This is a genomic window from Aliiroseovarius sp. D2-2 (assembly GCF_055809455.1).
The window spans coordinates 115343-227955 of the sequence record NZ_CM147913.1 but is presented as its reverse complement, the minus strand read 5'-3'; the positions used below and the strand labels follow the sequence as shown (position 1 = coordinate 227955).

The following is a 112613-nucleotide window of genomic DNA, read 5'->3' as shown; positions in this document are numbered from 1 at the left end:
ACGCCAGTGGCCGAAAGTTGTCGCGGACGCGTAGACAATGGCGGCGCTGGCGAAGGGCGAGTTTCTGGTGAAATAGTCTCTGATGGTTGGTCGATCTGTTGTGCGTATTCCAGCCACTGACTGCCCCGTTGGCGCATGTGTTGCAGGGCCTGTTCGCCTTCATTCGATATACCCGCCATCAGATTGCAGATGCGGTTCAACCAGCGCGACGGGATCGTTTCGCTGTCTGCGTCGCGAGTGGATCGGGTCAGGATGACCTCTTTTGTGGCAATGGCTTGTTGAAAGTCATGCGCGGAAAGGCCCACGCGACGTTCTGGCAGAGACAGGCCAACCTGCAGCCGCATCTGACGGTTTAGCCATGGATCAGGGCCGGGCAGCTCGGGCCAGATACCATCGTTTAGACCCGCAAGGATAACGCGATCCGCACCCTGAACACGTGCTTCGAGTGTACCCCAGAACATCACACCGGGATGGGGTGTGTTCGGGTCGCGTACCTCGCCTTTTGACAGGATTGAACGGAAAAGATCCCGATATGCCAATGGGGATAGGTTGCCGCCGTGTATCGCATTATCAGCAAGATTAGAGACTATTTCTTGGCACATCTGCCCCGCTGCGCGGTTCCAAAGTTCCCCTGTCCCGTCGCCTGACGGCCCTTTTGCGATCGCAGTGGCCAGCTCAAGGTGATGCGATAGCAGATCGACTAGGGCTAGCTCGTTCGCGATGGGATCACAAAGGCAAGTGGTCGCAACCCAATCCGCCCAAGCTGCGCGTTCAGGGTCTTCTTCGAAGGACTTTGCCCATTCCATCAGCGCATCACGATCCGGAACGGCAGGAGATCCCCTCAACACCTGAAGCTCCAGATCGCGGGTCCAGCGCAAGTGGTCGCCGCGCGCTTCACTGCCAGTGTTTGTAAGCGGATGCTTCAGTAAAGCTAGTAACCGGTCCGCAGCCGGAGCCTCGCACATCATGAGCGAGACCTGACGCAGAAAACGTCCAGGAGCGGAAAGCGCCAATGGGCGCCCAGCGCTGTCATCGGGTTCGATATTCCAACGATCTAACGCGGCTGAAACCTGCCGGGCCAGGTTTCGATCTGGCGTAATCAAGGCAACTGAAACGCCGTCGTCAATTGAACGGCGCAGGATCGCTGCGATGGCCAAAGCTTCATCACGCGGCTTCGCAGCTTCAACAAGCGTCAATTCTTCTGTGGCTTTATTGATGTTTTGAAGGCGGCGCCCCTCGACCTGCCACTGATCCGTTACGGGCGCAGGTCGAAGCGCAAGTGAGATCAGCTTGTTTCGTTCTGGGGCAACTGGTGCAAGGTCTGTCCAATATTGAACATCGTTCTGGGTCAGGCCCAACCGTTTTAGTAGTGCGGCGAAGCGGTATTGTGGGTGATCTTCCGCAGAATGTGCGTCAACCAGATTGGTCCAAGTAGATTCAGGCAGATCAGTGTCGAAACCGGGCAGAACCAACGCCCCATTGGGTAGCTTCGCAACGGCCTCCATCAACATTGATGTGGTGCCGCGAGATCCCGTTGAACCAGCGATGGTAACAGGATGATCAGGCGGAGAGGTTTCCCAACCCTCGATGATGCTTTTAACCACCAATCGCTGCCGTGTTTCCGCGTCTGGGGCATGTCCGGCCTGTGGGTCAAAGAACGGATTGATAAGCGAAAGAAACTGTAGGCTTCGCGCCCAGTGTTCGGACATGTCCTGTACATCAAGTGTCTCTAATGCAGCCGGATTCACACCTTCACCGTGCATTTCATCCATTAGCTTTGCAACGCTATCTGCCAGATCAAACGCAGCGCTTTTCGGGGCGAGATCGGGTTCTTTGTCCAGCAATGCAAGGATTAGCTGATGCAGCTCTAGCTGACGGCGTAAGGGCGCTACGGCTGTGGGGATCGAGCTGTCCAACGGCAATTGCGCCAGATCCGTAATCAAGCGTAGACGGGGTACAAATCCGGGTTGATCATCAAACAAGCTGCGCACGCGATTTAGCATTCTACGCGAGTTCAGATAGAGTTCGATCTTGGCCATATCCTCGGGCGGACGATCCGCCATTCGCTGGCGCACGCCAAGGACCAAAGCTTTTGGGAAATCGACCCCCAGTGGCACATGGAAGGCGCGGGATTTGGCGGTAGGCTTAAACATCTTGGGTTTCTAACATTCTTTCTGCCAATGCGATCCCGTCTGGATGTCCAACGTCGCACCATGAACCAGAATAGGTGAGTCCATACAGGCGGTCTGCTTTATCGATAGCGTTCCAAACAGTGTTCAGCGAAAATACATCCTCGTGGATTGCCGTAACTGGGGCGGCTTTGATGATCTGACAGCCAGTGTATACCAAACCTGGGCCGCGGATCAGTCGGCCTTCCGGTGTTTGGTGAAAGTCTCCTGCACCTAAATGGCCAATCGCGCTTTCAAGGGGCACAAGCAGCATCAGCGCGTCCATCCTGTCAGGATCCCAAGCGTCCAAAAGGGCTTGTATAGGGTTCGGGCCGGACCACACGGCATCCGCATTCAATGTATAGATTGAGTTAGTTTTGTGCAGGGTTAGAGCCCTTTTAAGGCCGCCTCCAGTTTCCAGAAGTTCTTCTTCTTGTGAAAATAAAACTCGTCTATCGGAAAGGTGATCTTCGATCTGGTTGGCCAGATAGTGGGTGTTCACAATGATCTGAGAGACCCCGTTGGCGTCGTCAACAATTTCCAATGCGTGATCCAAAAGCGGTTTACCGGCGACTGGAACCAACGGTTTTGGCTGCGCTTCGGTCAAAGCCCCCATGCGTGTTCCACGTCCGGCGGCGAAAATCATTACGGTGTCGGGCATGGTTGTCTCAGCTTGTTAAGGAAGTCGGTGTCGGGTTCGGGCAGGACTGTGTTTAACTGCTTTCGCAATTCGGCCAGCGGCGGGTGGCTTAGGTCATCTTGAAGCAGCCCCCAGACGCGGGGGATCAGATCGACATAGTGTGGCTTTCCAAATTCGTGGGAAAGGCGTGCGAAAATGCCCAGAATGCGAAGGTTTCGTTGCACGGCAACCATGTGAAATTCATTCTGAAAGGCGTTCTGATCCAGACCACGCCGATCGGCGAAGGCGACGCGTGCCGAATGTGCCATATCTGGCGACACGTTCCGGCGGACATCGCGCAGAAGGGACACAAGATCATAGCTGGGCAGCGTATTTACAGCGTCCTGAAAATCTAAAAGCCCAACGCGCGCGGCACCTCTGCGGTCGGGCAGCCAGTGCAGGTTCTGGGCGTGGTAATCACGTAGAGAGGTATGCAGGCTCGACCGAAAGGGTGAGAGGGCGGTTCGGATCGCCTCTATCATCTCATCGACGGTTTTTGGTGACTGGGGCGCATAGTGCAGGAACGCCAGGTCGCAAGCGCGGGCCATTTCAGGAATTCCATAATCCGCGACGCTTGCTGGCTTTGCATCCAGAACGGTATGTATGACCTCTGTCGCGGTGGAATAGAGACTGTTTTCTAGCGAAGGATCGTTATCAATCAGCGTCGCGAAATCGTCGTCTTGGAAGTCTTCCAAAAGAAGGAAGCCCGTCTGAAGGTCAACCTCGTAAATCGTTGGGGCCGAAAGGCCGAGCGCAGAGAGATGGTACGCCATATCGACGAAGGACTGCATCGAGCCGCAGGTTTGCGGGGGTGCGTCCATCAGGATCGCTGGCCGCGGTGCCGTTGCACGGAAGTACCGACGAGACGAGGCATCACCAGACAGCGGTACAAAGGCCGAACCTGCCCAATCGGTTCCCTGCAAGAAAGCAAGCCTATCGTTCTGGCGAGCATCGCTCATGGAATAGCCTTTCGAAGTCGGCTTTCCCATTTTTCAGCAGGCCCAGAAAAGTGAAGTTCCCTGAGATCGGGATCGGCCGAAGGGCCGCCAGTTGAAAACTCGATCACCAAGGCATTGTCGGGGGTCAGATCGCCCAGCCTGTCGGGCCATTCAACAAGGCAGATTGCGGTTTCAAAGGCGTCGATCAAACCAAGCTCTTCGATCTCATCCGGGTGGGTCAGCCGATAGAGGTCAGAATGCCAGATTTCACATACGGAATCATCGTAGGTCTGGACCAATGTGAAAGTGGGCGAAGGCACGTCTTCGACGATACCGTTTCGCGCCAAGCGCGCTTGGATCAGTGCCCGCGCAAAATGGGTTTTGCCTGCACCGATACCACCAGACAGCAAGATCACATCGCCGGGCGCTAGCTGTTCTGCCAGCGCGGCCGCGAATGCAGTTGTTTGGTCAGGGCTGGGAAATACAAGATCAAGGTGAAAGGCGTGCGTCATGGCACGAGTTTTAGACGCCCAGCGCGTCGGCGCAAGACTGGATCAGGTTTAAAGCCTTATGGGGTCAGTGACAGCGCAGTTTTCTGCATGGGCTGCAGACCATGCTGGGCCGTTTCCACCCGGAACCGTGCCATCGTCGCCCCGCGCACCATCGGAACAAATTCGCAATCCACCTGCCGCCCATCCAACAATGCGATGCGGTCATTCCAGGCCTGACGTTCGCCATGTGCGGCGACGAATTCTTTCAGCATGCGCCAAACAGGCGTTTCACCCGCGGTTGTCCGCCATGTGCGGATTGCGTCACCCAGATTGATATCTTCCAACGTGGTTGAAGGGTCGTTGCCCCAAAGCTTGATGTAAGCGGCATTCGACATGGAAAGTACTCCGCCGGGTGAAAAGATAGCGATGGCATCTTCGATACAGTCCAAAGCGGACTGACCCATCTCTAATTCACGGCGAAACCGGCGTGTCAGCGAGATTTCTGAGGTAATGTCTTCAAACAGAAACGCCACCGCGCCGTCAGGATGTGGACGACCTGTCACTCGGTAAGTTTGGCCGGTGGGAAGCGACCAAGTTTCCTCATAAGTGCCGTTTACGGCGGCGGTTTCTAAGTCTGCCATTTGTTGGCGCCACGAGACATAGTCCTTCGGCTCTGGCATCAGGCGTTTTTCACGCAAGCGATCAAGGAACGTAAACAGCGTTGGTTGGCCAACAAGGAAAGAGGCACTCATCGCCAGAATGTCGGTCAAAGCCGGGTTGAACAGGCTGAGCTGGCGTTTGCGATCAAATATCGCCAAGCCGATTGGAAGATGGGCAAACGTCTTGGTTAGCGTTGTCACGAATTCTGCCCGAGATTTCTCGGCGTGAACAACACGATCCACAGGAATGGCTGTCAAAAGCGTTTCGTCACCTAATGGGGCGTCGTGAAGTTCGAACCAATGGCGTTTACCATCTGCCGGCAGTTGGATCGCAACGCGGCGTGGCGTTTCAAGCACCTTTGCATCTTCCAGCTTGGGACGCTCGAACAGCTTCTGCGGGGGCCAGCTGGCAACTGAATCAGGGGCGTTGGGGTCAGTTGCCTGATCCAGATACGTTCTGTTTGCCCAAGTGACTTTGCCGTTGACGTCTTCACGCCACATCATGATTGGGACGTGCTGTGCGGTGGCGCGCAAACCTTCCAGTTCATGGCGCATGGCATCAAAGCTCATCCGGTCAACCAAGGGGTTTTCCTGCCCCGATTCCGCGCTGATCAGTTGAAGGCGTGCCAACCCATCGCGCCATTCGGCTTTCACTTCATTCGCACCATCCGAGGAGGGGATTGTGAGTTTCCCCAAATCAGCAAGATCACCCATTTGATCCGACAGGTTGGGAAAACGGCTTCCTAAAGTGTGGGACAAGTGGTCCCAGTCGGACCAAGAGGCGTTTCGGGGAAGTGCGTCCAGTATCTGCTGAGCAGCAGGCGAGGCATCGATCAAGGTCTGATCGTCGAACAAAAACACAACGCTGTCCTTTTCACGCGTCGATTGCTTGCGCAACTTCCGATCCCGAGTCGGATCCAGCAAAGACAGGACATATAGCGCCGCAATGGCGATCAAAAGGGCTGTTAGTACCAGCGCAACTGCATAAATAGAATTGACCATATCCACACCTGCCGTTCGGCGGGGTATCCCCGCGCATTTCACAGGTAGAGGTTAGGCCAGTGTGGTTAATGAAGCTTTAATCGCTCATGAACCATTATTATCAAAGGGTTTAAGGTCGGCATCATGAGTGAAATGGATGTTCTCACCCAAAGCCCCACTTATGTTTGTCGCCTCAAGCCCTTGCGTGCCACGAGGCCATTCAACTTGTGCAATTGCGCCCGATTTCGCGCGTGGATGCGGACGCCCGGTATAGGGTGACGACGCATTGGCAAAGGTTAACGTGGCCCCTGTCCGTTCCAGCAGAGTCTTTGCAATGAACAGCCCCAGACCCATCCCTTTGTAAGCCTGACGCTGACCGCGCTCGGCGGATGTCTTACGGCGGCGGATGAATGGATCGCCGATCCAGCCCAGCACCTGGGGTGAATAACCTTTGCCGTCATCCAGAATGCGGATCGAAATACGTTCGTCGTTCCAGCAAATTTCGATCCAGACTTTGGTTGATGCGAAATCAACTGCATTCTGGATCAGGTTGCGCAGGCCGTGGATTATTTCTGGGCGACGCATGAGGATTGGCTGATCCTGCGGGTCGGCCTCGATGCAGGCGATTTCAATCTCAAGGGCTTTACCGCGTTCACGATGCGGCTCTGCTGCTTCCTCGATCAATGCAATTAACGGTGCATGTTTGACCAACATGTCGTCTTTGCCGGCACGGCCCATTGATTGCAGGATATCCCGGCATCTATCAGCCTGTTCACCGATTAGGCGCGCGTCGTCACGCAGCTCCTCGGTGCCCTCTAGTTCTTCCACCAGTTCTGTCGAGACGAGCTTGATGGTTGCAAGTGGGGTGCCAAGTTCATGCGCTGCGGCGGCCACCACACCCCCCAAATCCGTCAGGCTTTGCTCGCGCGAGAGCGCCATTTGTGTGGCCAAAAGTGCTTCGGACATTGATCGCATCTCGGACGAAATCCGGCGCGTATACAGACCGATAAACCCGACCGAGATTGTGACGGCGACCCACATCCCGAATACAAACATATCCGGCATACGCAGCGGACCAGTGGGTATTTGCAGCGGGATGTTGAACCATGTAACAAGGCTGGTTGCTGCAATGGCGACCGCGCCAACGATGATTGTTGATCGCGTCGAAAGGGCGGTTGCGGCGACAGTGACAGGGGCAAGGATCAGCACCATGAATGGGTTGTGAATGCCCCCGGTCAAGAACACCATCGCGCCAAGCTGAAGCGTATCGAAGACCAGAATGCCGGTGGCCTGAACCTCGTTTAGACGGGTATTGCGCGGGAATAGAGCCGTTGAAACAAGGTTGGCAATCACAGCAGCGCCAATTGCAGCAGCAACAAATCCGAACTGAATTTGAACCGAAAAGACCTGAACCGCGACGGCGATTGCAGCGATTTGACCCGCAATTGCAGCCCAGCGCAGCAGGATCAAAGTCCGAAGGCGCACCCAGCTGCGTTGAGAGCTGCTGAGCGCAGCATCCGTTGCAGGATCTTTGTGTATCTCGACCATTTGTGATCAACCAGAACCGATTAAGGGTTGCGTCAATGTGTTCTCTTGCTAGTCCTGAGCAAAGGCGGGATCAATGCCTGCGCGAATAAACCGGAGAGTTTCTATGCAACGCATCTATGCCATAACGGCCGCCACGGCAATTGCAGCCCTTGTCGGGGCGACTTGGTTTGTCACCAGCGGTGACGGTGAAAACGATGCTTTTGCTGATTGCCGGGCGAGCGCAGTTGGAACTGGTGTAGCCTCTATCGGCGGTCCGTTTGAGCTTGTGGATGAAACCGGCAAGACGGTGACCGAAAAGGATGTGATTACCAAACCGACATTGGTTTATTTTGGGTATACGTTCTGCCCCGATGTTTGCCCGTTGGATAATGCACGCAACGCTGCGGCGATGCGTATTCTGGATGAAAAAGGGTATGACGTGCAGGCGGCCTTCGTCTCGGTCGATCCAGAGCGTGATACGCCGGAACATCTGGCAGATTTCACCAGCTATATGCATGAGGACATGATTGGCCTGACTGGAACACCTGAACAGGTGAAAGCAGCGAGCCAAGCGTACAAAACATACTTCCGCAAACAAGAACCCGAAGAAGGTCAGGAGGAATACTATCTGATCGACCATTCGACCTTCACGTATCTGATGTTTCCAGAAAGCGGATTTGCGGATTTCTTCAAGCGTGATGAGACACCGGAATCGATGGCACAGCGTGTCGGATGCTTTATTGATGCTGGCGCATAGAAAACATCGCTGCGTCAAAATTGACCTCGTGGTCTAAAATACCTAGGTATCTAACAGCAAAAGCAAACCGGAGGTTGCTGCGATGACCGCTGAGGAACTCAAGCCGATAGGTGAAGACGCATCCCTTCTTTTGGTAGATGATGATGAACCGTTTCTGCGCCGTCTTGCACGGGCGATGGAGAAACGGGGATTTGAACCCGAAACGGCTGGATCAGTTGCTGCGGGTAAAGCGATTGCGACCGCACGACCCCCTGCATATGCGGTGGTAGATCTGCGGCTTGACGATGGGAACGGGTTGGACGTCGTCGAAACCATTCGCGACAAACGCCCAGATGCTCGGATTGTTGTTCTTACCGGATACGGTGCGATTGCCACTGCTGTTGCGGCGGTCAAGCTTGGGGCGGCGGATTACCTATCGAAGCCTGCGGATGCCAATGACATCACGGCTGCACTGTTGGCGCAGCCCGACGAATTGCCTCCGCCTCCAGAAAACCCGATGTCCGCAGATCGTGTCCGATGGGAGCATATTCAGCGTGTCTACGAGCTGTGTGATCGCAACGTTTCGGAAACTGCCCGCCGCTTGAACATGCACCGCCGTACGCTTCAGCGCATTCTTGCAAAACGCAGCCCGAAATGAGGGCTGCGGCTGTAGCATGCATCGCTTTGATGCTGACTGCTTGTGTGCAGCCCGATCAGACGACCCGACAAAGTCGTAAAGGTGTGAATTTCACACCAGATGCGCAAGGTCTTGCGGTCATACCGGGCAATCAACGCATTGATTTTGGACGCTCGCCCAAAGGCATGGTACCCGCCATGACGCGTGAACTTGGAAAGCCCAATGTTCTAAGCTTGGCCGGATGTCCCGCCGAGATCTCGCAACGTCTGCAATGGGGTGAGCTAGAGGTAACCTTTACGCGCGAGCGGTTTGTGGGTTGGCGCAATGGAGAAGCCCAACAGGGACGCGTCTGCGTTTAGGCGATATCAAACCGTTTTCGAGCTTTGTCGACATGGGACCCATCCGACAAAATCATGTCTTTTATGGTGGAATAGTCTCTAAATCCGAGCCCAGAATAATAGGCCAACCCAGAAATATTGTCTGTGCGTATACTCGCGTCAATTGCTGTGACGCTGGCTTTCTTTGCGGCCAGAAGAGTGTCACGCCAAAGAATTTTTCCAATTCCCAAACCCTGCGATCCCGCTTGCACAAACGACGCGATAACGGCCCAATCATCGGGAAGGGCTTCGGGACCGTCATAGGTGGGGTCAGCCCATTCCAACAACTGAAACCCCATCAGATTCTCGCCGTTAAAGGCAAGTGTTGTGCGGATAAGGCGGGGCGCGGTGATATGCGTTTCGCACATCCTATCCGCGTCGAACAGGTTTCGATGCGCGGTTGTGCTGCCTTCTTCAATAATTGGGTTCAGCAGCGCGCACATGGCGCTGGCATCCGTTGGTGTCGCGGCGCGTGTATGAAGTTTCATGTTGTCTATTTCACCTCAAACCGCTTTCGAACCAATCCCGGCTCTTCCGCATAGGTCTCAAAGCCCATAGCACTATAGTAACCTAAGCCTTTGTCGTTCTCCGCCCCAATAGAAGCTTCAATCGTGCTGATGCCAGCTTCGCGGGCCGCCTGTACGGAACCGGCAAACATTGCGCGCCCAATCCCTCCGCGACCAGCGTCTAAGGCGACATATGTCCCAATCTCTCCCCAACCTTCGGGTGTGTTGTAGGGATTGCACGCTTTCGGCAAGATTAGAGACTGAAATCCCATCAATCTTCCCGTTTCATCCATGGCAACAGTGCAGCGAATATTGTCTGGATGCTGAACATAGTTTTCCAACATATGCTCAGGATCGCCCCGCCGTTTGCTTTGCCACCCATTTAGAATTGGCGTGATCAGATTGCTCATCGCGGGGGCGTCGGCATGGGTTGCTGCGCGGGTGGTGATCATCCCATCTTCTCCAAAAGCGCATTGTGATGGGCGGTAAAGCTTTCGCGAACTTCGGCAGGCGGGCGCAGAGTGATGTTTAGCCCTTTGGTCATCGTTGGATCCGGCACACCGAAGATCTTCCCAGCTTCTTCAACGCTGAACCCAGCAATCTGCGTGGCCTCTAAAAAGGCCGAGATCTTGTCTGCTCGCTTGATCGCCTTCTTCACGGGTGCGGGAATTTTTGCAGGAAGGCCAAATCGGATATGGATTGCTGCGGTCAAACGGTCGTCCAGCTCTCCGTACCCCGGTCCAACAGCTGCTTTGACGGGCGATATCATGTCACCAATCACATATTCCGGCGCGTCATGTAAAAGCGCGGCCAGCTGCCATTTCACAGGGGTTTTGGGGTTCATGCGCGTGTACAGCGCCTCGACCAGTAGCGAATGTTCAGCCACAGAATACGGGAAGTCCCCGAAGGTCTGCCCATTCCAGCGCGCGACAAAGGCAAGGCCATGCGCGATGTCCTCGATCTCGATATCTACGGGGGTGGGATCAAGTAGATCCAAACGCCGACCCGAGAGCATTCGTTGCCAAGCACGTGGTTGAGCGGGCATTCACAGTCCTTTCTTTGGCCTTTTTGTGGGTTCCTGTCCGCAATGTCGCCTTTTTCAGGCGCAAGTCAATTGGGCTTCATTGCGTGTTGACCCATAGAATGATACGGCACGCGCAACACTATCGGGCTCAGGTATCGGAGAAACACCGTGACACAAGATTATATCGTAAAAGACATCGCTCTGGCCGAGTTTGGCCGCAAAGAGCTGGACATTGCAGAAACTGAAATGCCGGGCCTGATGGCGCTGCGCGCGGAATATGGTGAAACCAAGCCGCTGGCTGGTTCGCGGATCGTTGGATCGCTGCACATGACCATTCAAACAGCCGTGCTGATCGAGACACTGGTTGCGCTGGGCGCGGATGTGCGCTGGGCATCGTGCAACATCTTCTCGACCCAAGATCACGCGGCGGCAGCGATCGCACAGGCTGGTGTTCCGGTCTTCGCGATCAAAGGCCAGTCGCTGGAAGAGCATTGGGACTACCTTGACCGCTCGTTCATGTTCCCGGAAGGCCCGAACTTGATCTTGGATGATGGTGGCGATGCCACACTTTACATCCTGTTGGGCGCACGCGTCGAAAACGGCGAGACCGGCCTGATCGAAACACCGACCTCGGAAGAGGAAGTCGCGGTATTTGCGCAGATCAAAAAACGTATGGCAGCCAGCCCCGGTTGGTTCACCAAGATGCGCGAACAGATCAAAGGTGTTTCGGAAGAAACCACAACCGGTGTGCATCGTCTGTATGATCTGGTGAAGAACGGCCAACTGCCCTTCCCTGCGATCAACGTGAACGACTCGGTGACCAAATCGAAGTTCGACAACAAATACGGCTGTAAAGAATCTCTGGTTGATGGCATCCGCCGTGCCACCGACACGATGATGGCCGGTAAGGTTGCTGTTGTTTGTGGCTACGGCGATGTTGGTAAAGGCTCGGCCGCGTCGCTTAGCGGTGCTGGCGCCCGTGTGAAAGTGACCGAGGTTGATCCGATCTGCGCGCTGCAAGCTGCAATGGACGGGTTCGAGGTTGTGACGTTGGAAGACGCTGTCGCAGATGCTGACATCTTCATCACCACCACTGGCAACAAAGACGTGATCCGCATCGAGCATATGCGCGCGATGAAGGACATGGCGATTGTTGGCAACATTGGCCACTTCGACAATGAAATTCAGGTGGCAAGCCTGAAGAACCATAAGTGGACGAACATTAAAGAACAGGTGGACATGATCGAAATGCCTTCGGGCAATCGTCTGATCCTGCTGTCTGAAGGTCGCTTGCTGAACCTTGGCAACGCGACGGGTCACCCGTCGTTCGTTATGTCTGCATCCTTCACCAACCAGGTTCTGGCTCAGATCGAGCTGTGGACCAAAGGTGATGAATACAACAACGACGTCTACATCCTGCCCAAACACCTGGACGAAAAAGTCGCCCGTCTGCATCTGGAACGTATCGGCGTAAAGCTGTCGTCGCTGGATAAAGAGCAAGCGGACTATATCGGTGTGTCTGTTGATGGTCCGTTCAAACCGGAACACTATCGTTACTGATCGCCGGGATATGGAAGAAGAACAAAAGCGCCGCCCTTTGCTGCAACGGGCGGCGCTTTTCCTTTTGTCATCTGCTCTGTCCATCGCGATCGTTGCATTGTTCGCGATGTGGTTGATTGTCAGACCGGACAGCGTACTGCCTGATCATTGGAACCCGACGCGTCCCTTGGACATCAAAGCACCAGTGACGCCCGTTACGCGCTGGCAGCTGTTCGCGGCGTCTCGTGATGGGGCGATATGTCGGGATGTGCTGTCGAATGCTGGTGTGCAGTTCACCAAGATGGAAGATCTGGTTTCCGGCGCACATTGCGGAATCGCCCATCGCGGTAGCCTTTCGTCTGTTGTGACTGCCAAGGTGTCCGCGGTGGAAACCCGCTGCGCGACCGCGTTGCGTCTTGCGATGTGGGAACATCACGATGTTCAACCAGCTGCCCGTCAGCATTTGGGGACGGATGTGTCGCAGCTTTTGCATGTAGGAAGTTACAATTGCCGCAAGATGCGTACATCGCGCGGGACTGAAAGCGCGTGGAGCAGCCATGCAACGGCATCGGCCTTCGACATTACCGGAGTGCGATTGTCGGACGGGCGAAAGCTGACATTGTTGAAGGATTGGAAGGGCACCGGAAACGAAGCCGCATTCCTTCACCAAGTGTGGCGTGGGTCGTGTATGTGGTTCCGTCTTGTACTTGGGCCAGACTACAACCGATTGCATGCTGATCATTTCCATCTGCAAAGCAATGGATGGGGATTCTGCCGATAGGCTGTCTTTGGGGTGAACTGATCGGCCTTCAAGGCCCCGTCCAAACAACTTTCTGAAATATTTCTTACATCGGCTCACACCCGCAAACGCGGTGGCGGCTTTGTGCCAATTTGGCCCTCATCGGCGGATTTCCGACAATTGTTGCGCCTTTGACCAAGGGCTAGGCTATGGCTGCGTCGTGTTGGCGCAAAGGCTATTCAGGCAGGAATAGTCTCGCTTTTTGGCGTTTGAGGAGAGAACAATGATAAGAAAAACAGTCGCAGCATTGGCTGTAGTTAGCTGTCTTCCCATTGCCGCTTCGGCACAGGATTGGACGGGCTTTTATGGCGGTCTGGAAGCAGGAATCTCGAAACCGTCTTCCGGCTTTTCAGAAGACAATGAAACCGTCTATGGCGGGTTTGCTGGTTACATTTTTGATCTTGGCGGTTCGGTTGCCGGTGTCGAACTTGGGTATTCAAACCCCGAGATCGGTCTGAGCTCTGGTGGCCAGCTGGAGAACCAACTGAAGGTAAAAGCCCGCTACGGGTTTGCGCTTGGTGAACAGGGGCTTCTTTACGGGACCGCCGGTTACCTGCGCAGCAAAGTGTCATCAGGTGGCGACGCTGAAGGGTATCTGGTTGGTATCGGGTATGATCACAAACTGTCCGACCACATGTTTGTTGGTGGTGAGCTGACCCATAATCGATATGAGACGATCCCCGGTGGGGGTGAAGCGATCGCAAACCAAGCGTCGCTGCGCGTTGGTTTCCAATTCTGAAGGCGTCAAGAAATTGGCAAAAGAAAGGGGGCCAGTGGCCCCCTTTTTCGTGTGATGGTCTGCGGCGATCAGGCGTCGTCGCCGAAGCCGAAGGTTTCCGTCACATAGTCGATATCCTTGTCGCCACGTCCTGACATGTTGATCAGGATCGACCTACCCGGATGCTTAGGCGCTTCGCGCATTGCAAAGGCAACGGCGTGAGCACTTTCAAGCGCGGGAATGATGCCTTCGTGACGGCTGACCGAGAAGAACGCATTCAACGCTTCTTTGTCATCACAAGCCGTATAGTTGGCTTTCCCGGTGCGATAGAGATGCGCATGTTCCGGACCGACGCCCGGATAATCCAGACCCGAGGCCACGGTGTGCACCGGTGCGGGTTCACCGTTTTCGTCTTTCAGAACCATGGTGCGGAAGCCGTGAATGTCGCCGTCTTCGCCAAAGGAAATGGTGGCCGCATGTTCACCCAGTTTGGATGAGGTACCCATCGGCTCGACGCCAAAAAGCTCGACGCCGTCATCGTCGATGAAGCCTGAAAACAGACCCATCGCGTTCGACCCACCGCCAACACATGCAGCAACCATATCAGGCAGTTCACCTGTCATTTCCATGAATTGTTCGCGCGCCTCAAGGCCTACGATATGCTGGAAATTGCGTACCATCATCGGGAAAGGGTGTGGACCAACGACTGATCCGATGGCGAACAGCGCTCTGTCGGCTTGTTCCATATAGCTTCCAAAGCAGCTGTCGACGGCTTCTTTCAGCGACCGACCGCCAAAGCCCACGGGAACAACCTCGGCCCCCAGAAGTTTCATGCGGGTGACGTTTGGGGCCTCTTTGGCAATGTCGATTTCACCCATGTGAATTTCGCATTCCAGACCGAAATAGGCCGCGGCAGTGGCAAGAGCCACACCATGCTGGCCGGCACCGGTTTCTGCCATCAGCTTTTTCTTGCCCATGAATTTGGCAAGAAGACCTTCGCCCATGCAATGGTTCAGTTTGTGCGCACCCGTGTGGTTCAAATCTTCACGTTTGGCATAAATCTGCGCACCGCCGCAGAGCTCGGACAGATTTTTCAAATAGGAAATGGGGGTCGGGCGCCCTTGGAAATGTTTACGGATATGGCGCAGCTCTGCGATGAAATCTGCCGACTTCGAGATCCGGTCATAGGCTTCGCGAATTTCTTTGAAATGCGGCTCTAGCGGGGGTGGCAGCATTGCACCGCCATATTCGCCGAAATAGCCGTCACGCGTCGGTGTGGATTTAAGATATGAAGCCATGTCCTGTGTTCCCTCGTGTCAATTGGTCGGAAGGATGAGACAGGGAATTCGGCGGCGGCTCAAGCCGAAAGTTGCGAACGGCAACGATTTTCCAAAATAAAATTGCGGCCTCGCGCAAGCAAGGCCGCAATCAAAGTAGTTAATCGAACTGATTAGCTAGGGATGCGCAGGTTCTGACCGGGGTAGATCAGATCAGGATCCTTCAGCATTGGCTTGTTGGCTTCAAAGATCTCTTTGTAGCGCGCGCCATTGCCCAGCGTTTTTTCAGCGATCGCCCACAGGGTGTCGCCTTTTTCAACTGTGTGGAAAGTCGGATCATTGTCCAATTCGGCTTCAACTTCGGCCACGCCTTCAACGTTGCCGACCGCAAGAATGACCTTTTCACGCTCTTCCGCGCTCAGGTTCTCGCCGCCTTTTACGACGACTTTTTCGCCGTCTACTTGGATGTCCAAACCGGAGGTGTCGATGCCAAGATCGGCAACCTCTTTGTTCAGTGTGTCTGCCGAAGCAGTTTCATCACCGCCACCGAAAATCGACTTACCGGCGCCTTTTACGAAACTCCAAAGACCCATTGTTTTCTCCTTAAGCTATGTGTGTCGCGGACATCCTGCGCCAAATAGGCGGAAAAACCTAGGGGGAATGCTGAGGCAAACTTTTCCTTTGAGGATGACAGTTTTGAGCCTAATGTTTTGATGGATTTAATTAGACAACCAGCAAATTGGGAGACGAAAATGGGAAAGCGTGACGATCTGATCGCAAAATACGCAGATGATCTGAAGAACAAGTGCGGCATGTCGCCGGATATGGGCCTTCTGACGAAGGTGACTATCGGGTGTGGACCGGCGATTTACAATGCCGATGCATCGACCGTGGCCGGGAGTCAGGAAAGTGAACTTGAAACCGTTAAAGACAACTTCCTGATCAAGAAGCTTGGCCTTGCAGATGGTCCGCAATTGATGGACGCGATCAATGCCGTCCTCGAAACCTACGGCCGCAGTGAGCGTAACAAATATCGCGCTGTGGTTTACTACATGCTGGTGAAGCACTTCGGGAAAGAGTCCGTCTACGGCTAAATTTGCCTGACAGATTTCCAAAACAAAGCGCGGCCTAATCGGTCGCGCTTTTTGTATTTGTTAAAGATCTACTACTGTAACGCGTTGCAATTGAAAGGTATTTTACGTGCTAAATGGTTGAGCTCGCGGCGGCTATCAAGTAGCTTCAAATACGAAGACCAGGACGGTCGGACCTTTTATCAGAGACACGTGTGGTGCTGAGGGAGCACGTGGGGTGAAGAAGGGGTTCGAGACGTCGGACCCCTTCTTGTTATCTACATCACACCAAGTACAAGCCCGATTACGGTGCAGCCACCGACGGCATACCCGCCGTCCAGCCAGATCAGAGATTTAGAGCGGTCGCTGAACATGATGTTGTTGATCATCCACGGCAGGACAACGAACAGCCCCAGCCCTAGGCCGGTGACCAACGCCTTTCCGACACTATCAATGCCTGCCATCGCAAAGATGTGGCGCATCATTCCTGCAACGACAAGCGCCCCTAAGAACGCAACGATATAGGGCTTCGGGTCTGACGAATTGTTCGGTTTCCCATTCTCATCAATCTGAATGCCCGAAGCTTCGACCCACGGTTTTGAAAGTGTCATGTACCAAACAGCACCGAATGCGTAACCAGCTATGGCTGCGACTATGACTTCCAACATGAAATTATCCTCCTGTTCGCATGGTTCTATGCGATCAGAGTGGCGGGCCCTTTGTCAACTGTCTCCGGCAAGCTCAAGGACAATGTCCCATTCTACCTTGGTGACGGGCTGAACTGACAAACGGGTGTTGTTCACCAAAACCATATCCGCAAGCCGCGGGTCTTCTTTGCACATCGCCAAAGTCACCGGGTTGGACAAGCCGCGAACGGCTTTGATATCAACGCAATCCCAACGCTCATCGTCTGTTGTGCTGTCTTGTTGGCTTTCCGCGACGACCTCGACGATGCCTACGATCTCTTTCTCTTTCTGAGAGTGATAGAAGAAGCCAAGATCTCCGACTTTCATCGTGCGCATATGGTTGCGTGCCTGATAGTTGCGTACGCCATCCCATTCCTCGCCCGCGTCACCTTTGGCGACTTGCTGGTCCCAACTCCAGGTCGAGACCTCGGATTTGAACAACCAGTACGCCATCAGCCTACAACCCTGTTCCACTGCTCGATGCGCACATCGGAAAACAGCCCGGCCTTGGCATAGGGATCACCATCGGCCCAGGCCTTTGCGGCGGCCATATCGGCGACATCCAGAACCAAAAGCGATCCACACATCATGCCGTCAGCATCCAAAAACGGACCGGCCTGTGCAACAACGCCGGAGGCTTTGATATAGGCCAGATGCGCATCGCGGTTGGCTTTTCGGGTTTCAAGAGCACCGGGTTTATCAGTGCATATCACAGCTACGAGCATCTATTCCTCCTTGAGCGGCCGGGCCAAAAGCATGTCCACAGCCTCATTGATGGTAAGGTGATTGTCCAGTACGGCGACAACCATTTGGGCGATCGGCATCTCAATACCTGCTTGTTGCGCAAGGTTAGAGACTGCTTTGGCTGTCGCGCGCCCTTCAACAGTGGTGCCTTCTGGCAATGGGTCGCCACGCCCTAAGGTCAATCCGAAACAGTAGTTTCGCGATTTCTCGGATGAACAGGTTAGCGTCAGATCGCCGAACCCTGATAGTCCTGCCAAGGTTTCGGGGTGCGCGCCTTTCAGGGCCGCATAGCGCTGCATTTCAGCATATCCGCGTGTCATCAGCGCGGCCCGAGCGCTTTCACCTAAACCCGCCCCAATAGCGATGCCGCAAGCAATGGCGACAACATTCTTTAACGCGCCCCCAATTTCGACCCCAACAAGGTCGGTGCTGCGGTACAGGCGTAGATTGCTTGTGGACAAGGCCGCTTGCAGCGCTTCGCCGTCTTCACAAGCCAAGGTCAGCGCGGTGGGTAATCCGGCAGCAATGTCGACGGCAAAACTGGGACCTGACAAGATTGCGGGGGTCGCGGTTTGGCAGGTTTTTCGGATGATTTCAGCAGGACCAAGCCCGGTTTTCAGATCGATCCCCTTGCAGCACGCAACAAGCGTTTTGTGCCGCAATAGGGTCACATTATCTGCCAGAAAATCAGCCAGCTTTTGCATAGGAACCGCAAGAAGAATGATCTGGGATTCCTGAGCGTCCTCGACATTTCTGAGGACTGTCAAGCTGTCGGGGAAACCAAACCCCGGAAGACGCCGAGTATTCTCGCGCGTTGTGGCCATGTCGCCCGGTTCACGCGCCCAAAGCCCAACGGACCGGCCATCCTGCGCCAGTGAAATTGCCAAAGCGGTGCCGAATGCGCCTGCGCCCAGAACTGAAATGCTCATGCCTTTGCCCCCTTCTTGCCCGAACCCAACATTGCCGGCGCACTTTGGTCAAGTGGCCATCTGGGGCGTGCTTGCAAAGTCATGTCGTCTTGCTGGCCGTTTCGGAACCGTTCGATTCCCGCCCAAGCAATCATGGCGGCGTTGTCCGTACACAAGGACAATGGTGGTGCAAGAAATGTGGTGTTGTGATCTGCACAAACAGTCTCTAATCCACCACGAATTTCCATATTTGCAGCAACACCGCCTGCTACAGCAAGGGCAGGTGCCGTTGGGTTCAAATGAAGGTATTCTTTCAAGGCACGGCGGGATTTCTCGGCCAACACATCGCGTACAGCTGCTTGGAAGCCCGCGCACAGATCCGAGCGGTCTTGCACCCTTAATCCGCCATGTTCCGCGACCAAACGATCACGTTCACGCAGTAGGGCTGTTTTCAGGCCAGAGAAGCTCATGTCGCACCCCGGCCGGTCCAATAGCGGGCGTGGAAATTTGAAACGGGTTGGATCGCCTTTTTTTGCCTCCGCTTCGACCGAGGGGCCGCCGGGTTGAGGCAATCCAAGAAGCTTGGCCGTTTTGTCGAATGCTTCGCCCGGCGCATCGTCAATGGTGCCTCCAAGACGGGTGAAGTCTTCAGGCCCTTTGGCGATCAGAAACTGGCAATGCCCGCCTGAGACCAGAAGCATGAGATAGGGAAACGCGGCCTGATCGGTCAGGCGTGGCGTCAACGCGTGACCTGCAAGATGGTTGACCCCAATAAGCGGTTTACCTGATCCAATCGACAAACCTTTGGCGCACATAACCCCCGCCAGAACACCTCCGATCAAGCCGGGACCGGCGGTTACGGCAATGGCATCCATGTCAGAAAGTGTCATTTTGGCCTGTGTTAGAGCCTGTTCTACACAGCTATCCAGCTTTTCGGTATGGGCACGGGCTGCGATCTCGGGCACGACACCGCCGAAATCCGCGTGCAGATCGGTCTGACCCGCTACCACCGAAGACAGAACCACGGGTGCCTGTCCTGGCGTGTGATGCACCACCGCAGCCGCGGTATCATCGCACGAGCTTTCCAGCCCGAGAACGGTAAGTGGTCGATCTGAATTGGTCATTTCTCAAGCGATCTGTTGCGGCGGTGGGTCGGGTCGGGGTAACACCAAGACAGTTTACAGACAATCCCGGCCGCTATTATGTCCAATGCTCCAATCCTTGTACTGACGCGCCCCAAGGTGGTGGCACTGCGTTTTTTGGAACAGGTGGAAAACCAGGTCGGTCATGCGGTTCTGCATGTGATGTCACCAGTCATTCATATCCGAAGTGTTGGAACATGGCCCGAATTGCCAACCGGGTCAGAGGTTATCCTGACTTCGGAACAGGCCGTGCGCGGAGAGTTAATGGATGTTGTGGCCCATTGTGTCGGGGAGCGTACCGCACGCGCCGCGCAAGAAAACGGTGCGATTGTCAAAACCGTGGCTTTAGATGCTGAAAACTTGCTTCAATCGATGCAAGCTCTTCCGGATGATCATGAGCTTTTGCATCTTTGCGGATCCCATAAGGCCGTGGATATCGCGGGTAGATTGGCCGTGTTGGGACGGTCTTGTCGGGACATTCAAGTCTATGAACAAGCAGCGCAGCCGCTTTCGGACCAGGCGCGGATAGTTCTGGAAGGGGAAGACGCAGCCTTGCTTCCCCTTTTCTCACCGCGTTCAGCTCGATTGGTTGGGGAAAGCATTGCGAAACCGGGGCCGCATCTCCACGTAATTGGAATGAGCGCGGCGATTGCTTCTGCATGGCAAAGGGCGACGGGCACCACCTGTCATGTCGTTCAGGAGCCAACCGGAGACGCCATGGTGAGAGGGATTGTCGCAGCCATTTGCGACTAGTCTGCTTGAGCGACGTGAAGGCAAGCGGTAGGCTGCAATACGCAGTTGCAGCATTTTAGGTGAGATTCGAAAGGTTCGTTACATTGGCCAAATCCCCGAAAACAGCCAAGGCAAAGACGAAAGCGGTAGAAGATGCCGTTGTCGTCGAAGAAACCAAGCTGGACGAGGATCAGGGATCTACACCTGAAAATCCCGCAGAAGGCGATGACGCGACCGCATCAGATCAAGATGGCGTTCTGACCTTGGAAGACGCTGTGATCCCTGATGGCGAAGAAACGCCTATGGAAGACGTTGCAGACCGACCTGAAACACCTGCTGAAACCATTCAAGAACCTGTCGCGGCGCAAAAACGCGGTGGGGCAGGCTTTATGCCGATGCTTCTGGGCGGGGCGGTTGCCGCCGCACTTGGCTTTGGCGCTGCACGATACCCGGACCAATGGCCGTTTGCTCAGGGCGTTGAAGATCCGATGGTTGCTGAATTGGCGGCATTAAAGGATCGCTTGGCTGGATTGGAAAGCAACAGCTCTGCGCAAGCAGATAGCCTTAAGGTTTTAGAAGCCGATGATGCGGTGGATACGCTACGGGGCGAGACCTCTGGTGCGATGGATCAGTTGAGAACGCAGTTTGACAGCATGACAGAAAAGCTGTCCGAGCTTGAGAACCGCGTGCATACCGTTGAAAAGCTTCCCCAAGGTTCGGGTATGGAAGCTGCAGCCGCCGCAGCCACTGCGTATGAACGCGAGTTGCAGCAGATGCGCCAAATGCTGGATACCGAACTTGCGCGCATCACGTCCCAAAAAGAAGATGCTAAAACGCTTGAGGTTTCGGCCGCCGAAACTGCAAAAGCTGCTGCAGCACGGGCTGCTATGTCGCGCGTTCATGCGGCCATTGAAACCGGTCAGCCATTTGGCGATGCGTTGTTTGATCTGACAGAAAATGCTGGCCTGACTGCGCCTACGTCCCTTGCGTCGGTCGCCGCGGATGGTCTGGCAACCCAGCAGGCGCTTCAAGCAAGTTTCCCTGAAGCCGCGCGGACATCACTGGATGCTGCCATTCGGGCCGCAGTTGACGAAGGCTCGATGGATCGGGTTGCCGCATTTTTCCGTACTCAGTTGGGTACACGGTCCCTTGAACCGAAAGAGGGTGATGACCCGGACGCAATCCTGTCACGCGCCGAGGCTGCGTTGAAGACGGGCCAACTGGATACAGTATTGTCTGAACTTGCTGCCATGCCTGATGCGGGCAAACCAGCGCTTGAACCATGGATCGCCAGCGCCACTGCGCGCCGTGACGCCTTGGCTGACGCGCTGACCCTGTCCCAGCAATTGAACACGAATTGAGGATACGCCGATGCTTTGGTCTTTGATTAAGATTGTCTTTTTCATCGCAGCGATTGCGCTTTTGACGCTGGGTGCTGGTTTCCTCATGGAAACTGACGGGGGCGTTCGCGTCGCGGTTGGCGGAACCGAGTTTAACATGGAGCCTCTTCAAGCCGTAATTGCTGGGGTGCTTTTGGTTGCAGCGATTTGGCTGGCCATCATTGTAATTGGTCTGATCATTGCGTTCATTCGTTTCGTGAATGGCGATGAAACAGCGATTTCGCGTTACTTCGATCGTTCGCGCGAACGTAAAGGATACGAGGCGTTGGCAGAGGGTTTGATGGCGATTGCATCGGGCGAAAGTTCGACCGCGATGTCGAAAGCCGCCCGGGCAGAAAAGTATCTGCGCCGCCCCGAATTGACCAACCTTCTGACCGCACAGGCGGCCGAAATGTCGGGCGACAAGCGTAAGGCGGCTCAGGTTTATAAACGTCTATTGAAAGACGACCGTACCCAGTTTGTCGGTGTGCGTGGGATCATGAAGCAGAAGCTGGAAGAGGGTGACACCGAAACGGCGATGAAGCTGGCGGAAAAGGCGTTCGCACTGAAGCCGCGTCATACCGAAACTCAAGATGTTCTTCTGGGTCTTCAGGCACAGAACAATGATTGGGCTGGTGCGCGCAAGACCCTCAGCGCCAAATTGAAATACGGCGCTTTGCCCCGCGATGTTCACAAACGTCGCGATGCTGTTTTGGCTTTGTCCGAGGCGAAAGGCGTGATGAAAGACGGCAATCCCGTCGAGGCACGTGAAGCAGCCATTGAAGCCAATCGTTTGTCCCCAGATCTTGTTCCAGCCGCGGTGATGGCTGCACGCGGATATATTGCAGATGGGAAGCCGAAATATGCTGCGCGCGTTCTGGTCAAGGCATGGTCCGCGCAGCCTCACCCAGATCTGGCGGCGACATTTGCTGAGATTGCACCGGACGAAAGCCCGGCAGAACGGATCAAGCGATTCCGGGCTCTTACGAAGCATCAGGATGGAAACCCTGAGACAAGAATGTTGGTGACTGAACTTAATATCGCGGCTGAAGATTATCCGGCTGCGCGCAAAGCGCTGGGCGATTTGCCTGACACATTGCCATCGCAACGCGCCCTGACACTGTTGGCTGCGATTGAACGTGGTGAAGGTGCATCCGATCACGATGTACGCGCAGTTCTTGTGCGAGCTGTGTCTGCACCACGCGGCCCTCAGTGGGTATGCGAAAGCTGTAACCACGTACACGCGGCATGGCTTCCGGTGTGTAACAACTGCGATGGGTTTGACACTCTGGCTTGGAAACAAGCACCCGAGGCCGAAGGCGCTGTGCCCGCAGGGGCTGAAATGTTGCCCTTGGTGGTCGGTGATGCACCTGAGGAAGAACCGGACCAGAACGACGATGCTGACGACGCAGAGCCGATGGTTCTGGAAGGTGAAGTTGTTAAAGAAGCCGACGAAAAGCCCGTCGTACACTGATCTGATCAGGCGGCGTCAGTTCGTTGCCGCTTGATACCATGCGACGATGGCTTGACGCTCTTCTGGTTCCATATAGCTGACATTAGCTGGCGGCATGGCCGTCGTGCGGCCCGAATGCAGATAGATCGACTTGGCCCATTTCGCGACTTCTGGCGCTGTTTCAAGAAGCACGTTTTTGGGTGCGCGATGGATGCCTTCATATCCAGGTTCGCGTGCATGGCACATGGAGCAACGGCCCAGAACGATGTCCGTCACATCCTCAAACCCTTGTGCATCGGCAAAGACCTGTTCAGTTGGTGTTAAGGCGCGCGCATCTTCGTCATCCCAGCTGCTTTGTTCCAGCGGAGCGGTGGACAACCACATGATCACGATGAACAGAATTGCCGTCACGGCCCATGTCCATGTGGGTTTACCAATCCGGGCATGCATCGAGTTGAAATAGTGCCGGATCGTAACCCCCATCAGGAACACAAGTGCGGCGATGATCCAGTTGTATTGTGATGCAAAAGCCAGCGGATAGTGGTTCGACAGCATCAGGAACACGACCGGAAGCGTCAGGTAATTGTTGTGGGTCGACCGCAGCTTGGCGATCTTGCCGTATTTGGCATCCGGGGCGCGGCCCTCTTGCAGATCCTTCACGACAATTCGCTGGTTCGGCATGATGATCAGAAAGACGTTTGCGGTCATGATCGTCGCGGTAAACGCACCAAGATGCAGCATCATCGCGCGGCCGGTGAAGAATCTGGTTATATCCCCAACCCATCACCACCAAGAGCACGAACAACAGGACCATCAGCGCCGTCGGACGTGCCGCTAGGCCGGATTTACACAGCGCGTCATAGGCCAGCCAACCAATCGTCAGTGAAGCGGCTGAAATCAGGATCCCCTGCCACAGCACCAGATCAGACTTGGCGGCATCGATCAGGTACAATTCACCCCCGACCCAATAGACGATCATCAAAAGCGCAGCACCAGAAAGCCACGTGGCGTAGCTTTCCCATTTGAACCATGTCAGATGCTCGGGCATGTTTTCAGGGGCCACAAGGAACTTGCGGATGTGGTAGAACCCGCCGCCGTGTACTTGCCATTCTTCCCCATGCGCACCTTTGGGAAGATCGGGTGCTTTGCGTAGGCCCAAGTCCAGTGCGATGAAATAGAATGATGAACCGATCCAGGCGATGGCTGTAATGACGTGCAGCCAACGCACGGCAAATCCCACCCACTCCCAGATAATCGCAGCTTCGGTCATAATGTTGTCCCCTGATGTCTTGGGCGCAAAGCGCCAACACCGAGACTAACCTGAAAACCGGGGGGATCGTCCATCTTTTTATGCGCCCAGAACGAGGGCATTTTTGCTTGCGTAAAGCAAACGGCAGGTCTAAAACCCCCAACGCTGCCGGGCGATATGTCGTTGTGCAGCAAGTGGGCCGCTGTAGCTCATCAGGTAGAGCACATCATTCGTAATGATGGGGTAGTAGGTTCGAGTCCTATCAGCGGCACCACAATTAATCTTCACAACGCGATCTTGATTGTTTGCTGATGATTGAATTGGTGCGGCAAACTTATTAGTTCACCATGATCACATCACCTGCACGCAGGCTTTTTTCTGAATTACCGGTTCGGATCCAGATCTTGTCTCCGCGAATGCGTGATACACGTAGATCGCTCAGCTGTGTGCCTTTGGTAACTTTCACAATCTGACCGTTCTCAAGCGCCAGCAAAGCCCAGACAGCAGTTCGGGTTTGAAAGACTCCAACAACAGAAACACGTTTGCTTCCTGCGACTGAAACGTTGCTGATTTTCAGCGGTTTTGGGGCTACGGCTTCCGGTTTTGGTGCCTCTGGCTTCTCTGCCACGACGGGCTGTTCAACCACGACAGGACGAGCTGGTCGAGGTTGTGGTCTCAGGGTGTATGTCGCCAACTTAGGCGCGGCTAGCTCCGGCTGAATGGCTTCGTCCGATTGCACAGCTTCTTCAGGTTTTGCTGTAACCACTTCTTCCGTGATTGCGGTTTCGGGTTCGGACAAAGCAGCTTCTTTTTGAGCTGGCAGAAGATCTAGAAATACATCAGGAAACAGTGTTTCAGAGCTTGTAGGGCCTAATGATGCAAGTTTCGGCCCAGCAAGTGGATAATCAACCACATGTTCTTTTGTTCCCAGAAGTCCAAGAAGGTCTGCTCGGTCTGCTGTGTCTATGAACAGAAGCTCAGACAAAAGCACATCGGCTGCCGCCGACCGTTTGTCAGACAGGCGGGATTCGATTTCGCGCACGACAGGTGGAGCGATCTGAAGGCCACCCAATGACGCGAGAATTTCGGGTGCGTCTACAGGGCGGGTGTTCTTCCAACCCGTACTACGGGCGATTGGATTGAAATCAGGTGTCAGGTTTGGTGCGGTGGTCGAAATCAAAGGTGCAGATAGCCCGTTCGACACATCAACCAAAGTTGCAGGCTCGACCAAGTTTACATACTCGACTTCGACTTTAATTGGCTGTTCGGGCACCGTAGGTTCAGGCTGAACGTCGGCAACAACCGGTAGGCTCTCAGTCTCTTCTGTTGGTGTAAATGCCGTGTAGTTGTGTGTTGTTGACAGATCGGCATTGGGCAAGATCATGTTAGACGCAGCGATAGCCACGGTCAGGAACAGACAACCTGCACCAGCAAATACAGAAAAAACCGAGATCGGAACGTATCTCGTATCAGAAATTTCCATCAGCAATACCCACAAACCGGCAACAACATACTCAACTCCAATTCGCACTAGAATGTACGAAAAGGCATACTGGCAGCAATTCCACTACAGTTCGTTACTACAGCGCAATTACGTCAGAATTTGACATAGAATGAGGCGAAACTGGGTGGAATTCAACGATATAGCCCTGTTTTCAAGCAAGATTTATGTCATGTGTGACATTCAAATGTGTCTGCTGGGGAACAGAATGCTTGTGTTTTTCCACTGATTCCGTATGTCAGTGTGAAGGCATTTTGCTGGACGTAATAAATATTAGATAGGGTATCTTGGGGATGAACTACCTGCCAACTTTAAGTCTTGCGGGAGCTGCGGTGACATTGATGCTGAGCGGCTGCGTAAGCAATGAAAGCGCGAACAGCCAAACGGACGTGGTCGCCGAAGCCGTGCCAGAGGCAAGCGCAAACACAAGCCCGGTGCAATATCATGCGGTGGAAGATGCACAGGAACTGATTAGCGCACGCGCTGGTGATTACGAAAAGCTGACACGCGATGCCCGCCAAAAAGGGGCAATTGGTGGGGCTTTGCGCGGCGCACTTCTTGGTTTGATTATTGATTCTGACCCGGCGTTGATCGTAGGTGGCGCTGTAGTCGGCGGCATGATCGGAGCTGAAAGCGGTAACAAAGTCGCTTCGAACCTGATTTTGGAACATAAGAACTATCTGATCCGCCGTTGGTCGCTGGAACAGGTTCTGGATTCGGTGCGGACTGACAGCAAGAACACACGCTTTGATCTGATCTTGTCGAACAAGATGATCGATGCGTCCAAGAATGCTCCGGCCCAATCGGTCGATGCTAAGGCCGTGGCGCAGCTTGATGAGTTCAAGAACCATGCCGTTTCGCGTGCACTGGCGCTGAAAGAGATCCTGCCGATCTACGACGAACAGCCGACAGCACAGAAACAGTTGGAGCAAGAGCTGCAGACCCAGCTTGCAATGATTTCCGAGTTTAACAAGAACCTGCTTCTGCTGGAGGCGCACACATGACCACGCCACGTCTTATGAATGCAGTTATGGCTGGGGCCGTTTTGATAACAGCCGCTGCTTGCACACCGACCCAAACGCTGGAAGACCCCTGTGCCGCAGCGGATCGCCCGGTAACGTTGGCAAACCTTCTTGAGAACAGTTTTGCCAGCGCCTACGAGGCCTGCTTGGCCGAAGTTCGCGATGAAGCTGTTAAGGAATTGGAGAACTAAGGTGCGCAACAAGATCATCATGATCGGGTTTTGCGCTGCCCTTTCTGCCTGCAGCGCAAAAAACATGCCCCACAACACCAATGGTGATTGTGCTGAGGGGACATGTGAGGTGACCCGCGCAGATGTTTCGGATCGTCACTGGTTGTACCAATGGTACTACTTCCTGGCTTTCCCGTTCATCGGCAGCGCTTCCTGATCCCAAACCAAACTGGCGAATAGTTTGTACAGGCAGAGCGAAGGCTCTGCCTGTTCCTTTTTGGCGGATTGATCTGGTGTTTTGATAAACCTGTACTTTCGCAAGCGATACATCTGTCGCCAATACGAGATGCTTGGCTTCTATCCATTCGGGGAAGGAAGCCAAAGTTGCCGCGAAACAACATTCGAATCTCAGTCCCGCTGCTTGCATATAGCTTCCTGCAAATGGACAAACGAAAGCCGCGCACAATGGCGCGGCTCGTAACATCTTGATATTTAAGATGAAAGTGGTGAGCCGTGATGGGTTCGAACCATCGACCTACTGATTAAAAGTCAGTTGCTCTACCAACTGAGCTAACGGCCCACACTGTGTGCGCGGTGACTAAAGCGAGGTGCGGGCGGGGTCAACCCCATTTTCGAATGAATCTGCACGATCTCTGGCAAAAGTTTTCCCAAGGGCTTATATCGCGGCACATGGCTGATGCTGACACAGATATGAATGCCCTCGACTTCATGAAATGGCATGGGGCGGGCAATGACTTCGTGATGATCGATTCACGAGGGCGGGATGCTGTTGTGACTCGTGAACTGGCTGCTGGGCTGGGGGATCGCAATCGCGGCGTTGGCTTTGATCAACTGGCCGAGATTCGAAGCTCGGATGTGGCAGATGTCGATCTGGATTTTTGGAACAGCGATGGCAGTCGGGCTGGGGCCTGTGGAAACGCAACGCGCTGTGTTGCGCGGTACATCATGGATCAGACGGGCAAGGATGCATTGACGATCCGCACCGCGCGCGGCGTTTTGGAGGCACGCGCAGACGGCAATCTGGTGGCCGTGAATATGGGGCAACCTCAGCTTACGTGGGACGAGGTGCCTCTGTCGCAGGATGTGGACCTGCAGCACCTGCCGCTGGACGGGGATCCTGTCGCTGTTGGCATGGGCAACCCGCATTGTGTGTTCTTCGTGAATGACGCCGAAGCGGTGGATGTGGCCGGCATTGGTCCGCGGTTCGAAACTGATCCTTTGTTCCCCAAAGCCGCTAATGTTGAATTTGCCGAGATTCGTGGACGAGATGAGATTCGCATGCGTGTTTGGGAACGTGGCACCGGAATCACTCTGGCCTGTGGGTCGGGCGCTTGTGCGACCGCTGTGGCGGCCTTTCAGCGTGGCCTCACCGACAAGCGTGTTCGGATGGAGCTGGATGGCGGGTGGCTGACGCTGGATTGGCGCGAGGATGGCGTCTGGATGACCGGCCCCACCGCATTTGTTTATAGTGGCCAGCTGACGCAAGCCTTCCTGAAGGGGCTGTAAGATGTCTGCGAAAACTCCTGTCTTTGCGACGCTTGGCTGTCGCCTAAACGCCTATGAAACTGAGGCAATGAAACGTTTGGCTGAAGAAGCCGGCGTTGAGGGCGCTGTGGTGGTGAACACCTGCGCCGTGACGGCCGAAGCCGTGCGCAAAGCGCGTCAGGAAATCCGTAAGCTGCGTCGCGAAAACCCTGACGCCAAAGTGATTGTCACTGGCTGCGCAGCTCAAACCGAGCCCGAGACCTTCACCGCGATGGACGAAGTTGATGCGGTCATCGGTAATCACGAGAAGATGTCGCCCGAAACATGGGCGGGGCTTGCCCCCGACCTGATCGGCGAGACCGAGCGCGTCCAGGTCAATGACATCATGTCGGTGACTGAAACGGCCAGCCATCTGATCGATGGGTTCGGTACGCGGTCCCGCGCTTATGTGCAGGTTCAAAACGGCTGCGACCACCGCTGCACGTTCTGCATTATTCCTTACGGCCGTGGAAACTCGCGGTCCGTTCCTGCGGGCGTCGTGGTCGATCAAATCAAGCGCCTTGTGGATCGCGGCTTCAACGAGGTCGTGCTGACCGGCGTTGACCTGACCAGTTGGGGGGCTGACCTTCCGGGCGAACCGCGTCTGGGCGATTTGGTCATGCGCATTCTGCGTCTGGTGCCGGACCTACCGCGCCTTCGGATCAGCTCGATCGATTCGATCGAGGCGGATGAGAACCTGATGCTGGCGATTGCGTCGGAGCCACGCCTGATGCCTCATCTTCACCTCAGCCTCCAGCATGGGGATGATCTGATCCTAAAGCGTATGGCGCGCCGCCATCTGCGTGATGATGCAATCGCGTTTTGTGAAGAGGCGCGCAAATTGCGCCCCGGTATCACCTTTGGCGCAGACATTATTGCGGGCTTCCCGACCGAAACCGATGCGCATTTTGAAAATAGCCTAAAGCTGGTCGAAGACTGCGATCTGACATGGCTGCACGTCTTCCCCTATTCCAAACGGGAAGGTACTCCCGCTGCGAAGATCCCCAACAAAGTAAATGGCAACGTGATCAAAGAACGTGCGGCGCGGCTTCGCGCGGCTGGTGACGCCCAGGTCTCGCGCCATTTGTCGGAGCATGTGGGGCGTGAACATCGGGTTCTCATGGAAAACCCAACAATGGGCCGTACCGAATTCTTTGCGGAAGTCGTTTTTGATGAGCCGCAGGATGAGGGCGCGCTGATCACGGCCACTCCAAACCGCATCGTAGACAAGCAGCTGATTGTCTGATCATCTCCGAGGCAGAATTGCCCGAGGATGAGACATGCACCCCAACAAAGCCTTTCGCGGCGCGGAGCAGGCAGCGAATATCAGTTTCGCGCAGGCGCGTGCATTCGGCACGCTTTGCGTGACAACGGATGAGGCTTTGCTGTCTCACATCCCGTTTCTTTTGTCAGATGATGGCAAGTTGGCTGAGTTCCACCTGGTCCGCTCCAACCCCATCGCGCGACTGAAACAGGTGACACAGGCTGTTATCGCCGTGACCGGCCCGGATGGTTATGTCTCGCCCGACTGGTATGGTGCTGACGATCAGGTGCCCACTTGGAACTATGTCGCTGTGCACCTGCGCGGGCGTTTGGTTCCACTTGAACAATCTGCGCTTCACGACATTTTGGTGCGTCAGGCTGCGGTTTACGAGGCGCGGATCAAAGGCAAAGCCCCGTGGACGTTCGACAAGATGTCATCTGAGGCAATAACCAAAATGGAGCGCATGATTGTTCCAATGCGTCTTGAGATCGAAAGAATTGACGGAACTTGGAAACTGGGTCAGAACAAAGCGGATGCGGTGCGGAATGCTGCTGCTGAACAGATGCATGCTGGCATTGGGCAAGAGCTTGCCGAAATAGCAAAACTGATGAATGAACCGCCCGCCTAGGTTGAAAGACTCACGTTACACCCTATCTAGCTATAGGAATGGGTGGAGGTATTCTTGAATCACAACAGAATCAAAAGCGACGCATATCTTGCACGCCATGCGCGGCGGAGTGCTTCCAATGAGGCTTTTCTGTTTTGGATGCTTTCTTGGGGTATTTTCACTGCGGTCAGTTTTCCAATCCGTTGGGAGCTTGGGTTGACGGTAATCTCGATACCCATGGCTGTTGTGAACAGCTTTGCTCTCAGCAGTCTGGTCGGCATATTTTGGTATGCTCGAGCGAAACGAGATATTGACGGCGCACGCGCCCTGCAAAATGAGCGCCGGATCGAGATGACGGCGAAGATGCGTCAGGAGCATCTTGAGAAGCTTAAGTCTGACTCTGGCGACAAATAGCTTCAATCAATGCGGATCCCCCTGCATAAGTGGACATAGCGCCCCTGCATCCCTACATTTCTATGTAAGGAGGATTTTATGGCTTTACCGCTTGCCCCAATCGCCGTTGTTGCGCTGCGCTATGGCGCTGTTGCTTTAACCACCTATGCCATCGCGCGTTCAGTTGAACGTGGTCGGCGTGATCAGCGTGTTGAAGATGCGTTGGATGAGGCCCCAGAAGGGCTGACCGCGCGGCGTGAGAAAGCCGCTGACAGCGAGCAAGTCAATGCGACTGCCCGGATGCGCAGGGTGATCCGTCTTGGGGAAAACGGACCTGGGATCGAAGTTGACGCCGTGGGCCTGACCCGCATCCGCTTTCGGAGGGTTTAACCCATGCAGTTGATATCGGCCAACCCGTCGCCATTTGCCCGCAAGGTGCGGGTCTTGATCCATGAAACAGATCAACAGGACGATATCGAACGCATTGACGTTATGTCTTCGCCGACTGCTCCGCACCCAACGGTGACGGCCGCCAACCCGCTTTCCAAGATCCCGGCGCTGATCCGCCCGGATGGCCCGACGCTTTACGATAGCAGGGTGGTTACGCGTTATCTGGATGATCGTGCCGGAGGGAAGCTTTATCCCGAGGCACGCATTTGGGAGGTTCTGACGCTTGAGGCGACAGCAGACGCGATCATGGATGCCGGTGTGCTGATGGTCTACGAAAACCGCTGCCGCCCTGAAGATATGCAGTTTGGCGGTTGGATGGATGCTCAATGGGGCAAGATCGAAGGGGCGCTGGACGCGCTGAACACCCGTTGGATGAGCCACCTCTCCGGACCGCTCGATATGGGTCAAATCGCTGTCGGCTGCGCGCTGGGCTATTTGGACTTCCGCCACGACGACCGAAACTGGCGCACAGGGCGTGATGCTCTGGACGACTGGTTTGCCGTGTTTTGTGAGCGCGAAAGCATGAAAGCGACGAAGCCAGCGTGAGTCGCCCATTTCGTTAAAACCAGTTGCGATTACCGGGCAAAATATGCTGCGGGCGCTAACAACCGTGATCAAACCCTTGAAAACCACCCCCTGCGCTCTAATGACTTCTGGACTGAGGGCGTTTCGTTAGATAAACAGCCGCGAAACGGACCGCTTTCGCCAGCGGTCCTCAGTCGTGTCGGTTGCCATATTGCAACCTAGCTAGGGAGATGCGCTCGTGTCACACGCCGACGACCACGAAGGAACCCGCCGGGATTTCCTTTATTATGCGACCGGTGGCGCCGCAGCCGTAACGGCTGGTGCTGCTGTATGGCCGCTCGTCAATCAAATGAACCCCTCTGCCGATGTTCGGGCGCTTAGCTCGATCCGCGTTGATATTGCTGACGTTGCCGTCGGCAGCCAGATCACCGTGAAATGGCTGGGTAAGCCGGTGTTCATTCGCCGCCGTACCGCAGAAGAAATCGAACTGGCCCGTGCGGACAACACCGCCGACAACCTGATCGACGCTTTTGCGCGCAACGACAACCGTTCGGCGGATCTGTCGGCTGACGATGAAAATCGTGCCATGGACGAAACTGGCGAATGGCTGGTGATGATGGGTGTGTGTACACACCTTGGCTGTGTGCCCTTGGGCGACGGCGCTGGCGAGTTTGGCGGCTGGTATTGCCCCTGCCACGGTTCGCACTACGACACCTCGGGCCGTATCCGCAAAGGTCCGGCACCTGAAAACCTGCCCGTTCCCGTCGCCGAGTTTGTCGACGAAACAACGATCAAACTGGGCTAAGGGAGGCTTACATGTCTGGAATTCCTCACGACCATTACGAGCCCAAGTCGGGCTTTGAAAAGTGGCTGGACGAACGTCTGCCCATCGTTGGCCTTGCTTATGGCACGCTGATGATCCCCACACCGAAGAACCTGAACTGGTGGTGGATCTGGGGCATCGTTCTTGCCTTCTGCCTGGTCATGCAAATTGTAACCGGCATTATCCTGGTGATGCATTACACCCCGCATGTTGATCTGGCCTTCGCGTCGATCGAACACATCATGCGCGATGTAAACGGCGGTCATATGATCCGCTACATCCACATGAACGGCGCGTCGCTGTTCTTCCTGGCTGTGTACATCCACATCTTCCGTGGCCTGTTCTACGGGTCGTATAAGGCGCCCCGCGAAATCACGTGGATCGTCGGCATGATCATCTATCTTCTGATGATGGCCACGGGCTTCATGGGCTACGTTCTGCCTTGGGGTCAAATGTCCTTCTGGGGTGCTACGGTTATCACCGGCCTGTTCGGTGCGATCCCGTTCATTGGCGAGCCGCTGCAGACCTTCCTTCTGGGCGGACCTGCTGTGGACAACGCCACGCTGAACCGCTTCTTCTCGCTGCACTATCTGCTGCCCTTCGTGATCGCCGCGCTTGTCGCCGTTCACATCTGGGCTTTCCACACCACGGGCAACAACAACCCGACTGGTGTTGAAGTGCGCCGTGGTTCGAAAGAAGAAGTCAAGAAAGACACCCTGCCGTTCTGGCCCTACTTCGTGATCAAAGACTTGTTCGCGCTGGGCCTGATCCTGATCGGTTTCTTCGCAATTGTCGGCTTCATGCCCAACTATCTGGGTCACCCTGACAACTACATCGAGGCAAACGCTCTGGCGACGCCCGCACACATCGTTCCGGAATGGTACTTCCTGCCGTTCTACGCGATCTTGCGTGCGTTCACTGCTGATGTTTGGGCCGTTCAAGCGGTCAGCTTCATCACCGGTGGTATCATCGACGCGAAGTTCTTCGGCGTGCTGGCCATGTTCGGCGCCATCATCGTGATGGCTCTGGCACCGTGGCTGGACACATCGTCGGTTCGCTCGGGTCAGTATCGTCCGGCCTTCAAATGGTGGTATCGCCTGCTTCTGATCGACTTCGTCGTTCTGATGTGGGTGGGTGCACGTGACACGAACTTCCCGCATGACTGGATTTCGCTGATCGGTGCCACTTATTGGTTCGCATACTTCCTTGTTATCCTGCCGCTTCTGGGTCTGTTCGAGAAACCGACCACACCCCCGGCAACGATCGAGGAAGACTTCAACGCCCACTATCCCGGCGCAGCCGAGTGAGAGGATCGAGAACAATGATCAAACAACTCACAGCATCCGCAGTAATCGCGCTTGGTCTTATCACCGGAACAGCTCAGGCTGCCGGTGACGGGGGTCACGTCCATGACGTCGACTTCTCGTTCGAAGGACCGTTTGGCAAATACGACAAGGAACAGCTGCGTCGCGGCCTGAAAGTGTACACCGAGGTCTGTTCGGCCTGTCACGGTCTGCGCTACGTCCCGCTGCGTACCCTGTCAGACAAAGGTGGTCCCGAGTACACTCAGGACGAAGTGCGCGCTTATGCAGCCGAAAACTTCACCATCTTCGATCCGGAACTGGATGACGACCGCGCTCGCGTGCCGGCTGACTTCTTCCCGACCGTATCGGGTGAAGGCATGGGTCCTGACCTGTCGCTGATGGCCAAAGCCCGCGCTGGCTTTCACGGTCCTGCAGGCACCGGTCTGAACCAGCTTGTCAAAGGCATGGGTGGCGCTGAATACATCGCGGCATTCCTGACCAGCTTTAACGGTGAAGAACAGGAAGTTGCAGGCCAGTACCTGAACGGAAACGACGTTTTCCCGGGCGGCTGGACATCAATGCCTCCGCAGCTGGAAGATGGTTCCGTCGACTATGACGACGGTCACAACAATTCGGCCCACCACTTGGCCGAAGACGTTGCAGCCTTCCTGATGTGGACTGCCGAGCCCAACATGATGGCCCGCAAACAGACCGGCTTTGTTGCCGTGCTGATGCTGGTCCTCCTGACCTCGCTTCTGTATCTGACCAACAAGAAGCTTTGGGCCCCGCACAAAGGCAAAAAATTTGACGCGTAAGTGTTGGGTTTGATGGAATAGAAAAGGGCGCCTTAGGGCGCCCTTTTTTGATGAAGGTTCGTAGTCGGCGGTTCCCATCTAGTTGATGAGAAGCTGGATTATTCAGCCCGCTCAACGCGCATGGCAGATCGCAGCTTTGCAAGGTGTTTTTCTGACAAAGCAGGCCACTCATCTACATGATCACCCCCTGATCTAAGATCACGGCTGGAAAATCCCGTCGGTGAAAGGTCATCTAAGAAAACGATCAACATCTCGCTCCTGCGATCTTCTGTCGGCAAGTGCACAAGCCGCGCATAAGCAGAGTTCTTTGGCGCGGGAAAACCCTTTTTTGCCAAAAACTTGCGGGACATATAACCATCGGATCCTGGGCGACCATATTTGAATATTGGATGTTGAAGTCTTGCTGATGTATCTGTGAAGAAATCATATGGCCCAAACTGTTCCCGTAAAGGAGAGCCTGAATAATCATACTGCCAATCGATGTCTGCACGAACGCTTTCGAACTGCACGAAGATCGCACTTTCTGTGCCGCCGTCTGCGTTCGGTTTGGCAAACATATGTTGCTCAACATCCATGTTGCCGTAGAGGACAAATTTTTGCCCACCAAGATATTGGAACTCTGGGGTAAAGCTGATTTTTACATCTGGGTTAAGCGGATAATGTAATGCGCCATCTACAAACGACCCAGCTAGGTTCTCAAACACTGGATCAGTGGTTTTTCGACCGTGATCGTTTGCGTAAACGTATGCGCCATATCCCAAGACCCCTAGAAGCAAAGCGACAATAGGGGTCAGAATTTTCCGTTTCATAGCATTTCCTTCTTAAAGTGATGAGTAATTAAAAATTTAATGTCACACGAGGTTGCTAAGGAGAGATATGAATGGCTCCAAACGAGTTCAAGGAAGGACGCGTTGGGTATAATGGAACAGAAAAGGGCGCTTTGGGGCGCTCTTTTCTGTTCAGTTGATAGTAGGGAAGTGTCAGCACTGCGGGACCATGCGGGCCTCTAAGTGGTACGTCTTTAGACCGATTTGGATGCTAGTTCACCGATATCTTCACCAGCCTGAAATGAAGAACCTGCGCTTCAAGCTGACTGACGCGCAAACGCTTGTCGTACAATCGGGACGATGAGCGCGATGATCGCGATCTGGGCGGTTATGACTGCAGGCCAGACGAGGTTGATTGCAGGATCAAAGTACTTCTGAGGGCCGTAGGATATCGCCGCCAATAAGCACGCGAAAATTATGAAAGCATTGCCACTGCGCCCTTCCCCCCGAAAAACAAGCGCTGCGAAAGCGGCACATAGTGATGCACCGATCACTGGCGCCATTCCCCCGAATGGAATGACTTCCGGTGGGTGGGGCGGGATTTTGAACAACAACGCCATCAGCATCGTAAGTTGCAAAATGATCAATGCACCAAGTGCTGCGGTATGGGTTTCGGTATGCATAGTGTCCTCGATTCTATGCGTACACTAATGTACGCTTGCAACTGACGTAAACTTTTGTACGGTGTTCGTCAAGCCATCAGAGGAGTTCGACTTTGGAACAAAGTGAACGTGCGGAAAGAATTGAGGCCGCTGCGTATAAGATACTGGATGAAAAAGGGTTCAAGGGTGCGTCTATGCTGGCCATTGCGAAAGCGGCCAAGGCGTCGAACGAAACCCTTTATAAGTGGTATGGCGACAAGACGGGTCTTTTCGCAGCCATGATTAGGAACAATGCATTTGTCATCGTCGACGAGCTTGAGAAAGCGCAAGCGACAGGTCACACAGGAAAAACTGCATTGCGCGCGGTTGGTCGGGCGCTTTTGACTATGGTGACCTCGGACAAGGCGGTAGCACTTAACAGAGCAGCTGCTGGCGACATCTCTGGCAAGCTCGGCAAGATCTTGGCGGAAGAAGGCCGTGACCGCGTGGTTCCGATAGTCGCGAAGTTGCTAAGGGAAGCGTTAGGCACCGAAACTTACATAAACGAACTTACAAATTGCTATCTTTCTCTTCTGATCGGGGACCTGCAGATCAGACGCGCGACAGGTGCAATGGGACCGTTGGATAAGGCTGAGATCGAGGACCGTGCCGACAGGGCGCTTCAACTAACCGAACTGATTTATCCCGCGTCGTGACCCCCTTCATGATTGCATTGGAGGCCGGCAAATCATTCACCCGCCCAAATACTCCCGCATCACTTCCGGCGGGTTCGCGAACATTTCATCCGTCACGACGGGAGCATGCGCGACACCTTCCGCCACCAGGACCACCTGATCGCATAATACACGAGCGTCTTTGGGGTCGTGGCTGACCATCAGAAGGGTTGCGCCGGTCTCATCCAGCAGCTCGCGGACCAAATCCAGCATCTCAGCTTTCAATGCGGGGCCAAGGGCTCCGAAGGGTTCATCCAGCAACAGCACTGGGCGATCGCGTAGCAACACGCGGGCCAGCGCCACACGGGCGATCTGACCTCCGGACAGCTGCGCGGGTTTGCGGTCTTCCATGCTCTCCAACCCAACGCGGGTCAGGGCTTGGGTGACGCGGGCGTGATCCTCGGTGGTCAAACGAAGGTTGGGGCGCAGACCAAGGCCTACGTTTTGCGCGACGGTCAGATGCGGGAACAGGTTGTTGTCCTGAAACACCATGCTGATCGGGCGCGCGGCGGGGTCGTTCGGCATTGCGTCACCATTCCAGCGGACCGTACCTGCGGTCAGCGGTTGGAACCCTGCAATGGCTGCCAGAAGCGTCGACTTTCCAGCGCCGGAGGGACCAAGAACCGCGACACGCGTGCCTTCGGCAATTGTCAGGTCGCCAGCGAGGTGAAACTCCCCAAGCTCGATACGCATGTTTTCAACGGTCAGCATTTACGCGACCTCCTTTATCGAAGACCCAGAACAGCGCCAAGGAAATGGCCAGAAGCAGCAGCGCGGCAGCGGCGGCATCCTCCATCCTATAGGCGGTCATCAGGCGGTAGAGCTGTAAGGGCAAAGTAGCATTTGATCCGTCTGCAAACATGGCGATGACACCAAGGTCGCCCATCGACAAAGCTGCCGCCAGCCCCAGCGCAAAGCCCATCGGGCGGCGTAAGCGCGGTAGCCAAAGGTGGCGCAAGCGCGCCATGCCGGTCATTCCAAGCCCATCCGCCAGCTTACCATAATCCCGCTCGATCGCGGTCAGGGCAGGCACGAGCGCGCGTAGTGTGAACGGCAGGCTCATGGCCGCGTTCACCAAAGCGGTGATGGGTAGCGCGAGGTCTGATGGCTTCACAAAGGGAAACACAATGATGAACAGCCCGGTGCCAATCACCAAAGGTGACGCAGCGATGGTCAGGTACCCGATGCTTTCGACCAGTCGCGATGAGCTACGTACCGCGAAGGCCGCGATGGGCAAGGACAGCGCAAGCGTCGCTGCGGCTGAAATAAGTGCGACCATGACGGAACGGGCGGCGGCCGAGAATACCTCGGCCGGTAGGGTCAGAAGGCGTGGTAACCCGTCCAGCACAACCATGGTTAAGGGCAGAATCAGGAATAGGCTTGCCAGCAGGATCGCTGTGACGTCCTGCACGCGCAACAGGCGGGTGTCGTCCCATCGGGTGATGGCGCGGTCCAACCCTGTGCCCATATCGCCGGGGATCGCCACACGAAGGGCCAGAAGGGCTGCGGTTGCGCCAAGGGTGAACTGCAAAAGCGCCAGAAGGGCGGCGCGGCCAAGATCGAAATCAAAGCGGAAAGCCTCGTAGATCGCCAACTCCACGGTGGTGGCTTTAGGGCCGCCGCCAAGGGCAAGAGCCACCGCAAAGGAGGTTAGGCAGATCAGGAAGATCACAAGGAAGGCGCCGGGCAAGACCTCGCGCAGCATCGGGCGTTCTAGCGTGCGGGAGATGTCGGATGGTCCCATGCCAAGCGATGCAGCAAGGCGGAAGCGTTCGGATGGGATCGCAAGCCAGCCTTGCAGGATCAGACGCGTTGCCAGTGGAAGGTTAAAGAATACATGGGCAAGGATCACGCCGTGATATCCGTAGACCGAGATCGGCTCGAGCCCGAAAATGCCAAGCAACTGGCTGATCAATCCAGTGCGGCCAAAGACAGCGATAAGACCAAGGATTGCAACGATCACTGGCAGGATGAAGGGCGCACCTAGAAGGGTGATCAGGAAAGATCGGCCCGGAAAACTGCGACGCGCCAATGCGCGGGCGACGGGGATTGCAAGGATGACGCTGAGGGCAGCGGACAGAAGCGCCTGCCAAAGTGTGAAGCGCAGCGCGGCCCAATCAGCCGGGCCAAGGCCCGCGCCGCCCTCGGCCCGCATCGCCACAGCGATGAGCGTGCCAAGGGTCAGGCAGACCACCACCCCAAGCGCCAAAGCGCCAAGGATGGTGGTGCGGTTTATTTGGTGGACGCGGCGAGCCATTCGTCCAAAGCCGGTTTGCGGATCGCTTCGGCCTCTTCTTCGCTAAAGACCAGTGCTTTTGCAGGCACGGGCAGGTTCGCAAACCCTTCATGCAGCTTGTCGGCGGCCAATTTTGACGGGAAGGACCAGTTCGAGGTCGCGATGCCCGACTGGAACTCTTCGCTCAGCACGTAGGCCATGAAGGCATCAGCCAGCTCGGGCTTGTCGGTGTTTGCGATTTTGCCAACCAAGTCCACATACAGATAGTGGCCTTCGTCAAAGATTGCCGCCGATTTGGTCAGATCCTCTTCTGCGATGATGTGATATGCGGGCGAGGTGACGTAGGACAGAACCATGTCGGCTTCGCCATCGGTGAACATGCCGTAGGCTTCCGACCAGCCTTTGGTGACGGTCAGGATTTTCGGGGTCAGCTTGGCCCAAGCCTCACCCGCCTTGTCGCCGTAGATCGATTTGATCCAAAGCAGCAGTGCTAAGCCCGAGATCGAGCTGCGCGGGTCCTGAATGACGATCTTGGTGTCGTCTGGCATCGCCAGCAGCGCGTCAAAGCTGGTCGGCGCGTCCGTGATCTTGGAGTTGTCATAGATGAAGGCGGTGTAGCTGTAGTCGAACGGCACGAAAGTGTCGTCGGTCCAGTCCACAGGCAGGGTCAAACCACTGACGTCCAACCCATGCGGGGCGAACAGGCCGGACGCACGGGCGCGGGCGGTGACGTCGGTGTTCAGGCCGATGACGACGTCTGCTTCGGTGCGCTCGCCTTCTAGCATCAGGCGCGGCATCACATCGCCGGTCACGAATTCCAGATCGCAATTGCACTGGGCTTCAAAGCCCGCCTCAATCGAGGGGCCGGGGCCCCACTCGGATGCGAAATAGTCAGGAGCATAAACTTGCAGCACGGGTTTATCCGCTGCGGTGGCCGCGGTTGCGGTCAGTGCAAGTCCTGCGACAAATGAAAGGGCTGTCTTCATTGGGTCCTCCATATGCGCCGAACGGATGGGGGCATTTGGGACATCCAAATTACCTTCCCTCCGCCGGTGTTAGCCGGTTCAGGTTCTACGGGTCCGCGCGCGAGCGCATCTCAGCTGTGTTGCCACAGCACCCCGAGGTGCCCCGTTCGTGCACAATGCGCGAAGGATTGGCAAGCAGATTTGAACGGCTGGCTTACACGGGTGGGGTCAGGTCAGCGCAAGTATATGAAAAGTTTATCAATTTACCCTAAGACCTGTTTCCCGAATTCGTAGGGCCAAAAAGCATAGCGGCCATGCTCTTGACCAAAAGGTAACAATCGGCAATGTGAACGCTAACACCCATAGTATCGGAGCCGGCCATGTCGGACACATCACAAACACCCCTTCGCGGGCTTGGTTTTGCCTTTGCAGCCTTTGGACTTTTCGCCACGCATGACGCCGTGATTAAGGTGCTGGGCGCAAACTTTGCTGTCTTCCAGATCATCTTTTTTGCGATGCTGTTTGCCTTTGTGCCAATGGCCGTGATGATGCTGGCAGATCGACAGGTCGACAATTTCCGACCACATCACCCGTGGCTGATCCTGATCCGGGCCACCACTTCGGTCATCGCGATGTCATCCGCCTTTTATGCCTTCACCGTTCTGACATTGGCCGAGGTTTATGCGCTTTTGTTTGCGACCCCTCTGTTGATCACAGCGATGGCTGCATGGCTTTTGGGGGAACCTGTGCGTGCGCAACGCTGGGCAGCAGTGGTTGTCGGACTTGTCGGAGTTCTGATTGTTCTAAGGCCGGGGGTGACAGTTATTACTTTCGGCCATGTCTGTGCGTTGATCGCCGCGTTCTGTTCCGCCCTTGGGTCGGTCATTATGCGGAAAATTGGCGGGGAAGAACGGACTGCCGTGATGATCCTTTACCCTATGCTGTCTTCCATTGTGGTCATGGGTTTGATCTTGCCCTTCGTCTATGTCCCCATGCAGATTACGGATCTGGGGCTGGTCGCCAGTGTTGGTGTTATGTCGGTCTTCGCTCAGATGATGATCATCGCCGCCTATCGCGCTGCCCCTGCGGCTGTAGTTGCACCAACGCAATACAGTCAGATCCTTTGGGCGACGGCTTTTGGTGCCCTGTTTTTCGACGAGCTTCCAGACATGTGGGTTGGCGTTGGCGCATCCGTAATCATCGCTTCGGGTGTGTTCATCGTTTGGCGTGAAAGCCGTCCGTCGGTCTCTGTCCGCAGCCCGATCTTGCGCAACCCGAACCCGCGTTATGATGCTGGTCCGTCACCGAAGCCGAAACATCGCAGGCGTGAACAAAGCCAATCGTCATGAACTGGGGCGCTTTCCTTTCGCATTAGCCTTCGCTATCACGCTTTGGAATGAAGGAGCGCCCTTATGTCTATGAACAGCTTTGGTCATATCTTCCGCGTCACCACTTGGGGTGAAAGCCACGGGCCTGCCTTGGGCGCGACGGTTGATGGGTGCCCTCCGGGTGTGCCGCTGGAAGCAGAGATGATTCAAGTGTGGTTGGACAAGCGCCGCCCCGGTCAGAACAAGAACACCACCCAACGCAATGAGCTTGATCAGGTGCGTATTCTGTCGGGCGTATACGATGGTCAGACCACAGGCACGCCGATCCAGCTGATGATCGAAAACACCGATCAGCGATCCAAAGATTATGGCGAGATCGAAAAGACATTCCGTCCGGGTCACGCCGACATCACCTATTGGCAGAAATACGGCATCCGCGATCCGCGCGGTGGCGGCCGGTCTTCGGCCCGTGAAACTGCGGCACGTGTTGCTGCGGGTGGGGTTGCTCGCGAAGCGCTAAAGGCGCTGGTTCCGGGGCTTGAGATCAAGGGCTACATGACCCAGATGGGCGAGAAGCATCTGGATCGCGAAAAGTTCGATTGGGATGCGATTGATGGCAATGCCTTTTGGCTGCCCGATGCCAGCGCGGTGCAGGAATGGGAAGACTATCTGCAACGTTTGCGCACCAAGGAAAGCGATTCGGTTGGTGCCGCGGTCGAGGTTGTCGTGCGTGGCGCGCCTGCAGGTCTGGGTGCACCGATTTATGCCAAGTTAGACACTGATTTGGCTGCTGCGATGATGTCGATCAACGCCGTAAAAGGCGTTGAGATCGGCGAGGGCATGGCCGCCGCCGGTCTGCGTGGAACCCAGAATGCGGATGAGATTTTTCTTGGAAATGACGGCGAGCCTGTTTTCTCGTCCAACCATGCGGGCGGCATTCTTGGCGGCATTTCATCCGGTCAGGATATCGTGGTTCGATTTGCAGTGAAGCCGACAAGCTCGATCCTGACACCGCGCCAGTCTATCACCAAAACCGGTGAGGCGATCGAGGTTGTTACCAAAGGTCGTCACGACCCCTGTGTCGGTATTCGCGCCGTGCCTGTGGGCGAGGCGATGGCAGCCTGCGTTATGCTTGACCACTTGATGCTGCATCGCGCCCAAATTGGCGAAGGTCCACGTGGTGAAATCGGCTAAGGCGTAACCTCAGCCGATTTCGCGTGTTCGACCTTAAGCCGAAGCAGCGTTAAGTGCTGTGTCCATCAGGGCTTTGATATCCGCCTTGGATGTGCCGGCGACAATGCGACCAAGCTCTTCCTCACCCTTTAGGACAACCAACGTTGATCGGCGTGGGATGCGCAGGGACTTGGTGAGCTCTGACTTGCCGTGTTTGTCCCAATCAACATCAATGAACGTGATCGCATCGTCGTAAGCTGGGTTCTCGGCCTTCAGGGCGTTGATCACACGCTCTTGTGCGGCGCATGTTGAACACCAGCTGGCTTTGAAATCCAGAAACACTATTTCACCGTTTTCCAGTGCTTTAGAGACTAATCCAGGTGCGTAATCCATCGCGCCAGCGCGGGCTAAGGCTGGGGCAAGGGACACTGCGGCGGTTAAGGAAAGAAAGTCGCGTCTGTTCATGTTGGTCTCCGTTCAAAGGGATACTGAGAAGTCATTGAGCCATGCAGGCAGGATCTGAACAGCCCAGGCTTCAAGTGTGTGATGAAAACGGAACAGAATCATGATCCCGACCGTCAGGAATATTGCGCCCATGATAGGGCGAGATTTCTGCGCAATCTGCCGCATTAGAGCCTGTCTGCGCATGATTGCAGCCCGTGCGCCATAGCCAAGCGCGATGATGATTGTGGACACACCAAGTGCGAAAGCGATCATGATGGCCGCAGCCCAAGGGATCGACTTGCCTTGCGATGCCAACGAGATTGCACCGCCAAGGGTTGGGCCGATGCAGGGGCTCCAGACCGCGCCCAAAAGGATGCCGCCAAGGAACTGACCAGACAGGCCATTTCGGTTCACGTCATCCAGCGTCGTGTCCGCCTGTGCAGAAACACCTGCAGTCGCAGTGGCAAAGCGTTCTGACAGGACCGGGGTCATCAGAATTAGGCCAAATCCGATCATCAGGATTGCACCAGCGCGGGCGACCATGTCTTCGGTCAGACCAATTGTATAACCCAGCACGGTGACAAGCAGACCCAGCGTTACAAAGGATACGCTCATCCCAGCGGCTACGGCCAACGGTCCAAACCGGCTGGCCTGCAAAGCGGTCGCCAATACAATGGGCAGCACCGGCAAAACGCAGGGGTTGATCAGAGTCAGAAGCCCCGCAAGGTATCCAAAGACAAGTTCCATGTTGGGAATGTCCGGGAAATTGCCGCGAAAGTCATCTCACGAAGCAGGCGCGCTGCTTCACGTCTCTGTGGGGTTTTGTTTCGATAGTTGCACCGCCAAAATGCCGACGGCGATGATTGCGACGCCGATGAAGTCCATCAGGCTCAGGGCCTCTCCCAACAAAAGCCAGGCTATTGCGACGCCGAAAAACGGGTTCAGGAAGTGAAACGTTGCGGCTTTAATCGCACCGATCCGGCCGACCAACGCGAACCAAATCCACGTGGCAATCAATCCGGGGACAAGCACTGTGTATGTGAAGGCCAATCCGAGCTTCAGGCTTGGAGTAAATGACGGGCTTTCCAAGAAAAGCGCTGCGATGAACAAAGCGCCCGCACCGACAAACATCTGCAAGCCGACGATCATCATAAGGTTTCCGCCGGAAGATGCTGTGCGCACCGAAAGGGTTGCTGCGGTCAGAGCGCCTGCTGCGATGAAACACAACAACATTCCTGTCAGATCAACCCCACCGGACAGGCGTGATCCCATGATCAGGGTCACCCCGACAACACCTGCCAACAGGCCAGCAACTGCCAAAGGGCGCAGCCGATCACCAAGCAGCGTCCAACCTGCGAACGCGACCATCAACGGCATTGTGGACGCGATGATTGATGCAAGCCCGGCCTCGACCCACTGCATGGCGACGAAGTTCAGCCCAAGGTAAAGCGCGTTTTGGCAGATTCCCGAAGATGATCACCGCGCGCCATTGATTTCGGGTAAGTGACCAGCTTTGCCCAAGGGCGCGTGCGATGATCACACCCAACAGGCCCGAGATCAGGAACCGCAGAGACAGTGAATACAAAGGGGGCGCATCGGACACGATAATGCGGGCCGATGTGAAGGCAGAGCTCCACATCAAAGCAAAACCCAATCCCATGAAAATCGCGCGCAGGTCCATGTGGTCTCCAAATGAAAAGGGCCGCCAATCTGGCGACCCTTTCCGAATTCTGGCAGCGGGGCAAGGCCCCTTGTGACCAGATCAGCCGTTCACGCTGTCTTTCAGCGCTTTGGCGATGGTCATTTTCACGACCTTGTCGGCTTCTTTCTGGATCTGCTCGCCGGTGGCGGGGTTGCGCACCATGCGTGCCGGACGCTCGCGGCAGTAGATTTTACCAACGCCAGGCAGGGTCACAGCACCACCGCCCGAAACTTCTTTGGTGATGATGTTGATGATACCTTCCAGGGCACCAGTTGCGGACTTCTTGTCCGAACCCATTTCTTCTGCCAGAGCGGCAACCAGTTGGGTCTTAGTCATCGGTTTCGACATGTATAACACTCCTCACAATTGCCCATTTGTTGGGCTTCATTGCGGGCATTTAACTGTATGTAGCGGTACGACACAATCGTTTGTTGGCCCGTTTTCCCTAGGAAATAGCGCTTTTTCGCCAAAAAATAGCGTGGTTGACCCTGCGTCAGGTCGGAAATTACCGCCAAAGGGCTATTCTGCCCCTGTTTAGAGGAAGGCAGTTTCCTCGAAACTTCTAAGTTTACGACTGTGAATCCGCTCGATTGGCATGTCTCGTAAGGACTCCATTGCGTGAATTCCGATCTGCAAATGACGTGCCACCTGCGTCTTGTAGAAATCTGACGCCATGCCGGGCAGCTTAAGCTCGCCGTGCAGTGGTTTGTCCGAGACACAAAGCAATGTGCCATAGGGCACGCGGAACCGAAAACCATTGGCGGCGATCGTCGCGCTTTCCATATCCAATGCAATGGCGCGGGATTGGCTTAGGCGTTGAACCGGCCCGCGCTGATCGCGCAGTTCCCAGTTCCGGTTGTCCAAAGTCGCAACGGTGCCCGTCCGCATAATGCGCTTCAATTCGAACCCTTCGTATTCGGTGACTTTTGCCACGGCTTGTTCAAGCGCAATCTGGATTTCGGCAAGTGGAGGGATTGGCACCCAGATCGGAAGATCGTCATCCAGAACCCCGTCTTCGCGAAGATAGGCATGGGCCAGAACGAAGTCGCCCAATCGCTGGCTGTTGCGAAGCCCGGCACAATGCCCAACCATCAGCCATGCATGGGGGCGCAAGACCGCAATATGGTCGGTCGCTGTTTTCGCGTTGGACGGACCAACACCAATGTTCACCAAAGTGATCCCCGATCCGTCTGGTCTGGTCAGGTGATAACTGGGCATCTGTGGAAGCTTCGGCGGAACTGGTAAATCTTCGTCCGCGTTGGTGATCCGATGATAGCCGGGCCCCACAAAAGAGTCGTACCCACTGTTCGGATCGGCCAACATCTTGCGGGCGTATGCCTCAAACTCTTCTACGTAGAACTGATAGTTCGTGAACAGCACGTGGTTCTGAAAATCCTCAGGCATCGTCGCCGTATAATGTGACAGACGGGCCAGTGAATAATCCACGCGTTGAGCAGTGAACGGCGCCAGAGAGTTCGCGCCGCTTTCATCGGGTTTGGCCACACCATTTACAATGTCGTCATTGGTGGTCGACAAATCGGGCACATCGAAGACATCACGCAGCGGATAGGTCATCGCCCCTTCTTGTGGCACCGAAATATCAGGATTGCGCGAAACGGCGAAATGCACCGGAATGGGTGTGGTTGAGTAACCCACCTGAACGGGTACGCTGTGGTTATCCATCAACAGGCCAATTTGCTGGATCAAATAACCCTCGAAAAGATCCGGGCGGGTGATTGTGCTGGCATAATTGCCGGGCGCTGAGACATGGCCGAAGCTTAAACGGCTATCGGTTTGTGCATGGCTGGTCGTGGTCAGGCGAATTTCTGGATAGAACGCGCGAAACCGCGTCGGCGGTTGTTCACCGGTCGCATTCTGCTCAAACGCGTCGCACAAAAAGGCACATGCATCATCATAGAGCGTTTTAAGACGCTCAACGGCCGATTCAGGATCGGTGAAAACTTCGTAAGAGCCGTTTCCGGGGCTTACGACAGGGATCGAGGGTGCACTTGGGGTCATCAATTATCCTTCAACAAATCGGTCAGTTCGAATTTCGTCACATCCACCAACCCCAGATCAGAGATGCGTAACTCTGGGATGACGACCAGCGCTAAAAAGCTGTGCTGGATTGATGCATTGTTCAGTGTGCAGCCGCAGGCCTCCATTGCATCAATGATGCCTTTGGCTTTCTCGGCCACCTCGGTGGCGGGTTCGTCAGACATCAGGCCCGCGACGGGCAGTTTAACCAAGGCAAGTTCTTTTCCGTCTTGATAGACACACATACCGCCGCCGACTTCAGCCAGCCGGTTGGCCGCCAGCGCCATGTCATCGTGCGATGTACCGACCACAATCATGTGGTGGCTGTCATGCGCTACGGTCGAGGCCATGGCCATCTGGCCTTTATATCCAAACCCATTTACGAACCCGTTCACCACGCCGCCCGTGCCTTTGTGTCGTTCGACAAGAGCAACCTGTGCGACGTCCTGCGCTTCATCCGTCTGCACGACGCCGTCAGAGACGCCGAGGTCTCGGATCAGCGCTTTTGTGGGGGCTTGGTTTTCAACGATGCCAATCACTTTGGCGGTCACCGAATTTGCGCCTTCCGGGGCTTTTACGATGAAGTTATCAGGCACAATGGTTTTGCCCAGATGCATGGTTGCCTTTGCGTGGTCGGGCCAGTCCAGATGCGGACAATCGACGGAGATCTTTCCGCCCTCAGCTACACTGACACCACGCGCGAAAACGCGACTAATCGGAAGGGATGTCAAATCGTCAGTGAAGATCAAATCAGCACGTCTTCCGGGTGTAATAGAGCCTAATTCACGCTCTAACCCGAAATGAGTGGCCGTGTTAATCGTCGCCATCTGCAACGCGATTAATGGATCGCATCCATAGCTGATCGCATAACGCAATGCGCGGTTCACATGGCCTTCTTCAACCAAGGTGCCTGAATGGCAATCATCGGTACAGATGATGAAGTTGCGTGGATCCATGCCCTTTTCGGTCACGGCTGTGATCTGTTTTTCAACATCAAACCAAGCAGACCCAAGTCGCATCATGGAGCGCATCCCCTGACGCACTCGGGCAATGGCATCGTCTTCACACGTGCCTTCATGGTCATCAGCCGGGCCACCCGCCACATAGGCGTGGAAATTCGGGCCCAGATCGGGGCTGGCATAGTGCCCGCCTATGGTCTTTCCGGCGCACTGGGTGGCGGCCATTTCGGCCAGCATCTTCGGATCACCGTTGATCACGCCGGGGAAGTTCATCATCTCGCCCAGCCCGATGATACCGGGCCATGTCATCGCCTCGGCCACATCTTCTGGGGTGATTTCAAAGCCAGTGGTCTCCAACCCCGGCGCAGAGGGCGCGCAGGACGGCATCTGCATATAGATGCTAACAGGCTGGATTAGAGCCTCATCGTGCATCAAACGCACGCCTTCAAGTCCCAGCACATTCGCGATCTCATGCGGGTCGGTGAACATCGTGGTGGTACCGTGTGGAATGACAGCGCGCGCAAACTCGGCCGGGGTCAGCATGCCGCTTTCGATATGCATATGCCCATCGCAAAGGCCGGGGATCAGGTATTGGCCTGCGGCGTCGATCACCTGCGTTTCAGGGCCGATACAGTGGCTGGCATCCGGGCCAACATAGGCAAACCGCCCATCGGCCATCGCAACCTGCCAATCCAGCACCTCGCGGGTGTGGACATTCACGACGCGGCCGCCCTGAATGACGGTGTCAGCAGCCTCGCGTCCAGCTGCGACTGCAATCAAACGCGCCGCGCTTTCAGGCCATGTTTTGAAAGTTGGGTTTTCCATGAACCAATTGTTCTGAAATCCGATGTTAGCGCAACCCCAAAACGCGCTGGCGCAGATTGGGCTTTCAAATCCTGAAATCCTTTGGATACTGCGCCTATGAAAAAGACTCTTTTCGTATTTGGCTACGGCTATTCGGCGCGCGCATTGGCGCGTGAATTGGCTGATGATTTCACCACCATAGGAACTTCGCGTGAAGCGGGTCCGGATGTGGTTCTGTGGCCGGGATCGGATATAGCCGAGCCTCTGACACGCGCCACACATCTGTTGATCTCGGCAGGGCCCGATGCAGATGGAGATCCAGTTTTACGCCAGGTTAGAGAAGATATTTCCCGTATAGCCCCGCAACTAGAATGGGTCGGATATCTGTCCACCACTGGCGTTTACGGGGATCATCAGGGCGGTTGGGTGGATGAGGATACACCACTAACGCCATCAACCAAACGCGGGCAACAGCGTGTTGCGGCCGAGGCCGCTTGGCAGGAATTGGCTGATGAGGCTGGTCTGCCCCTGCACATCTTCAGGCTGGCGGGCATCTACGGCCCCGGTCGCGGCCCGTTTGCAAAGGTGCGCAAGGGTACAGCGCGACGGATCATCAAGAAGGATCAGGTGTTTTCGCGCATCCATGTGGAAGACATTGCACAGGTTCTGGCAGCGTCGATCGCGCAACCCAATCCCGGCGGGATCTATAACCTGTGTGATGACAACGCGGCCCCGCCCGAAGATGTGTTAGAGCATGCGGCCAAGCTTCTTGGCTTGCCCACGCCACCATCAGAGGATTTTGAGGACGCCGAGATGACTCCAATGGCCCGCAGTTTCTATGCGGAATCAAAACGCGTGCGAAATGACCGTATCAAGGAAGAGCTGGGAGTGAAGCTGCGCTATCCAACCTATCAAGACGGGTTGGCTGCATTGTTAAAAACCGAAGGTTAGGCCCGCTTTTCGCTGATCTGCGCGACATCCAAAACGTCCAAAACCTTGGCTTCGATGTCTTTGGCGGACAGCTTGGCCTCTTCATACATCCGGGCAGGGGATGCATGATCAATGAACGTGTCAGGCAGCACCATCGAGCGGAACTTAATCCCGCGATCGAACACACCTTCTTCGGCCAAAAGCTGGGCCACGTGACTTCCAAAGCCGCCGATTGCACCTTCTTCGATGGTGATCAGCGCTTCGTGGTTTTCCGCAAGCAACATGATCAGATCTCGGTCCAAAGGCTTAGCAAAACGAGCGTCTGCGACGGTTGGGGTGATCCCCCGGGCCGACAACGCTTCGGCGGCGGCTTCGACTTCTGACAGGCGGGTGCCGAACGACAGGATCGCGACGCGCGCACCTTCGCGCACGATGCGGCCTTTCCCGATGGGAAGCACTTCGCCTTTCTCCGGCAAATCAATGCCAACGCCTTCGCCGCGTGGATAACGGAAGGCCGAAGGACCATCGTTGATCGAATGGGCCGTGGCGATCATGTGCATCAGTTCAGCCTCGTCCGCGGCGGCCATCACGACAATGCCCGGCAGGTTGGCCAAATAGGCAATATCGAACGATCCAGCATGGGTTGCGCCATCCGCGCCGACAAGGCCGGCACGGTCGATGGCAAAGCGCACGGGAAGGCGTTGAACCGCCACGTCATGCACCACTTGGTCATAGCCACGCTGAAGGAAGGTCGAATACATGGCGCAGAATGGTTTCATCCCGCCTGCCGCCAACCCGGCGGCAAATGTCACGCCATGCTGTTCGGCAATGCCGACGTCGAAACAACGCGATGGATAGCGTTCGGCCATCGGGTTCAATCCTGTACCGTCCGGCATCGCGGCGGTCACGGCGCAGACTTTGTCGTCTTCGGTGGCAAGGCGTACCAGTTCGTTCCCAAAGACCGACGTATAGCTGGGTGCGTTTGACGGTGCCTTTTGCTGTTTACCACTGGCCACATCGAACTTGGCGGTGGCGTGGCCACGGTCGCGCGCAGCCTCGGCAGGTGCGTATCCTTTGCCCTTCTTGGTGATCACGTGGATCAACATCGGCCCGGTTGCACGGTCATGCACGGTACGTAGGACAGATAGAAGGCTGTCCATATCGTGTCCATCGATCGGACCGACATATGAAAAGCCCAGCTCTTCGAACAGAGTACCGCCGACGGTCATCGATTTGACCATTTCTTTCGCGCGGCGCGCGCCTTCCTGGAACGGTTCCGGCAGCAGGCTAACCGCGCCTTTGGCGGCGGCTTTCAGCTCTTGGAAGGGCTCTTCGGCATAAAGGCGGCTGAGATAGCTGGACAGCGCACCCACAGGTGGGGCGATCGACATATCGTTGTCGTTCAGGATAACAAACAGGCGGCGGTTCAGATGACCTGCGTTGTTCATTGCCTCGAACGCCATACCAGCAGACATTGATCCGTCACCGATTACGGCCACAGCGTCGCCGATCCCGTGTTCTGGTGCGCCACCAAGGTCGCGGGCGACCGAAAATCCAAGAGCTGCCGAGATTGAGGTAGAGCTGTGCCCGGCCCCGAAGGGGTCAAATGGGCTTTCAGAGCGTTTGGTGAAACCGGATAGGCCATCCTCCATCCGCAGCGTGCGAATGCGTTCGCGGCGCCCGGTCAGAATTTTGTGTGGATAGCACTGGTGACCCACGTCCCAGACGATCCGATCCTTGGGTGCGTCAAATACTGCATGCAATGCAACGGTCAGTTCGACCACACCAAGTCCTGCGCCCAAATGTCCGCCGGTTTCCGATACGGCGGAAATCGTCTCGGCCCGCACCTCATGCGCCAGTTGTTCAAGCTCGCGGTCCGACAAGGGTTTCATGTCGGCAGGGACCGTTATGCGGTCAAGAAGAGGTGTCTCGGGTCTGTCGGCCATTAATAAACTCGGTTGGCTTAGGGCTACCTGTCTCGCTGGATAACGAAGCGGGCGGCCTCTCGCAAGGTATCGGCGTCTTCACCATAGGGGGAAAGTGCGTCACATGCTTGATTTACAAGTTCTTTTGCGCGGGTTTTTGCTGCTTCCAGCCCAAGAAGAGACACGAAAGTCGCCTTTCCAGCGTCTTGATCTTTGCCGACAGCCTTACCGACGGCGACTGCATCGCCTTCTACGTCTAGAATGTCGTCAGCAATCTGGAAAGCCAAGCCAAGTGCGGTGGAATAGTCTCGCATAGGGGTGATATCTGCATCGGCCAGTACTGCGCCAGCTTCACCCGACCACCTGATCAAAGCGCCAGTTTTGCCCGCTTGAAGTTCGGTAATTTCCGAAAGCGTCAGGGGTGTATCGGCTGTTTCAGCAGCAATATCCAAAGCCTGCCCGTGAACCATACCCAACTGGCCAGCCGCGTGAGCCATCGAGGAAATAAGCGGCACGCGGGCGTCACCAACGTTGTCATGGGTCAGCAATTCAAACGCCAGTGTTTGCAACGCATCGCCGACCAAAACGGCAGTGGCGTCATCCCATTTCTTGTGAACGGTTGGCAGACCGCGCCGCAGGTCGTCATCATCCATGCAGGGAAGATCATCGTGAACCAGCGAATAGGACTGAATGGCCTCGATCGCGGCTGCCGGCCAGAGCGCACGGGATTCTGACACGCCGTGCAAGCGGGCCCCTTCGATCACCAGAAACGCACGCAAGCCTTTGCCGCCCGCCGTCGCATAGCGCATGGGTTCAGCCAAAGCGCCTTTGGTATCAATCGCGGCGTGCAGATGCGCCCGCGCAGCGCGGGCGGTTTCGTCCAGACGTGTCTTGAACATTTACTGCCCTTCGACAGGAGTGGTGCCGGTTGGGTTGCCATTCTGATCCAGCGTGATCGCGGCAACTTTTTCTTCGGCTTCTTTCAGCTTCATCTCGCAGCGCGCCTTCAGCTCGGCCCCGCGTTCATAAAGCTTGATCGAATCCTCAAGTGCGACATCGCCGCGTTCCAGCTGGCCAACCACGGTTTCAAGTTCCCGCATCGCCTCTTCAAAGGACATTTCGCTTACTGGTTTGTCGCTCATGCGCCCCGCTCCATCATCACATTGATATAGGCCCCGACGCTATCGCCAAGGGCTTCCAAATCATAACCGCCCTCAAGAGACGATACCACCCGTCCATCACAGCATTTATCCGCAAGGTCGCAAATACGATGGGCAAGCCACGCGAAGTCCTCGGTTTCCCATTGAAGGCCTGCCAGAGGGTCGCGTCGGTGGGCGTCGAACCCGGCAGAGACCAGCACCAATTGCGGTTCATAAGGCTCTATTTCATCGGAAATGACCTTTTCCCAAGCCTCTTGCATCACTTCGCCGCCGGTTGCCTCTTCAAGCGGGATGTTGATCACCTGACCAAACGCACCCTTTTGATGGATGCCGCCGGAGCCGGGATAAAGCGGCATCTGGTGGGATGAGACGAACCGCACTCGGCTTTCATGCCACAACACATCCTGCGTTCCGTTGCCGTGGTGTACGTCGAAATCCAGCACAGCAATACGGTCCAAACCATGTGTATTAGCGGCTTCAATCGCGGCAATCGCGACGGTCGAGAAAAGACAAAACCCCATCGGCGTAGCTTTTTCGGCGTGGTGACCGGGTGGGCGGCAGGCGACAAAGGCATTTTGTGCGTCACCCGCCATAACGCGATCAACGGCTTCAATGTTGCCCCCGATGGCTCGCAATGCGGCCTCGAACGATCCGGGGGCCATGAATGTGTCGCCATCTAACTGCGCCCATCCATCAACAGGTTGCGCATTCTCAATACGTTCGAAATAGGCGCGGGAATGTCCAAGGCGTACGTGATCAAGGGACGCAACGGGCGGTTCGTGCCGGACGAGAGACTGAAAGTTCGGGGCGGAAAGGGCGGTTTCGATCGCCTCTAACCGGGCCACTTGTTCCGGGTGTCCCGGGGGCGTGATGTGGTCAAAGCAAACGGGGTGCGTGTAGAGCAAAGTTGTCATGCGCCGACGCTAGGGCAATAGTGTGGGGACAACAAGGGAGTGTTCCATGCGTTTGACCTTACCGCTTCTACTCGTCGCAGCGCCCGTTTGGGCAGACGGTTTTGCAACCCAAGTTACCGGTGATTTCAACAAGGATGGCATTGCTGACCACGTTGCGGTGATCGAGTTCGGTGGCTGGGGCCAAGCCGATCTTCTTTTGAAACTGGGCGATGGTTTGGAAACCATTTGGGTGCAGAACATTATCTGGGTCGGCGGGATTGGTCAGCAACCGTCCCTGAAGATCACCCCGCACGGGTCGCTTCAAGTGATCGCCCACAACAGTTCTATTGGTCGAAACCGTTGGGAGCAGACCCATACCGTTGCCTGGCGTGATGGCGCGATGCGGGTCGTGGGCTATACCTATCGTTGGTATGATACGCTGAACCTAGAGGATAGCGGCAGCTGTGATCTGAACTTTTTGACCGGAAAGGGTGAAGTCTCAAAGGGCCAAGATGGACCCGTAAAGGTGATCCCCGTTAAGACCCCCGCGTTCCTTGCGCAGGACTGGACCTATGTACTTCCCCCGGAATGCGAAGCACATATCAAATGACCGAGGTTTAGTCCGGCGCCAGCATGTACCCCGCCCCGCGTACCGTTTGCAGGTATCGTGGCTGTTTCGGGTCGGCTTCCAGCTTGCGGCGCAACCGTGTGATCTGCACATCCACCGCGCGTTCCTGCGCCTGCCCCTGATCACGGCCTAACTGTTCCACCAGAGAGGTTCGGCTGACCGGCTCAGTCGGGGTCGACGAAAAGATCTGCATCAGTTTTTGTTCCGTCGCCGTTAGCCGCACTAAGGTTTCCCCCTGCCACAGCTCTCCACGCTCGACGTCATAGGTCTTGTCGCCCAGCGCAAGGGATTTTGGGCTTTGGTCTTCTGTTGTGGTGGGAACGCGTCTTAGGATCGCATTGATTCGCAAAAGCAGCTCTTTCGGCTCGAAGGGTTTGGCCAGATAGTCGTCTGCGCCGGCCTCTAACCCCTTAATGCGGTCTTCGGTTTCACCTTTTGCAGTCAACAGCAGGATCGGGGTCGTTAGTGTTTCACGCAAGGAACGTGTCAGGCTGATCCCGTCTTCACCCGGCATCATGACATCTGTCACGATCAGATCGAAATCCAGACCGGCTAGCAGCCTGCGGGCATGGGCCGCGTCGCGTGCGGCGCTGACCCAAAAGCCATTGCGCACCAGAAACTTCTGAAGCAAACCGCGAATGCGTTCATCGTCGTCGATGATCAGCAGATGAGACTCGGGTGCTTCACTCATGTTCAACATCTTTCATTCGGTTGAAATGTCTTCTCATGTCTTGATCCATCATCGCCTCAAGGACCGTTCGAAACCCTTGTACCGCGTCTGGGCCCGCCTCGCGATAGGCTTGTCGCATTCTTTCGCGCTGGGCGTTCGACAGCTCTTTTTCAAGCGATGTGCCTTTGTCGGTTAGGAACAGGTTTCGTTCGCGCTTGTCTTGTTTGCCGATACGGCTATCCACAAGTTCGTCTTCGATAAGGGTTCTTAGAACGCGGTTTAGCGATTGCTTGGTTACCCCAAGAATGGACAAAAGGTTGTTCACGGTGGTGCCTGGCGTGCGGCTGATGAAATGCAACGCGCGGTGATGGGCGCGGCCATATCCATACTTGTTCAAAATGCGATCGGGGTCTGCGGTAAAACCACGATAGGCAAAGAACATCGCCTCGATGCCTTTGCGCAATTGCTCATCGGTTAGGAACAGTAGGCTTTGTCCCCCCGGAGAATGCCGGTCACTCATGACAAACCTCATCACAAATCATGTTACAGGTACCAGTTTTATGTCAGTGTTGTTGACTTTCCAAGAATCAATTGTTAGCGATTTGCGGATTTCGCGAAATATTATGTCCGATGCGGACCAATTTTGCGCAACAATTGGAAAAATACACCAGGGCATCTGGTGACATAAAACTGGAAAGGACGGAAACATGAGCGGATATGATGATCGTGATGGCAAGATCTGGATGGACGGACAGCTGGTCGATTGGCGCGATGCGAACGTCCACATTCTGTCCCATGCCCTGCACTATGCGTCTTCGGTGTTCGAGGGCGAGCGCCTGTATGACGGTAAGATCTTTCTGTCGCGCAAGCATTCGGAGCGCCTTCTGAAATCAGGCGAGATGATGGATATGCCGATCCCCTATTCAGTGGATGAAATCGAAGCGGCAAAGCAAGCCGTGGTCGAGGCCAATGACCTGACCAACGCTTATGTGCGTGTTGTTGCGTGGCGCGGGGCCGGTGAAGATATGGGTGTCAGTTCCGCGAAGAACCCTGTCCGAATGGCTGTGGCCGCTTGGGCTTGGGGTGACTATTACGGCGACGCCAAGATGAAGGGTGCCAAGCTGGATATCGCCAAGTGGAAGCGCCCGTCGCCGGAAACCATTCCGACCGCCGCCAAGGCTGCTGGTCTTTACATGATCTGCACCATGTCCAAGCACGCGGCCGAGGCCAAAGGTTGTTCGGACGCTCTGTTCATGGATTATCGCGGCTATGTGGCCGAGGCGACCGGTGCAAACGTCTTTTTCGTGAAAGACGGTGAAGTTCACACTCCGATCCCTGATGCAATTCTGAATGGTCTGACGCGTCAGACCGTCATCGGAATGCTGAAAGAAAAAGGCATCAACGTGATTGAGCGTCACATCATGCCCGAGGAGCTGGCTGATTTCGAACAGTGCTGGCTGACTGGATCAGCAGCCGAGGTTACTCCCGTTGGGCAGATCGGCGACTACATGTTCGAAGTGGGTGCGCTGACCCGTGACATTTCGGAAAGCTACGAAAAGCTAGTTAGAAGCTAAGACGCCTTAACGAATTTTGAACGCCCGGTCCTTACCTTGCAGATACCGCAAGGGGGTCGGGCGTTTTGCTGTCTAGAAACTTTCGAATTTTAACCGCTGTTACTTTGGTTGTGGTATTTCCCACCGCGGCCGCTTTGACTTGGTATGCTGTCACCAAAGATCCAACGATCCGTCCTCTTGGCATTACCAAAACGGCGCTGGAAAAGCAGGCCTCAATTGGCGGGGCTGAGCTGACTATCTTAATCAAATATGATCCGGCGGAAGACGCGATAGCAAGCGAAGCTTTGGGCGCAAAGATAGCTAACGCGTTCGAAGCGAAAGGTGTTGAAGGCAAGGTCAAGCTGAGTCGCGTTCAGGGGCATGAGATGTCAGTAACGTATCTTGTCGGCGCTTCGACCATTGGCCCTTACCGTGCATCGCAAGCGACCAGCGGAATCAACGCCGCTGTGGGGGCCTATCGGATGAATAGATCTCGGATGGAAATTGAAGGCGGGGGTAGTTGATCTAACCAATCAACCGCTGTTTCGCCCAGCCCGCAGCATCTGCCACAACAGGATCTGGATCGACCAAATGAGGCTCTAACATGGGCAGAAATGCCGTGTCGCCTGAATTTCCAACCGCGTAAAGGACATTGCGAAGAAAGCGGTTCCGGCCAATCCGTTTGACAGGGCTGCCCGAGAACTTTTCACGGAAAGTAGTGTCATCAAGCGTCAGCAGTTCGGACAGTTTTGGCGCAACCAGATCGTCGCGCGCGGCATAGCGTATTTCGGAGGCCTCTACTGCGAACTTGTTCCAAGGGCAGGCGGCAAGGCAATCGTCGCAGCCATAGATCCGATTTCCCAGCTTCGCGCGAAGCTCTTCATCCACCGGCCCTTTGTGTTCAATCGTCAGATAGGAAATGCAGCGCCGACCATCCAGTTGAAACGGGGCGGGGAAGGCATCCGTGGGGCAGGCGTCCAAACACGATGTGCACGAGCCGCAGTTTTCCTGACCCGGCGCATCTGCTGGAAGATCAAGCGTTGTGAAAATCGCGCCCAGAAAGAACCAATTTCCAAGTTCGCGTGACAGAAGGTTGGTGTGTTTGCCTTGCCACCCCAACCCGGCGGCGGCCCCCAAAGGTTTTTCCATGACCGGGGCGGTGTCGACGAAGACTTTGATCTCGCCTCCAAAGTGGTCGATCATCCAGCGCCCTACACGTTTCAGGCGCTTTTTAACGATGTCATGATAGTCTTTGTTCTGGGCATAAACGCTAATTGCCGCGCGATCTTTTTGGCCGATAACGGCCATCGGATCATGCGAGGGGGTGTAAGGCTCTGCCAGCATGATCACCGATTTCGCTTCGGGCCAAAGTGCTGCGGGATTTCCCCGCCAGTTCATCCGATCACCCATCCACGCCATATCCCCGTGACGCCCGTCGGCCACGAACTGTTCAAGGCGTTCGGCGATGTCAGGGACAGAGTTCGGCGTACAGATACGTGCGGCTGCGAACCCTTCGGTCAGCGCCTGCGAGACGATTTCAGCTTTTTGGGATGCGCTGTCTTTCGGTGGTAAGCGGCGCGACTTGCCGCCGCCCGAGGTCAAAAGTCCAGATCCGAGTAATGTGCCGGTTGCGGAAAGCCCGAGATTTGGTCCGCAAGGATCGAACGGAAGGCTGGGCGGGATTTGATCTTGGCATACCAGTCTCGAACATTGGAATTTCGGTTCCAATCCACATCACTGATATAATCCAGCGACGACAAATGCGCAGCTGCTGCAAAATCCGCCAGCGACATAGAGTTCCCGGCAAGCCAGCGACGTTGATCCAAAAGCCATCCCATGTAGTCGAGGTGATACTTGATCGCCTTGGCCCCAGCCTTGATGGCGCGACTTTCGGGGTAACCTGCGCCCATAACCTTTTTGTTCACACGCTCGTAAAGCAGGTTGGATGTGACTTCGTTGTGGAACTTGTCATCAAACCAGCTGACCAGCCTGCGTACTTCGTAACGACCTTCGGGATCTTTCGGCAAAAGGGCGGGTTCGGGGTATTTCTCTTCCAAATACTCGCAGATGGGCGCGCTTTCCGTCAGAAGTTGACCGTCCATTTTCAGGATGGGCACTTTGCCTGCGGGATTGCGGCGCAGGAATTCTGGGCTGCGCTCCCAATACCGTTCCTCAACAAGTTCGACCTCGACCTTCTTTTCGGCAAGGGACAGCCGCACTTTGCGGCAGAAAGGAGAGAGCGGGACGTGGAATAGGCGGTTCATTGGAAACTTCTGAGTTTGGTGTTTCAACCGTATTGCCCCGAACGGGCGTTGGGATCAATCCTCGAAGCAGCTTGATCGCCCATCCGCGCGGATCGTAGCCGCCCCTTCCACGATGGATTGGGCCCGTTTGCGTACAAAAGGGGACGGTCGCGCGGCGGATCGTTCTTTCGGGTTAGGTAGCAACGCAGCCAATCGGCCAGCTTGCACAGGTGTTAGTTCGTCTGGCCCAACGCCGAAGTAATGGCGCGCTGCGGCTTCCACTCCGAACACGCCTTTGTCGAATTCGGCGATGTTCAGGTAAACCTCAATGATGCGCCGTTTGCTCCAAACCAGTTCGACCGCTGGTGTTAGCACGGCTTCCAAAGCTTTTCGAAACCAAGACCGCCCGTGCCAAAGGTATGTGTTCTTGACGGTTTGTTGCGATAGGGTCGAAGCCCCCCGGGCCCCACCATCTTCGATGGCAGCCCGGATTGCGCCCATATCAAAACCCCAATGGCGACAGAAATTCGCATCTTCGGCGGCAACAACTGATCGGGCCATCACGGGGGCGATTTCTTCAAGATCCACCCATTGCCGGTCAATATCGCCCAAGCGCATCTTTTCCGAGATGATGTAGGGCGTGGTTGGCGGATTGATGAAAAGGTATCCCACAATTCCAAGGGCGAAGAATGCCACACAGGCGATCACAGCGCGAAACAGCCAACGCTTCACCCACTGTATGGGTTGAAACGGTTTGCGCGTCTTTGTGCTTTTCTTGCGCTTGGTCTTGGTTGGTTTCTTTTTTGCTCGTGCCACGGGTCTTTCTCACCTGTCGCGGGGGTGCGGGTCAAGACCGGTTCCAAAATGAAAACGCCCGCCAAGTGGCGGGCGTTTGTCGTGAATTTAGGTCGAGCTACTCGGCCGGAATGGCGTCGGCTTCCAGAGAAAGCGGTGCTGGAAGCTTGTTCAGCATCTCTTTTGGGCAGACTTGCAGGAAGTTGCGTTTCTCGCTGTCCCAGTGACGTAGGATTTCCGTTGCCTTCTGGCTGCGGGTTTCCTCGGCGTGGCGTTCGATCAGGCCTTTTAGCTGGGCTTCCCAGTGATCGACCGCAACAGGGCAAGTCACAAGGCTTTCCATATTCATATGGTCCTGCGCTTCGCCGTCCGGGTCATACAGATAAGCCATCCCGCCCGTCATGCCGGCCCCAAAGTTCGAGCCGATTGAGCCGAGAATTACAGCCACGCCACCGGTGGTATATTCACACCCGTTCGAGCCACAGCCCTCGATCACCACATTGGCGCCTGAGTTACGCACGGCGAAACGCTCGCCCGCGCGGCCTGCAGCAAACAAGTAACCGTCGGTGGCGCCGTAAAGCACCGTGTTGCCGATGATCGTGTTGTCCGATGCGGTGAGCGGGCTAACCAGCGGAGGACGCACCACGACGGTACCGCCCGACAGGCCTTTGCCGACATAGTCGTTGGCATCACCCGACACTTCGATTTTCAGACCGGGTGCCGCAAATGCCCCCAGCGACTGCCCGGCCGAGCCCTGAAGTTTCACCGTCAGGTGATCGGGCTGAAGCGAGTTGCGCATGCCGAAGCGTTTCACGATATGGCTCGAGATCCGCGTGCCGACCGTTCGGTGCGTGTTCTGCACTGTGTAGGAAAGCTGCATCTTCTCACCATCTTCCAAGAAACGCTGTGCATCGCGCACGACTTCGGCATCCAGCGTGTCTGGCACTGCATTGCGATCGCGATCGCGGTTGTACACGATCTTTTCAGCGCCATCGACCACCAGCAGAAGCGGGTTCAGGTCAAGGTCGTCCAGATGGGCGGACCCACGGCTGACCTGAGACAAAAGATCAGCGCGGCCAATCACGTCGTCCAGCGAACGCGCGCCCAGCTCGGCCAGGATCTCGCGCACTTCTTGGGCGTAGAAGGTGATCAGGTTTACTACCTTGTCGGCATCGCCGGTGAATTTTCCGCGCAGCTCTTCGTCTTGCGTACAGACGCCAACGGGGCAGGTGTTCGACTGGCACTGACGCACCATAATACAGCCCATCGCGATCAATGCGGCGGTGCCAATTCCATATTCCTCGGCACCCATCATTGCGGCCATGACGATGTCACGACCTGTGCGCAAACCACCGTCAGTCCGCAAAGTGACGCGTGAGCGCAGGTTGTTCATCGCAAGCACCTGATGCGCTTCGGTCAGACCCATTTCCCACGGCAGACCAGCGAATTTGATCGAGGTTGCAGGGGATGCACCTGTGCCACCATTGTGGCCCGAAATCAGGATGACGTCTGCCTTGGCTTTCGCAACACCGGCCGCAATCGTGCCGACGCCGCTAGAGGCCACAAGCTTGACCGTCACCTTACAGCGCGGATTGATTTGCTTCAGGTCATAGATCAGCTGCGCCAAATCCTCGATCGAGTAGATGTCGTGATGCGGCGGCGGCGAAATCAGCGTCACGCCTTTGGTCGAGTGGCGCAGACGGGCAATCAGGTCCGTGACCTTCATGCCGGGCAATTGGCCACCTTCGCCGGGCTTGGCACCCTGCGCGACTTTGATCTCAAGCTCTTCACACTGGTTCAGATACTCGGCTGTCACACCGAAACGGCCTGACGCAACCTGCTTGATCTTCGCCGACGGGTTGTCGCCATTGGGTTCTGGGTGGAAATGCGCGGGGTCTTCGCCGCCCTCACCCGAATCCGACTTAGCGCCGATGCGGTTCATCGCAACGTTCAGCGTCTTGTGGGCCTCGGGGCTTAGCGCACCCAGCGACATACCCGGCGTGACAAAGCGCTTGCGGATCGCGTTGATGCTTTCCACTTCCTCGATCGGAACGGGCTTGCCCATCGGTTTGATGTCCAACAGATCACGCAGATGGATTGGTGGGTTGGACCGCATCTTTGCCGAATACTGTTTCCACATCTCGAACGAGGCACGGTCACAGGCCGATTGCAGCAAGTGCATCGACTGCGCTTCCCATGCGTGGGTTTCGCCTGAACGACGCGCTTTGTAGAAACCGCCCACCGGCAGCACCTTGTCGCCTCCGCCAAAACCGGATGCGTGAATCTCTTCCAGTTTCCTTTGAATGCCATTCACACCGATGCCCGAAATGCGCGAGGTCATGCCAGGGAAGTATTCCGCAACCATGGCACGGGACAGGCCAACAGCCTCGAAATTCAGACCGCCACGATAGGACGATATGACCGAGATCCCCATCTTCGCCATGATCTTCAGAAGACCTTGGTTGATGGCTTCGCAGTAGCGGCTAACGGCTTCGGTCAACGAACAATCCAACAGGCCGCGTTCGATACGGTCAGCCAGCGAATCTTCAGCCAGATAGGCGTTCACCGTGGTTGCACCACAGCCCACAAGAACAGCAAAGTAATGTGGATCAATGCATTCAGCCGAACGCACGTTCAGCGATGTAAACGTCCGCAGACCTTTCTTGACCAGCCAGCTGTGAACAGCCGAGGTCGCAAGGATCATCGGCATGGCCACGCGACCATCACCTTGTCCCTGATCGGTCAGCACAAGGTGACCAGCACCCGAACGCACTGCGTCTTCGGCTTTGGCGCGAATGTCTTCCAACGCCAACCGCAAAGTGCTTTCGTCACCCCCAGCAGCGAAGGTGCAGTCAATCTCGGTCATCGGAGAATTGAACGCTTCGGTTAGTTTTACGAACTGCTCATTGCCAACAAAGGGGCTTTCCAGCACAATGATTTCCGTCTGCGCGCCGCTTTCGTCCAGCACGTTCTTCAGGTTGCCGAAACGCGTCTTCAGAGACATCACGCGGAATTCGCGCAAGCTGTCGATCGGAGGGTTCGTCACCTGACTAAAGTTCTGGCGGAAGAAATGGCTAAGCGGACGATACTTATTCGACAGCACCGCCGACGGTGTGTCGTCGCCCATGGACGCCAGCGTCTCTTTTCCGTCCTCAGCCATCGGGGCCAGGATTTGTTCCAGCTCTTCCAGCGTGTAGCCAGCTGCCACCTGACGGCGGCGCAACTCATCGCCCGAAAACAAGGGTTTCTCTTCGACTTGAGACAGGCTTTCTTCCAAGTCGTTGATCTTGCCGACCCACTCTCCAAAGGGTAGGGCTGCGGCCAGTTTGTTCTTGATTTCGGTGTCGTGGTAAAGCTTGCCTTCTTTCGTATCGACAGCAAGCATTTGACCCGGACCCAAAGCACCTTTTTCGACAACGGATGCTTCGTCAATCGGGACCATACCAGCCTCAGACCCAGCGATAACCAGACCATCACCCGTCACGACATAGCGCATGGGGCGCAGGCCGTTACGATCAAGACCCGCGCAAACCCAACGGCCGTCCGTCATGGCAAGGGCGGCGGGACCGTCCCATGGTTCCATGACCGAATTGCAGTAGGAATACATGTCCTTCCATGCTTGCGGCAGGTCGATGGCTTGCTTGGACCAGCTTTCCGGCACCAGCATGGTTTTCGCCATCGGGGCAGAGCGTCCGGCACGCACCATCACCTCGAACACCGCATCTAATGCGGCCGAGTCGGACGAACCATTTGGCACGATCGGCTTGATGTCTTCGGCAAGGTCGCCAAAGAAGGACGAGGCCATGCGGATCTCGTGCGACTTCATCCAGTTCAGGTTGCCCTTCAGCGTGTTGATCTCGCCGTTATGGGCCAGCATGCGGAACGGCTGAGCCAGCCACCACTGCGGGAATGTGTTGGTCGAATAGCGCTGGTGATAGATCGCGAAGGTCGATTTGAACCGTTCGTCCATCAGGTCGGGATAGAAAACCGCAACCTGTTCGGCCAACATCATACCTTTGTAGATGATTGATCGGCACGACAGCGATGCAAGATACAGATCGTTGATCTGCGCGGCGCTGGCGGCTTTCTCAATCCGGCGACGGATCACGTAAAGCTCGCGCTCGAAGGTTTCTTCGTCGACGCCTTTTGAATTCGAGATCAGGATCTGCTCAATTTCAGGGCGGGTGGCGTTGGCTTTATCGCCAAGGCAATCGATGTCCACCGGCACGTGACGCCAGCCATAGATGTAGTAGCCCATTTTCAGGACTTCGGTTTCCACAATCGTGCGGCACGTTTCCTGTGCGCCAAAATCCGTGCGCGGCAGGAAGACCTGACCAACCGCGATCAGTTGATCTTCGCGCGGTTCGTGACCTGTACGACGGATCTGGTCATAGAAAAACGGAACCGGAATCTGTACGTGAATGCCTGCACCATCGCCGGTTTTGCCATCAGCGTCGACAGCCCCGCGGTGCCAGATTGCTTTCAACGCGTCGATGCCAGCCTCAACCACTTTGCGAGTCGGTTTGCCGTCCACTGCAACCACAAGACCCACACCACAGGAACTGTGCTCTTCTTCCTCGCGGTAGAGGCTGTTTTCGTTCATGAACTTCCGCTTGGCTTCTTCGCGGCGGACCCAGTTTTCATCGTATTTGGTCATTTTGGCTCTCCTTCACCGAAGGAAGCAAACTGTGCCTCAACTTCAGCTTTAGTCTGCTTGATGTGGTCCCCTACAAAGGCAAACCCATCCGGTTTTCGGTCGATGTAAATCTCTTTTGTCAGGGCAAGACCGCCCATGTCGTCGACCAACCCAGCCGACAAAGAATAGACGTTTTCGTATCCGGGGATCGTGAGGCGATACCAAAGCGTCGTCCCGCAGGTGTCACACCATGCCCGTTCCGCCCAGTCAGATGATGCGTAGGTTTTGACAGGTCCTTCGACCTTTACCGTTCCCGGTTTCGCGTCAATCTCGACAAAGGCTGAGCCGGCCCAACGGCGGCACATGTCGCAATGGCAGGCGTGAAGTTCCTGATGCTCTGGTTCAAATGTGATTTGAACCTCTCCGCAAAGGCAATGTCCCTTCATGTTCCTACTCCGCCGCGATCTGAGCAGCTTGGCTCAGGCTTTCCAGGATATCCGCCCCGGCTTCGCGCCCGTCACGGATGGCCCAGACGACCAGCGATGCACCGCGCACGATGTCACCGACGGCCCAGACACCATCAAGGTCCGTGCGATGGGTGTTGAAGGTGGCTTTCACAGTGCCCCAGCGGGTGACGGGCAAATCGGGCTCGCCCCAGAGGGTCGGAAGATCCTCTGGCTCAAAGCCCAGCGCTTTGATGACCAAATCAGCGTCTTCGGTGTAGTCCGAGCCTTCGATCACTTCCGGACTGCGACGGCCTGATGCATCCGGTGCGCCAAGGCGCATCTTTTGCACGATCACGCCATTCACTGGATCGCCGGTGAAGCCTTTCGGGGCTGACAGCCAGACGAACTCAACGCCTTCTTCTTCGGCATTCTGTGTTTCACGCTGCGAGCCGGGCATGTTGGCACGGTCGCGGCGATACAGGCATTTCACGGACTTGGCGTCCTGACGGATCGCTGTACGTACGCAATCCATCGCAGTGTCACCACCACCAATGACCACCACGTTCTTGCCTTCAGCGTTCAATTCGCCGCTGTCATATTCTGGCACAGTGTCGCCAAAGCTCAGCTTGTTTGAACAGGTCAGATAGTCCAGCGCGGGAACGATACCTTTGGCACCTGCACCGGGGCCGGTCAGATCACGGCCCTTGTAAACGCCTGTGGCCAGCAGAACTGCGTCGTTCTGCGCACGGATGTCTTGGAATGTGATGTCATCGCCCACATTGCAATTCAGCACGAAGGTAACGCCCGCATCTTCCAGCAGTTTCACGCGGCGCATGACCACGTCTTTTTCCAGCTTGAAGCCGGGGATGCCGTAGGTCAGCAACCCGCCCGCGCGGTCATGACGGTCATAGACAGTGACTTTTACACCAGCACGCACCAACACGTCGGCCGCGGCAAGACCACCGGGACCTGCGCCGATAATGGCCACTTTTTCCGAACGGTCAGCAATCGGAGTAATCTTTTCGACCCAGCCGTTATCCCATGCCGTGTCGGTGATGTACTTTTCTACCGCACCGATGGTGACAGTGCCGTGGCCTGATTGTTCAATCACGCAATTGCCTTCACACAGACGATCCTGCGGGCAGATGCGGCCGCAAATCTCGGGGAAGGTGTTGGTGGCTTGGCTCAGCTCATAAGCCTCTTTCAAGCGACCGGACGCGGTCATCCGAAGCCAATCGGGGATGTTATTGTGCAGTGGGCAATGTGACTGGCAATAAGGCACGCCACACTGACTGCAGCGGCTAGACTGCTCGGCTGCCTTTTGTTCGGCAAATTCGGCGTAGATTTCGTTGAAATCTTCTTTGCGGGTTTCGGCGGTGCGCTTTTCGGGCATATCCCGGTCGACCGTCACGAATTTCAACATAGGCTGCTTTGCCATCCTGGCTCTCCCTCGGCTGGCCCTTTGCGGGCAGACTCTTGGCTTGGAGTTGAGCTTGTAAAAGGACTCGTGATGAATGAAAAGTCAATAGTATTGACCTAAATGGAGAAAATGACATCGGATTGAAGGAAATTCACTCCTAATCGCAATTTAATAAGACAGTGTTACTTACCTAAATATCCTCTTCCCTTTCCGAACGGCTGCTTTAGCTTGCCGCACAGCCGCATTTCAAGGAACCGCGCATGTCGCTTGCCCATATTCTTCTGGTCGCCATCATTCAGGGAATCACTGAATTTCTGCCCGTTTCTTCATCGGGTCACCTTGTCTTGGTGCCTCGCCTGACGGGTTTGCCGGATCAGGGTCTGGCGATTGATGTTGCTGTTCATTTGGGCACGTTGGGGGCCGTTGTTCTGTACTTCTGGAAAGATGTTCAAATTGGACTGGCGGGTATTCCGCGCATGCTGACAGGTCGGATCGATACACCCGGCGCGAAACTGGCGTTTCTGCTGGTGATCGCGACAATTCCTGCTGTCATCCTTGGGCTGATTTTCAAAGTGACCGGGATGAGCGATGCGATGCGATCCATCAAAGTGATTGCTTGGACCATGATCATCTTTGGCTTGGTGTTGTATTGGGTCGACCAGAAAGGGGCGGTGCAAAAAACCGCTAAAGATTGGAGCCTAAAGGACGCAGTGATCATGGGCCTGTGGCAAGCCCTTGCGTTGATCCCTGGTACGTCACGGTCTGGTGCTACGATCTCGGGCGCGCGGGCGCTGGGCTACGAACGCTCGGATGGTGCGAAACTGGCAATGCTGATGTCGATCCCGACCATTATCGCGTCAGGCGTCTTGTTAGGGTCCGAGGTTGCAGCCACAGCTGACGCCCAAGTCGCCAAGGACGGCGCAATTGCTGCAATGTTTTCTTTTGTTGCAGCTCTTTTGGCGTTGAGCCTGATGATGCGCCTTTTGCGATCGGTAAGCTTCACGCCTTATGTGATCTACCGGATTGCGTTGGGGGTCGTGCTGTTGGGCATCGCCTATCTGTAAAGAAAAAAGGCGCGGGATGAACCGCGCCTTTTCAATCATTCTCTCTGACAGTGTCAGCCGCCTGTGCGCAGGTTCTTGGCCGAGTTCTGGATCGCCGCATATTGCCCGCCCACGCGGAAGCGCCACAGATAGTCCGGCAAGATCGCAGACATGGCGCGTGGCGTAATGCCTAGGTCCTCAAACCCCTTCGCATCGTCAGCGACAACGTTGTCATAACGCAGGCTTGTTACCTGATCACGAGTCAGAGGCGCCTTGATCAGGCCGCCAGAAATCCACTGAACAAAATCAAAGATCCCGGCTTGAAGTCGGGCGATGCCGAATGGCAGGTTCAACACAAGGCGACGGCGCTGAGTAATCTTCAGCATGCGATTGATCGAATCGCGCAGCGTTTCAACATCCGGGCCACCCAGCTCATAGGTGCCGGCGTCGACCTGACCCAAAGCAGCTTTCTCGGCGGCTTTGGCAATGTCATCCACATGGACCGGCTGGAACTTGGTGTCGCCACCGGTGATCGGTAGGACAGGGCCAAAGCGTGTCATGCTGGCAAAGCGGTTGAAGAACTGGTCTTCGCTTCCGAAAACGACGGAAGGGCGCAAGATCACCGCGCCGGGGAATGCCGCTTTTACGTCAGCCTCACCTTGCGCTTTGGTGCGTGAATATTCGCTTTCGCTATTTTCGTCCGCGCCGATGGCAGAAAGCTGAACAAGCTGCCCAACACCTTCTTCCGACGCGATGCGTGCCACACGTTCGGCCCCATCGTGATGAACGGCGTCAAAGCTGTTCTTCCCGACCGAGTTCAAAACGCCCACGCAATTCACGACCGCATCGGCACCATGCATGGCCGCACGAACGGAATTGTCATCGCGAATGTTGCACAGGATAGGTTCGACCTGACCCACGGCACCATAGGGTTTCACGAACAGGGCTTCATTCGGACGACGCACTGCGACGCGAACGCGCCAGCCCTGCTTGGCCATGCGGCGCGCAATATACCGTCCGATAAATCCTGAACCACCATAGATCGTCACCAGATTGGACATGGAAGCTCTCCTTGAATTTCTTAGCTTTTGAATAGCTTTCAAAGCGCTTTTGGGCAAGGCGCAAACGGAATCCGTGAAAAGCGGCGAAATGCTGTTGACACTGAATGCGGGTCGCTTTACTCCCCGCCTCACCAACCCGTGCCCAGATGGCGGAATTGGTAGACGCGCTAGCTTCAGGTGCTAGTGTCCGTATGGACGTGGAGGTTCGAGTCCTCTTCTGGGCACCAATTATCCCTAAAATAGAATACAAAACAGCAGCTTAGTCAATTCTGTGATTGTCGCGTTCTTTCAAAACTTTTTCGAGCTTTAATCCAGAATGCGGGGTTCTTTCTTGAAGAAGCTGATGAAGTTCGCGCGTTAGATCCGGAGGCTTCTGCAAGTTCACGGTCTTGAAAAGTGACAATTCCCAAAGCTCCTCAGGCAAGTTGTTTGTCAAATAACCTTCATCCCTAGGTAACGACCACATTGTGACGTCCAAGTTTGTTTGACGCCGAGAAAACCTCAGATCGACAAACCCTGCGCAGGGCCGAATTTCTGAGAGGGTTGGACAGTTCTTGCCAAGAAAGCATGCCGTCCCGGTTCCAAGAAGGTCGACCTTGAAAACTTGAGGGCATTTTTTTCCAAACGCAAAATTCCGCCAGCCAAGTCGTTTCAACTGCGACTTGAAAACAAAGGCGTGTGCCTGATAGCCAAGCGTATTCTCCTCAAGATCAAGCTGATCAGTGAATGCCAACGTGCGCTCGACATAGTCGCTTGGATAGATGATGTCGTCATCAATGGTGAAAACAACATCGTCGCTTGCAACTGGAAATGCGAACTTTCCTGCGTCTTTCAAATCCTCATCTGGAATGAGGAATTCAAGGTTCGAGAATTCATCCAACCCGGGGGGAGGCGACGTGAACTCGTTCAGGCAGATAAATACCTGATCCACCTGCGAAGCGATGCTTTGGACTGCGTCACGCAGCACGCCTTGTCGTTGAGGAAAAGTAGCGAGATGCGCCCTGATCACGCCTTGTCATCCCTAACGTGGTTTTCCAGCGATAGGCCCCGATAAGCCTGTGTCAGCTCTTCGGACACTTCTGACCCATCTTTCAGGTACGGTAAGATCCCCCGACGCATCGAACGGCCCCTGCCAGCTTCGATCTGAGCATCCGATTTGGTGACACGCTGGCTCATCCTGCGGCCCCATTGCCCCAACATTTCATATAAGCGGTCGATTTGATCACCGTGTGAGTTGCCGCGGGCCAAGTCATTCAGTTCATTCGGATCGGTTTCCAGATCGAACAGCATTGGGCGCAGACCCCCTTCGGCATGCATCAACTTGAACCGCCCGTCGAACACCATGAACAGGCGTGCGTCGCGCAAACTGACCCCAAGTTTTCCGCAAACCGGAGTAGACGAATAATCATATTCGCTAATCACAAAGTCGCGCCAGTCTGGTGTCTCGCCACGCAGCCAGGGCATCAGACTGCGACCTTCTAGGATGTGATCGGCCACGGTGCCGTCGGCAACTTCAACAAAGGTAGGCGCAAGGTCGATTGATTCGACGAGAGCATCGCAGGTTGTGCCACGCGTCGCGTCAGCTGATGGGCGCGGATCGCTGATGATCAACGGCACTTTTACGGACGGTTCGTGGAACAGGTCTTTCTCGCCCAACCAGTGATCACCCAGATAGTCCCCGTGATCCGAGGTCAGAACGATCATCGTGTCATCCATCTGCCTGGATGTCTCAAGATGATCGAGGATACGTCCCAGATGATCGTCGCATTGCTTGATCAAGCCCATATAGGCGGGAATCACCTTGCGGCGCACTTCATCCTGCTGGAATGCGGCTGCGATTTTATTTTGCATGAAGGCGTCAAAAACGGGTTGGGCGTTCTGGCGTTCGTCTTCGGACCGGACGGCATCGGGGATATCGTCGGGCGAATACATATCGTGATACGGCGCGGGCACGATGTAGGGCCAATGCGGTTTGATATAGCTTACATGCGCGCACCATGGTCCCTTGGCTTGGTCCATAAAGCTTAAGGTTTCGCTGGTTAGCCATGCGGTTTCGCTGTCTTCTTCGCGTATGTTGGCGGCTTTGTCGGCATTGTCGAACATCCAGCCGCTGGCCATTTTGCCATCATCAACGCCCGCATTGGCATTCACGGACCATGGGTTCTCGGCCTCGTATCCCTTGGATTTCAGGTAGGCGTTATAGGGTGAATGCTTTTCGTCATAGAACCCGTCCGGTCCTTCGGCCCAAAGCCCATCATCGCGGACCCAGACATCAAAACCGCATTCGGCCTGACGCGCACCGATCACGCTGTCTGGCGCAATCCCCAGCCGCTTCATACCTTCGGCGTCGACTTTCATATGGGTCTTGCCCAGAAGCCAGCACTCCATCCCGGCCTCACGTAGGTGATCGCCCATTGTATGCTCTCCGACACGAAGCGGAAATCCATTCCATTGCGCCCCATGGGACGAGGCATAACGTCCGGTATAGGTGCTCATCCGGCTGGCACCGCAGATTGGGGACTGCACATAGGCATTTGTAAATCGCACACCGCGGGCAGCCACACGGTCGAAGTTTGGGGTTTTCAAAATGGGGTGGCCAGCACAGCTTAGGTAATCAAACCGAAGCTGGTCATACATGATGAAAAGGATGTTCATGCCTATTCTCCCGTTGGCGTTAGGCGCACGGTAGGGCAGGCAGTTGCGATCATCAATGACAGATCAGATCTGACGACCTTGTAGAAGACGCGGTAGATCACCGGTTAGTCCAGCAGCTTCGCGGATGAAGTTGCGGCGCAATCCTGGCATAGCGTTCACAGCGCCCAATCCGATGTCCCGCGCAGCGCGTAAGATCGGATTGTCATTGGAAAATAACCGGTTGGTGGCTTCTGTCATCATAACCATTTGCGAAATGTCAAAGCGGCGCCATTGTTGATAGCGTTCCAGCACATCAAGGCGACCGATATCTTCGCCACGGCGACGCGCGAGCGTTAGAACTTCGGCCAACGCAGCCACGTCTTTCAGACCGGAATTCAGCCCCTGACCTGCGATCGGGTGCATTCCGTGGGCTGCGTCGCCAACTAAGGCCAGCCGATCCGCGATAAAGCTGTTCGCGACCGTCAGGTTCAATGGATAGGTAAACCGCTTACCCGCGAGGCTGATGTCGCCAAGGAACGACCCGAAACGAGGGCGCAGCTCTTCGACGTAACCCGCATCATCCAGCGCATGAATACGCGCGGCTTCTTCATGTGTTTCCGTCCAGACGATGGAACACTGATTGCCCGGCAGGGGCAGGATCGCAAGCGGGCCCGACGGCATGAAGAACTGATGTGCGACACCTTCGTGCGGTAATTCGTGGTCAATGGCGCACACCAAAGATGTCTGCCCATAATCATGCCCATGCCGCTTGATCCCAGCACGTTCACCTGTACCGGACCTGCGCCCGTCGCATCCCACAACCATGCGGCCTGTCAGCGATTTTCCCGAAGCAAGCTGAAGCGTGACCGATGCGGGGCCATTGTCTTGCGCAACGACCGTATCTTGATCAATCAACGTGACGTTTGGATGGGCTTCCACGGCGTCCAGAAAAGCGCGTGAAAGGAACCGATCCTCGATCATATAGCCCATCGGACCTTCGTCGATCTCGGCGTGATCGAACTCTAACACGAAGGGGCCGGGGCCTTCGCCGGGGCGCCCGTCCGAGATGCGGATATCCAACAGGGGTTGGGCATTATCGGTAACTTTGGGCCAAACGCCAAGTGCGGCCAGAAGGCGTTGCGAGGCCAGCGCAAGGGCGTATCCGCGGCCATCGAAATCGTCACCACCGCGTGCGCCCTTTGGAAGCGCATCTACCATGGTAACTTTAAACCCGGTGTCGCCCAGGGCCAGCGCCAAGGCGGGGCCATTCAGGCCGCCACCCACGATCAGGATATCGGCATCATAGTTCATATGCTCTTTCTGCCCCTCTCGTTTAGGATTGTCCATGCGTCGTCCTGTCGTTACCGTCTTTCGGACGGACAAAAAAGGAGGCAGGGATGAGCGATACGTGGTTGACCATGAGCATGGGTGATCTGGGCCGAGCCATTGGCAAGGGCGAGATTGACCCCGAAGCCCTGACCCGCACCTATCTGGATGCCATCAAATCCCACTCGTTTGCCGACCGCATCTATGCCCGCGTGACCGAGGAACGCGCGCTGTCAGAAGCCCGCGCCGCAGCAAAGCGCGCCCGTTCTGGGCAACGTTTGGGTCTGCTTGATGGCGTTCCGATCAGTTGGAAAGACCTTTTTGACACTGCCGGAGTCGCGACTGAAGCTGGGTCAGCCTTGCTGAAAAACCGTGTGCCATCCAAGGACGCCGAAGTGCTGCGCAACGCCACCGCCGCTGGCCTGGTCTGCTTGGGCAAAACACATATGAGCGAATTGGCGTTTTCGGGTCTTGGCTTAAACCCGGTCACGGCGACCAGCCCTTGCGTGAATGATCACGACGCAGTGTCCGGGGGCAGTTCATCCGGTGCGGCGACGTCTGTGGCTTTCAATTTGGCCGCTTGCGGAATTGGATCGGACACGGGCGGATCGGTACGAATTCCATCGGCATGGAATGATCTGGTTGGGCTGAAAACCACGTCGGGCCGGGTCTCGGCCAAAGGCGTCGTAGCACTTGCTGCACGTTTCGACACGGTCGGCCCGTTGTGTCGCACCGTTGAAGACGCCGCTTTGATGCTGGCCGCGTTGGAAGGCGGACAGGCGGCAGACCTTCGCGGGACGTCGTTGAAAAACACGCGCATGTTGGTGCTTGAAAACGGGTTCGAAGGGTGTCGTGACGAACCATTGGCGGGATTTGACAGCGCGCTGGGCCGTTTGATGGATGGCGGAGCTGACGTCAAACGCATGCATCTGCCAATCGTAGATGAAGCGCTTGCCTTGTCTGGTGTTTTGTTCACCACGGAAGCCTACGCCACATGGCGCACTGAAATCGAAGCGCAGCCCGATCTGATGTTCCCGGCCATCCGCGAACGGTTCATGGCGGGGGCGACGTTCTCAGGCGCTGATTTTGTGGCTGCATGGCAAAGGTTGGATGAAATTCGCGCGGAATTCATGTCTGAAATCGCAGGTTTTGACGCAGTGGTTTTGCCCACATCCCCGATCATGCCACCGAATGTGGACCGCTTGATGTCGGACAATGATTATTATGTCGAAGAGAACCTTTGGGCGCTAAGAAATACCCGCATTGGCAACCTTCTGGGCCTATGCGGGCTAAGCTTGCCAACGGGCCTTCCATCGACCGGTATCATGCTTCTGGGCGCGCCATTTGGCGAAGAACGCCTGTTGCGCCTTGGGGCTGCCGCTGAGGAAGTGTTGTCCTAAAAGCCACAACTGTGCCTCTCAAGCGCCGAATATCACTGCGTATTTCTGGACCACGCGGATAATGCAGGCTATCCTCGATCCAAACGGGGCGACATGATCCCGATAACTGAGGCAGTAGCAAAGACGTTCCTATGACGTTTCCCGAGCGGTATTCCAGCTTGCCCGAATATGCATTTCCGCGTTTGCGGACCCTTCTCGACGCACATGCGCCGGGCGGAGAGATCATGCATATGACGATTGGCGAACCCAAGCACCCGTTTCCGAACTGGGTGCCTGAAGTGTTGGCCCAAGCCGTTGATGAATTTGCGAAATATCCGCCCAATGAAGGCGCGCCCGAACTGCTTAATGCGATTTCTGGATGGCTGGATCGCCGCTATGGCGTCGATGTTCCTGCAGATCAGATCATGGCCCTGAATGGCACCCGTGAAGGGCTTTTCAACGCCTTGATCGCGCTGTGCCCGGAACAGACAGCACGTGGTGAAAAGCCCGTCGTGTTGATCCCGAACCCGTTCTATCAGGTCTACGCTGTGGCCGCCGTCACGGTTGGGGCTGAACCCGTATTTCTGCCTGCAACGGCCGAAACCAACTTTTTGCCGGACTATTCGCAACTGTCGCCTGAGGTTCTGAACCGGACCGAAGTGGCCTTCATCTGTTCGCCGACCAACCCGCAAGGGGCCGTGGCGGATCGCGATTACTGGGCTAACCTGATTGCGTTGGCCGAGAAGTATGATTTCCAGATCTTCGCGGATGAATGCTATTCCGAGATCTATCGCGACACGCCGCCGGCTGGCGCGTTGGAGGTCGCCCGTGAAGGTGGCGCAGACCCCGAACGTGTTGCGATTTTCCATTCGCTGTCCAAGCGCTCAAACCTGCCCGGTCTTCGGTCTGGGTTTATCGCAGGTGGCCCTGAAAGCATCAGGCGTGTGCGTCAGTTGCGCGCTTATTCCGGTGCGCCGCTGCCGCTACCGCTGCAACGTGTGGCTGAACGGGCTTGGACGGACGAAGCGCATGTGGTCGAGAACCGCGCGCTGTATCAAGAGAAATACGCGATTGCGGACGAGATTTTTGCTGGCGTCGAGGGGTACAGGCCCCCCGAAGCGGGCTTTTTCCTGTGGCTGCCCGTCGAAGACGGCGAAGAGGCCGCAATGAAACTGTGGACCAAGACAGGCGTGCGGGTTTTGCCCGGTGCGTATCTGTCGCGGGACGTGAATGAAGAAAACCCCGGAAAGGGGTTCATTAGGGTCGCAATGGTGGCCCCAAAAGAAGACATGACACGCGGGCTGATCCAGCTTCGCGACTGTCTGTATAAGTAAGGACGAGGTGGTATGGCGTATCAGGCGAAACAACAAGATCCGATCTTTGACAGCACCACACAGGCTGTGATCGAACGACGCGGGAAAGAGCTTTTGGGCATCGGCCTGATCGCGCTGGGCATCATGATCGCGCTGATCCTTGGAAGCTATTCACCAGAAGATCCGGGCTGGATGTCGGCAACAGATACGCCTGCTGGCAACGCGATGGGCCGCTTTGGTGCCTTCATCGCATCGCCGCTTTCCGTCATCGCCGGGCTGGGATCATGGGCTTTGCCATTGATCTTGGTTGTCTGGGGTTTGCGCATGACGTTCCACTTCGGTGAAGAACGCGCGCTCGGACGTTTGATTTTTGCCCCCATCGCTGTTGCATTGTGCTCGGTCTATGCATCGACCTTGGTTCCGGGGGCCGGTTGGACCCATTCTTTCGGTCTGGGTGGGCTGTTTGGCGATACCGTTCTGGGGGCCATGTTGGCCGCCTTGCCCATCAGTGCAGGCGCTGGTTTGAAAGTTATGTCAGCGATCGCTGCATTGGCTGCGCTTGTCGCAACCATATTTGTGCTTGGTCTGGACAAGGACGAACTGAAACGGATCGGTCACTTCTTGGTTGTTGGGGTCGTCATGACCTACGCCGGGATCGTATCCCTGCTGGGCAAAGGTGCAAAAGGGGCGGCCACTGGCGCTGCCGCAACTGCCCGCCATATGCAGGAACGCCATGCTGCCCGCAAAGAGGAACAGTTGGCGCAAGAAGAATATCAAGAACTGTATGAAGAAGAGTTTTCGGCCCCGCCGCCGCTGCGTACAGCGCGTGTGATGCGTCCCGAACCTCCGCTTCATGGGGCTTCGCAAGAACATGCTCAGGAAGAAATCGCGTCTGCACCGGCCCCGCAAAAGCAGGGCTTGCTGGCGTCCCTAATGCGCCGAAATGTAGAGCCCGAGCCGGAACTGGTAGAGCCTGAGATCTTCGAAGGCGATATTCCCGAGGGGCTGGGTGGCGAAGACCGCATCCGTGCCAAAATCGCGTCGGCTTTGAAGAACCGTTCGCGTGAGATGCCGGTCGCCAATCCAATGCGCGCCGAACCTCCGTTAGAGCGCGCGGTTTCGCGCCATCGCCGTAGCCCCGATCCGATGATCTTGGACACGACATCCCCTGCAGAGCCTGACATGGCTGTGCCGGTCGAAGACTATGTTGATTACGCACAAACGGCTCCGATGGATGAGCAGTCGATGTACGATGCGCCTGAAATGGCAGCGCCTTATGCGGATGACGTGCCCATCACTCATGATGACGATTTGATCGTCGAAGACCTGATGGCACCCGAGGCAGAGCCCGAAGCCCGCGTTTACACGCCACAGCATTCCGGGTTTACGCAACCCTCCAAAAAGGTTGTTCAGCATCCTCAGAAAAAGCAGGTCCAACCTTCGGCCCGCGCCAAGGCGGAAGCACAGCCTGATTTGAAGTTCGAAGAAAGCCATCCCGGTTACGAGCTTCCGCCGCTGAATCTGTTGGCAAACCCAGTGACCATCGAGCGTCACCACTTGTCGGACGAGGCGTTGGAAGAAAACGCGCGGATGCTGGAAGTTGTGCTGGATGACTATGGCGTGAAGGGCGAGATCGTCTCGGTCCGTCCCGGCCCTGTCGTCACCATGTATGAACTTGAACCCGCACCGGGTTTGAAAGCCAGCCGTGTGATCGGTTTGGCCGACGATATTGCACGTTCAATGTCGGCCCTGTCAGCGCGTGTATCGACGGTTCCAGGCCGATCGGTCATCGGGATCGAACTGCCCAACGAAAAGCGCGAGATGGTTTCGTTCCGCGAAATCCTGTCGACCCGTGATTTTGGTGATGGCAATCATCGACTGCCGCTTGCCTTGGGTAAGGATATTGGTGGCGAGCCTGTCGTGGCGAATCTGGCCAAGATGCCTCACTTGTTGATCGCAGGGACCACGGGGTCGGGTAAATCTGTGGCGATCAACACCATGATCATGTCACTGCTTTACAAGCTGACACCCGAAGATTGTCGCATGATCATGATCGATCCGAAGATGCTTGAACTGTCCGTTTATGACGGCATTCCGCATCTGCTTTCTCCCGTTGTGACTGACCCGAAGAAGGCTGTCGTTGCCTTGAAATGGGTCGTGGGTGAGATGGAAGAACGCTATCGCAAGATGTCCAAAATGGGTGTGCGTAACATCGAAGGCTATAACGGCCGGGTGAAAGATACGCTGGCGAAAGGCGAGATGTTCGAACGCACCGTCCAAACCGGTTTTGACGATGACACCGGAGAGCCGATCTTCGAGACCGAGGAGTTCGCGCCTAAGAAACTGCCCTTCATCGTGGTTATCGTAGACGAAATGGCCGATCTGATGATGGTCGCAGGTAAGGAAATCGAAGCCTGCATTCAGCGTCTTGCCCAGATGGCACGTGCCTCGGGCATTCACATCATTATGGCCACGCAGCGCCCGTCGGTCGACGTGATCACCGGTACGATCAAGGCTAACTTCCCCACCCGGATTTCGTTCCAAGTAACGTCGAAAATCGACAGCCGCACCATTCTTGGTGAGCAAGGCGCAGAACAGCTTTTGGGTATGGGTGACATGCTTTACATGGCTGGCGGGTCGAAAATTACCCGTGTTCACGGCCCGTTTGTGTCGGATGAAGAAGTCGAAGAAATCGTGACCTTCCTGAAAAGCTTTGGACCGCCCGAATATGTGGGCGGCGTTTCAGATGGGCCAGCCGAAGACAAAGCCAACAACATTGACGCCGTTCTCGGTCTGAACACAGGTGGCAACACTGGTGGCGAAGACGCGCTTTACGATCAGGCGGTTGGGATTGTGATCAAGGATCGCAAGTGCTCAACCTCGTATATCCAGCGTAAGCTGGGCATCGGCTATAATAAGGCCGCGCGCCTTGTAGAACAGATGGAGGATCAAGGGCTTGTGTCGGCGTCTAACCACGTTGGCAAGCGTGATATCCTAATCCCCGAACAGCAGTAAAACCCCGCCCGGACAACGATCCGGATTGCGTCGACCCTTCGGGGTCGACGTGCTTTCAATGATAAAAACTGAGGCAAACCTATGATTCAAAGACGACATACAACAGACCGTATGAGCCAAAGCGTGACGCATAAAAGCGTCGTGTATCTGGCCGGTCAGGTCGGCAACCCCGGCGACAGCGTGGCAGACCAAACCCGCGAATGTCTGGCTCGTGTTGAAAAACTTTTGGATGAAGCAGGCTCGTCCACGAAACACATGCTGCAAGCAATCATCTGGATGGCAGATATGAAAGACTTCGCTGAGATGAACGAGGTCTGGGATGCTTGGGTGCCCAAGGGATTTGCCCCGGCGCGTGCGACCGGTTCTGCCGAGCTGGCAACCCCAGATCACAAGGTCGAAGTGATCATTACCGCCGCTGTCACGGAATAACTGCGCCTCTTGAAAGGCGCGTTATCGCCTATCACCTACTGTTCGGGCTTAAATTCCCCATATCAAACGGGATAGGATAAGCCCGAGCAGTAAAGGTAGGATACATGACCCCCTTACGTATGACTTTCGCCGCCGTTGTTTTGGTGGCCACAGCGCTTCCGGCTCAGGCCGAGAAGATTAGCCTGAGTGCGATTTCAAATTATTTGAACGCGCTAAACACCGCTAAATCTCAGTTCACCCAAATCAATGACGACGGAACGATCTCAACCGGTACGATCTATCTGAAACGTCCCGGCCGTGCGCGGTTCGAATACAACCCTCCGATGGATGCGTTGGTGGTTGCTGGTGGATTCCAGGTTGCGATCTTTGATGGGAAATCAAATGCGGGTCCTCAGCAGTATCCGCTGAAACGCACCCCGCTGAACTTGATTTTGGCACGCAATGTGAATCTGAACCGGGCAAAGATGGTGGTGGGTCACAAATATGATGGTACCGCGACCACTGTTGTTGCGCAGGATCCTGACAACCCCGAAGTTGGTACGATCGAGTTGAAGTTCACATCGAACCCAACCGAATTGCGTCAGTGGATTATCACGGACAATGCGGGTTCTAAAACCACGGTTCTGTTGGGCGAGCTAGAGAAGGGCGCGCCCCTTCGGGCTTCGCTGTTCTCGATCACATCAGCGATCAAACAGCAATCGCGTAAATAAACCTTCATGCTGTCTGACCCAGGTTTCGAACCCGGGTCAGATTAGACTTCAGCGGCAACTTGCAAGCTGTCTCTGATACATGGCCGAACGCGATCCAACTTTGTCCGCCACTCGGACCAACCAAGATTTGGATTTATAGCTGCCACGCAGGTAACCGGTCCGCCCTTCATGGTAGGCGAGGTATTGATTGCGTGCATCGGACAGCGGGATGCCAGTCACGTCACGCGTCTTGTTCATATACCAACCCATGAAATCTGTGGCGTGTCGTATGTTGGTGCGGCGCGAACTGCGACCACCTTCGTCCTTTTGGTATTCTTTCCACGTGCCGTCCAGCGCCTGTGCATAGCCATAAGCCGAGCTTTGACGCCCCATCGGAAGCACTCCCAGCACGTATTTCATTGGGGTGCGGGCATCATGCACGAACTTCGATTCCTGATGGATGATTGCCATCTGAACATGCACGGGGACTTTCCACTTGCGTTCAGTCTTTTTCATAGCGCTCAGCATTTTGGGCTGCTGGCGCACGATACTGCACGCATTGTCTAGGTTTCGGGGCGCTCTGGACTTGCCACCACAAGACGCCACGAACGCAACTACCATGGTCGCGAGTATGAGTTTCTTCATCTGCCTACTGCTCTTATGTTTTTCGCAAGTCTAACCGATTTTCCGGCCGGTGTGAATCACCAGATATCCCTTTTTCGTGACCGTGGCATATCTTTGCTGGCACTGACGATTTTGGGGTGTCGTATCGGCGATGTCCAAACTGTTTCCAATTTTTCCAGTGATGTTGGATGGACATTCAACAGTGATCGGCGGTAGTCATGAAACATGGTAGGGCAAATGCTGAAGACACACGCAAAATATTATCTGGGTCAGGTTGTTCGCCACCGGAAGCATCCGTTCCGTGGTGTAGTTTTTGACGTCGATGCGATGTTTTCGAATACCGAGGAATGGTACGACGCCATTCCCGAAGAAAGCCGGCCATCGAAGGATCAGCCGTTTTATCACCTGCTCGCAGAGAATGATCAAAGCTACTATGTCGCTTATGTCTCAGAACAGAATCTGGTAGCTGACTACTCTGGTGAGCCTATCGAACACCCTGATTTGCCGGATTCTTTCGGCGATTTTGAAGACGGACAATATCCCCTTCAGGTTCAGTTGAACTAAGCCAAAACAGTCGAAAACTACTTGCTTCCAGCGGTAAAGTGCGGCTTACTGAGCGGCCATGTCGTAGCCTGTTGGGGCAGACGATTTCTATGCAGTTCCTGAATTGGAAATCGCGATGCTAAAAGCCAGACAGTTGCGTTGATTGACCCGTTCGTACTTAAGGTTTTGTGTTAGTTCCTGCACCAAAAACCGACCGAATCCCCCTCTGGAAAGTCTTTCATCGGGCAATTCAGATCATGTTCAACCTTCCGCTCTAGAAGGCCATCGGGAAGGGGAATGCCGTCGTCATGGACATGAACAAGCACTTCCTGATCAGCCTGTTCGATCAAAAGCTCGATCATTCCAGTGGGCCGTTCTTGATATGCGTGTTCGACGATGTTGTTCAAAACTTCGGCCAACACGATCTGAAAAACTGACTTTTCATCCGAGGGCAGATCAAGCGCAATAACTTGATGCAGAGCCTGTCGAACAGATACTGCATCGCTTGGAAACTTCAGCTCAAGCGTTTGGGTTTTGTGTTGTTTCGCCGCACTGTGCAAAATCGATGCTCTCCTGTTGATGTCAGTCGCTTCTGCTTGCGTTGGCCAGCCCGCCATCAATGGCGCTGGAAACATCATCATGAATGGTGAAAACGGTATCCATCCGGGTCAGGCTAAACACCTTTTTTACTGTATTGGACAACCCAGCAAGTTCAAAGCTGCGCCCGTCTGGAACTTGCTTCATGGCAGCGACAATTGCACCAAGGCCGCTGGAGTCGATGAAATCGACCCGAGTCATATCGACCACAACACGGTCTGGGCCATCCGCTGTCATTTCGCGCATATGATCTTTGAAGCTGATCGCAATCGCGGCGTCGATCCGGCTGTTTTCAACGGTGATCACACGGGCCTGCTGGCTGTCTTGGAAACTGAGTTGCACGAGTTCGCTCCTTCACGCGGTTAGTAGAACTACACTCTAGACGGCGATCCTTACCATTCGGTAAGCGAGTACAGGAAAAGCATTGGCTGGAGGCAAAGATGAAGAACGTGGTTATCGCAGGCGCAGCGCGCACCCCTATGGGGGGATTCCAAGGGGCATTTTCGGGTCTGGCCGCTTCTGAACTGGGCGGGGCGGCAATTAAAGCCGCGCTTGAAGACGCTGGTGCTGATGGCAACCAAGTCGAAGAGCTTCTGATGGGGTGTGTTCTGCCCGCAGGTCAGGGCCAAGCCCCTGCGCGTCAGGCTGGCTTTGCAGCCGGGCTGGGAAATGAAGTTCCTGCTACGACTTTGAACAAGATGTGCGGCTCGGGCATGAAGACCGCGATGATCGCGTATGATCAGGTCGCGCTGGGTGGCACGGACATCATGGTCGCTGGTGGCATGGAGAGCATGACTGAATCTCCCTACATTTTGCCCAAGATGCGCGGCGGGGCCCGGATCGGCCATGGCGCAGTTGTTGACCACATGTTCTTGGACGGTTTGGAAGACGCTTATGACAAGGGCCGTCTGATGGGCACGTTTGCCGAGGATTGCGCCGAAAGCTTTCAGTTCACCCGCGAAGCGCAGGACGAATACGCGTTGAAGTCGCTGTCGAACTCGCTTGAGGCTCAGAAAACTGGTGCGTTCGAAGGCGAGATTGCCGCCGTCACCATCAAGACCCGCAAGGGTGATGTCGTGGTGGGTGAGGACGAGCAGCCCGGCAACGCACGTCCCGACAAAATCCCAACTTTGAAGCCAGCCTTCCGTAAGGAGGGAACTGTCACTGCGGCCAACAGCTCGTCCATTTCGGATGGGGCTGCTGCTTTGGTTGTGGCCTCGGAAGACGCCGCCAATGCGGCTGGTCTGAAAATTCGCGCGCGCATTCTGGGTCATGCCAGCCATGCACAAGAGCCGAACTTGTTCACAACGGCCCCCGTCCCAGCTGCACAAAAGCTGCTGGATCGTTTGGGTTGGACCAAAAATGACGTGGACCTGTGGGAAGTGAACGAGGCCTTCGCAGTGGTCCCCATGGCCTTCATGCATGAAATGGGCCTGTCGCGTGACATTGTAAACGTGAATGGCGGTGCATGTGCACTAGGCCATCCGATTGGAGCTTCGGGCACGCGGATCATGGTGACGCTTTTGAATGCGCTGGAAAAACGCGGTTTGAAGCGTGGTGTTGCCGCGATTTGCATCGGTGGCGGTGAAGGGACTGCCATTGCGATCGAACGCGTGTAAGGTCAGCGAACCTGCACTATGGGGCGCGGGTTTCCGCGCCCTTTTCATTTGGAAGACACCATGAAGATCAACTACGCTGAAATCTCGCAATCCATTGCGTCACTGACAGAAGGTGAAGACGATGTGGTGGCCCTGATGGCCACTATCGCCTGCGAGCTTCACCACGCAGATGATCGGTTCAATTGGACGGGCTTTTATCGCGTAACCGGCCCTGAAATGCTGAAAATTGGTCCCTATCAAGGCGGGCATGGGTGTTTGCAAATTCCGTTCAGCCGGGGTGTGTGCGGCGCTGCTGCGCGAACCGGCGAGGTGCAGCTGGTTGATGATGTGGACGCCTTTCCAGGCCATATCGCCTGTGCGTCCTCGACACAGTCCGAAGTTGTTTTGCCGGTTTGGAATGCCTCTGGGGAACTGATCGCGGTGCTGGATATCGACAGTGACCAGCCCGCCGCCTTTACTGATGAAGACGCATCCGAGCTTGCAAAGATCCTGTCGGATACGTTCGCACGCTGAGGTTCAACACCCGTATTAATCCGCATCTTTCATAGTGCGGTTCAGCAAAATCGCGACATTTATTCGTCGCAATTATGCTTGCCGCGAATCGCCTTCTTGCCTCAGTATGAAAAAAATCGTGAAATTTTCACGAGATCGTTCATGCGAGGACAACATGCTTCACAGCGACCCACAGCATTTGCATCGAACCAGCATTGGGGCTGATCTGCGGGCATTGCGCAAATCGCGTGGCATGACGCTGACAGAATTGGCCGAGGCGCTGGGCCGTTCTGTCGGGTGGCTAAGCCAGGTGGAACGCGACAAGTCCGAGCCATCCATTTCAGACCTGCGCGCGATCGCCGAGGCGCTGGGCGTGCCCATGTCACTTCTTTTTGCGCACACATCTTCACCAGAAGGCGAAAAGGGCCGCATTGTCAGGGCAGGCAATCGACGTCCGATGGGGGCAGGCCACGAAGGTCTGATAGAAGAACTTCTTTCCCCCGACCTGACCGATGACTTCGAGATGGTTCACTCAACTTTCGAGCCGCATTCCAAAATGGAAACCCCTGCCAGCCGCCCCACACAAGAGGTTGGCTATGTCATTTCAGGGAAGCTGGATCTGACTATTGGCGGGCGCTCGTTCACCGTCCAAACCGGAGACAGCTTCCGCATCAAACATGAAACATTCGTATGGGCAAATCCATATGACGAACCCGCTGTGGCGATCTGGGTGATCGCTCCGCCGGTTTATTAAGGAGGATCAAATGCTGAAAGGAAGTTGCCTGTGTGGCGCGATACAGTTTGAGACTGCAGCAGATCTCAAGGGCGTTTCCATGTGCCATTGCCGCCAATGTCAAAAGCAATCCGGCGGCATCTGGGCCTCGGCTTATGTGGCGGAAAGTGACCTGACAGTTTCGGGTGATGTCAGTTGGTACGCGGCCAGCGACACGGCCAAGCGCGGCAGTTGCCCGACCTGCGGATCCTTCCTGTTCTGGAAAGCCCATGACGAAGACACGATCAGTTTTGCGCTGGGCGCAATTGACGGACCCACTGGACTAACGCTCGAGAAACACATCTTTGTTGCCGACAAGGGCGACTATTACGAAATCGCTGACGGCTTGCCGCAAAGCGCGCAGTAACTCTTAGGAAGACGGAGACCACCATGTCTGATTTCCCCACCAAAGCCCGTGTCGTCGTTATTGGCGGCGGAGTTGTCGGCGCGTCGACGCTGTACCACTTGGGCCTGAAAGGTTGGACCGATTGTGTCTTGCTGGAAAAGAACGAGCTGACCGCAGGGTCCACATGGCACGCCGCCGGGAACGTGCCGACCTTTTCGACCAGCTGGGCGATCATGAACATGCAGCGCTATTCGACCGAGCTCTACTCGCGCCTGGGGGAAGAGGTCGATTATCCGATGAACTATCACCAGACCGGCTCGATCCGTCTGGCGCACACGAAGGAGCGGATGCAGGAATTCGAACGCGCCTGTTCCATGGGCCGCTATCAGGGCATCGAGATGGAAATCTGGACGCCCGAGCAAGCGAAAGAGCATTATCCTTTCTTGGAAATCCACGATCTGGAAGGTGTGCTGTGGGACCCTTCGGACGGTGATATCGACCCCGCACAGGTTACGCAGGCGCTGGCCAAAGGCGCGCGTGACATGGGGCAGAAAATTCTGCGGTTCACCCCAGCGACAGGCGTGACCCAGAAAGAAGACCAGACGTGGATTGTGCACACCGAAAAAGGTGACATTGAAGCGGACTACGTGGTGAACGCAGCCGGGTATTATGCCCAACGCGTTGGCGAGTGGTTCAAGCCATATGGCGGCCGCACCGTGCCTATGATGGTGATGGAGCATCAGTACCTTCTGACCGAACAAATCCCCGAGATCGAAGCCCACAACAAGAAAACCGGCAAGAAGCTTCCACTGATCCGCGACGTAGACGTGTCCTACTATCTGCGTCAGGAAAAGCACGGCTATAATCTTGGCCCGTATGAGCCGAACTGCAAGGCGCATTGGGTCGATGCTGGCGACAAGATGCCCGACGATTTCAGCTTCCAGCTGTGGCAGGAAGATCTAGACCGGATCGAGGATATCGTGGTCGACGCCATGGCGCGTGTGCCGCTGATGGAAACCTCTGGCGTGTCCAGTGTGATTAACGGTCCGATCCCTTACGCGCCCGACGGTTTGCCCTTGATGGGGCCAATGCCCGGCGTCGCGAACGCGTTCGAGGCCTGCGTCTTTACCTTCGGTATCGCCCAAGGCGGCGGGGCCGGAAAGGTCATGGCCGAATGGATCGTCGATGGTGCGACCGAGTGGGACATGTGGGCCGTGGATCCGCGCCGCTACACCGACTATACCGACCAAGATTATTGCGACCAGAAAGGCATGGAGGTCTACGGCAATGAATACGCCATGCACTTCCCGCATCACGAATGGCCAGCCGCGCGCGACAAGAAACTGTCGCCTGTGCATGACAAGGTGATCGCGGCTGGTGGTGTGATGGGCGCCTTCAACGGCTGGGAACGCGCCAACTGGTATGCGCAGGACGGCGACGATACATCGCTTGAAGCAACTCACACTTGGGGCCGGTCCGGACCGTGGGAGCAACGCATCAAAGAAGAATGCGAAGCCGTGCGTGATGGTGTTGGTGTTCTGGATTCTGCCGGGTTTCTCGCGATTTGAACTGTCGGGCGAGGGTGCTGCAGAATGGTTGCGTGGCATGGTCACTGGCGCACTGACGAAAGTGGGTCGGATGAACCTGATCTATTTCGCAGATGATCGTGGGCGCATTTTGACCGAGATGTCTTGTCAGCGTCACGGCGAAGATCACTTCACTTTGATCACCGCAGCCACCGCACAATGGCATGACTTTGAAGTGCTTGCCAGCAAGCTGCCGGAAGGTGTCAGCCTGACTGACCACACGCTGGAAATGGATACTCTGATCGTGACGGGACCTAAGGCACGCGACCTGATGACCGAGATCGGCACAGATGCCGACCTGTCGCTGGGTTGGCTGACGCATCAAGAGGCGACGCTGGCAGGCAAACCCACGCGATTGGTGCGCGTATCCTTCGCGGGCGAGCTGGGTTGGGAGGTCCATGCAGCCAACGCTGACATGCCCGCAATCTATGATGCAATCACGTTGGCCGACGCCAAGCCTTTCGGAATGTATGCGCTGAACGCCTTGCGTTTGGAAAAAGGTTATCGTGTTTGGAAGGGCGACTTGTCGACGGATTATTCGTTGTTCGAAGGTGGTCTGGATCGCTTCGTGCGACTGGACAAGCCACAGGATTTCCCGGGCAAAGCCGCCCTTCAGGCTGAGAAACAGCAAGGATCGAAGAAGCGTTTCGTTACCCTGTTGGTCGACGCTGGCGATTGTGACGCGCCTTACATGTCCTGCATCTGGTCGGGCGACGAAATCGTCGGCGAAACGACTTCGGGCGGATGGGGCTATCGCGTCAACAGCTCGATCGCGCTGGGCATGTTGCGCAGTGAATTGGCCGAACCCGGCACCGTGCTGGAGGTCGAGATTTACGGTGAGAAGTTCAAAGCCGTGGTCCAACCAGACCAACCGCTTTGGGACCCTGAAAACGAACGTCTTCGTGCCTGAAGATAGATCAAGAACCTGTTTTGATGGAGTGAAGCCATGAGCCTTCCACAACATGCCCGCGTCGTTATCATTGGTGGTGGTGTCATCGGGTGTTCAGTCGCCTATCACCTGACCAAACTTGGCTGGAAGGACGTGGTTCTTCTGGAGCGCAAGCAGCTGACATCCGGCACCACGTGGCATGCCGCGGGGCTGATCGCCCAGCTGCGCGCAACGGCGAACATGACCAAGCTCGCCAAATACTCGCAGGAACTTTACGGCGATCTGGAGGCCGAAACGGGCGTCGCCACGGGCTTCAAGCGGGTGGGATCGATCAGCGTTGCGCTGACCAATGAGCGGATGGAGGAGCTTGCCCGTCAGGCCGCCATGGCGCGCGCATTTGGCGTGGATGTGGAAGAGATCACATCGCAAGAGGCTCTGTCACGTTACGAGCACCTGAACATCGACGGCGTGGTCGGTGGTGTCTGGTTGCCCAAGGACGGGCAGGGTGATCCGGCCAACATCGCATTGGCATTGGCCAAAGGCGCACGGCAACGTGGGGCGCTGGTCAAGGAACGTACAAAGGTCACGGGCATCAAGCGCGATGGGCGCAAGGTGACGGGTGTCGATTGGGCGTCGGATGACGGCAAGGAACAGGGCCACATCGCCTGTGACATGATCGTGAACTGCGCGGGTATGTGGGGACACGAGGTTGGCCGCATGGCTGGCGTGAACGTCCCACTGCACGCGTGCGAGCACTTCTATATTGTGACTGAGGCAATCCCAAATCTGACCCAGATGCCAGTGCTGCGCGTGCCGGACGAATGCGCGTACTACAAGGAAGATGCGGGCAAGATGCTTCTGGGCGCGTTTGAACCCAATGCCAAGCCGTGGGGCATGAAGGGCATCGCCGACACGTTCGAGTTCGATCAATTGCCTGAAGATTTCGACCATTTCGAACCGATCTTAGAGGACGCATGTAACCGCATGCCCATGCTCGCCGAAGCAGGCATTCACACCTTCTTCAACGGGCCGGAAAGCTTCACACCGGACGATGCTTACCACCTTGGCCTTGCGCCAGAGATGGACAATGTTTGGGTTGCGGCGGGCTTCAACTCGATCGGAATTCAGTCGGCGGGCGGTGCCGGGATGGCGTTGGCGCAATGGATGGAAGACGGCGACAAGCCCTTCGATCTGGGCGATGTGGACATCAGCCGGATGCAGCCCTTCCAAGGCAACAAGCACTATCTGTATGAACGTTCGAAAGAGACACTCGGCCTGCTTTATGCTGACCACTTCCCCTTCCGTCAGAAAGCCACCGCGCGCGGAGTACGCCGCACGCCGTTCCATCACCACCTGAAAGAACAGGGCGCCGTCTTTGGTGAAATAGCAGGCTGGGAACGCGCCAACTGGTTCGCCAACGAAGGCCAGAAGGCCGAGTACGAATACACTTGGGGTCGCCCCAATTGGTTCGAGAATGCCGCGGCCGAGCAAAAGGCCATACGCGAAAATGTCGGCATGTACGACATGACGTCTTTCGGCAAGATTAGGGTCGAAGGACCGGACGCAGAAGCGTTCATGAACTATGTGGGCGGTGGCGATTACGCGGTGCCGAACGGCAAGATCGTCTACACTCAGTTCTTGAACAACCGCGGTGGGATCGAAGCGGATGTGACCGTCACACGTCTGTCCGAGGTTGCCTATCTGGTCGTGACCCCAGCCGCCACGCGTCTGGCAGACCAGACTTGGATGCAGCGCCATGTCGGCGACTTCCGTGTGGTGATCACCGATGTTACCGCAGGCGAAGGCGTTTTGGCGATCATGGGACCCAACGCCCGCGCGCTGATGGAAAAAGTCAGCCCGAACGACTTCACCAACGCCACCAACCCCTTCGGCACGGCGCAGGAGATCGAGATCGGCATGGGCTTAGCCCGCGCCCATCGCGTGACCTATGTGGGCGAGCTGGGATGGGAAATCTATGCTTCTGCCGACATGGCTGGCCACGTGTTCGAAACGCTGTTTGAGGCTGGTCAGGACATGGATCTGAAGCTTTGCGGTATGCACATGATGGATAGCTGCCGGATCGAGAAGGGCTTTCGCCACTTCGGTCACGACATCACCTGCGAAGACCACGTGCTGGAAGCCGGACTTGGCTTCGCCGTGAAAACCGACAAGCCGGACTTTATTGGGCGTGATGCAGTGCTGGCCAAAAAGGACAGTGGGCTGGAAAACCGGATGGTGCAGTTCAAACTAACCGATCTAGAACCGCTGCTGTATCACAACGAACCCGTCATTCGCGATGGCGAGATTGTTGGCTATCTCAGCTCTGGTTCCTATGGTCACCATCTGGGTGCGGCCATGGGTTTGGGCTATGTACCATGCAAAGGTGAAACGGCGGCTGATGTGCTGGCGTCGAGCTATGAGATCGACGTGGCAGGCACACGCGTGAAAGCGGAAGCGTCGCTGAAGCCCATGTACGACCCGAAATCGGAACGGGTGAAGGTATGACGTTCAACGACCAGCCTGAACTTTGCGGGGAAACGCTACACCTGCGCGGGTTGCGGGACGAGGACCGCGAGGCGCTTTTCCTTGCGGCCAGCGATGCCGAGACCTGGGCGGGTCACCCAGCCAAAGACCGTTGTCAGCGTGAAGTGTTCGATCCTTATTTTGACATGCTGTTGGGGGCCGGCGGCACGTTGATCGTGTTCGACAGGGCGACCGATCACGCCATCGGCTGTTCCCGTTACTATGTGGGCCCGGATGCGCCCGATGACATCTCCATCGGCTTTACCTTCCTCAACCACCGCTATTGGGGTGGCGAGGTGAATCTGCGCATGAAGCAATTGATGCTGGATCACGCATTTAACCACTTTGACAGGGTGTGGTTTCATATCGCCCCTGACAACATCCGTTCGCAAAAGGCAACGATGAAAATCGGTGCAGAGTTCACAAGTGACGAGGATCTGGATTTGTCCGGCAGTGTCTTGCCGTGGAAATGCTATCGGCTGGACCGCGCGGCTTGGTCACAGACAAAGGCCGATCGTTTGGGAGGTTAATCCATCACACAGATTGATGCATTCATTCAACGAAATCGCTCTACCCAATCCATGTGGTTGCCTGCCATAAAGGCCGGGTGAGGAGCGCGCGATGACCAACACTGCCAAATCCGAGAATATTGATACCCCACAAGGCCTTGCCTTTGCGATTACGGCTTATGTGCTATGGGGGTTCTTGCCGTTGTATCTGAAAGCGTTGACCCATATGCCCGCGACTGAAGTTTTGGCGCATCGCGTGATCTGGTCGGTGCCCGTCGCGGGCGCTGTGTTGTTTGCGCTGGGGCGTACACGGGATCTCAAGGCCGTCCTGACTTACCCACGAAATCTGATGTTGGCGTTGGTGACGGCCACTCTGATTTCGGTCAACTGGGGCATCTATATCTGGGCTATTGGTGCAGAGCAGACGGTCGAAGCTGCGTTGGGCTACTATATCAATCCGCTCTTTTCGATCGTGATGGGATCGGTTCTTCTGGGCGAACGCCTGTCGCGGGCGCAGTGGATTTCGGTCCTTCTGGCCGCTTTGGCGGTGATCGTCCTGACGGTTGATGCGGGCCGATTACCGATGGTGGCGCTGGGTCTAATGTTGACCTGGGGCTTCTATGCCTATTTCAAAAAATCGCTACCGATTGGGCCCAATCAGGGCTTCCTTCTGGAAGTGCTCATCCTGACGCCCCCGGCTTTGGGCTATGTCATCTGGCTTGGATATACAGGCGAGGGCCACCTGTTTACCGGCGCGTGGGACACGGCGCTTTTGATGGGGTGCGGAATTGTGACCGCCGTTCCTTTGATGGTCTATGCAAATGGCGCAAAACTTCTACGCCTCTCGACTATTGGCATCCTGCAATACATCGCACCGACGATGATCTTCCTTGTCGCGGTATTGATCTTCAAAGAGCCGTTTGGCGGAGCTAAGCTGATCGCCTTTCCGCTGATTTGGCTGGCGTTGATCATCTATACGACGTCCATGTATCGGCAGATGCGTCGCAAGCGGTGACTTGCGGCACTGGGCCTCAGCCGCTATCCCGCGCCTATGTCGTTTGATTACAACCCGCCCAACGATCCACTGGTGATCCTGCATCACGACCACGAGCTGTTGTTGGTCGACAAACCCTCGGGCCTGTTGTCTGTACCGGGCAAGGGTGAACATCTTGCGGATTGCCTGATTGCGCGGGTTCAAGCCGTCTTCCCCGAAGCACTGCTGGTGCACCGTCTTGATCGCGACACTTCAGGCGTAATGGTTTTTGCACTGACGCCGCATGCGCAGCGCCATCTCGGTCTTCAGTTTGAAAAGCGTCAGATGAAAAAGACCTATCTGGCCCGTGTCTATGGGCTGGTGGAAGAGCGTGAGGGTACCGTGGATCTGCCCTTGATCGTCGACTGGCCCAATCGTCCCAAACAACATGTTGATTTTGAGAACGGCAAGCCTGCAGTGACTGATTGGAAGGTCTTACGGCGCGAAGAGAACGCGACGCGAATGCGGTTGTTTCCACAGACTGGTCGCAGCCACCAGTTGCGTGTCCACATGCTGGAACTTGGCCATCCTATTCTGGGTGATCCGTTCTATGCAGAAGGCGAGGCACGCGATGCTCCGCGATTGATGCTGCATGCCGAAAGCTTGCGCTTGCGCCACCCAGATGGCGGAAAAGGGCTGACCATCAAGGCGAAATGCCCATTCTAGCGGGGATGACCTAGGGGCATCTCCCCTTGTCGTGCGCTTTGCTTCCTGCTTTTTTGGTAAAACCTGCAAGGAGCCGATCATGCATCAACCCGTCATTTCCGGAACCGGGGTGTTCACCCCAACCGAAATCATCTCGAATGCTGAACTTGTCGAGGCGTTCAACGCCTATGCCGACAAGCAGAATGCAGCACAGGCTGATGCGATTGCAGCGGGTGAAGTTGATCCAATTGGACAATCCAGTGAGGAGTTCATCGTTTCGGCGTCGGGCATTCATCAGCGTTATGTGATGGACAAATCGGGCGTGCTGAACCCAGATGTGATGCATCCATCTTTGCCGGAACGCGCGGATGACGAGATGGGTATCATGACCGAAATGGGTGTGGAAGCCTGCAAAAAGGCCCTGGCGCAGGCCGGGCGGGACGCCAGCGAAGTGGACCTGATCATCTGCGCGGCCTCAAACCACGAACGTGCCTACCCGGCGATAGCCATCGAAATTCAGCAGGCGCTGGGCGCCGGCGGGTTCGGTTTTGATATGAACGTTGCGTGCTCCTCTGCAACTTTTGGAATTCAGGCCGCTGCGGATATGATCCGGTCAGGTTCTGTGCGTCGTGCGCTTGTGGTGAACCCCGAGATCTGCTCGGCGCATTTGGAATGGCGCGACCGCGATTGCCATTTCATCTTTGGTGATGTGGCCACAGCGACGCTTTTGGAACGAAAGGAAGATGCAAAAGGGGATCATTTCGAGAATCCTCTCGACCCGCTGCCTTACTCAGTTCTCAAACAACATTCGCAACAACAACGGCTTCCTGCGCCGCACGCGCGAAAAATCGGATGATCTTCCGGATCGTCGCGACATGCAGTTTATGCAGAACGGGCGCAAGGTTTTCAAAGAAGTGCTGCCCATCGTTTCGAAACACATACTTGAACACATTGCCGACATTGATGTCGGACAGGATGATCTGAAGCGACTTTGGCTTCATCAGGCCAACAAGACCATGAATGACTTCATTGGGAAGAAGGTGCTTGGGCGCGTTCCCGAAGATGGTGAGCAGCCAAATATTTTGCAGGACTATGCAAACACATCCTCCGCAGGATCGATCATTGCGTTCTCGAAATTCTCTGATGATCTGTCCCCCGGCGATACGGGCGTCATCTGTTCCTTTGGAGCGGGTTATTCTGTCGGATCAGTAGTGGTGCGCCGCGCCTGACGCGCGCTCCTTGTTGGTTTATGCCGTCACCGCACGATGAATTCCGCATGAAGCGCGCCGGCCGCCTTGATGCTTTTCAAAATGTCGATCATGTCGCGCGGTGCTACGCCTAATGCATTCAGGCCAGCCACAAGTTCGGACAGGGATGCGCCTCCGCTGACTTCGGCAAGTCCTATGCCCGGTTCTTCTTCGATCGCAGCATTGGTACGCGGTACAACAATCGCTTCGCCGTCCGAGAACGGATTGGGCTGCACCACGATTGGTTGCTCCTGAATGCGCAGTGTCAGGTTGCCCTGAGAAACAGCCACCCTGCTGATGCGAACGTCCTCCCCCATCACAATAGTTCCAGACCTTTGATCAACCACCACCCTGGCACGGCGTTCCGGTTCGACTCCGATATTCTCGATGGTCCCCAAGGCGTGAGCCGGCGAGATGGCCCGCGTGGCTGTGATGTCAACGACAACCGTACCACTGTCCAACATGCGAGACACGACGCGGCCATACTTGCCGTTGATGGCGCGTTCGATCCGTTCTGCGGTGGTGAAGTCTGGGGTACGTAGGGCCAGCCGGATGGATTTTAGCTTGGTGAAATCAAAATCAATCTCGCGCTCAACCCGCGCGCCGCTGGGGATTACACCGCTGGTAGGAACACCTTTAATCACAGTGGCCCCTTCCCCTTCGGCGCTTGCCCCGCCCGCGATTATTGTACCTTGCCCAACGGCGTAGATTTCGCCATCTGCCGCGTTCAGAGGCGTCATGATCAGCGTGCCGCCCAAAAGACTTTTGGCGTCTCCGATCGCAGATACAGTCACGTCGATCCGCGAGCCTGTTCGCGCGAAAGGGGGAAGTGCGGCGGTAACGAATACGGCAGCCACGTTTTTGGGACGAAACTGCTCGCCGGTGATGTTTACGCCCAAACGCTCTAGGATGTTGGACATGATGTCTTCGGTAAAAGGCGCGTTCCGAATGCCGTCCCCGGTGCCGTTCAGGCCCACAACCAGCCCGTAGCCAACAAGATCATTCCCGCGCACGCCGTCGAATTCCACCAGGTCTTTAATTCGAACTGAACTGGAATGGGCAGCCGTAGTCATCGTGAACAGCACCAGCAAAAAGGTAATTAGATTTTTCATCGCATGTAGTCCGTGAAGCTGAGATTTGACAGGCGCGCGGTCGTGACATAGAGCGCCTCCATCTGGCCATAGAGCTCTTCCAACCGTGATGCCGTGTCATACGGATCCGCGGTGGTCAGATCATTATAGGAAATCTCCAAGGCGTGTTTTTCAGCGGTGTTGTGGACAACCGCATTTTCGATCCGCGCCTCAACCGCACCGACGCGCGCTTGAAGCATGGTGGTTTGATCAACAGCCTGTAAAAGAGCGTTAGACGATAGCTCAACCAGTGTTTTCTGCTGCTGCAGATCGCCCGACAATGCGCCTTCGCTTAGCACAACGGTTTTGGCCACGGCGGAAAGGAGGTTTCGGACCTCGGCATCATTGGCGCGGACTGGCAGCGTTGCGGTTTCGCCGTTGCCCAATCGGATCGGACCATAGCTTTCATCAGCCCCCAAATAGCCAAGCGTTTCAAATCCGCCACCGGGTGTGTTGAACCAGTCGTCGATTTGTGAGGCCACACCGCCAGCCGTTACTTCACCAGATATGGCGGTCATTAGTTCAGAGATGATCGTTTCGGCATCAGCAAGGGCAGGTTGATCCGTGGAAGCCCCCGCAAATAAGGATCGTCCACCAGCATCCGCATTCAGTTTTGAGATGATCGAAGAAAACTTCTGCCCGGCATCTAAAGACGTGGTGTGAATCAAGGTTATGTTGTTGGAACTTCTGGCCGCGATCAGCCCATTCGATAAGTCCTGCGCCTGAGTGTTTATCGTGGTTAACGCAACTTGTGTTGTATCCGCCATCAATCGCGCCTCGGTGGTGGCTTGTTCGTGCGCGGACATGAGTTTCAGGCTGTGTTCCAACCCAGCAAGCGCCCCAAAACCACCAGTATTGATAGAACCCAAATTGGTTTTCCGCCCTGTGGTCATTTCAGTACCTAGACGGGTTAGCTCAAGGCGCATTTGGGTGTTCTGGCGGCGCGAAAGGAAGGAGCTGGCCAAATCTCCGTAGGTCGAAATGGTCATGTTACACCTCCTATAAGCCCAAGATCAGCTGCATCATTTCATCAGCAGTTGTGATGACCTGAGCGTTGGCCGCGAATGCTTGTTCGATCATCATTAGCTTTTGCATTTCAGCATCGGTATCCACGCCATGAGACAGTTCCATCTGGCGCAAGCTGTCATTCTGCGCAGTATCGAAGCTAAGGCGGGTTTCCATCTGCTGACGGCTGCTTGCCACGACGTTCAGAAGATCGGCTGCCAAGCCCGCCGCTGACCGCGCGGTGCTAGAGAAGCCACCCGATGCTGCAGTGTTGGGTGTGTCGAACACATTGATCATGTCATTCAGCAACTGAGAGTTGCCAACGTTGCCGGGTACAGCTGCCCCCAAACCATCACGTAAGCGCCAAGTTGCCCCGCCTTGTGACGGGTCAACGGTGGGATTGACGGTCATGCGCGTTGACAGCGCAACTTCATCCAATGAATCGAATGCCAGCCCTGCGTCAGTAAACAAGCCGGGCGCGCCAGGCGCGCGTGTTGCATCCAGCGCGGGGTCCTGAAAGCGCTCAACCAGATTGCGCGCAAATGCGTCTAACTGTTCCTGTGCTGTCACGGCGAGCTCATCACGAACTTCAAAATGCGCGGCGAGCGATCCGCCCGTGATTGCGCTGCGCTTTGACGATGTATCGATAGGTTGACCATTGATGGTCAGTCCAGACAGTGCACCACCCGTTTGTGTCATCTCTGGCACAATCATATTGACGGTCGAAAACTCCAGTTCAGCTGGTTTTCCATCCAGAAGGATCGCGCCACCGCTGGAAATCAGGGCGACTTGCCCACCGTCCCGCGGAACTTGTTTGATCGGCACGATAGAGGATAGCGCGTCAATCGTCTGCTGCCGTTGGTCCATCAGGCCCGAGGGGTCTGCCCCGCGAGATAGGGCAGCTTGAATTTTGACGTTCAGGCTTTGAACATCTTTTAGCCCTTGGTTGAGCTGTTCAACCTCCTGCGCGATGGTGCTGTCAGCTGAAAGGCGCGAAGCCTGAATATGGTCAGATGTGGCTTTGATATGCGAAACAATATTTTTTGCGGCATTCAGGCTGGCGTTCAGTGCGGCTTCGCTATCTGGTCTTACGGCAGCTTCTGTCAGTGCGGCTTCGAACTGTGCCATTCGGCCTGAAAGAGAGCCGGGTTGATCCGGTGTCCCAAGTGCTTTTTCCAAACCCGCTAGAAACCCCGAGCGTGTGTTTGCGTTGCCGATAGCCGCATCTGACAGGCGACGTTCACCGATCAGAATTTCGTCGACATTACGACGGACGCCATCAATGGTCACACCAGCAGACGCCCCCCCCAGATCGCGCGATGACAGCTCAAGCGAACGGGCGCCATATCCTTCGGTCATCGCATTGGCGACGTTAGAGGACACAAGATGGGCCGCACGTGTATTGGCGTTAAGGCCAGTCAGTGCGTTGTGAAGGGCGCCAGAGATGGTCATTAGGGGCTACTTTCCATCACGATATCAGCGTTTGATATTCGTTGTTTCCTGAAGCATCTCGTCAACGGTTTGGATGACCTTGGCATTTGAACTGTAAGCCCGCTGAGTTTGGATCAGGCTTGTCAGTTCACCCGCCACGTCGGTGGTTGATCCTTCCCGTGCAAAGCCCACAACTTCACCTGTAGGGCCATCACCGGCATCCCACATGAAGAAAGACCCGCTTTCTGGTGATACTTGATAGGCTTGGTTCGAGATCGAAGTCAGGCCGTTGGGGTTTGACACATCGACCAAAGGCACCTGATAGATCGTGCGAATAAATCCAGTGTCATAAGTCGCTTTCAGAAAGCCATGCTCATCGATCTGTACAGCCGTCAGGTTACCGACCGGAGACCCGTTCTTGGTGATCGCGACGGGTGCGAAACTGTCGGACAGCTGGGTTAGACCGTTCGGGTCGCCGATGCCGCCAATTGTCAATGACAGTGGGCCACCCGCTACGGTCAAATCCAAAGTTCCATTGGCGGCGTTGTAAGCGCCGCCCGATACGACAGACACCGAGGCCAAAGTACCGCCATCGGCCCGGCTGTCGTCAAAGACGAGTGTGTATTCGCCGACAAGTGCCCCACCCGACGCGCTGTCGGTGATTTGCATCGTCCACGTATTTGACGATCCAGTCCCGGGCACTGTGGGCGTAAAGTTGAAATCCAATGTTTCAGACGTGCCGAGGTTGCCGAAATACTCCACTGACAAAGGCAGAGCTGCCCCATCTGCACCAGCTTCCGTTTCAATAGCGGGTAGATTGACGCCCAGCTTCATACCGGTTGTCGGGTCGCCAGCGGTTTGGTTTGCGTTGATCACCACGGGTTCCAGCCCTACGCCGGTGTCGCGCGGATATGTGGCAACGTTGCCGTCTGCATCCGCAGGCCAACCAAGCAGAACCAGCCCGGTTTCGGTTTTCAGAACACCTTCGGAATCAGTCCGGAACGAGCCTGTAGTTGTCATCATCATCGGCCGTTCGCCCGGATTGGCGTCTGCATAAACCTCTTGCGTGACGGGAAGCATGCCGCGCCCCGCGATTGCAATGTCCATTGGGTTCGATGTGGAGATTAGGGGGCCATGTTCATCGATTAGGCGTTGTGTCGTTGTACGAACACCGCCCGCCGAATAGGTGCCAGCCCCAGCGTTTCCGCCGATGACCAGACTCTGGAAATCTGCGGTGGCCCGTTTGTAACCGAATGTCGATGAATTCGCGATATTGTCCGAAATCGTTGCCAATTTCGTTGCATGTGCGTTCAGACCGGCCACGCCGGCACTAAGCGAGGAGGAAATCGTCATGGTGCGCCTTTCTGCTGCATCTACCTTTGCTTCGCATCAGCATGACCGACGTGTCCTTAACAGGCGACTAATTCCCTTTGATTTGCCTTCTACTTTCCTATTAGGCGTTGATATTGTTATGTTTTTGAGCGCAACAGGATCAATTCAATTCGATTGTTGCGGGCCGCCATCACGTTCGGAACCACGGGTTCGCGGTCGGCATGACCCGTTACCCGCTGCACCTTCTGAGGAGTTTTATCCAGCGATTCGAACTGTTTTCTGACCCGGTCGGCACGTCCTGACGACAGTTTCCAAGCGGTGTTCTCTGCGATGACGACGGGCTGAGTGGCCACATGTCCTTCGATTGCGACACCGTTTTTGGCTAAGGCAAAGACCTCTGCGATTGTGGCTAAGATCTCGTGCAGGACGGGGGTCGGCGTATTGGTCCCGGCATGAAAGAGCGGCGCGTGGTCCAGATCGAAAATCTCGACCAGAAGACCTTCGTCGGTCACACGCGTGACGATGTGGCGCTGCAATTGGTCGCTCGCCATGCTTTCGCCTGAGCGGCCCAAAAGGACGTCTTCCATTTCTTCAAGTTGTTCGGTTTCTTCTTGCGTGGTTTGATCGCCGTCACTTTCCGCATTTGTCGGAATACCACCCGTGCCAGTCTGTGACAGGGTTTCTTCGCTAAAGACACTATCACCTCCAAAAGATCCATTTCCACCGCCAGAAACCCGCGTGATGGGAATGGTGGGGCTGAAGTAGTCCGCGATTCCTTTTCGTTGTTTTTCCGTCGTGGCGTTCAGAAGCCACATCAAAAGAAAGAACGCCATCATTGCGGTCACAAAATCTGCGTATGCAACTTTCCACGCGCCGCCATGATGACCACCGCCACTGACTTTCTTAACTTTCTTAATAATTATCGGAGCTTGTTCATTCGAACGCATCCCACCACCTCATTTTTCACCCAAGGACATGGATATCAGCGCCAAGTTTCCATTGGCTTAACTATTCAAATTGTTGACGTTTAATTACTTCGCGTGTGAAGCATCCCTTTTTCTTGACTTCATTTCACTTGCAACGATATCATGTCAGGGCAACAGGATCGGCCTTGGCCGGCAATGAAACGGATGGAAGCATGAACAAGCACAGCCCGTCGCGCGATATGACGCGCGCGGTGTCAGCCGTTGGCACCGAGACTTATTATATGCCCGGATGGGCCAATGATTTCGAAACCGAGGCGCTGCCCGGTGCGCTGCCCCAAGGCATGAACAGCCCGCAGAAATGCGAGTATGGCCTGTATGGCGAGCAGCTGTCCGGCACCGCTTTCACCGCGAACCCGCCCGAGCGGACATGGTGTTACCGCATCCGTCCGTCGGTGAAGCATTCGGCGCGCTATACCAAGATTGACATGCCATATTGGAAGTCCGCGCCCTGCGTGGACCCTGATGTGATCTCGCTGGGGCAGTACCGTTGGGATCCTGTACCAACTGCCGAAGGTCTGAACTGGGTCAACGGCATGCGCACGATGACCACAGCTGGTGACGTGAACACTCAGGTCGGCATGGCCACCCATGTGTATCTGGTCACAGAATCGATGGTGGATGACTACTTCTTCTCGGCCGACAGCGAGCTTTTGGTCGTGCCGCAGGAAGGCAAGTTGCGTTTCTATACGGAACTCGGCGTCATTGACCTTGCCCCGCAAGAGATTGGCATCATCCCGCGTGGGCTCGTCTATCGGGTCGAGCTGCTGGATGGCCCGGCGCGTGGATTTGTTTGCGAAAACTATGGTCAGAAATTTGAGCTTCCGGGCCGCGGCCCCATTGGTGCGAACTGCATGGCCAACCCGCGTGATTTTAAAGCGCCTGTGGCGGCTTTTGAAGACCGTGAAGTGCCGTCGACCATCACCATCAAATGGTGTGGACAGTTCCACAAGACCGAGATCGGACAGTCCCCTCTGGACGTGGTCGCATGGCACGGCAACTACGCGCCTTACAAATACGACCTGACGACGTATTGCCCGGTTGGCGCGATCCTGTTTGATCACCCGGATTCCTCGATCTTTACCGTGCTCACCGCGCCGTCTGGCCAGCCCGGAACCGCGAATATCGACTTCGTTCTGTTCCGCGAGCGCTGGATGGTTGCCGAAAACACCTTCCGTCCACCGTGGTATCACAAGAACATCATGTCCGAGCTGATGGGCAACATTTACGGCCAGTATGACGCCAAGCCGCAGGGTTTTGTTCCGGGCGGTGTCAGCCTGCACAACATGATGCTGCCGCATGGTCCGGATCGCGATGCGTTCGAAGGCGCGTCGAACTCGAACCTCGGGCCAGAGAAGCTGGACAACACCATGTCGTTCATGTTCGAAACCCGCTTTCCGCAGCACCTTACGGCGTTCGCTGCGAACGAGGCGCCCTTGCAGGACGAATACATCGACTGCTGGGAAAGCTTAGAGAAGAAGTTCGACGGGAAGCCCGGTAAGAAATGATGACGCTTTATGGATATTGGCGGTCCACGGCGGCCTATCGTGTGCGCATTGCGTTGAACCTGAAGGGGATCAGCGCAGAACACGTGTCTGTTCATCTTGTAAAAGATGGCGGACAGCAGCACGCGGCAGACTACGTGGCCAAGAACCCGACCCATCTGGTGCCGTCGCTAGAGCTGGAAGACGGCACCGTCCTGACCCAGTCGCTGGCGATCATCGACTATCTGGAAGCCGTGCAGCCAGAGCCAGCTCTGCTGCCTGCCGACCCCATCAGGCGCGCCAAGGTTCTGGCCGCTGCCCATGTCATCGCGATGGATATCCATCCAGTGAACAATTTGCGTGTCGTGGGCTATCTGGGCGATACGTTCGGCGCAACCGGTGACGATAAACAAGCATGGATGTGCCACTGGATGGCAACGGGCTTTGCTGCGCTTGAACAGATGGTGCGCAAGGATACGAAATTCGCCTTTGGCGACACTCCGTCACTGGCGGATGTCTGTCTTGTGGCTCAGTATTACAATGCACGGCGCTGGGGGCTGGATCTATCCGCCTATCCGCGCCTAACCGAAATTGAACAAACCTGTCTGGCCCTGCCTGCCTTCGCCGATGCGCGACCCGAGGCACAGGCCGATGCCCAAAGCCAAACCGTTTGAGGATCACATGAGCCAACTGAAAAAGTCATGGGTGGAAAGCGCGAACTCCGCCGAGACACCCTTTCCACTGAACAATCTGCCTTACGGCGTGTTCTCGACCGCTGATACCGAGCCGCGATGCGGTGTGGCCATCGGGGATATGATCCTTGATATGCAGGCCGCCGAGGAAGCGGGTCTGATCGAGATCGCAGACGAACCCGTTTTCGACGTTCCCTTCTGGAACGAGTTGATGGAGCTGGGATCAGACGCTTGGGCCGCTCTGCGTAGCCGTTTGGGGCAGCTTCTGGCCGAAGGGTCGACGGAACAGGATGCGGTTGCACCTTTCTTGGTTTCGCAAACAGGTACAGAACTGCACATGCCGTTCCTCGTTTCCGAATACACTGACTTCTACGCCGGTCGTCAGCACGCTGCGAACATGGGCGCGATCCTGCGCGGATCACCCGATCTGCCCGCCAACTGGCTGCACATTCCTATCGGCTATAACGGTCGCGCGTCGTCCGTCGTGATCTCGGGCACCCCGATCCACCGCCCGAACGGTCAACGCAAGGCACCGGATGCCGAGATGCCCAGCTTTGGTCCGTCAGCTCGCTTGGATATCGAGCTTGAGATGGGTGCCATCGTTGGCAAGCCTTCCGAGTTCGGCCAGCCGATCACCGTAGATGAAGCAGACGATATGATCTTCGGCTATGTACTGCTGAACGACTGGTCCGCACGTGACATTCAGGGCTGGGAATACCAGCCGCTGGGTCCGTTTCAGGGCAAAGCGTTTGGCACCTCGATCAGCCCGTGGATCGTGACCTCGGCCGCGCTGGAGGAATTCCGCGCGCCAACACCAGAGCGCGAGAAGGAGCTTCTGCCTTACCTCGACGGGTCAAAAGACGGTCTTTACGACATCGAGCTTCAGGTGCTGATGCAGCCCGAAGGCGGCGCCAAAGCCAGCGTTGTTGGTGAGACGAATTACACTCGCATGTACTACTCCGCCGCTGAACAGCTGTGCCACCATGCCATTGGCGGCTGCGCGATGAATGTGGGCGACCTTCTGGGGTCCGGCACAATCTCGGGTCCGACCAAGACCGAATACGGTTCACTGATGGAGATGAGCTGGGCGGGTCGCGAGCCCTTCACGCTCGACACCGGCGAAACCCGGACGTTCATCGAGGATGGTGACACGCTAACCCTGCGCGGTGCAGCCAAAGGCGATGGCTTCCAGATCGGGTTCGGCGATTGCGTCGGTCAGATCCTGCCCGCCGTTAGCTGGCCCAAGTAAGGCACCCGCCCATGACCGAATACGTTGGATATATCGCCATGAGCCTTGATGGCTACATCGCCACCCCAGACGGTGGCGTGGCATGGCTTGATCCGTTCAACGAAGCGGTCGCGGCCGACGGGGGCGACGGCGGATATGGCGCGTTCATCTCAGAGGTGGATGCGCTGATCTCCGGACGCGAGACGCATGAACAGGTGCTTGGCTGGGGTTGGCCCTACGAGGACCGCGCCAGCTATGTTTTGACCCGCCAGACGGGCTATGCTGCCGATCACGTCACCGCCGCGGGTGACATCCAAACCCTGAAAGCTGCCATTGAAAAGGCAGGGCACAAGAAAGTCTGGGTCATGGGGGGCGGCGCAACTCAGCGCGCAGCACTTGACGCAGGCATGTTTGACACGCTGCGCGTCTTTGTGATGCCGACCATCCTTGGCGGTGGCCGGAAGCTGTTCACGGACGGGCAACAACACAACCTCACGCATGTCTCCAGCCAGACCCATGGCGGCGGCATGCTTCAAATCGATTATCTCATCAAGGACTGAAACCATGGCTAAGGCATTTGCGTCGCAAGGCGACATGACGGAAAAGAAAATCACCTTCGATGAAATCGGAGACGGGCTGTATGCCTTCACTGCTGAAGGTGACCCGAACTCGGGTGTGATCATTGGCGACGACAGCGTGATGATCGTCGAGGCTCAGGCCACGCCGCGTCTGGCAAACAAAGTGATCGAATGCGTGCGGACGGTGACTGACAAGCCGATCAGCCACGTTGTTCTGACCCATTATCACGCGGTGCGCGTGCTGGGGGCGTCGGCCTATGGCGCGGATCAGATCATCATGGGCGACCAAGCCCGTGCGATGGTTGTGGAACGCGGTCAGGAAGACTGGGACAGTGAATTCCAACGCTTCCCGCGCCTGTTCGAAGGCCATGAATTGATCCCCGGCCTGACCTATCCGACCACCACATTCTCGGACGATATGACCGTTTATCTGGGCAACCGTCGCATCGACCTGATGCACCTGGGCCGCGCCCACACGTCGGGTGATATTGTGATCCATGTGCCCGACCAGAACGTCATGTTCACCGGCGACATCGTGGAAGATCACTCGGCCTGTTACTGTGGTGATGGTCACTTTGCGGATTGGGGCGATACACTGGACAACATCGCGTCCTTCGACGTGGATGCGATTGCGCCCGGTCGTGGCGGTGCACTGATCGGCAAGGAAGCCGTCGAGCGTGCCCTCGAAAGCACCCGTGACTTCGTCTACAGCACCTACGCACCCGCTGCCAAAGTGGCCGCACGCGGTGGTTCGTTGAAAGAAGCTTGGGACGCTGTGCGCGCCGAATGTGACCCTAAGTTTGCGGACTATGCGATCTACGAACACTGCCTGCCCTTCAACGTTGCCCGTGCCTACGACGAAGCCCGCGGCATCGATACCCCCCGCATCTGGACCGCGCAGCGCGATCTGGAAATGTGGGACGCCCTGCAGGGCTAAGTATATAAAGTTCGGCCATTTGGGCCGAACCTTTACCTAAAAACCGAAACGCGCGCAGCCGGAGGAGAACCGATGTTTGATGACAGATATACGCTTGCCTACAAGCGTTACCCCTACAAGAAATCGGCCGATCAGGATGCCGCGTCGCCCGTACGCCATCCCGTTGTGGTGATGGGAGGAGGACCCATCGGCGTGGCCACCGCCTTGGACCTTGGCCGCCAAGGCATTCCGACCCTTGTGTTGGACGACCACGAAGGCGTCGGCATGGGCTCGCGTGCGATTTGCTTTGCCAAGCGCTGCCTTGAGATCGCTGGCCGCTATGGCTGCGGTAAGCCGATGGTCGACAAAGGCGTCGTGTGGAACATTGGCAAGGTCTTCCACAAGGATGATCAGGTTTTTGAGTTCAACCTTCTGCCTGAAGAAGGCCACGAATATCCCGCCTTCATCAATATGCAGCAGCCATATTACGAAAGCTTCCAGCTGGACCGCTTTGACGAGCTGCAAAAGCAGGGTGCTCCGATCGAAATCCGCGGCAAGAACCGCATCGACAATGTCGAAGTGCATGACGATCACGTCACCCTGGAAGTCATGACACCCGATGGCCCCTACACGCTTGAGGCCGATTGGTTGATCGGCTGTGACGGTGCCTCGTCGCCTCTGCGCACGATGTTGGATTTGGACTTCACTGGTAAAGTGTTCCAAGACAGCTTCCTGATCGCTGACATCAAGATGAAGAACGACGACTTCCCGACCGAACGCTGGTTCTGGTTTGAGCCAACCCATGGCTCTGGTGCATCGACGCTTTTGCACAAGCAGCCTGACGATGTCTGGCGTGTCGATTTCCAGATCGGCTGGGATGTCGACCGCAAGGAAGAGATGAAAGAGGAAAACATCCGTCGTCGTTTGGATGCGTTCCTTGGCGAAGCCGTGGAATATGACATGGTTTGGTCATCGATCTACACATTCCAATGCAAGCGCATGGACAACTTCCGTCATGGTCGTGTGTTCTTTGCAGGCGATGCTGCCCACCAAGTGTCGCCGTTTGGTGCGCGCGGTGCGAACTCGGGCATGCAGGACGTGGACAATCTGGGTTGGAAGCTGGGCATGGTCATGCGTGGCGAAGCCCCAGAGAGCCTTCTGGACACCTACAACATGGAACGTATCCATGGCGCGGATGAAAACATCCTGAACTCGACCCGCTCGACCGATTTCATCACGCCTAAATCCGAGATGAGCCGCATACTACGCGACGCTGTTCTGAACCTGTCCGAAAAGCACGAATTTGCCCGACCGCTGGTGAACTCGGGTCGTTTGTCGGTGCCGTGCACCTATGATGGATCGCCGCTGAACTCGGCCGATGCTCTGGATGGACCTGCGCGGTCGCGTCCCGGTTCGGTCTGCCCGGATGTTCCGATGGGCGATGGGTATTTGCTGTCTGAATTGGGTGACACGTTCACGCTTCTGACGATTGATGCCGATGCCCCGGACGAGATCGAAGAATTCTGGTGTAAAAGTTAGACGCATCGCTTTGTCGACGAAGGATGACAAAACGGGCGCGCTGAAAGAACGGTATTTGGGGAACGCCGAAAGTGCGGTCTACTTGATCCGCCCGGATCAACACGTTGCCGCGCGTCGCCCCAACTTCGATGAAAACCTCATCCGTGCCGCCATTCGCCGCGCCGTCGGTAAGGAGTAAGACCAATGACTGACCTCGTTCTGACACCGAATATCGAAAGCGCTGATGATTTCTATGCCGAACTTCTGGAGGCCCATGAGGGTCTAAGCAAAGACGAAAGCGATGCTTTGAATGCACGCCTTGTCTTGGTCTTGGCCAACCATGTGGGTGACCGGGATGTTCTGTCTGACGCAATCAAGGCCGCAGTCCTAAAGGACTGAATCGACCCTAAATGACGAAAAAAGCCCGCTCGGATTCGAGCGGGCTTTTCTATTTCAGGTATCGTAGCAGATTAGCTTGGGTCGGCCGTGGTGCGCAGATACGGAAGCTTGATGTCCACGTCGCCAAACTTGGCCTTCGCTTCGTCATCGCTCAGCGACAGAGCGACAATCACGTCCTGACCCTTCACCCAGTTCGCAGGGGTCGCGATGGGGGTGTTAAAGGTGGCTTGCAGCCCGTCCAAAGCGCGCAGAACTTCAGCAAAGTTGCGGCCGACCGACATGGGGTAGGTCATGATCAACTGAACTTTCTTGTCCGGCGAGATGATGAAAACCGAACGGACCGATGCTGAATCGGCTGCGGTGCGTCCATCAGGCAAGTAAGCTTCTGCGGGCAGCATGTCGAACTGCTTGGACACGGCCAAATCTTCGTCTGCGATGATGGGGAAGCCAGCCTTTGCGCCAGAATAGCCTTCGATATCGGCTTTCCAGGTCACGTGCTCTTTTGCGCTGTCGACAGACAGGCCGATGACTTTCGTGCCGCGTTTTTCCCATTCATCTGCCAGTTGGGCGACTGCGCCGAACTCGGTTGTGCAAACAGGAGTATAGTCTTTGGGGTGCGAAAACAGGATGGCCCAGCTGTCGCCAATCCAATCATGGAATTTAATCTCTCCCTGATCTGTTTCGGCGGTGAAGTTTGGTACGATATCGTTAATGCGAAGTCCCATTTGCTTCTCTCCTATGAGGCAATTTTCCGTTCACTCATAGGGTATGTTCTTTGAGTGATATTGAAACCCCGTGCGACAGTTTGCATCAGTCTTGATTCTTACGGAATAATTTGATCAAATTACAAATCCACGGGTTGCGCTACCAACGCCACGGTGCGACAGTGCCCGCAAATCCGTCCAAGGAGTCAGGAATATGATCGAGAAACGCGACTTTTACATCAATGGCCAGTGGGTCGCCCCGGCCGTCGCCAATGATTGCAATGTGATTGACCCGTCGACCGAAGAGGTTTGTGCGGTCATCTCGCTTGGGGGTCAGGCCAACACCGACGCTGCCGTTGCCGCTGCGAAAGAAGCTTTCAAAACTTGGGGCTTTTCGTCCAAGGCTGAACGGCTTGAGCTGATTGAAAGCATTTTTGACATCTACAACAGCCGCGCCGAGGATCTTGCTGAAGCGATGAGCCTTGAAATGGGTGCGCCGATTGACCTGTCGCGCAGCTCGCAAGTGGGTGCAGGCAGCTGGCACATCAAAAACTTCATCCGTGCCTTCAAGGATTTTGAATTCGACAAGAAGCTGGGCGATCACGCGCCGAATGATCGTCTTCTGTACGAACCCGTTGGTGTGACCGCACTGATCACGCCATGGAACTGGCCAATGAACCAAGTGTCGCTGAAGGTTGTGGCTGCCGCCGCCGCCGGGTGCACCATGGTTTTGAAGCCGTCCGAGGTTGCTCCGTTGTCCTCGATCGTATGGTCCGAGATCATGCATGAGGCAGGCACCCCTGCCGGTGTTTACAACATGATCAACGGCGACGGTGTGGGTGTTGGCAGTCAGCTGACCTCGCATCCTGATGTGGATATGGTCAGCTTCACTGGCTCGACCCGCGCAGGCATCGCCATTTCGAAAGCGGCCGCTGATACGATCAAACGCGTGGCGTTGGAGCTGGGCGGCAAAGGGGCGAATATCCTCTTTGAAGATGCGGACGACAAAGCAGTGAAGCGCGGCGTATTGCACATGATGCAAAACACCGGCCAAAGCTGTAACGCACCGTCGCGCATGCTTGTACACAGCTCGATCTATGATCGTGCTGTGGAAGAAGCCGCCGAAATGGCAGCCAAAATTCAGGTTGGACCGGCATCGGAAGAAGGCCGCCATATTGGCCCCGTCGTGAACGAGCTTCAGTGGAATAAGATCCAAGATCTGATCCAGAAAGGTATCGACGAAGGCGCACGTCTTGTCGCTGGCGGTACAGGCCGTCCGGATGGCTTGAACAAAGGCTACTACGTCAAACCGACCGTCTTTGCAGATGTGACAAACGATATGACGATTGGACGCGAAGAAATCTTCGGACCTGTCCTGTCGATCATGAAGTTTGAAACGGAAGAAGAGGCCGTGGAAGTCGCCAACGACACCGTCTATGGCCTGACCAACTACATCCAGACGCAAGACGGTGCCCGCGCAAACCGAGTTGCCCGCCAGATGCGGTCCGGCATGGTGGAAATGAACGGAACCTCGCGCGCTGCTGGTTCGCCCTTTGGCGGCTACAAGCAGTCCGGCAACGGGCGTGAAGGTGGCATTCTGGGTATCGAGGACTTCCTTGAAGTCAAAGCCGTATCCGGCTGGTCGAACGACTGATCTTCAACTGAACGACAAAACGCCCTCGGTAAGTGATTGCCGGGGGCGTTTCTTTTTCGAAATCCGTCCGAAAGTCATGCTTACCCCCCTTTGTCATGGCGTTGTTACCTGTATGATGTGAAGCCACAGGGCAGAGTTATATTGGGATGGGTCACATGGTCGGCTCGATTGAAAAGCTGATCGGAAATTTGGGCGGCACCGCCCGCGATCTTGCCCCCATTCTATTGATTGTCGGTTTCTTTCAGTTGGTTGTTCTTCAGCAACCTATCGACAACCTTGGCCAATTTGCGCTTGGCTTTTTGTTCGTTCTTCTTGGGCTGACGGTCTTCATTCGCGGCCTCGACATGGCATTGTTTCCGTTGGGCGAGGCGTTGGCGAATGCACTTGCCCTACGGGGCTCACTTCCGCTTCTAGTGATCTTTGCGTTCAGCCTTGGCTTTGGAACCACTGTTGCCGAACCCGCCCTGATCGCCGTCGGGGCCGAGGCCGCGTCGGTCATGTCCGAAGCCGGAGTTATCGGGCAAAGTGAAGATGAGCGTAATTTCATAGCCACCGCTTTGCGCTATACCGTTGCTGCTTCGGTTGGAGCGTCTTTGGTACTGGGTGTTTTCCGCATCCTGATGGGTTGGCCGATCCAGTGGCTGATCATCGGTGGATATGTGACCGTCGTGGCCCTGACACCCATCGCCCCGCGTGAGATCGTGGGTATCGCTTATGACAGCGGCGGTGTCACCACTTCGACCATCACCGTTCCGCTTGTGACCGCGCTGGGCGTTGGACTTGCATCCGTCATCAAGGGTCGAAACCCCATGATCGACGGCTTTGGGTTGATCGCATTTGCATCGCTTATGCCGATCATCTTCGTGCTGATGTTCGGACTGGTGGTGGCGACGTGATGGCGATCCTGACAGACCTCTTGTGGACGTTCCTAGGCGTTGTGCGTGATGTTCTGCCCATCGCGGCTGTCTTGTTGCTGTTTCAGCTGGTCATCCTGCGAAAACCAATTCCGCACCCCAAGAAAGTCGCCGTGGGCATGTTCTATGTGCTGCTTGGACTGGCGCTGTTCCTGTCAGGGCTAGAGATTGCCCTGTTCCCGCTCGGGCGCGAGATGGCGGCCCAGCTGACTGACCCGGCGTTTCTGGGGATCGAACCTGGCGCGCCCGTTCGGTGGCTGGATTATTACTGGGTCTACATTTTTGCTTTCGCCATTGGGTTTGCGACCACAATCGCCGAACCCTCGCTGATTGCTGTGGCGCTTAAGGCGCAAGAGGCATCGGGCGGGGCCGTTGGCGCCAATGGGCTGCGCATCGCAGTCGCCATCGGCGTGGCGCTGTCCCTTGCGGTTGGCACGTTCCGGATCGTGACGGGAACGCCGCTCTATCAATACATGATCGTTGGCTATGTGATTGTGGTGATCCAAACCTTGATTGCTCCGCGCCTGATCATCCCATTGGCCTATGACAGTGGCGGAGTTACCACATCAACTGTGACAGTTCCGCTTGTCGCGGCGCTGGGCCTTGGCCTTGCCAGTACAGTCCCCGGGCGTAGCCCGCTTTTAGATGGGTTTGGCCTAATTGCTCTGGCCAGCCTATTTCCCATGATAACCGTGATGGGTTATGCCCAAATCAGCAGCTTGCTGTCCCGTCGCAAAGCAGCGTCGGACCACCAAGGAGAAAACCATGAAGTTTAAACTGATCATTGTCATGACACAGGATGAACTGACGGACACCGCCATCGAGGCCGCCCGCGAAAAAGGGGCAACAGGGTGTACCGTTATCACATCGGCGCGCGGCGAGGGTTTGAACCCGACCAAGACCTTCTTTGGGCTGACTGTCGCCGGGCAGCGGGATGTGATTTTGTTTCTGGTTGAAGAACACCACAGCCGCCTGATCCTGGAAACTATTGGCGAGGCTTGCCGCTTCGACGAAGATCCCGGGACAGGCGTGGCGTTCCAGCTTGATATCGAAGATGCGATTGGTCTGTCCGGTCAGATTGCATCCATTCAAGAGGAAATCAGCAAGGAGGACTTGTGATGGGCGAAAACAACCTGAAGGTCCGCGATGTGATGCAAAGCACGATCTACATGATCAGTGGTTTGGCGACAGTGCGCGATGCCGTGAACGAGATGGACGCAAAAGGCGTGACCGCATTGGTGATCGAACGTCGCCATGACGAAGACGAATATGGCATCGTGTCGATCGAGATGATCGCCGAACGGGCCATCGCTTTGAACAAGTCTTTGGATCGCATGAATGTCTACGAGGTGATGGACAAACCTGCGCTTACCCTAAGTGACCATATGGCGGTCAAATACGCCGTGCGTTTGTTGTCACGATTGGATCATCGTCGGGCCTTGGTGGTGGATGACGGGACGGCCTGTGGGTTGGCCACGCTGCGCGACATGGTGTTGAGCTATGCGGTCGAAACCGACAGATGACGTCCAAGGGCAATACAAATAAGAAACGGCCGGCAGTTTGCCGGCCGTTTCTTTTCTTATGCAAGCGAATGATCAGTTGGCCGCAGCGGCCATCAGCTTTTCGTTATGCTCGCGCAATGTGTCTGAAATGATAGCGTACCATTCACCTGATTCACGCATCTCGTTCAGGCCAGCGTTCAACATTGCGATGTATTGGCGACCAAAGGGATTGGTGCGGTGGGTCACAAAACGCAAACCTGCAACAGTGTTTACAAATGGGTTCTCGATGATGTCTTTCGAGGTCAACCCCATATCGCTCATTGCATCTGCGGCCAGCTGAACTTCGAATGAGGCAACATCAGCTTGGCCTGTCAGCACGGCATCCATACAGTCAGTGGCGCTGGTGGGTTGGACCATCGTCACCTTCGGTTCAAATACACCGTTTTCTTCAAGGTCATGCGTAAACCAACCAGCCATACGACAAACACGAGCACCATCGAAGTCTTGGAATGTGCGTGCCGTGGCATAGTCGCTGTCGGGCAATGTGTAGAAGCCGACAACGGTATCATAGACACTCACCGTTGCATCAAATTGTGTGCAACGCTTCTCGGTCTCGGCTGACCATTCGTAGGTGCGGTTACTACAGTCTGGAATGTACCAAGCCAGTGAAATATCGAACGCGCCCAACGGCAGCAGCGTATCAAGGTGTGCAGACCAATCGTTCACGAAGCTGACCGAGTAATCCCGGTTGTTTCCCGCGCGGTTCAGCGCAGTCGATACAAGACGAACAAGGAAACCGCCGCCTTCCAGATCTTCATCCGCAAACGGCGCATAATTGCTGCCGGTCACGATTTTCATCGGCGGTTCGTAAACGTTTGAAACCTTGTTGGTTGAGTTTCGCGCTTCCTCGGCAGCAATCAGTTCCTGAGCCGACTGACCATTGGGCAGGCTACCGTCTTCACACGGCAATGCCAGAACAAGCCCAGTTTCCAGGTTGGACGGATCCGAAATGATGTTCCGGTTCGCGTTAAAGATCGGCTGATAGTTCGATGTGCCATAGGCAGTGATCGAAATTGTCGCCAGCGTGTCGCCATCTTCGATTGTGTAGTTAGAACAGGCTTCCTGCGCCAATGCGGTGTGGGCACTTAGCGCGGTGAGGGTTACCGCCGCCGTTGCCAGTTTTTTAAGATCGAATTTAAACATTTCCACTTCCTCCAGAAATTAGATGTGCTGGCCTTCCGGGGCCTTAGCCGTTTTCCATTTGATGACGTAGGGCGGTCGAAACGATGTCGCGCCATTCGCCAGATTGCTGCATAATTCCAAGACCTTGATTTCAGGATCTCAAGGATCGCTTCGCCGTCGGGATTGCCCTTATGTGACATGATGTTCAGGCCTTTGATGGCGGCCAGATTTGGATTCTCGATGATCTGATGTTCGTATCCCAACCGCTTGATTGCATCGACGGCCAGATGCGCCTCGATGGCAATTATGTCGGCTGTCCCTTCAGCGACTGCGTGGAAGCAATCATCGGGTGAGATGGGGCGTATCAAGGTGACAGCCGGGTCGTACAAACCCACTGCATTCATGTGGGTCAAAGACCACCCTTCAGGCCGACAGATGGTTGCGCCAGCAAAGTCTGCATAGCTCAGGGTTTCCTCGTAGCCTGACCCTTCCATTGCAAAGAAGGTATCCACCACCTCGTAAAAGGGTTTCGAGAAGTTATATGTCTCGCAACGTTCGCGGTCGCTTTCTGATAGGGTGTCAGCCACAGAACAATCAGGCTGCGACCAAGGGAAGGTCGCGTCGAATGCAAGGGTCGGCATCAGCAGATCCAAGTGCGAGCTCCAGTCATTTACGAACTGAATTTTATAGGACTGTTCAGGGGCAGCCCGTAGAAGAGCTGTCTCGACCAGTTTTGTATAAAGTCCGCGATTGGGCAGAGCTTCGTCGGTGAAGGGGGCATAATTGCCGCCCGTAATCATCAGGATCTGGCGTTCATTCACTGATGCCGCATTGGGATTGGCTGCATCGCGGATCAAGGCAGCGCCTTCCGCACGTGCGGCTTCTATTGCTTCCTTAGCTTCGGCCTTTGCGGCGGCGACAGCTTCTTTGCTGGTCTTAACTGCTTCGGCTTTTGCATTGGCGACTCGGGCCTCGGCTTCGGCGATTGCAGCAGCGGCGCGCGCTTCTGCGTCGGCAATAAGCTCGGCAGACATCGCACGTGCCATTTTTTCCGCTTCAGCCGTTGTTGAGACCGTCTGACCTGTGGGTTTTTCAGGGCACGGGATCGAAATGCTCATGCCAAGGCGGATAATGTTTGGGTCTTTACCAATGGCACCTTTGTTCGCGTTGTAGATCGACCGGAAGTCCGAGCTGCCGAATACGCGCAGCGCGATTTCACGCAGGCTGTCGCCGCGTTTGACCACATAATCCGAACAAGCCTCTTGCGCAAAGGCAGTGCTTGTCATTGCGGCGATGGCCAAACCGGAAGCGATGAATAGCTTTCTCATATTCCCTGTTATTCCTCAGATATTAGCGTAGTTTCAGATATTTAGCGGCTTGATGACCGCTATTGTTATGTTGTCCTGATCGGGATGGGCCTTGGTCCTAAGCGCCTGTATCAAAGCAACAGCAAGGTCGCGGGCAGGCTGATCTTTGCAGCTGTTTGCGATCGATTGGATCTGATCGTCTTCCAGATACTGAAGGCCGTCACTGGCAGCCAGAAGCACATCACCCTTGGCAAGCTCGACAGGGGCTTCGGGGCAATCCAGCTTGGGAACCGGCGCCCCCATGATGACGGAGGTCAGTTGATTACGATCAGGGTGTGCGCGGGCCTCTTCTTCCGATAGCGAGCCATCAGACACCTGCGCATCAATCATCGGCGCCATGGAGTGATCTTCAT

110 protein-coding genes, 3 tRNA genes, 5 pseudogenes and 1 riboswitch (2 of these 119 running past the window's edge) are annotated in these 112613 nt (G+C 55.7%); of the genes and pseudogenes, 59 read left to right on the top strand and 59 right to left on the bottom strand.

Features of this window, described 5'->3' with window-relative positions:
* The 6 genes from addB to regB all read right to left on the bottom strand — a co-directional run.
* Positions 1-2153, bottom strand: partial view of a double-strand break repair protein AddB gene (gene addB, locus AC0L6A_RS01135; protein ID WP_473291652.1) — the 5' portion only. 793 nt of this gene lie to the left of the window's left edge; the window shows 2153 of its 2946 coding nt (coding positions 1-2153); the start codon lies at positions 2151-2153; its stop codon lies beyond the left edge, outside the window.
* Positions 2146-2829 (bottom strand): nucleotidyltransferase family protein, encoded by a 684-nt coding sequence (locus AC0L6A_RS01130; RefSeq protein ID WP_473291651.1) that lies wholly within the window; start codon positions 2827-2829, stop codon positions 2146-2148. Before AC0L6A_RS01130 ends, addB begins: the two co-directional genes overlap by 8 nt.
* Positions 2814-3806, bottom strand: a complete 993-nt coding sequence (locus tag AC0L6A_RS01125) for an aminoglycoside phosphotransferase family protein (protein WP_473291650.1) — start codon at positions 3804-3806, stop codon at positions 2814-2816. Before AC0L6A_RS01125 ends, AC0L6A_RS01130 begins: the two co-directional genes overlap by 16 nt.
* Entirely contained in the window at positions 3803-4297 is a 495-nt protein-coding gene (gene tsaE / locus AC0L6A_RS01120; protein ID WP_473291649.1) for a tRNA (adenosine(37)-N6)-threonylcarbamoyltransferase complex ATPase subunit type 1 TsaE, read from the bottom strand. The genes AC0L6A_RS01125 and tsaE overlap by 4 nt, the downstream gene beginning before the upstream one ends.
* A 56-nt stretch (positions 4298-4353) precedes the next feature.
* Positions 4354-5937, bottom strand: coding sequence for a PAS-domain containing protein (locus tag AC0L6A_RS01115; protein ID WP_473291648.1), 1584 nt, complete (start codon positions 5935-5937; stop codon positions 4354-4356).
* 84 nt (positions 5938-6021) lie between these two features.
* Positions 6022-7464: a sensor histidine kinase RegB gene (gene regB, locus AC0L6A_RS01110; RefSeq protein ID WP_473291647.1), complete on the bottom strand. Its 1443-nt coding sequence runs from the start codon at positions 7462-7464 to the stop codon at positions 6022-6024.
* Positions 7465-7567: 103 nt separating this feature from the next.
* Here regB and AC0L6A_RS01105 point away from each other — a divergent pair, with 103 nt between their 5' ends.
* The 3 genes from AC0L6A_RS01105 to AC0L6A_RS01095 all read left to right on the top strand — a co-directional run bounded on the left by AC0L6A_RS01105 (position 7568) and on the right by AC0L6A_RS01095 (position 9175).
* Positions 7568-8200, top strand: a complete 633-nt coding sequence (locus AC0L6A_RS01105) for an SCO family protein (RefSeq protein WP_473291646.1) — start codon at positions 7568-7570, stop codon at positions 8198-8200.
* Positions 8201-8282: 82 nt separating this feature from the next.
* Positions 8283-8837, top strand: coding sequence for an ActR/PrrA/RegA family redox response regulator transcription factor (locus AC0L6A_RS01100; RefSeq protein WP_473291645.1), 555 nt, complete (start codon positions 8283-8285; stop codon positions 8835-8837).
* Between the two features lie 29 nt (positions 8838-8866).
* Positions 8867-9175, top strand: a complete 309-nt coding sequence (locus tag AC0L6A_RS01095) for a hypothetical protein (protein ID WP_473291644.1) — start codon at positions 8867-8869, stop codon at positions 9173-9175.
* On the opposite strand, the gene AC0L6A_RS01090 is transcribed toward AC0L6A_RS01095, so the two are convergent.
* From AC0L6A_RS01090 to AC0L6A_RS01080, 3 genes are read right to left on the bottom strand one after another with little or no spacing between them, the layout of a single operon-like run.
* On the bottom strand, positions 9172-9681 hold the full coding sequence (locus tag AC0L6A_RS01090) for a GNAT family N-acetyltransferase (RefSeq protein ID WP_473291642.1): 510 nt from the start codon (positions 9679-9681) through the stop codon (positions 9172-9174). The genes AC0L6A_RS01095 and AC0L6A_RS01090 overlap by 4 nt on opposite strands.
* A 5-nt stretch (positions 9682-9686) precedes the next feature.
* Positions 9687-10151: a GNAT family N-acetyltransferase gene (locus AC0L6A_RS01085; RefSeq protein WP_473291641.1), complete on the bottom strand. Its 465-nt coding sequence runs from the start codon at positions 10149-10151 to the stop codon at positions 9687-9689.
* Positions 10148-10744: an HD domain-containing protein gene (locus AC0L6A_RS01080; RefSeq protein WP_473291639.1), complete on the bottom strand. Its 597-nt coding sequence runs from the start codon at positions 10742-10744 to the stop codon at positions 10148-10150. Before AC0L6A_RS01080 ends, AC0L6A_RS01085 begins: the two co-directional genes overlap by 4 nt.
* A gap of 147 nt (positions 10745-10891) precedes the next feature.
* Here AC0L6A_RS01080 and ahcY point away from each other — a divergent pair, with 147 nt between their 5' ends.
* The 3 genes from ahcY to AC0L6A_RS01065 all read left to right on the top strand — a co-directional run bounded on the left by ahcY (position 10892) and on the right by AC0L6A_RS01065 (position 13800).
* Positions 10892-12283: an adenosylhomocysteinase gene (gene ahcY / locus AC0L6A_RS01075; protein ID WP_473291638.1), complete on the top strand. Its 1392-nt coding sequence runs from the start codon at positions 10892-10894 to the stop codon at positions 12281-12283.
* Positions 12284-12293: 10 nt separating this feature from the next.
* Positions 12294-13043, top strand: a complete 750-nt coding sequence (locus tag AC0L6A_RS01070; protein ID WP_473291637.1) for an extensin-like domain-containing protein — start codon at positions 12294-12296, stop codon at positions 13041-13043.
* 241 nt (positions 13044-13284) lie between these two features.
* Positions 13285-13800, top strand: a complete 516-nt coding sequence (locus AC0L6A_RS01065; protein WP_473291636.1) for a porin family protein — start codon at positions 13285-13287, stop codon at positions 13798-13800.
* Positions 13801-13868: 68 nt separating this feature from the next.
* Here the strand turns inward: AC0L6A_RS01065 and trpB are convergent, their stop codons facing one another.
* On the bottom strand, positions 13869-15077 hold the full coding sequence (trpB, locus tag AC0L6A_RS01060; protein ID WP_473291635.1) for a tryptophan synthase subunit beta: 1209 nt from the start codon (positions 15075-15077) through the stop codon (positions 13869-13871).
* A gap of 152 nt (positions 15078-15229) precedes the next feature.
* Positions 15230-15649: a peptidoglycan-binding protein LysM gene (lysM, locus tag AC0L6A_RS01055; protein WP_473291634.1), complete on the bottom strand. Its 420-nt coding sequence runs from the start codon at positions 15647-15649 to the stop codon at positions 15230-15232.
* Between the two features lie 159 nt (positions 15650-15808).
* Here lysM and AC0L6A_RS01050 point away from each other — a divergent pair, with 159 nt between their 5' ends.
* Positions 15809-16150, top strand: coding sequence for a DUF2853 family protein (locus AC0L6A_RS01050; protein ID WP_473291633.1), 342 nt, complete (start codon positions 15809-15811; stop codon positions 16148-16150).
* A 254-nt stretch (positions 16151-16404) separates the two neighbouring features.
* Here AC0L6A_RS01050 and AC0L6A_RS01045 read toward each other — a convergent pair whose 3' ends face one another.
* From AC0L6A_RS01045 to tsaD, 5 genes are read right to left on the bottom strand one after another with little or no spacing between them, the layout of a single operon-like run.
* Positions 16405-16794 (bottom strand): DUF1761 domain-containing protein, encoded by a 390-nt coding sequence (locus AC0L6A_RS01045; protein WP_473291631.1) that lies wholly within the window; start codon positions 16792-16794, stop codon positions 16405-16407.
* Between the two features lie 54 nt (positions 16795-16848).
* Positions 16849-17265 (bottom strand): EVE domain-containing protein, encoded by a 417-nt coding sequence (locus tag AC0L6A_RS01040; protein WP_473291630.1) that lies wholly within the window; start codon positions 17263-17265, stop codon positions 16849-16851.
* The gene (locus tag AC0L6A_RS01035; RefSeq protein ID WP_473291629.1) at positions 17265-17537 is read right to left on the bottom strand and encodes a YciI family protein; all 273 of its coding nucleotides are present in this window, start codon (positions 17535-17537) and stop codon (positions 17265-17267) included. Before AC0L6A_RS01035 ends, AC0L6A_RS01040 begins: the two co-directional genes overlap by 1 nt.
* On the bottom strand, positions 17538-18485 hold the full coding sequence (locus AC0L6A_RS01030) for an NAD(P)H-dependent glycerol-3-phosphate dehydrogenase (protein ID WP_473291627.1): 948 nt from the start codon (positions 18483-18485) through the stop codon (positions 17538-17540).
* Entirely contained in the window at positions 18482-19588 is a 1107-nt protein-coding gene (gene tsaD / locus AC0L6A_RS01025) for a tRNA (adenosine(37)-N6)-threonylcarbamoyltransferase complex transferase subunit TsaD (protein ID WP_473291626.1), read from the bottom strand. The genes AC0L6A_RS01030 and tsaD overlap by 4 nt, the downstream gene beginning before the upstream one ends.
* A 78-nt stretch (positions 19589-19666) precedes the next feature.
* Between tsaD and AC0L6A_RS01020 the strand changes: the two genes are divergently transcribed.
* The 3 genes from AC0L6A_RS01020 (at position 19667) to AC0L6A_RS01010 (ending at position 23191) form a co-directional block, all read left to right on the top strand.
* Positions 19667-20359 carry a uroporphyrinogen-III synthase gene (locus AC0L6A_RS01020; RefSeq protein WP_473291624.1) on the top strand — a complete coding sequence of 231 codons (693 nt, stop codon included), beginning with the start codon at positions 19667-19669 and terminating at the stop codon, positions 20357-20359.
* A gap of 83 nt (positions 20360-20442) precedes the next feature.
* Entirely contained in the window at positions 20443-21699 is a 1257-nt protein-coding gene (locus AC0L6A_RS01015; RefSeq protein WP_473291623.1) for a COG4223 family protein, read from the top strand.
* 10 nt (positions 21700-21709) lie between these two features.
* Positions 21710-23191: a heme biosynthesis HemY N-terminal domain-containing protein gene (locus AC0L6A_RS01010; RefSeq protein WP_473291622.1), complete on the top strand. Its 1482-nt coding sequence runs from the start codon at positions 21710-21712 to the stop codon at positions 23189-23191.
* A gap of 15 nt (positions 23192-23206) precedes the next feature.
* Here AC0L6A_RS01010 and AC0L6A_RS01005 read toward each other — a convergent pair.
* Positions 23207-24440: pseudogene (locus tag AC0L6A_RS01005) on the bottom strand (urate hydroxylase PuuD).
* A 177-nt stretch (positions 24441-24617) separates the two neighbouring features.
* Here AC0L6A_RS01005 and AC0L6A_RS01000 point away from each other — a divergent pair.
* Positions 24618-24693: transfer RNA gene (locus AC0L6A_RS01000), tRNA-Thr, on the top strand.
* Positions 24694-24756: 63 nt separating this feature from the next.
* Here the strand turns inward: AC0L6A_RS01000 and AC0L6A_RS00995 are convergent.
* Complete coding sequence (locus AC0L6A_RS00995; protein WP_473291620.1) at positions 24757-25902, bottom strand: hypothetical protein; 1146 nt, start codon at positions 25900-25902, stop codon at positions 24757-24759.
* A 311-nt stretch (positions 25903-26213) separates the two neighbouring features.
* Between AC0L6A_RS00995 and AC0L6A_RS00990 the strand changes: the two genes are divergently transcribed.
* Together AC0L6A_RS00990 and AC0L6A_RS00985 are read left to right on the top strand one after the other, a co-directional pair.
* Entirely contained in the window at positions 26214-26924 is a 711-nt protein-coding gene (locus AC0L6A_RS00990) for a glycine zipper 2TM domain-containing protein (protein WP_473291619.1), read from the top strand.
* A complete protein-coding gene (locus AC0L6A_RS00985; protein ID WP_473291618.1) occupies positions 26921-27133 on the top strand; it encodes a hypothetical protein in 213 nt (70 codons plus the stop codon). Before AC0L6A_RS00990 ends, AC0L6A_RS00985 begins: the two co-directional genes overlap by 4 nt.
* On the opposite strand, the gene AC0L6A_RS00980 is transcribed toward AC0L6A_RS00985, so the two are convergent.
* Complete coding sequence (locus AC0L6A_RS00980) at positions 27114-27539, bottom strand: hypothetical protein (protein WP_473291617.1); 426 nt, start codon at positions 27537-27539, stop codon at positions 27114-27116. The genes AC0L6A_RS00985 and AC0L6A_RS00980 overlap by 20 nt on opposite strands.
* A gap of 77 nt (positions 27540-27616) precedes the next feature.
* A tRNA-Lys gene (locus AC0L6A_RS00975) sits at positions 27617-27692 on the bottom strand.
* A gap of 110 nt (positions 27693-27802) precedes the next feature.
* Between AC0L6A_RS00975 and dapF the strand changes: the two genes are divergently transcribed.
* The 9 genes from dapF to AC0L6A_RS00930 all read left to right on the top strand — a co-directional run bounded on the left by dapF (position 27803) and on the right by AC0L6A_RS00930 (position 34838).
* Positions 27803-28639 (top strand): diaminopimelate epimerase, encoded by an 837-nt coding sequence (gene dapF / locus AC0L6A_RS00970; protein WP_473291615.1) that lies wholly within the window; start codon positions 27803-27805, stop codon positions 28637-28639.
* 1 nt (position 28640) lies between these two features.
* Positions 28641-29903: a tRNA (N(6)-L-threonylcarbamoyladenosine(37)-C(2))-methylthiotransferase MtaB gene (gene mtaB, locus AC0L6A_RS00965; protein ID WP_473291614.1), complete on the top strand. Its 1263-nt coding sequence runs from the start codon at positions 28641-28643 to the stop codon at positions 29901-29903.
* Positions 29904-29937: 34 nt separating this feature from the next.
* Positions 29938-30549 carry an FMN-binding negative transcriptional regulator gene (locus tag AC0L6A_RS00960; protein ID WP_473291612.1) on the top strand — a complete coding sequence of 204 codons (612 nt, stop codon included), beginning with the start codon at positions 29938-29940 and terminating at the stop codon, positions 30547-30549.
* Positions 30550-30687: 138 nt separating this feature from the next.
* Positions 30688-30942, top strand: a complete 255-nt coding sequence (locus AC0L6A_RS00955; RefSeq protein ID WP_473291611.1) for a hypothetical protein — start codon at positions 30688-30690, stop codon at positions 30940-30942.
* Between the two features lie 78 nt (positions 30943-31020).
* The gene (locus tag AC0L6A_RS00950; protein WP_473291610.1) at positions 31021-31311 is read left to right on the top strand and encodes a hypothetical protein; all 291 of its coding nucleotides are present in this window, start codon (positions 31021-31023) and stop codon (positions 31309-31311) included.
* Between the two features lie 3 nt (positions 31312-31314).
* Positions 31315-31917, top strand: coding sequence for a glutathione S-transferase (locus tag AC0L6A_RS00945; protein ID WP_473291608.1), 603 nt, complete (start codon positions 31315-31317; stop codon positions 31915-31917).
* A gap of 217 nt (positions 31918-32134) precedes the next feature.
* Positions 32135-32701 carry a ubiquinol-cytochrome c reductase iron-sulfur subunit gene (petA, locus tag AC0L6A_RS00940; RefSeq protein ID WP_473291607.1) on the top strand — a complete coding sequence of 189 codons (567 nt, stop codon included), beginning with the start codon at positions 32135-32137 and terminating at the stop codon, positions 32699-32701.
* Between the two features lie 11 nt (positions 32702-32712).
* Positions 32713-34026: a cytochrome b gene (gene petB, locus AC0L6A_RS00935; protein WP_246928593.1), complete on the top strand. Its 1314-nt coding sequence runs from the start codon at positions 32713-32715 to the stop codon at positions 34024-34026.
* Between the two features lie 14 nt (positions 34027-34040).
* A complete protein-coding gene (locus tag AC0L6A_RS00930; RefSeq protein WP_473291605.1) occupies positions 34041-34838 on the top strand; it encodes a cytochrome c1 in 798 nt (265 codons plus the stop codon).
* Positions 34839-34936: 98 nt separating this feature from the next.
* Here AC0L6A_RS00930 and AC0L6A_RS00925 read toward each other — a convergent pair whose 3' ends face one another.
* Complete coding sequence (locus AC0L6A_RS00925; RefSeq protein ID WP_473291604.1) at positions 34937-35647, bottom strand: hypothetical protein; 711 nt, start codon at positions 35645-35647, stop codon at positions 34937-34939.
* A 275-nt stretch (positions 35648-35922) separates the two neighbouring features.
* Positions 35923-36288: a hypothetical protein gene (locus AC0L6A_RS00920; protein ID WP_473291602.1), complete on the bottom strand. Its 366-nt coding sequence runs from the start codon at positions 36286-36288 to the stop codon at positions 35923-35925.
* Between the two features lie 92 nt (positions 36289-36380).
* Between AC0L6A_RS00920 and AC0L6A_RS00915 the strand changes: the two genes are divergently transcribed.
* Complete coding sequence (locus AC0L6A_RS00915) at positions 36381-36962, top strand: TetR/AcrR family transcriptional regulator (protein ID WP_473291601.1); 582 nt, start codon at positions 36381-36383, stop codon at positions 36960-36962.
* A gap of 36 nt (positions 36963-36998) precedes the next feature.
* Here AC0L6A_RS00915 and AC0L6A_RS00910 read toward each other — a convergent pair whose 3' ends face one another.
* From AC0L6A_RS00910 to AC0L6A_RS00900, 3 genes are read right to left on the bottom strand one after another with little or no spacing between them, the layout of a single operon-like run.
* Complete coding sequence (locus AC0L6A_RS00910; protein WP_473291600.1) at positions 36999-37691, bottom strand: thiamine ABC transporter ATP-binding protein; 693 nt, start codon at positions 37689-37691, stop codon at positions 36999-37001.
* Positions 37678-39237 carry a thiamine/thiamine pyrophosphate ABC transporter permease ThiP gene (locus AC0L6A_RS00905; protein ID WP_473291598.1) on the bottom strand — a complete coding sequence of 520 codons (1560 nt, stop codon included), beginning with the start codon at positions 39235-39237 and terminating at the stop codon, positions 37678-37680. The genes AC0L6A_RS00910 and AC0L6A_RS00905 overlap by 14 nt, the downstream gene beginning before the upstream one ends.
* The gene (locus tag AC0L6A_RS00900; RefSeq protein WP_473291597.1) at positions 39213-40202 is read right to left on the bottom strand and encodes a thiamine ABC transporter substrate-binding protein; all 990 of its coding nucleotides are present in this window, start codon (positions 40200-40202) and stop codon (positions 39213-39215) included. The genes AC0L6A_RS00905 and AC0L6A_RS00900 overlap by 25 nt, the downstream gene beginning before the upstream one ends.
* A 38-nt stretch (positions 40203-40240) precedes the next feature.
* Positions 40241-40347, bottom strand: a riboswitch (TPP riboswitch).
* A 214-nt stretch (positions 40348-40561) separates the two neighbouring features.
* Between AC0L6A_RS00900 and AC0L6A_RS00895 the strand changes: the two genes are divergently transcribed.
* Together AC0L6A_RS00895 and aroC are read left to right on the top strand one after the other, a co-directional pair.
* Complete coding sequence (locus AC0L6A_RS00895) at positions 40562-41530, top strand: DMT family transporter (protein WP_473291595.1); 969 nt, start codon at positions 40562-40564, stop codon at positions 41528-41530.
* Between the two features lie 63 nt (positions 41531-41593).
* Positions 41594-42703, top strand: coding sequence for a chorismate synthase (gene aroC / locus AC0L6A_RS00890; RefSeq protein ID WP_473291594.1), 1110 nt, complete (start codon positions 41594-41596; stop codon positions 42701-42703).
* Between the two features lie 33 nt (positions 42704-42736).
* Here aroC and AC0L6A_RS00885 read toward each other — a convergent pair whose 3' ends face one another.
* The 6 genes and pseudogenes from AC0L6A_RS00885 to ade all read right to left on the bottom strand — a co-directional run bounded on the left by AC0L6A_RS00885 (position 42737) and on the right by ade (position 48649).
* A complete protein-coding gene (locus tag AC0L6A_RS00885; RefSeq protein WP_473291592.1) occupies positions 42737-43147 on the bottom strand; it encodes a thioredoxin family protein in 411 nt (136 codons plus the stop codon).
* A 12-nt stretch (positions 43148-43159) separates the two neighbouring features.
* Entirely contained in the window at positions 43160-43873 is a 714-nt protein-coding gene (locus AC0L6A_RS00880; protein ID WP_473291591.1) for a cytochrome c biogenesis CcdA family protein, read from the bottom strand.
* A gap of 57 nt (positions 43874-43930) precedes the next feature.
* A pseudogene (locus AC0L6A_RS00875) lies at positions 43931-44807 on the bottom strand (DMT family transporter).
* Between the two features lie 81 nt (positions 44808-44888).
* Complete coding sequence (locus AC0L6A_RS00870) at positions 44889-45176, bottom strand: HU family DNA-binding protein (protein WP_246934261.1); 288 nt, start codon at positions 45174-45176, stop codon at positions 44889-44891.
* A gap of 186 nt (positions 45177-45362) precedes the next feature.
* Positions 45363-46847, bottom strand: a complete 1485-nt coding sequence (locus AC0L6A_RS00865) for an AMP nucleosidase (RefSeq protein WP_473291589.1) — start codon at positions 46845-46847, stop codon at positions 45363-45365.
* Positions 46847-48649, bottom strand: a complete 1803-nt coding sequence (gene ade / locus AC0L6A_RS00860; RefSeq protein ID WP_473291588.1) for an adenine deaminase — start codon at positions 48647-48649, stop codon at positions 46847-46849. Before ade ends, AC0L6A_RS00865 begins: the two co-directional genes overlap by 1 nt.
* Positions 48650-48745: 96 nt before the next feature.
* On the opposite strand from ade, the gene AC0L6A_RS00855 reads away from it, so the two are divergent.
* Positions 48746-49579, top strand: coding sequence for an SDR family oxidoreductase (locus AC0L6A_RS00855; protein ID WP_473291586.1), 834 nt, complete (start codon positions 48746-48748; stop codon positions 49577-49579).
* On the opposite strand, the gene dxs is transcribed toward AC0L6A_RS00855, so the two are convergent.
* The 4 genes from dxs to AC0L6A_RS00835 are packed head-to-tail and all read right to left on the bottom strand — an operon-like array spanning position 49576 to position 53557.
* A complete protein-coding gene (gene dxs / locus AC0L6A_RS00850) occupies positions 49576-51504 on the bottom strand; it encodes a 1-deoxy-D-xylulose-5-phosphate synthase (protein WP_473291584.1) in 1929 nt (642 codons plus the stop codon). The genes AC0L6A_RS00855 and dxs overlap by 4 nt on opposite strands.
* A 23-nt stretch (positions 51505-51527) precedes the next feature.
* Positions 51528-52382, bottom strand: coding sequence for a polyprenyl synthetase family protein (locus AC0L6A_RS00845; protein ID WP_473291583.1), 855 nt, complete (start codon positions 52380-52382; stop codon positions 51528-51530).
* Positions 52383-52625: an exodeoxyribonuclease VII small subunit gene (locus AC0L6A_RS00840; protein ID WP_246928684.1), complete on the bottom strand. Its 243-nt coding sequence runs from the start codon at positions 52623-52625 to the stop codon at positions 52383-52385.
* Positions 52622-53557: a histone deacetylase family protein gene (locus tag AC0L6A_RS00835; RefSeq protein ID WP_473291581.1), complete on the bottom strand. Its 936-nt coding sequence runs from the start codon at positions 53555-53557 to the stop codon at positions 52622-52624. The genes AC0L6A_RS00840 and AC0L6A_RS00835 overlap by 4 nt, the downstream gene beginning before the upstream one ends.
* A 46-nt stretch (positions 53558-53603) precedes the next feature.
* Between AC0L6A_RS00835 and AC0L6A_RS00830 the strand changes: the two genes are divergently transcribed.
* Positions 53604-54146 (top strand): hypothetical protein, encoded by a 543-nt coding sequence (locus tag AC0L6A_RS00830; RefSeq protein ID WP_473291580.1) that lies wholly within the window; start codon positions 53604-53606, stop codon positions 54144-54146.
* A 7-nt stretch (positions 54147-54153) separates the two neighbouring features.
* On the opposite strand, the gene AC0L6A_RS00825 is transcribed toward AC0L6A_RS00830, so the two are convergent.
* Both AC0L6A_RS00825 and AC0L6A_RS00820 read right to left on the bottom strand, forming a co-directional pair.
* Complete coding sequence (locus tag AC0L6A_RS00825) at positions 54154-54855, bottom strand: response regulator (protein WP_246928681.1); 702 nt, start codon at positions 54853-54855, stop codon at positions 54154-54156.
* Positions 54848-55354: a MarR family winged helix-turn-helix transcriptional regulator gene (locus tag AC0L6A_RS00820; protein WP_473291578.1), complete on the bottom strand. Its 507-nt coding sequence runs from the start codon at positions 55352-55354 to the stop codon at positions 54848-54850. The genes AC0L6A_RS00825 and AC0L6A_RS00820 overlap by 8 nt, the downstream gene beginning before the upstream one ends.
* A 187-nt stretch (positions 55355-55541) precedes the next feature.
* Between AC0L6A_RS00820 and AC0L6A_RS00815 the strand changes: the two genes are divergently transcribed.
* Together AC0L6A_RS00815 and AC0L6A_RS00810 are read left to right on the top strand one after the other, a co-directional pair.
* The gene (locus AC0L6A_RS00815) at positions 55542-56408 is read left to right on the top strand and encodes a branched-chain amino acid aminotransferase (protein WP_473291576.1); all 867 of its coding nucleotides are present in this window, start codon (positions 55542-55544) and stop codon (positions 56406-56408) included.
* A gap of 110 nt (positions 56409-56518) precedes the next feature.
* Positions 56519-56911, top strand: coding sequence for a hypothetical protein (locus AC0L6A_RS00810; RefSeq protein WP_473291574.1), 393 nt, complete (start codon positions 56519-56521; stop codon positions 56909-56911).
* Position 56912: 1 nt separating this feature from the next.
* Here the strand turns inward: AC0L6A_RS00810 and queG are convergent, their stop codons facing one another.
* The 6 genes from queG to AC0L6A_RS00780 form a co-directional block, all read right to left on the bottom strand.
* Positions 56913-57989 carry a tRNA epoxyqueuosine(34) reductase QueG gene (gene queG, locus AC0L6A_RS00805; protein WP_473291573.1) on the bottom strand — a complete coding sequence of 359 codons (1077 nt, stop codon included), beginning with the start codon at positions 57987-57989 and terminating at the stop codon, positions 56913-56915.
* The gene (fzlA, locus tag AC0L6A_RS00800; protein ID WP_473291572.1) at positions 57986-58651 is read right to left on the bottom strand and encodes an FtsZ-binding protein FzlA; all 666 of its coding nucleotides are present in this window, start codon (positions 58649-58651) and stop codon (positions 57986-57988) included. The genes queG and fzlA overlap by 4 nt, the downstream gene beginning before the upstream one ends.
* A gap of 54 nt (positions 58652-58705) precedes the next feature.
* Positions 58706-59446 (bottom strand): monofunctional biosynthetic peptidoglycan transglycosylase, encoded by a 741-nt coding sequence (mtgA, locus tag AC0L6A_RS00795; RefSeq protein WP_473291570.1) that lies wholly within the window; start codon positions 59444-59446, stop codon positions 58706-58708.
* 97 nt (positions 59447-59543) lie between these two features.
* Entirely contained in the window at positions 59544-64082 is a 4539-nt protein-coding gene (gltB, locus tag AC0L6A_RS00790; RefSeq protein ID WP_473291569.1) for a glutamate synthase large subunit, read from the bottom strand.
* Positions 64079-64507, bottom strand: coding sequence for a GFA family protein (locus tag AC0L6A_RS00785; RefSeq protein WP_473291568.1), 429 nt, complete (start codon positions 64505-64507; stop codon positions 64079-64081). The genes gltB and AC0L6A_RS00785 overlap by 4 nt, the downstream gene beginning before the upstream one ends.
* Positions 64508-64511: 4 nt before the next feature.
* On the bottom strand, positions 64512-65945 hold the full coding sequence (locus AC0L6A_RS00780; protein WP_473291566.1) for an NAD(P)-dependent oxidoreductase: 1434 nt from the start codon (positions 65943-65945) through the stop codon (positions 64512-64514).
* Between the two features lie 242 nt (positions 65946-66187).
* Between AC0L6A_RS00780 and AC0L6A_RS00775 the strand changes: the two genes are divergently transcribed.
* On the top strand, positions 66188-66991 hold the full coding sequence (locus AC0L6A_RS00775; RefSeq protein ID WP_473291565.1) for an undecaprenyl-diphosphate phosphatase: 804 nt from the start codon (positions 66188-66190) through the stop codon (positions 66989-66991).
* A gap of 53 nt (positions 66992-67044) precedes the next feature.
* Here the strand turns inward: AC0L6A_RS00775 and AC0L6A_RS00770 are convergent, their stop codons facing one another.
* Positions 67045-68031: a complex I NDUFA9 subunit family protein gene (locus AC0L6A_RS00770; protein WP_473291564.1), complete on the bottom strand. Its 987-nt coding sequence runs from the start codon at positions 68029-68031 to the stop codon at positions 67045-67047.
* A gap of 140 nt (positions 68032-68171) precedes the next feature.
* On the opposite strand from AC0L6A_RS00770, the gene AC0L6A_RS00765 reads away from it, so the two are divergent.
* Positions 68172-68258, top strand: a tRNA-Leu gene (locus tag AC0L6A_RS00765).
* A gap of 32 nt (positions 68259-68290) precedes the next feature.
* Here the strand turns inward: AC0L6A_RS00765 and AC0L6A_RS00760 are convergent.
* The 3 genes from AC0L6A_RS00760 to AC0L6A_RS00750 form a co-directional block, all read right to left on the bottom strand.
* Positions 68291-69040, bottom strand: a complete 750-nt coding sequence (locus tag AC0L6A_RS00760) for a hypothetical protein (RefSeq protein ID WP_473291563.1) — start codon at positions 69038-69040, stop codon at positions 68291-68293.
* Positions 69037-70686 carry a sulfatase-like hydrolase/transferase gene (locus AC0L6A_RS00755; RefSeq protein WP_473291562.1) on the bottom strand — a complete coding sequence of 550 codons (1650 nt, stop codon included), beginning with the start codon at positions 70684-70686 and terminating at the stop codon, positions 69037-69039. The genes AC0L6A_RS00760 and AC0L6A_RS00755 overlap by 4 nt, the downstream gene beginning before the upstream one ends.
* Before the next feature lie 63 nt (positions 70687-70749).
* Positions 70750-72012 (bottom strand): FAD-dependent monooxygenase, encoded by a 1263-nt coding sequence (locus tag AC0L6A_RS00750; RefSeq protein WP_473291560.1) that lies wholly within the window; start codon positions 72010-72012, stop codon positions 70750-70752.
* 50 nt (positions 72013-72062) lie between these two features.
* Here AC0L6A_RS00750 and AC0L6A_RS00745 point away from each other — a divergent pair, with 50 nt between their 5' ends.
* From AC0L6A_RS00745 to AC0L6A_RS00725, 5 genes are all read left to right on the top strand, one after another.
* The gene (locus tag AC0L6A_RS00745) at positions 72063-73391 is read left to right on the top strand and encodes an amidase (protein WP_473291558.1); all 1329 of its coding nucleotides are present in this window, start codon (positions 72063-72065) and stop codon (positions 73389-73391) included.
* A gap of 131 nt (positions 73392-73522) precedes the next feature.
* Entirely contained in the window at positions 73523-74704 is a 1182-nt protein-coding gene (locus AC0L6A_RS00740; protein WP_473291557.1) for an aminotransferase class I/II-fold pyridoxal phosphate-dependent enzyme, read from the top strand.
* A 12-nt stretch (positions 74705-74716) separates the two neighbouring features.
* A complete protein-coding gene (locus tag AC0L6A_RS00735; RefSeq protein WP_473291555.1) occupies positions 74717-77698 on the top strand; it encodes a DNA translocase FtsK in 2982 nt (993 codons plus the stop codon).
* An 81-nt stretch (positions 77699-77779) separates the two neighbouring features.
* The gene (locus AC0L6A_RS00730) at positions 77780-78127 is read left to right on the top strand and encodes a RidA family protein (protein WP_473291554.1); all 348 of its coding nucleotides are present in this window, start codon (positions 77780-77782) and stop codon (positions 78125-78127) included.
* A 104-nt stretch (positions 78128-78231) separates the two neighbouring features.
* The gene (locus AC0L6A_RS00725) at positions 78232-78837 is read left to right on the top strand and encodes a LolA family protein (protein WP_473291553.1); all 606 of its coding nucleotides are present in this window, start codon (positions 78232-78234) and stop codon (positions 78835-78837) included.
* A 48-nt stretch (positions 78838-78885) separates the two neighbouring features.
* Here AC0L6A_RS00725 and AC0L6A_RS00720 read toward each other — a convergent pair whose 3' ends face one another.
* The gene (locus AC0L6A_RS00720; RefSeq protein ID WP_473291551.1) at positions 78886-79461 is read right to left on the bottom strand and encodes a transglycosylase SLT domain-containing protein; all 576 of its coding nucleotides are present in this window, start codon (positions 79459-79461) and stop codon (positions 78886-78888) included.
* Positions 79462-79677: 216 nt separating this feature from the next.
* Here AC0L6A_RS00720 and hspQ point away from each other — a divergent pair, with 216 nt between their 5' ends.
* Positions 79678-80004 carry a heat shock protein HspQ gene (gene hspQ / locus AC0L6A_RS00715; RefSeq protein ID WP_473291550.1) on the top strand — a complete coding sequence of 109 codons (327 nt, stop codon included), beginning with the start codon at positions 79678-79680 and terminating at the stop codon, positions 80002-80004.
* A gap of 170 nt (positions 80005-80174) precedes the next feature.
* Here the strand turns inward: hspQ and AC0L6A_RS00710 are convergent, their stop codons facing one another.
* On the bottom strand, positions 80175-80600 hold the full coding sequence (locus tag AC0L6A_RS00710; RefSeq protein WP_473291549.1) for an ATP-binding protein: 426 nt from the start codon (positions 80598-80600) through the stop codon (positions 80175-80177).
* Positions 80566-80922, bottom strand: a complete 357-nt coding sequence (locus AC0L6A_RS00705; protein ID WP_473291548.1) for an STAS domain-containing protein — start codon at positions 80920-80922, stop codon at positions 80566-80568. The genes AC0L6A_RS00710 and AC0L6A_RS00705 overlap by 35 nt, the downstream gene beginning before the upstream one ends.
* A 98-nt stretch (positions 80923-81020) precedes the next feature.
* Here AC0L6A_RS00705 and AC0L6A_RS00700 point away from each other — a divergent pair, with 98 nt between their 5' ends.
* The 10 genes and pseudogenes from AC0L6A_RS00700 to AC0L6A_RS00655 all read left to right on the top strand — a co-directional run bounded on the left by AC0L6A_RS00700 (position 81021) and on the right by AC0L6A_RS00655 (position 92223).
* Positions 81021-82199 carry a thiolase family protein gene (locus tag AC0L6A_RS00700; protein ID WP_473291547.1) on the top strand — a complete coding sequence of 393 codons (1179 nt, stop codon included), beginning with the start codon at positions 81021-81023 and terminating at the stop codon, positions 82197-82199.
* A gap of 60 nt (positions 82200-82259) precedes the next feature.
* Complete coding sequence (locus AC0L6A_RS00695; protein WP_473291546.1) at positions 82260-82712, top strand: GAF domain-containing protein; 453 nt, start codon at positions 82260-82262, stop codon at positions 82710-82712.
* 154 nt (positions 82713-82866) lie between these two features.
* Positions 82867-83445, top strand: a complete 579-nt coding sequence (locus tag AC0L6A_RS00690) for a helix-turn-helix domain-containing protein (RefSeq protein ID WP_473293332.1) — start codon at positions 82867-82869, stop codon at positions 83443-83445.
* Positions 83446-83455: 10 nt separating this feature from the next.
* Complete coding sequence (locus AC0L6A_RS00685; RefSeq protein WP_473291544.1) at positions 83456-83830, top strand: GFA family protein; 375 nt, start codon at positions 83456-83458, stop codon at positions 83828-83830.
* A 23-nt stretch (positions 83831-83853) separates the two neighbouring features.
* A pseudogene (locus tag AC0L6A_RS00680) lies at positions 83854-86305 on the top strand (GcvT family protein).
* 36 nt (positions 86306-86341) lie between these two features.
* Entirely contained in the window at positions 86342-88789 is a 2448-nt protein-coding gene (locus AC0L6A_RS00675; protein WP_473291543.1) for a GcvT family protein, read from the top strand.
* Positions 88786-89337 carry a GNAT family N-acetyltransferase gene (locus tag AC0L6A_RS00670; protein ID WP_473291542.1) on the top strand — a complete coding sequence of 184 codons (552 nt, stop codon included), beginning with the start codon at positions 88786-88788 and terminating at the stop codon, positions 89335-89337. Before AC0L6A_RS00675 ends, AC0L6A_RS00670 begins: the two co-directional genes overlap by 4 nt.
* A 91-nt stretch (positions 89338-89428) precedes the next feature.
* The gene (gene rarD, locus AC0L6A_RS00665) at positions 89429-90331 is read left to right on the top strand and encodes an EamA family transporter RarD (RefSeq protein ID WP_473291541.1); all 903 of its coding nucleotides are present in this window, start codon (positions 89429-89431) and stop codon (positions 90329-90331) included.
* A gap of 36 nt (positions 90332-90367) precedes the next feature.
* A complete protein-coding gene (locus tag AC0L6A_RS00660; protein ID WP_473291539.1) occupies positions 90368-91015 on the top strand; it encodes an RluA family pseudouridine synthase in 648 nt (215 codons plus the stop codon).
* A gap of 79 nt (positions 91016-91094) precedes the next feature.
* Positions 91095-92223, top strand: a pseudogene (locus AC0L6A_RS00655) (beta-ketoacyl-ACP synthase III).
* Between the two features lie 26 nt (positions 92224-92249).
* Here AC0L6A_RS00655 and AC0L6A_RS00650 read toward each other — a convergent pair.
* The 5 genes from AC0L6A_RS00650 to AC0L6A_RS00630 form a co-directional block, all read right to left on the bottom strand.
* Positions 92250-93314: a flagellar basal body P-ring protein FlgI gene (locus tag AC0L6A_RS00650; protein ID WP_473293331.1), complete on the bottom strand. Its 1065-nt coding sequence runs from the start codon at positions 93312-93314 to the stop codon at positions 92250-92252.
* A gap of 35 nt (positions 93315-93349) precedes the next feature.
* Positions 93350-94360 (bottom strand): flagellin, encoded by a 1011-nt coding sequence (locus tag AC0L6A_RS00645; RefSeq protein ID WP_473291538.1) that lies wholly within the window; start codon positions 94358-94360, stop codon positions 93350-93352.
* Positions 94361-94370: 10 nt separating this feature from the next.
* Positions 94371-95828: a flagellar hook-associated protein FlgK gene (gene flgK, locus AC0L6A_RS00640; protein ID WP_473291537.1), complete on the bottom strand. Its 1458-nt coding sequence runs from the start codon at positions 95826-95828 to the stop codon at positions 94371-94373.
* Positions 95829-95852: 24 nt separating this feature from the next.
* Complete coding sequence (locus AC0L6A_RS00635) at positions 95853-97160, bottom strand: flagellar hook protein FlgE (RefSeq protein WP_473291536.1); 1308 nt, start codon at positions 97158-97160, stop codon at positions 95853-95855.
* Between the two features lie 116 nt (positions 97161-97276).
* The gene (locus tag AC0L6A_RS00630; protein WP_473291534.1) at positions 97277-98086 is read right to left on the bottom strand and encodes a flagellar motor protein MotB; all 810 of its coding nucleotides are present in this window, start codon (positions 98084-98086) and stop codon (positions 97277-97279) included.
* A gap of 191 nt (positions 98087-98277) precedes the next feature.
* Between AC0L6A_RS00630 and hmgA the strand changes: the two genes are divergently transcribed.
* The 7 genes and pseudogenes from hmgA (at position 98278) to AC0L6A_RS00595 (ending at position 104937) form a co-directional block, all read left to right on the top strand.
* Positions 98278-99630: a homogentisate 1,2-dioxygenase gene (hmgA, locus tag AC0L6A_RS00625; RefSeq protein WP_473291533.1), complete on the top strand. Its 1353-nt coding sequence runs from the start codon at positions 98278-98280 to the stop codon at positions 99628-99630.
* Entirely contained in the window at positions 99627-100280 is a 654-nt protein-coding gene (gene maiA, locus AC0L6A_RS00620; RefSeq protein ID WP_473291532.1) for a maleylacetoacetate isomerase, read from the top strand. Before hmgA ends, maiA begins: the two co-directional genes overlap by 4 nt.
* Before the next feature lie 7 nt (positions 100281-100287).
* Complete coding sequence (gene fahA, locus AC0L6A_RS00615) at positions 100288-101547, top strand: fumarylacetoacetase (RefSeq protein ID WP_473291530.1); 1260 nt, start codon at positions 100288-100290, stop codon at positions 101545-101547.
* A gap of 11 nt (positions 101548-101558) precedes the next feature.
* A complete protein-coding gene (locus tag AC0L6A_RS00610; RefSeq protein ID WP_473291529.1) occupies positions 101559-102086 on the top strand; it encodes a dihydrofolate reductase family protein in 528 nt (175 codons plus the stop codon).
* A gap of 4 nt (positions 102087-102090) precedes the next feature.
* On the top strand, positions 102091-103041 hold the full coding sequence (locus AC0L6A_RS00605; protein ID WP_473291527.1) for an MBL fold metallo-hydrolase: 951 nt from the start codon (positions 102091-102093) through the stop codon (positions 103039-103041).
* A 72-nt stretch (positions 103042-103113) separates the two neighbouring features.
* Positions 103114-104737: pseudogene (locus AC0L6A_RS00600) on the top strand (FAD-dependent oxidoreductase).
* Positions 104738-104742: 5 nt separating this feature from the next.
* Positions 104743-104937: a DUF2783 domain-containing protein gene (locus tag AC0L6A_RS00595; protein WP_246927787.1), complete on the top strand. Its 195-nt coding sequence runs from the start codon at positions 104743-104745 to the stop codon at positions 104935-104937.
* A gap of 71 nt (positions 104938-105008) precedes the next feature.
* Here AC0L6A_RS00595 and AC0L6A_RS00590 read toward each other — a convergent pair whose 3' ends face one another.
* A complete protein-coding gene (locus AC0L6A_RS00590) occupies positions 105009-105662 on the bottom strand; it encodes a peroxiredoxin (RefSeq protein WP_246927785.1) in 654 nt (217 codons plus the stop codon).
* 193 nt (positions 105663-105855) lie between these two features.
* Between AC0L6A_RS00590 and AC0L6A_RS00585 the strand changes: the two genes are divergently transcribed.
* From AC0L6A_RS00585 to AC0L6A_RS00565, 5 genes are all read left to right on the top strand, one after another.
* Complete coding sequence (locus AC0L6A_RS00585) at positions 105856-107295, top strand: aldehyde dehydrogenase family protein (RefSeq protein WP_473291525.1); 1440 nt, start codon at positions 105856-105858, stop codon at positions 107293-107295.
* 155 nt (positions 107296-107450) lie between these two features.
* Complete coding sequence (locus tag AC0L6A_RS00580; protein WP_473291523.1) at positions 107451-108191, top strand: DUF1538 family protein; 741 nt, start codon at positions 107451-107453, stop codon at positions 108189-108191.
* Positions 108191-108985: a DUF1538 domain-containing protein gene (locus AC0L6A_RS00575; RefSeq protein WP_473291522.1), complete on the top strand. Its 795-nt coding sequence runs from the start codon at positions 108191-108193 to the stop codon at positions 108983-108985. Before AC0L6A_RS00580 ends, AC0L6A_RS00575 begins: the two co-directional genes overlap by 1 nt.
* On the top strand, positions 108975-109328 hold the full coding sequence (locus AC0L6A_RS00570; RefSeq protein WP_473291520.1) for a P-II family nitrogen regulator: 354 nt from the start codon (positions 108975-108977) through the stop codon (positions 109326-109328). The genes AC0L6A_RS00575 and AC0L6A_RS00570 overlap by 11 nt, the downstream gene beginning before the upstream one ends.
* Entirely contained in the window at positions 109328-109732 is a 405-nt protein-coding gene (locus AC0L6A_RS00565) for a CBS domain-containing protein (protein ID WP_473291519.1), read from the top strand. Before AC0L6A_RS00570 ends, AC0L6A_RS00565 begins: the two co-directional genes overlap by 1 nt.
* 72 nt (positions 109733-109804) lie before the next feature.
* Here AC0L6A_RS00565 and AC0L6A_RS00560 read toward each other — a convergent pair whose 3' ends face one another.
* The 3 genes in view from AC0L6A_RS00560 to AC0L6A_RS00550 are tightly spaced (at most 33 nt apart) and all read right to left on the bottom strand, a layout consistent with a single transcriptional unit that may run on beyond the window.
* The gene (locus tag AC0L6A_RS00560; RefSeq protein ID WP_473291517.1) at positions 109805-110914 is read right to left on the bottom strand and encodes a peptidoglycan-binding protein LysM; all 1110 of its coding nucleotides are present in this window, start codon (positions 110912-110914) and stop codon (positions 109805-109807) included.
* Positions 110872-112221: a peptidoglycan-binding protein LysM gene (locus AC0L6A_RS00555; RefSeq protein WP_473291516.1), complete on the bottom strand. Its 1350-nt coding sequence runs from the start codon at positions 112219-112221 to the stop codon at positions 110872-110874. Before AC0L6A_RS00555 ends, AC0L6A_RS00560 begins: the two co-directional genes overlap by 43 nt.
* A 33-nt stretch (positions 112222-112254) precedes the next feature.
* Positions 112255-112613 carry the final stretch of a PP2C family protein-serine/threonine phosphatase gene (locus AC0L6A_RS00550; RefSeq protein WP_473291514.1) on the bottom strand. 427 nt of this gene lie beyond the right edge of the window, so only the last 359 of its 786 coding nucleotides appear in the window; the start codon falls outside the window, past its right edge; the stop codon is at positions 112255-112257.

What these genes read in the sequence shown, in the direction of transcription:
- AC0L6A_RS01130 (WP_473291651.1), bottom strand. Translation starts at nt 2,829, where the DNA reads ATGCCCGACACCGTAATGATTTTCGCCGCCGGACGTGGAACACGCATG.
- AC0L6A_RS01125 (WP_473291650.1), bottom strand. Translation starts at nt 3,806, where the DNA reads ATGAGCGATGCTCGCCAGAACGATAGGCTTGCTTTCTTGCAGGGAACC.
- tsaE (WP_473291649.1), bottom strand. Translation starts at nt 4,297, where the DNA reads ATGACGCACGCCTTTCACCTTGATCTTGTATTTCCCAGCCCTGACCAA.
- AC0L6A_RS01115 (WP_473291648.1), bottom strand. Translation starts at nt 5,937, where the DNA reads ATGGTCAATTCTATTTATGCAGTTGCGCTGGTACTAACAGCCCTTTTG.
- regB (WP_473291647.1), bottom strand. Translation starts at nt 7,464, where the DNA reads ATGGTCGAGATACACAAAGATCCTGCAACGGATGCTGCGCTCAGCAGC.
- AC0L6A_RS01105 (WP_473291646.1), top strand. Translation starts at nt 7,568, where the DNA reads ATGCAACGCATCTATGCCATAACGGCCGCCACGGCAATTGCAGCCCTT.
- AC0L6A_RS01100 (WP_473291645.1), top strand. Translation starts at nt 8,283, where the DNA reads ATGACCGCTGAGGAACTCAAGCCGATAGGTGAAGACGCATCCCTTCTT.
- AC0L6A_RS01095 (WP_473291644.1), top strand. Translation starts at nt 8,867, where the DNA reads ATGCTGACTGCTTGTGTGCAGCCCGATCAGACGACCCGACAAAGTCGT.
- AC0L6A_RS01090 (WP_473291642.1), bottom strand. Translation starts at nt 9,681, where the DNA reads ATGAAACTTCATACACGCGCCGCGACACCAACGGATGCCAGCGCCATG.
- AC0L6A_RS01085 (WP_473291641.1), bottom strand. Translation starts at nt 10,151, where the DNA reads ATGATCACCACCCGCGCAGCAACCCATGCCGACGCCCCCGCGATGAGC.
- AC0L6A_RS01080 (WP_473291639.1), bottom strand. Translation starts at nt 10,744, where the DNA reads ATGCCCGCTCAACCACGTGCTTGGCAACGAATGCTCTCGGGTCGGCGT.
- AC0L6A_RS01070 (WP_473291637.1), top strand. Translation starts at nt 12,294, where the DNA reads ATGGAAGAAGAACAAAAGCGCCGCCCTTTGCTGCAACGGGCGGCGCTT.
- AC0L6A_RS01065 (WP_473291636.1), top strand. Translation starts at nt 13,285, where the DNA reads ATGATAAGAAAAACAGTCGCAGCATTGGCTGTAGTTAGCTGTCTTCCC.
- trpB (WP_473291635.1), bottom strand. Translation starts at nt 15,077, where the DNA reads ATGGCTTCATATCTTAAATCCACACCGACGCGTGACGGCTATTTCGGC.
- lysM (WP_473291634.1), bottom strand. Translation starts at nt 15,649, where the DNA reads ATGGGTCTTTGGAGTTTCGTAAAAGGCGCCGGTAAGTCGATTTTCGGT.
- AC0L6A_RS01050 (WP_473291633.1), top strand. Translation starts at nt 15,809, where the DNA reads ATGGGAAAGCGTGACGATCTGATCGCAAAATACGCAGATGATCTGAAG.
- AC0L6A_RS01045 (WP_473291631.1), bottom strand. Translation starts at nt 16,794, where the DNA reads ATGTTGGAAGTCATAGTCGCAGCCATAGCTGGTTACGCATTCGGTGCT.
- AC0L6A_RS01040 (WP_473291630.1), bottom strand. Translation starts at nt 17,265, where the DNA reads ATGGCGTACTGGTTGTTCAAATCCGAGGTCTCGACCTGGAGTTGGGAC.
- AC0L6A_RS01035 (WP_473291629.1), bottom strand. Translation starts at nt 17,537, where the DNA reads ATGCTCGTAGCTGTGATATGCACTGATAAACCCGGTGCTCTTGAAACC.
- AC0L6A_RS01030 (WP_473291627.1), bottom strand. Translation starts at nt 18,485, where the DNA reads ATGAGCATTTCAGTTCTGGGCGCAGGCGCATTCGGCACCGCTTTGGCA.
- tsaD (WP_473291626.1), bottom strand. Translation starts at nt 19,588, where the DNA reads ATGACCAATTCAGATCGACCACTTACCGTTCTCGGGCTGGAAAGCTCG.
- AC0L6A_RS01020 (WP_473291624.1), top strand. Translation starts at nt 19,667, where the DNA reads ATGTCCAATGCTCCAATCCTTGTACTGACGCGCCCCAAGGTGGTGGCA.
- AC0L6A_RS01010 (WP_473291622.1), top strand. Translation starts at nt 21,710, where the DNA reads ATGCTTTGGTCTTTGATTAAGATTGTCTTTTTCATCGCAGCGATTGCG.
- AC0L6A_RS00995 (WP_473291620.1), bottom strand. Translation starts at nt 25,902, where the DNA reads ATGGAAATTTCTGATACGAGATACGTTCCGATCTCGGTTTTTTCTGTA.
- AC0L6A_RS00990 (WP_473291619.1), top strand. Translation starts at nt 26,214, where the DNA reads ATGAACTACCTGCCAACTTTAAGTCTTGCGGGAGCTGCGGTGACATTG.
- AC0L6A_RS00985 (WP_473291618.1), top strand. Translation starts at nt 26,921, where the DNA reads ATGACCACGCCACGTCTTATGAATGCAGTTATGGCTGGGGCCGTTTTG.
- AC0L6A_RS00980 (WP_473291617.1), bottom strand. Translation starts at nt 27,539, where the DNA reads ATGCAAGCAGCGGGACTGAGATTCGAATGTTGTTTCGCGGCAACTTTG.
- dapF (WP_473291615.1), top strand. Translation starts at nt 27,803, where the DNA reads ATGGCTGATGCTGACACAGATATGAATGCCCTCGACTTCATGAAATGG.
- mtaB (WP_473291614.1), top strand. Translation starts at nt 28,641, where the DNA reads ATGTCTGCGAAAACTCCTGTCTTTGCGACGCTTGGCTGTCGCCTAAAC.
- AC0L6A_RS00960 (WP_473291612.1), top strand. Translation starts at nt 29,938, where the DNA reads ATGCACCCCAACAAAGCCTTTCGCGGCGCGGAGCAGGCAGCGAATATC.
- AC0L6A_RS00955 (WP_473291611.1), top strand. Translation starts at nt 30,688, where the DNA reads ATGCTTTCTTGGGGTATTTTCACTGCGGTCAGTTTTCCAATCCGTTGG.
- AC0L6A_RS00950 (WP_473291610.1), top strand. Translation starts at nt 31,021, where the DNA reads ATGGCTTTACCGCTTGCCCCAATCGCCGTTGTTGCGCTGCGCTATGGC.
- AC0L6A_RS00945 (WP_473291608.1), top strand. Translation starts at nt 31,315, where the DNA reads ATGCAGTTGATATCGGCCAACCCGTCGCCATTTGCCCGCAAGGTGCGG.
- petB (WP_246928593.1), top strand. Translation starts at nt 32,713, where the DNA reads ATGTCTGGAATTCCTCACGACCATTACGAGCCCAAGTCGGGCTTTGAA.
- AC0L6A_RS00930 (WP_473291605.1), top strand. Translation starts at nt 34,041, where the DNA reads ATGATCAAACAACTCACAGCATCCGCAGTAATCGCGCTTGGTCTTATC.
- AC0L6A_RS00925 (WP_473291604.1), bottom strand. Translation starts at nt 35,647, where the DNA reads ATGAAACGGAAAATTCTGACCCCTATTGTCGCTTTGCTTCTAGGGGTC.
- AC0L6A_RS00920 (WP_473291602.1), bottom strand. Translation starts at nt 36,288, where the DNA reads ATGCATACCGAAACCCATACCGCAGCACTTGGTGCATTGATCATTTTG.
- AC0L6A_RS00910 (WP_473291600.1), bottom strand. Translation starts at nt 37,691, where the DNA reads ATGCTGACCGTTGAAAACATGCGTATCGAGCTTGGGGAGTTTCACCTC.
- AC0L6A_RS00905 (WP_473291598.1), bottom strand. Translation starts at nt 39,237, where the DNA reads ATGGCTCGCCGCGTCCACCAAATAAACCGCACCACCATCCTTGGCGCT.
- AC0L6A_RS00900 (WP_473291597.1), bottom strand. Translation starts at nt 40,202, where the DNA reads ATGAAGACAGCCCTTTCATTTGTCGCAGGACTTGCACTGACCGCAACC.
- AC0L6A_RS00895 (WP_473291595.1), top strand. Translation starts at nt 40,562, where the DNA reads ATGTCGGACACATCACAAACACCCCTTCGCGGGCTTGGTTTTGCCTTT.
- aroC (WP_473291594.1), top strand. Translation starts at nt 41,594, where the DNA reads ATGTCTATGAACAGCTTTGGTCATATCTTCCGCGTCACCACTTGGGGT.
- AC0L6A_RS00885 (WP_473291592.1), bottom strand. Translation starts at nt 43,147, where the DNA reads ATGAACAGACGCGACTTTCTTTCCTTAACCGCCGCAGTGTCCCTTGCC.
- AC0L6A_RS00880 (WP_473291591.1), bottom strand. Translation starts at nt 43,873, where the DNA reads ATGGAACTTGTCTTTGGATACCTTGCGGGGCTTCTGACTCTGATCAAC.
- AC0L6A_RS00870 (WP_246934261.1), bottom strand. Translation starts at nt 45,176, where the DNA reads ATGTCGAAACCGATGACTAAGACCCAACTGGTTGCCGCTCTGGCAGAA.
- AC0L6A_RS00865 (WP_473291589.1), bottom strand. Translation starts at nt 46,847, where the DNA reads ATGACCCCAAGTGCACCCTCGATCCCTGTCGTAAGCCCCGGAAACGGC.
- ade (WP_473291588.1), bottom strand. Translation starts at nt 48,649, where the DNA reads ATGGAAAACCCAACTTTCAAAACATGGCCTGAAAGCGCGGCGCGTTTG.
- AC0L6A_RS00855 (WP_473291586.1), top strand. Translation starts at nt 48,746, where the DNA reads ATGAAAAAGACTCTTTTCGTATTTGGCTACGGCTATTCGGCGCGCGCA.
- dxs (WP_473291584.1), bottom strand. Translation starts at nt 51,504, where the DNA reads ATGGCCGACAGACCCGAGACACCTCTTCTTGACCGCATAACGGTCCCT.
- AC0L6A_RS00845 (WP_473291583.1), bottom strand. Translation starts at nt 52,382, where the DNA reads ATGTTCAAGACACGTCTGGACGAAACCGCCCGCGCTGCGCGGGCGCAT.
- AC0L6A_RS00840 (WP_246928684.1), bottom strand. Translation starts at nt 52,625, where the DNA reads ATGAGCGACAAACCAGTAAGCGAAATGTCCTTTGAAGAGGCGATGCGG.
- AC0L6A_RS00835 (WP_473291581.1), bottom strand. Translation starts at nt 53,557, where the DNA reads ATGACAACTTTGCTCTACACGCACCCCGTTTGCTTTGACCACATCACG.
- AC0L6A_RS00830 (WP_473291580.1), top strand. Translation starts at nt 53,604, where the DNA reads ATGCGTTTGACCTTACCGCTTCTACTCGTCGCAGCGCCCGTTTGGGCA.
- AC0L6A_RS00825 (WP_246928681.1), bottom strand. Translation starts at nt 54,855, where the DNA reads ATGAGTGAAGCACCCGAGTCTCATCTGCTGATCATCGACGACGATGAA.
- AC0L6A_RS00820 (WP_473291578.1), bottom strand. Translation starts at nt 55,354, where the DNA reads ATGAGTGACCGGCATTCTCCGGGGGGACAAAGCCTACTGTTCCTAACC.
- AC0L6A_RS00815 (WP_473291576.1), top strand. Translation starts at nt 55,542, where the DNA reads ATGAGCGGATATGATGATCGTGATGGCAAGATCTGGATGGACGGACAG.
- fzlA (WP_473291572.1), bottom strand. Translation starts at nt 58,651, where the DNA reads ATGAACCGCCTATTCCACGTCCCGCTCTCTCCTTTCTGCCGCAAAGTG.
- gltB (WP_473291569.1), bottom strand. Translation starts at nt 64,082, where the DNA reads ATGACCAAATACGATGAAAACTGGGTCCGCCGCGAAGAAGCCAAGCGG.
- AC0L6A_RS00785 (WP_473291568.1), bottom strand. Translation starts at nt 64,507, where the DNA reads ATGAAGGGACATTGCCTTTGCGGAGAGGTTCAAATCACATTTGAACCA.
- AC0L6A_RS00780 (WP_473291566.1), bottom strand. Translation starts at nt 65,945, where the DNA reads ATGGCAAAGCAGCCTATGTTGAAATTCGTGACGGTCGACCGGGATATG.
- AC0L6A_RS00775 (WP_473291565.1), top strand. Translation starts at nt 66,188, where the DNA reads ATGTCGCTTGCCCATATTCTTCTGGTCGCCATCATTCAGGGAATCACT.
- AC0L6A_RS00770 (WP_473291564.1), bottom strand. Translation starts at nt 68,031, where the DNA reads ATGTCCAATCTGGTGACGATCTATGGTGGTTCAGGATTTATCGGACGG.
- AC0L6A_RS00755 (WP_473291562.1), bottom strand. Translation starts at nt 70,686, where the DNA reads ATGAACATCCTTTTCATCATGTATGACCAGCTTCGGTTTGATTACCTA.
- AC0L6A_RS00750 (WP_473291560.1), bottom strand. Translation starts at nt 72,012, where the DNA reads ATGGACAATCCTAAACGAGAGGGGCAGAAAGAGCATATGAACTATGAT.
- AC0L6A_RS00745 (WP_473291558.1), top strand. Translation starts at nt 72,063, where the DNA reads ATGAGCGATACGTGGTTGACCATGAGCATGGGTGATCTGGGCCGAGCC.
- AC0L6A_RS00740 (WP_473291557.1), top strand. Translation starts at nt 73,523, where the DNA reads ATGACGTTTCCCGAGCGGTATTCCAGCTTGCCCGAATATGCATTTCCG.
- AC0L6A_RS00735 (WP_473291555.1), top strand. Translation starts at nt 74,717, where the DNA reads ATGGCGTATCAGGCGAAACAACAAGATCCGATCTTTGACAGCACCACA.
- AC0L6A_RS00730 (WP_473291554.1), top strand. Translation starts at nt 77,780, where the DNA reads ATGATTCAAAGACGACATACAACAGACCGTATGAGCCAAAGCGTGACG.
- AC0L6A_RS00725 (WP_473291553.1), top strand. Translation starts at nt 78,232, where the DNA reads ATGACCCCCTTACGTATGACTTTCGCCGCCGTTGTTTTGGTGGCCACA.
- AC0L6A_RS00720 (WP_473291551.1), bottom strand. Translation starts at nt 79,461, where the DNA reads ATGAAGAAACTCATACTCGCGACCATGGTAGTTGCGTTCGTGGCGTCT.
- hspQ (WP_473291550.1), top strand. Translation starts at nt 79,678, where the DNA reads ATGCTGAAGACACACGCAAAATATTATCTGGGTCAGGTTGTTCGCCAC.
- AC0L6A_RS00710 (WP_473291549.1), bottom strand. Translation starts at nt 80,600, where the DNA reads ATGGCGGGCTGGCCAACGCAAGCAGAAGCGACTGACATCAACAGGAGA.
- AC0L6A_RS00700 (WP_473291547.1), top strand. Translation starts at nt 81,021, where the DNA reads ATGAAGAACGTGGTTATCGCAGGCGCAGCGCGCACCCCTATGGGGGGA.
- AC0L6A_RS00695 (WP_473291546.1), top strand. Translation starts at nt 82,260, where the DNA reads ATGAAGATCAACTACGCTGAAATCTCGCAATCCATTGCGTCACTGACA.
- AC0L6A_RS00690 (WP_473293332.1), top strand. Translation starts at nt 82,867, where the DNA reads ATGCTTCACAGCGACCCACAGCATTTGCATCGAACCAGCATTGGGGCT.
- AC0L6A_RS00685 (WP_473291544.1), top strand. Translation starts at nt 83,456, where the DNA reads ATGCTGAAAGGAAGTTGCCTGTGTGGCGCGATACAGTTTGAGACTGCA.
- AC0L6A_RS00675 (WP_473291543.1), top strand. Translation starts at nt 86,342, where the DNA reads ATGAGCCTTCCACAACATGCCCGCGTCGTTATCATTGGTGGTGGTGTC.
- AC0L6A_RS00670 (WP_473291542.1), top strand. Translation starts at nt 88,786, where the DNA reads ATGACGTTCAACGACCAGCCTGAACTTTGCGGGGAAACGCTACACCTG.
- rarD (WP_473291541.1), top strand. Translation starts at nt 89,429, where the DNA reads ATGACCAACACTGCCAAATCCGAGAATATTGATACCCCACAAGGCCTT.
- AC0L6A_RS00660 (WP_473291539.1), top strand. Translation starts at nt 90,368, where the DNA reads ATGTCGTTTGATTACAACCCGCCCAACGATCCACTGGTGATCCTGCAT.
- AC0L6A_RS00650 (WP_473293331.1), bottom strand. Translation starts at nt 93,314, where the DNA reads ATGACTACGGCTGCCCATTCCAGTTCAGTTCGAATTAAAGACCTGGTG.
- AC0L6A_RS00645 (WP_473291538.1), bottom strand. Translation starts at nt 94,360, where the DNA reads ATGACCATTTCGACCTACGGAGATTTGGCCAGCTCCTTCCTTTCGCGC.
- flgK (WP_473291537.1), bottom strand. Translation starts at nt 95,828, where the DNA reads ATGACCATCTCTGGCGCCCTTCACAACGCACTGACTGGCCTTAACGCC.
- AC0L6A_RS00635 (WP_473291536.1), bottom strand. Translation starts at nt 97,160, where the DNA reads ATGACGATTTCCTCCTCGCTTAGTGCCGGCGTGGCCGGTCTGAACGCA.
- AC0L6A_RS00630 (WP_473291534.1), bottom strand. Translation starts at nt 98,086, where the DNA reads ATGCGTTCGAATGAACAAGCTCCGATAATTATTAAGAAAGTTAAGAAA.
- hmgA (WP_473291533.1), top strand. Translation starts at nt 98,278, where the DNA reads ATGAACAAGCACAGCCCGTCGCGCGATATGACGCGCGCGGTGTCAGCC.
- maiA (WP_473291532.1), top strand. Translation starts at nt 99,627, where the DNA reads ATGATGACGCTTTATGGATATTGGCGGTCCACGGCGGCCTATCGTGTG.
- fahA (WP_473291530.1), top strand. Translation starts at nt 100,288, where the DNA reads ATGAGCCAACTGAAAAAGTCATGGGTGGAAAGCGCGAACTCCGCCGAG.
- AC0L6A_RS00610 (WP_473291529.1), top strand. Translation starts at nt 101,559, where the DNA reads ATGACCGAATACGTTGGATATATCGCCATGAGCCTTGATGGCTACATC.
- AC0L6A_RS00605 (WP_473291527.1), top strand. Translation starts at nt 102,091, where the DNA reads ATGGCTAAGGCATTTGCGTCGCAAGGCGACATGACGGAAAAGAAAATC.
- AC0L6A_RS00595 (WP_246927787.1), top strand. Translation starts at nt 104,743, where the DNA reads ATGACTGACCTCGTTCTGACACCGAATATCGAAAGCGCTGATGATTTC.
- AC0L6A_RS00590 (WP_246927785.1), bottom strand. Translation starts at nt 105,662, where the DNA reads ATGGGACTTCGCATTAACGATATCGTACCAAACTTCACCGCCGAAACA.
- AC0L6A_RS00585 (WP_473291525.1), top strand. Translation starts at nt 105,856, where the DNA reads ATGATCGAGAAACGCGACTTTTACATCAATGGCCAGTGGGTCGCCCCG.
- AC0L6A_RS00580 (WP_473291523.1), top strand. Translation starts at nt 107,451, where the DNA reads ATGGTCGGCTCGATTGAAAAGCTGATCGGAAATTTGGGCGGCACCGCC.
- AC0L6A_RS00575 (WP_473291522.1), top strand. Translation starts at nt 108,191, where the DNA reads ATGGCGATCCTGACAGACCTCTTGTGGACGTTCCTAGGCGTTGTGCGT.
- AC0L6A_RS00570 (WP_473291520.1), top strand. Translation starts at nt 108,975, where the DNA reads ATGAAGTTTAAACTGATCATTGTCATGACACAGGATGAACTGACGGAC.
- AC0L6A_RS00565 (WP_473291519.1), top strand. Translation starts at nt 109,328, where the DNA reads ATGGGCGAAAACAACCTGAAGGTCCGCGATGTGATGCAAAGCACGATC.
- AC0L6A_RS00560 (WP_473291517.1), bottom strand. Translation starts at nt 110,914, where the DNA reads ATGTTTAAATTCGATCTTAAAAAACTGGCAACGGCGGCGGTAACCCTC.
- AC0L6A_RS00555 (WP_473291516.1), bottom strand. Translation starts at nt 112,221, where the DNA reads ATGAGAAAGCTATTCATCGCTTCCGGTTTGGCCATCGCCGCAATGACA.